Genomic DNA, 115,343 nt, shown 5'->3' on the forward strand with positions numbered 1-115,343 from the left:
AAGCCGTACACGTTTTCAACAACCTGAGCATTACCAATGAAGTTACTCACGCGTTTTTCGAAGTAACCGATTGAAACGTAACTGGTATCGGCAAAATAGTACTCTAATGAAATATCAACATTATCAGACTCCTGAGGAACTAAGCTTGGGTTACCCGAGCTCGCAGTCGCTGTTGGTGTGCCAGCTGTTAATGCTGGTCCGCTCGGTGCACCGACGCTTGAAGCCGCACTTAAATTATTATAAGACGCTCGTGATATCGTTTTACTGTAAGACACCCTTGCGATCAAATCGTCGATAATTTCAATATCGAAATCAATTGAAGGCAGCATGTGATCATAATCAGCGCCAAGTGCGAAGTCTTGAGTGTCGCTTCCAAAGCGTACATTGAAGTCGTTGTTTCCTTCCCAAGCTATCCCACTTGGTAACGAAACATTGGCAATTGAAGTAACGTCAGTTGATTCATAGCGTAAGCCAGCAAGTATGTTCCAAGGCATTTCGCCAAGTTCACCTTCCAACTCAGCTTCTACGTACATCGCGGTAATATCTTCTTTAATCGTTCGGTTTGTAGCAAATGGGTTATCTGCCTCAAATGCAAAGCCATAGGCTTGCGCTGCAAACTCACCAATATCGCGAGCGCTTGCAGTAATGCCTTGGTTAAATACGCCATTGGTATTGTAATCACTAAATTGACTAGTGAAATCAATAGGGCTTAGGAAATCGGCTGGCAACTCCCCTGGGTTTTCTACGCCCCAATTCCCCATTGTTCTGCGAGTGAGCGATTGCAGAGATGTACTCTCCATTGCGCGAGACTCAATACCAAAGTTTATCGCACCATTATCGAGTTGATAGCTGCCATCAACGCGAAACTGATCAATCGTTGTTTCTTGCTGATTAAAATTCATGTCGAGAATGGAGGTACCAATATCACCTGCATCAAGCGAGCCGTTAGGTGATAGATTGCCTCTTGCACTATCGTTAAAGTCGACCATCATGATTGGGAAATCGCCACGGAAGTCAACTCCCTGAGCCTGAACAACATTAGCACCTAGACCAGCATTAACCCAAGTGCCGTATGGCGCATCAGGGCGGCCTTCTGCAGTAGAATGATGGAAATCAAAAACAAGTTGAAAATCATCGTTTACTTGGTACTCAAGATTCAAGCCTAGTGACTTGTTTTCATTTATTTGATTCAGCTCTTGAACTGCTAGTCCCAAATCACGAGGTAATAGATCGCGACGCTCTTGCCTGATGAGAACCGGCGCTGCTACATTTGGATTATCGTCAAAGGTAAGCTCTGCAAAGTAGCGGTCGTCCATCCAAATCGATTGCTCTGCGCGTGCCTCGAAAAGGTCTTGGCGAGAGTAGGTGTAATCCAGAGTCGCCTTTAGGTCATCGTTTGGCGAATATTGAATTGCTAACTGGGCATTGGTTCTCGTTCTTTCACGATCTGATTGTGCATAACGAAGATCAGAGGGTATTGCAAACAGCTGCCCCAATGCTGGCGCATTATTGACCACTACCGCAGGGCCTGAAGCAGGGTTAGCAACAACATCTGGAGACTGCGGAATAACGCCTTCATATGGGTTTACACGCCATTGATTCACGAAAGCCCGTGTTGCTCCGCTATCGCGCTTCTGGATACTAGCACTTAGATTAATGCCGAACACGCGGTCTTCATCCAAGTAATTAATAAAACCTGACACTTCTGGCGTAACATCACTGCCAACACGGTTAGTCGTATCGGAAAGTGCTTTGCCCCCAATTGACCCTGTAATACCAGACTCACTAGCATCCATCGGTCGTGATGTACGAATATTAATTGTTGCCCCTATACCACCGGTAGCAACTCGCGCTTTACCCGTTTTATATACTTCTACAGCTCGCACTGCTTCCGATGCTATGTCAGAAAAATCGAAGGCTCGTGAGTTTGGTGTTCCACCACCAGCAGGTAGTGAAGCCGCAGGCATCGTTCTACCATTTAAGGTAACCATGTTGAAATCGGGCCCTAAACCACGCACAGTGACCTTACTTCCTTCGCCATTAACACGGTCGATAGAAACACCGGTGATACGTTGTAATGATTCTGCTAGGTTAGTATCTGGAAACTTACCGATATCTTCGGCGGAAATAGCATCAACAACCCCTTTAGCCTCACGTTTGATCCCCATTGATTCTTGAACACTGGCTCTGATCCCTTTTACCTCTATCACTTCGACAAGTTGATCAGCAGATGCGTTGTTCGGCTCTTGTGCAATAGCACCGCCAGCGAAACTCAGGGCGCCCATGGCGAGCGACAAGCTAGTGGCCAGTTTGGTTTTTCTAAATCTATAAGGTGTTTTGTTCATAGTATTTCCCGCTCCACTCTAGTGGAATCCTTTTAGGTAATTATTATATCCGTTTCAAAAATATCGCTTTGTTAGCATCTAATCGGATTACAAACAGAAGCCACTATTGAAACAAAATGTAAGCGCTTTCATATTGAGATAAAAAAAAGCAAAATCTCTAAAGTGCTAATACAAATTAATTGATTCGTTAATCAAGGTCAATAAAATTTAACAATTCATTTACGAAATATTACATTTAGTGATCTTTTTTTGAAAAGCACTTTCAAATTGTACGATTTTCGAGCGAAAACGGAAATATGTATGATAAATATGAATTTATTGAAGGAAGTCTGAGGAAATTTTAAACAAAATAAGCCGTTCTTATATGCAGGTATTATTTTTATGCTATTCAAATACACTTTACTTACCTATATTTGTTATACTTTTGTATAAAAACATAAGCACCTAAACATAGCTGATGATAGTTAGTGGTGATTAGTGGTCAAGGACTAAAAGACAAATGCTGCATTCGCTAAACAAAGCGCTGAAACGATATTTGAGTATTGGTACTAACAGGCGATTCGATCGCACTACCAATCAACAGTTGTTCGTATCGAACCTTTTTTCTTTTTTAGGCTACATAGTCACCCTCATTTTGGCCGTCAGCTCGTATGTTCGAGAAGACTTCGTTCTCGCTATTGTTCTGGTTATAGCTAGCTTCGTATTCTTATTTTGCCATCACATACATCGCTTTGCGATGTTTGGCGACACAATAAAAATTTCAACTCGCATCGTGTTTGTGGCTGTTACCTCTTTATTAATATATCTTGTGTACTACGGAGGTAATGCTAACACGGGTCCGCTATGGATCTATATTTTACCACCGATAGCATTTTTCTTTAGTGGCTTAAAAAAAGGGCTTATAACACTAGGGATATTTGTAGTTATACTCTCACTGATGTTCTTTTATCCAGACAACGCATTGCTGAGCACCAGCTATTCACTCGAGTTTAAAACTCGCATCTTTTATAGTTTTCTAACCGTTGCATTTTTATTTGGCTTTTATGAGTACGCGCGGCAGCAGTCTTTTGAGGACATACGTAAGCTGAGTGAAAAATTCGAAAAGCAAGCGATGCACGACCCACTTACCGGTTTATCAAATCGCCGCGGTATGCGACACTTTTTAGAGCATGAGTATAACCGCTCGAGGCGAGCAAACACGCCACTTTCCTTACTACTTGTAGATATCGATAAGTTTAAAAAAATTAATGATGAGTATCTGCATGATGGTGGCGATCACGTTCTTGAGGAGCTCGCAAAATTATTTATTGAGACGATTAGGAGCCAAGACAAAGTTGCTCGTTGGGGCGGAGAGGAATTCCTTTTTCTGTTGCCCGATACTAGTGCTAACGATGCCTACGTTTTAGCTGAAAAACTCAGGGAAGCTGTGATGAATTACGATATTAAATTTGCGGGAAAGAAAATCTCGGTGACTATCTCCACAGGGCTCAACGAAATAGAGCCAGGGGTAAATATTGATCAAGCAATTAACTCAGCTGACCATCACTTGTATGAAGCAAAAAGCAAAGGCCGCAATCAAACACAACCTTGTATCAATAGCTCAGAAAAACCTTGAGCCATTTGTAGGAAGTTCACTCTAGCTATTCAGCATACTTAAAAAGTCTTGAAAGCTCATTGGTCGACCAAATAAGTAGCCTTGATATTCTGTGCAACCTAACTCCAATAAGGTTGCGCGCTCATCTTTCGTTTCAACACCTTCAGCTATCACTTCCATGTGCAAATTCTGTGACATATTGATAATGGTATCGACTAGCTTTCTATTTACTCCATTTTTGTGCAAATTACTCACAAAGCTTCGGTCTATTTTCAGTTTATCGATCGGTAAATTAGCAATATAAGCCAACGAAGAATAGCCTGTACCAAAATCATCAATAGCAATACTAAAACCTTTACTCTGCAAGCCTAGCATTGTTTTTACGGCTGTATCCTGATGGTCTATTAATAGGCTTTCAGTAATCTCCAACTGAATATTCTTAGCATTTAGTTTTCTGTTGGCAACTTCATTGACGAAGAATGTAAGCATAGTTGGGTTTCTAAATTGCCTACTACTTACATTGATGGCGAGCTTAAATTCATCACAAATCACGGTATGTCGTTGTATCTCAGCTAAATATTCAAGCGACTTAGTGAATACCCAATTGCCGAGTAAATAGATAAAGCCAGTTTCCTCAGCGACAGGAATGAATTCGACAGGCGATATTATGCCTAGCACTTTGCTATTCCAACGCAACAGAACTTCTGCACCTATCACGCAATTTTCATCATTCACTTGAGGTTGAAAAACTAAATGAAATTCGTTGTTCTCAAGCCCTTTCACCAGTTCTTTGCGCAATGTGTTTTTGCGCTCCCCAGCTAAATGCATATCCGCGTCGTAGAACTCGAAACCGCCCTTACCTTTGTCTTTGGCAACATACATTGCCATGTCAGCTTGGCGAAAGGCTTCGGTATACTCAAAAGTATCACCTTTCATTAAGGTCAAACCAATGCTGGCACCGATATTGATAACGTTGTCTTCAAAAAAGAAGTTTTCTGAGAGTGTTTGGATTACTTTTTTCGCAAGTTTGCTCATGCTATGTTTGTACTGAGCTTCATTTTCAAGAGGAACGAAAATACTGAACTCGTCTCCCCCTAAACGACATATTTTGCATTCGCTGTTTTGCACAATGCTCTGGATCCTTTTAGCGACCTCTTGAAGTAAAATATCGCCAACTAAATGTCCAAGTGAATCATTCACAGTTTTAAAGTAATCAAGATCAATAAATAAAAGCCCCGCGAAGTGGCCTGTAAAAGTGTCGATAGTCTGCTGTAGGCTGCGCCGATTAGCTAAGCCGGTTAAGGGATCAAGTAAGGCTTGTTTCTCAATTTGGTGTCGGTATTCAACTTCAGAGCTTATATCTTCATAAGTACCAACAAGACCAATTGCATCACCTTCATCATTTATTATGGGTACCTTATTGGTACGCAACCATCTGTTTGGCGCGTTAGCAATACTTTGCGACTCTTCAATGCCTAACTTGGCTTGTTTAGAAGACATTACCTCAAAGTCATCTCGGCGAAATGCCTTCGTCTCTTCACTATCGAAGGTAAAATCATAATCTGACTTACCCATTAGGTCTTCGACTCGACTCAGATTCAAGTCCTTGAGAAAGGTCTTATTGCCGCCTAAAAAACGAGAATGCGTATCTTTCCAGAATACACGCATAGGAATGTTATCAAGTACGATTCTCAATAACTCTTCGGCATCAATATTATTTGTTTGTTTTTTTTCGCTAATAAATCACCCCAACACAACCGGTGGGCTTTGCAAGTGCGTAAGTTATAGCATAATGTGTGAAACTTTATGAACAGTAAAGTAGATTTAAGTATACAAAAGAAAATAAAGTAGCGTAGTTTACGAAATATTATAATTATTTAAGTGAAATCTATAAGGAAGGGACGCCATGAGCACTAACACCACGCTTGAAAACCAACAGCTATCAAAAGTATTTATTAGTCTTATAGCACTGGTTCAAGGTTTATTACTTGCTCTTCTTTATCATCGTCTTGAAGTTGAGTTGTGGCCCTTCGGTCACTTCAGTTTCATCCATGCTTTCGCGACCATCTTGTTGTTCACTCCTACTCTATTTTTATTGGTGTCCACTCGCCAAAATTGGAAGAAAGCGCTGCTTGTAACACTCCCCTACTGCTTACTACTTGCAACCATTGCCGCCTACGTTGGTAGCCTTATTATTTACCATTACTCAGATCAACTTACCTTCGTTTTCACGCTCTGTGCACTGATATCCACTTTCAAAGTGACGCTATACACGGTGAACTATGCCAACGGCACGCCTTTTTCTTATGCATCTTTGTTTCATCTGTCGTTTCGTTACTTCATTTTAGCCACAGCTACAGTGCTCTTTAGCGCTATCTTATTCACTATATTGTTCTTAGGCGCAGAGCTCTTTGAAGTACTGGGTATCTCGATTTTCAGTGAGTTACTAGCAGACAAATGGGTATGGGTCCCAACCTTGACATTGTCGGTTGCGCTAGCCATTAATGTCTTTCGAAGTATATTGCATACCGTCGACGTCTCGGCATCAATCGTACAAACGCTGTTTAAATTTTTATTGCCATTTTTAGTGATAATCTCTCTTGGCTTTGCAGCAACATTACCATTCACCGGCTTACAGAAGCTTTGGGATACAGGCAGCGGAACCAGCCTAGTACTGTGGTTACAAGCCCTTACCCTATTCTTTGTCAATGCGGTATATCACGAGGGCAATCTTCATCGCCCTTACAAAGCACTGATGCATCGGCTCATTATGCTTGGTTTGGTATTGTTACCAATTTATAGCATCATCGGCGCTTATGGTCTGTGGTTAAGAATCGATCAGTATGGCTTAACAGTATCAAGAGCATGGGCCACAGTAGTATGTGCACTCTTAGCATGCTTCGCTTTTGGCTACTTGCTAGGCATCATTCGTTTGGGTGAACGTTGGCAGGCTGCCCAAAGTAAAATAAATGTGGGAATGGGCATTGTGGTAGCAGTGGGACTTTTGCTGATCAACACCCCATTTATCAACTTTTATAGTTTATCGGCATCGAGCCAATTGGCTCGACTGGATGATGGTAAAGTGAGTCTCGAAGAATTCGACTTTGATTACTTTGTTTACTCCCTTCATGCACCAGGCAAAGAAGCCCTTGATGCATTGAAAGCCGACATTGCCGAGAGCAACCCTGATATAGTCGCTCTTATCGACAAGAAATACAGTAATCGAACACGCTATAGCGGCGGTAGCGAACTCGACGACTTACAAGTAGAAACCATTGTTAGCTTCTTTCCTGAAAAGAGCAGTATTTCGTCGGAGTTTATGGACTATCTTCAAGCTAGCAACATACTCAACGACAGTTACCCTTCATCTATTGTTAGCTTACATATCATTGCGATTGATATGGATGAGGATGGTAGTGATGAATATCTGGTCGTTCATGCTTATAACTGGGGCGAAAGCGCAGCCTTATATAGTAGAATGGCCGATGACAACGATGCTGAAAAAAAGCAAGATGAGGCAAGTAAAGAACAAGCCTCAGAGAATCTTTGGCAACGGCATTATGTGAATGTGAGTAGTGATTCACGCAACGCTGAGCTCAGCATAATTTTGAATAGTGAAAAAATCACGCTTGAAGAACGCAAATGGAAAAAAGCCCGCATCGGGCCTTTTGAGTTCATCGTGCAAGACTAATTTTCAATCAGGCTATCGCGAAAGCTGATACGCACAGATTGTGACTGCGCTGGCCAAATTAAGTGAATCGATAGCGCCAGAGCCGCCAATAGTAAAAGCTTCCGCATGCATAGACTGTAAAGCATCTGTTGGCACGCCTCTCGCTTCATTACCAAACAAATAACATTGATGCTCAGCGAAGCTGTCACTTTCAACAGACTTCCCTTGCATATCGAGGTAGGCAAAACTGGCGTAACGCTCAGCCAGTGCACTTAAGCTAAGTTCTGTTTCAACTTGTAGATGAAAGGTAGCTCCCATTGCCGAACGCACCACTTTAGGGTTAAACGGGTCGACACTGTTAGGACTCAGCAACAAGGTAAAGCGACCGAACCAAGCTAGACTTCTTAATATGGTGCCAAGATTCCCTGGGTCTTGTACCTCATAAAGATAGATCGCTTTAGTCAACGCTGACTTGGTAGACTTTGTTGCTTCAGCCACTGCCTTATGTAGGGAAAAAGGAACGCAGGCAACCATCCCCTGAGGTGTTTTAGTATCGCTCAATTGTGCGATCTTTTTGTCATTCAACACCACTGTTTGAAATGAGTGGTTAAAGCCTTGCGCCCAAGCCTCACGTTCTTCACTCACATAAAGCGTAATATTGATGTTCAGCTTTGGGTGTGCATTCTGCACTGCTTTATGCAATTCCAGCACGAGGTGCTCGCCCTCTACTAAATAATGCTCAAACTCGTTGCGGTATTTCTTTTGATGTAGCTTTTTAACATCATCAAACTTCATTCAGGTTCCTATGCCATCAACTCGCTTTTTTAGCGGCTATGTTGTGTATGCGTGTGTGTGAGAATTGCGATTCGGTTTGCAAATTAGGCCTGCAAGCTTACAATATGTGCCGTTTTAGCGCTACCAACAAGCAGACAAATTACATGGCCAAGGCAAAAAGCAATAAGAAATGGATGGAAGAACACGTAAACGACATTTACGTAAAAAAGGCCCAAGTAGACGGCTATCGTTCGCGTGCAAGCTATAAACTTATTGAAATAAATGAAAAAGATAAGCTATTTGGTCACGGTAGTGTTGTTATGGACTTAGGATCGGCTCCTGGCGGTTGGTCGCAAATTGTTGCGCCAATAGTAGGCGACTCAGGGCGTGTTATCGCTTCTGATATTTTGCCCATGGACGGCATTCCTGGTGTAAGTTTCATACAAGGTGATTTCACCGACGAAAAAGTATATGAGCAAATTGTCGCGAAACTTGGCGACGATCTTGTTGATGCAGTTATTTCTGATATGGCACCAAATATGAGCGGTGTAGCCACTACCGATCAATATGCATCGATGTATTTGGTAGAGTTAGCACTGGACATGGCAAGAAATGTGTTAAAACCAAACGGCAGTTTTTGCGCAAAGGTTTTCCAAGGAGTTGGCTACGATGCTTATGTCAAAGACCTGCGCACTTCCTTTTCAAAGGTGATTGTGAGAAAACCTGCGGCCTCTAGGCCACGCTCACGCGAAGTTTATTTGGTAGCCAAGGGTTTTAAAGCGTAAACATCTCTTTAAAACCCTCAGGCGAACAGCTCTTTGTTAGCTGCTATTGCTTCTTAGGCGCGGGGCGAGGATCAAAGTCAGAGTTCGCCATGTAAGCGGTGATTACCGCCCATACCGTTTGATTCTGACGAATATCATCTAGGTCAATTTTATCAAGCGTGTCGTTTGGGGTGTGATGGTAGTCGAAATAGTAGGTACCATCTTGCTTTAAAGCGATCACTGGCACGCCGTAGTTTGGCAACATCGACACATCTGGGCCACCGTTAGTCGTATTATTTCCCAGCTCCACTCCCATGCTAGCAAGCATGGCGTAAAGATCCTTAGGGTTATTCCTAACAGCTTCATCGAAGCGAGTGTCTAGCTGATAGATTTTACCGGCCCCAAAGTCTGACTCGGCAGCAAAAATGATATTCTGTAAGTCGTCACGGTTGCTGCGTACATATTGATAAGCACCAACTAAGCCAATTTCTTCAGCCGCATATAGAACCACGCGAATTGTGCGTTTTGGCTGCCCTATTGTGTCTTTTATGATCTTTGCCGCCGCACTAACAATACCCACGCCAGCACCATCATCTAGCGCACCGGTTCCTTCATCCCATGAATCAAGATGGGCTGAAATAAGCACAACTTCCTCAGGTTTTTCAGAACCCGTGAATTCACCAATCACGTTGTAAGATGTTTGCCAACCTGCATCTTTCGCTTGCATATTAATACTCAAAACCACATCTTCATCACTTGAAAACATCGCCTCTAAGTTGTCAGCATCAGCAGTAGAAATTGCCCCTGCAGGTATCTTCTCAACACCTTCTTCATAACGCATCACACCTGTGTGTGCAAAACGAGAGTTATCGGTTCCTACAGAGCGAATTATCACAGCTTTAGCGCCTAACTTAGCCGCTTCTACTGCACCTCGAACTCGATTAGGTACCACCTTACCGTAGAAACGCCCTGCTCGGTCACGCTCCATTCGAGTATTCAAAAATACAATATTGCCTTCAACAGAGGCCTTTGATGCTTGTGTTAAACTGTCGAGAGAATCAAACATCACCACTTTTTCTTCTAAGCCCTCTTCTGGCGTTGCGACTGAACCCCCCAATGCCGTAATAACTAAAGCTTGAGGAAATGGTGCACTAACTCGTGCGTCGGCAAAACCACGTTCCCAATTACGCACTCTTACAGGCTGTTTGTATACCTTATCAAAGCCCAGTTCGTTAAACTTTTCTTCCGCCCAAGCAACTGCACGTTTATCGCCTTGGGAGCCAGGAATTCTTGGCCCGACTTCAACGGTTAATGATTTAACGATTTCGTATGCAAGATCACTCTGCTCACTCGCTTCTTTTGTCTTCAAAGCATGTGCTAAAGCAGGGCTTGCATTTTGTATTTCCGCGCTAGTGGTTTTTGCATTATTTGGCGCAGGTAAGTGACTACATGCGCCAAGGCTTAGGGCAAGGCTTGAGGCAATTAGTAATTGGGTAAATGTTTGTCGCATTTAATAATTTCCGTATTTGTGTGTGTTCACATGCAAAATAGCAGAGTTGTCACAATTGTCTAGCCTTGTGTTCAAGCGTCAACAAAGCCTGTACGATAGTCGAATATAAAAATAGATTATTTGAGCTTAACGAATAGTCCCTTATAGTTAGGACATAAATAGTACTCAGCCCGCAAGCTTAGCTCTCATCCATCACACAAAAGGCGAAATATGTTTTCAATTCATGTTGAACGAACCATTAACAAACCGATAGAAGAGGTATTTGCCGTGCTCAGTGACCACGCAAACTACGCACAATTTAAAGGTGTCGATGCATCAAAGCTGCTTATTGAAGGCTCAGAGCATAAAAATGGCTTAGGCGCAGTGCGCGAAATTATTGCTAGCGGCGCAAATCTGCATGAAGAAATTGTCGCTTTTGAACCGCCATTCAAACTAGGCTACAAAATCATTAAGTCGAGCCCTTTGCCCTACGACCATTTTCTTGGTGAAGTCACCCTCGAGGAAAGAGATGGGCAAACCCATGTGATTTGGCGATCCCAGGGCCGCATTACAACGCCATTATTGGGGCGTTTTTACTTCGATAAACAAATTCAAAAAGGGGGAGCTCGAGCCTTCGGCAGTATATTAAAATTCATTGCTAATATGCCCAGCTAGCCCGACATTCCATGAGCAAATCTGACGGCAATAATTCATCACCTGTAAGCACTAGTTTTGAATATAACGACTATCTGTTAACGGCTATCGCTAAACTCAAAGATAGACCTGTTTGCAACACTTCGAGTGCAGATGTGCAGGCACTCATGCAGTTGACAGTCGATAACTTGCCTGAAGAAGGCTTAGGAGAAGAACAAAGCCTTGAACTGCTAGCGCCCCTAGTGTTGGGGCAAGCTGCTTATTTAGATGAGTCTTGTGCACTTGCGCACATGGACCCACCAACCCCATGGATAACTTGGGTAACTCAAGCTTGGAATGCGCGCCTTAATCAGAACCTGCTACATCCAGCTACTTCACCTTTTGCGAAGGAGGCTGAGAAATATGTAGTTGACTGGCTATCCCCCTTCTTTGGTATGGACGGTGGACACATGTGCAGCGGTTCAACAGTTGCAAACTTAAGCGCACTTTGGGCAGCAAGAAACTTGAAAGGCGTATCAAGCGTGATTGCATCAAACGCTGCGCATATCAGTATTAAGAAAGCTGCCAATATTCTAGGCTTAGATTTTATAGCACTAGCATGCAACGAAAAAGGTGAAGTGGATTTAGCGCATTTGCCCCATGCAGATATATTAGCTAAATCCTGCCTTGTTTTAACTGCTGGAACTACCTCCGCGGGTGCGATCGATCCATTACCCAACAACAAGGTCGATGCACACAACACGCTATTTGACAGCATAAAATGGTTACACGTTGATGCGGCTTGGGCTGGTCCTTTGCTATTAAGTAAAAAATATAAGCATTTACTAAGTGGAATTGAACACGCAGACTCTGTCGCTGTTTCAGCCCACAAATGGCTATATCAACCCAAGGATTCCGCACTGATTTTCTTTAAAGACACGGCCAGCGCAAACCCAGCAATTAGCGAAGGTTCAAGCTATTTAAGCACGCCGAACGTAGGGGTTCAGGGTTCACGATCTGCCGCCGCGGTTTCGCTATTAGCAACTCTGCTAGCATGGGGTCAGAAAGGCTTGAGTACTCATATTGAATCCAATATGAACATGGCAGAGCATTTAGCAAACTACATAAAAAATCACAGCCCAATTACATGCAGCACTGGCGATGAAGTGAGTTTTGAATTATTTACCCAACCAGTGAGCGCTGTAAGCTTATTTCGTCCTACCAAAACAAATATGACCTCGACTGAGCAAAATCAACTTTGCAAGCGCTTCGTGTCGTCACTGCCCAGCGGCGTCTTCTCGACCTGCGAACTTAATGAACAGATTTGGGTGCGCAGCGTTGCAGCAAACCCTAAAGCGAAGGTTAACAAGATTATCGCGTTGTTGGATGAAACACTGCAAAAACTCTAAGATGCGCTAGCACAGCGAAGGCAAAGCTTGGCCTCCGGAGCAGTCAAAGCGGCGTGTAATAATTACCAGCTTGACGTAAGCACCACATTGAAGAGAAGTAGCCAATTTGATATGGCGCGTGTTTTACGAGGCAAGTCAACCTAAGGTTTGTTTGCAAATTAAGTTCTATATCACATAGCATTTTGGTCTAACCTCAGCATTTAAATATTGGCTTACAAGTGATTAAACTATGAGCAATGCAAGATAACTAATAAGGAACAAGTATGAAACCAGAAACGATTGCACTGCACGCTGGCTACAAAAGCGACCCAACAACGAAGGCTGCAACAACGCCAATTTATCAAACTACCTCATTTACTTTCGACGATACTCAGCACGGTGCAGATCTATTCAACTTGGCTGTTCCTGGGAACATCTATAGTCGCATCATGAATCCAACTAACGCGGTTCTCGAGCAACGAGTTGCTGAGCTTGAAGGTGGCATTGGAGCGCTTTCGGTAGGTTCTGGCATGGCTGCTATTCGTTATGCTATTGAGGCCATTGCAGATGTAGGCTCTAATATTGTTAGTTCGAGCCAATTGTATGGTGGTACTTACAATTTGTTTGCGCATACTTTTCCGCGTCAAGGCATAGAGACTCGTTTTGCCAAGGGTGACGATTTTGACGCTATTGCCGCACTTATTGATGAAAATACCAAAGCGCTTTATTGTGAGTCTATTGGTAACCCCGCGGGTAATGTGGTCGATATTCAGCGTTGGGCAGAAATTGCTCATGCGGCTGGTGTACCTCTTATTGTTGATAATACGGTTGCCACTCCTGTGCTGTGTCGTGTGTTTGATTTTGGTGCCGACATTGTTATTCACTCTCTCACTAAATATATCGGCGGGCATGGCACTACCATAGGCGGTATCATCGTCGACTCTGGTAAATTTGATTGGGCTGCAAATGCTGAGCGCTTCCCGATGATGACGACACCCGACCCTTCCTACCATGGCGTTGTCTATACTGAAGCATTAGGGGAAGCCGCTTACATCGGACGGTGCCGAGTAGTTCCTCTTCGCAATACTGGCGCTGCCTTAGCGCCGAACAGTGCATTTCAAATTATGCAGGGCTTAGAGACGCTTTCATTACGCATGGAGCGTCACTGTGAGAACGCAGAAAAAGTAGCGAAGTACCTACTCAATAGCGACGCGGTAAGTTGGGTAAATTACGCAGCTCTACCGTCGAGCGAATATTATGAAACCTGCCAACGCATATGCGGTGGTAAGGCTGCGGGCATTATCAGCTTTGGCATTAAAGGCGGGATTGAGGCGGGTTCTAAATTCATCGATGCACTGCAATTGATATTGCGTTTGGTGAATATTGGCGATGCTAAATCATTGGCCTGCCACCCAGCGAGCACCACACATAGACAACTCAATCCTGAAGAATTAGCTGCAGTGGGTGTATCAGAAGAAATGGTGAGAATATCGGTCGGTATAGAACATATTGATGACATCATCGCAGATATTGAACAAGCCTTGGCGGCAAGTCAGGCCTAATTATACGTCATCGCGCAAGCCATAAAAAAGGCACACTTCCATTTCATGAAGTGAGCCTTTTTTGTATGTTAATAGTGACTCGCTAAGGACACATCACTTATTGACCTCAAGATGACGCTTAAAGAACTCAACTAACATAGACTGTCTATGGATTAGCGTGTTCTTCCCTGCTCTTATACCGTGAGCACGATTCGGGTAAGCCATAAACTCAAACGGTTTATTGTGTTTTACTAATTCATTGATCAAACGCTCGGAGCCTTGGTAGTGTACGTTGTCATCACCGGTGCCATGAATAAGCAATAATTTACCCACGAAACCCTCAACAAAATTGACCGATGAGGTATTGAAATAGCTTTCAGGATCGGTATTTGGGTTGCCTGAATAACGTTCTTGATAGATGGTGTCGTACAACGCAATGTCGGGAACAGGTGCAATAGCCACGCCTGCGTGAAATTTGTCGCCATGCTTAAATAGCATGTTTAAGGTAGAGCTTCCGCCACCAGAGTGACCGTAAACGCCAATACGCGCTGTATCAATAAAAGCATAACGTGAGGCAAGCTCGTCAAGCGCATCAGCTTGATCTTGCACTGTTATACCACCAATCTTCTTATAAATTGACTTCCGCCAGTCGCGCCCTTTTGGAGAGCGAGTACCCCGGTTATCGACCGAAACCACAATAAAACCCTCTTGCACTAGCAAGGACCTTAGCAGGAAGCCTGCGCCGCCATAAGAATCTTGCACAGTAGAGCCTGCTGGCTCTCCGTATACATAAAAAATAGTCGGGTACTTTTTGTTTTTATCCAGATTTTTGGGCGTCATAATATAAGCATCTAGCACCGTGCCGTCTTGAGCGCTCACCTGAACAAACTCATGGTTTGGCAAATTGGCATTGCTTAACTTCTCTTTCAATTCAAGGTTTTCGGTAAGAACCTTGATGGTGCTGTGATCAGCCACATTGATTGTGCGTGACGTCGTTGGCGTCGTGAAATCGCTATGTGAATGCATGGCGTTTGAGGTATCTTTCGACATGGTGTAGCGGTTGTTGCCATCAAACTCACGCGGAGTCACCCTTTCAGGTTTGCTACTGCCATCCAAAGATGCTCTGTAAAGATAGCGTTGACCTTGGTTCTCGGGAGAGGCCATAAAGTAAACGACATTTTTGTCTTCATTAAATGCGAGGGTGGAAATCACATCAAAATCGCCAGGTGTAAGATCAATCTCCGTTTTTCCATCTTTTGACACACGATAAAGGTGGCGCCAGCCGTCTTTTTCACTATGCCAAAGGAAGTCGTTCCCGCCATTAATAAACTCTGCTTCGTAATACCAGCCAATAAAAGCCTCATCACCGTCTGTATATACTTGCTCGAACTCATTTTTTTCGAGGTTAAACAGCCATAAACGATTAAGTTGTTGCGGACGATTCACGTCTTGTACAAGCAACTCGTTTCCGTTTGCCCAATTGATACGTGGAATATAGCGGTCACGGTTGTCGCCCTCAAGCGCTAGCCATTGCGTATTTTGATTATCCAGATGCACCACACCTACTCTCACAGCGGAGTTCATTTCGCCCGCTTTTGGGTAAGGAAATTTGGTTAAGGTAGGATACAAAGAGTCGGTATTGTTAATCATGATGAAATCTTTCACACCCGAAGTGTCTAGCTGCCAATAGCCTATTTTTTGACTGTCGGGTGACCATCGAAACCCATCGCGGATCGCAAGTTCTTCTTCATATACCCAATCAAAATTACCATTGATGATAATGTCGTTACCGTCTTTAGTAAGGGCTATCACATTTTTGCTCAAGCCAGCTTTTTGTTGCGAAGTGGCTTCATTAATATTCTGGTAGTAAATGTTGTTGCGAAATACATAGGCAACTTTGCTCGAATCTGGTGAGAACTTAGCGAACATCAGCCTAGCTTCGTCAGCTTGATCCTCTGCATCGTCATTCGCTGCTTTTGCCGCCCATGCCTCTAAAACTGACTCTGGGCCAAGCTGTCGTAAACTCTTATCTTCAAGATTTAACAGAAAATAATCACCACGACTGCGCGAGCGCCACACCTTTCGAGAATTTGTATAAATCAATGCCCACTTGCCGTCGTTTGACCAAATGTAGTCGTCGATAGCGATCGGTGCGCTGTTTCCTTCGGGAATAAGCTCTTCAAAAGTGACTAAGACCTTTCTGCCAGTACCGTCAACCTTGTAAAAAACAATATCATTGCCTTCAATGCTACCCTCGTTGGCGTCTTCGTGTACCGACTGCCCTGCAGCTCCATCACCGCTTGCGCCTTCAGGTGTTGATGTTCGAGGCTCAAGTATGGTGTAGCCACTACCGTCATCAAGCCATCGAAAATAAGGGCTTCTCTCACTTTTGAAGTAGTTATTTTGATAGATATTTTCCATGCTAAGCGTCGTGTCTGACACCTCTGTAGCATTGCTATTTTTCTTACCTTGTGCAGTATTGCTGTAGTTAGTTGAACTACAACCCTGCACACCTAACATAACAAGCAACGCTAACGCTGCGCCAAATGACTTTCTGATTTGCATTGAGTTTTCCCTGTCGTTGACAGTCGAGACTATGTTCAACTGCTAATTATTCTATTTTTATCAATGTTGGGAGTTGAGAAACGCTTTAATCTTGCTAATACTCAGCTTACAAGCTTGTATGAATTAGCCAGAGCATAAAGGTAACAAATGCATGATTAAGTTGCTAGCAAGTGTGAGCAATGCAAGCTAATATTCGCCACCTTTATTTTACGCCAAACAAAACTATTTTTGTGTGGATGAGTAAACAATATCTAAATCGTAAAAAGTTAAAAGACAAATAAGGACTACAATGGCAGCCATTGGCATTGATTACGGCACTTCTAACTCTGAAGTTGTGTTCTTCGACGGTAGCAAACACCAATACATAAAGCTTGACCCAACGCTGGATGAGTCAAACAAAATACGTTCATCTGTTTTCATCTATTACAAAGATGAACTGCCCACCCCACCGGCGAGTGTGATTGAAGCTAAAGTAAAACAAATTCAACGGGCAATCAGCGATCAAATAGATAAAGCAAAACAGCAGTATTATGAAGCACAAGACCCACGCGAACAGCAAGTCTTTAGCGATAAAATAAGTGACCTTCGTTCTGAATTTCACAATAAACCAGCGCTACAAAGGCGAGCGATACAACTCTTGCTTAAACATATGAAGGTGGATGATTTAACGCTGCTTCAATTAGTAGAAAGTGGTGAGTTTGCTTTTGGTGAAGAAGGTTTTCGGCGTTATTTAAAGACACCGGAGAAAGGCCGCCTTATATACTCACCCAAAAACTTCTTGGGCGCCAATCTAGTAGCCGGACAAAAGCAAGCTTTTGTCGGCATGATTGCCAAACAGTTAGCTTTTTTTAAACAAAGCGCTGAAAGCCAGATGAACACCAAGGTTAGCACTGCGGTGATTGGCCGCCCGGTTCGATTTCATGGCACGCGAGGCGAAGATGGTAACTCCCAAGCTATCGACATTATGCGTGAAGCTGCGATAAAAGCTGGTTTTGAGAAGATTGACTTCTTAGAAGAGCCTATCGCCGCGGCATACAAAATCGAACGTAAACTCAATAAAGAAACACGTGTGTTGGTTGTTGATATAGGGGGTGGCACGACCGATATTTGTTGCATCAAGTTGTCTCCAGAAAAGCTCAGTAATTTGCAGCGTCAGCAAGATGTACTCTCTGTTACTGGGGCGCGATTAGGTGGCATGGAATGCGACAAAAATCTTATCATTAAGGCGATTGCACCTAGTATGGGAGCTGGACTTAAAATGCAAAGTGGATTGCCCGTGCCACCAACCTACTTTACCGACATGTGCGCCGTAGACGACATTCCAAAGCTAAGTCGCTTCTTCTCAGACGATTATGGATTGGATATTGCGCAAACGATGTCGATCGTAAAAGATAAGGAGCCTCTTAGTCGCCTGCTTACGGTGCAGGAAGAAAAACTATCTGCACGCTTGGTAAACTCATCTCGTTTGGCGAAAGAAATGTTGTCATCGAAAACAGAAATCACCTTACCTTTGGGCTATATCGAACCAGACTACAAGGTTACCATTTCTATTAGTGAGCTAGAGCGTTCAATGAAACCTTGGATGGACCGAGTTAAACGCTTAGTAGCTGAGTGTTTAGAAAACAGTGCGGAGCCACCAGAAATGCTATTCATTACCGGTGGCATGAGTTTATCGCCTATTGTTAAGAAGCAACTTAAAGACCTAATGCTGCCAGATTTGCCCTTAATTGAGGGCGATGCCTTCAACTCTGTTTGCGAAGGCTTAGCAATTCAAGCGAGCAAGCTCTAATATCATTATGAAAGAATAAATGCCTATTGCCTGTCTATTGAGTCAAGTTAATACTTTCAATAACGGGCAAGCTATATTTATGCGACTGATTAAAACACTAACACTGGTATTCGCCTTAATTTCTTGTGCGCTGCATGCACAAGAAAGCAAAGAAAGCACTGCACCAAAAATCGAGCACCCCGACGCCCCGCAATGGACCTTGTCTACCCAAGATGGCAAGCAGATAAGCTTTAGTGATTATGCGGGTAAGCCAGTAATAATTACCTTTTGGGGTACATGGTGCCCGTACTGCAAAAAACTACATCCAGGCTTGGAAAAAGTCCGTGCGAAATACGAGGAACAAGGCTTAGTTGTTTTAGGCATTAGCGTTAATGAACAAGATGGTGCAAAGCCGCAAGACTTTCTGACCAAGAATGGCATTCACTTTCTCACTTTAGTAGAAGGTGACGATATTGCAGAAGATGCATTTCAGGTATTTGGCACTCCCACTACCCTGTTTATTTCTCCGCAGGGTAAAATATTGGGGCGCACAATGGAATCCAATCCAGAAGATCCTCGTTTCGATAAAATCGCTGCTTATTTAGTGGGTTTGCAGGATTAATACCTTATCAAAAACACAAACTAGCCAAAGCTAGCACATGCAAGGTCAGATTCGAATAAAGCAGCGCTTACTTATTATCGTAGGCCTCTACTACCTGCTCACAGAAAGCCTTGCCTGCACTGGATAAAAAGTAGTGCTCGTTGGCGCTTTCAAAGGCGAAGCCCCTATTTACCAAGTAATCAACGGCTTTTTGCCAATTTGCGAAACGTAAAGCTCTGCAGATTGCCTTGTATTCATCATTACTTGCTATTTCAGCAATGTCTTTTGCGCCAAAGCCCAAGCTGTGATTGCCAAGATTATCAATACTCCTGCCCGACATTTCAAAATGACGCGCTAGCACCATCAATATGGATTGTGTTTTCAGTGCATGTTCATCTGCTTCATCCACGTCCGAGTCGGTAGTGCTATTGATGTAAAAGAACTCACCACGAACATTATGCTCAAGCTGTTTACCAATCAAGCTATACAACAGTGTGAATTCATTAAGATAGCGAAACAAATAAGTGTAGTCTTTGTCATCTTTCAAGCTCGCCGACATTTTGTCATAGCGTTGTTTTGATATGATTCGACCTTGTGTGAAACGCTGGTAAATACGCGTAGATATTTGACGATTTAAGCTAGAAAAGTCACTTAAGCTTGCTTCAACGTGACTCACCGACCTTGCTTCTTGCAAACTGCTATTTGAAGAATCACTCGCGCTAGCCTCACGCTTAGCATCAGTTACACTTTTATCATCGTTGTTCATTCTTCTACTCCATTTAGCGTCAGCTTGCTACATCGGATCTTCCGGTAACGATATCGTTGTTGTTCAAATTCGGCTTCCGCAAAATAATTGGTGGTGATCAAGCTAAAATCATTGCTACCTAAGCTCGATTTTTTCGACATGGCATTCACTGCTGATATCAAATCGTAGAGGTGATATTCAGGGAACTCTGTTTTAAGCCTATCGTGCAACATGGCGCCAAGGTCTGTTGTCTCGCGCAAGCTCACCTTTTCCAATACTTTTTGTAAGGCATAAAAACGTAGTAGCCGCTGCTCGGCTTCGTCGCTAGCGCTGGCATGTGAAAACACCTTACTCAAGTCACCAAGATTCAAGGCATCTTTTGTTCTGGCCTCAAGTTCATTAAACATATTTCGGAAATAGGCTGGCGAATTATTGAAAGCATAACCAATAGGACGTTGAAAAGCTTTAATGTTGGCTGAAAACTCAGGCAGTACAATCGCGCTGTCTGCCAAAAGTTTCTTATTTAAATTGGCGCTTTGCGTATTCTTGAGCTCTGGTAGAATTTTTGACTGGTAAAAATACTCAATGGCGTTGAAACGCTTAATGCTATCTCGTTGCTTATGGATAAAGCGGTTAACCGCATTCGCCGTTGATTCTATGGGTTGATAGAAGTTAAGAAAACTCAATGCATAGGCCTGACAGCTGTTGGCCAGCTTTTCTTGCTGATGGCTTTGCAAGCGCATGCTGATCTTCGTTAGGATAGTGTGTAAACCATCTAGTTCTGCGTAGGTGCTATCCGGATTTAAGAAAGCGAGTACCGGCAGAATATGGCGCTCATACAGCTTCACGATTTGATCTAGCCAAGACTGTTTAGCATTTACGTAATCTTCTGAGCTAAGCGATGATTTGACGCTTTGTGATGTGAGCTTTTCCAGCTCTTTTCCCATCGATTGCATCTTCACTACATTTTGACGCATGTCGCTTAACAAACGCCCGATATGCATAAACAAATTGTCGACAAACTCAGTAAAGTCGTCATCGTCGTCAATAAAAGATAAAGCCCCTGACGACAGACTCTCAAAAGCCTGATTCAAAAAAGTAAGATGGGTTTTGAGCTGAACATCGGTTAACTTTTTGTACAGTGAAACGTCGCACAAACGCACCACATCTAACACCGATGATTGAAAGTACAGGCGATGCTCACCTTGGCTTGCGTCTATATCCATCACGATGTGAGCTTGCGCTAGATTGCGTGTTGAGTAAGCAATATTAACCCGCTTTCGCACATCAGGTTTGAGAAGCTCAGTGTAGGCGCGTAAACGCTGAAATATGGTTTGTTCGCTGATGTAATTGACGGCGTTTTTATCCATCTCTTTGATACAATCCGACAGTACCGTGCGATGTTCAAGAATAACGCTCAGTGTTTCTAAGGTGCCCAGTTGCTTTTGTTCAGTTTGCTGCTCAGCGCGCATTTTATAAAAGCTCCGACTGCTCAGCTAGCTCAATGGTGCTAAAGCTTTCTGCACCATTCCAATACACTCTATTGCGTTCAGGGTGGTAAGGCAATGCCGTTGTAAGAGCATCCATAACATGCCTACGCCCTATCTTTGCTTGCAATTCAGGGCTTGTTGAATGCGTGCCTGCGGCCATCAGTTTAAAGCCTGCTTTAGCTAGGTCATTAAGCCACCAATCAAACTGCCCTATATCAATATTTGCGATTTCATCGTGTACGATCGGTAAAGAGGTTTCACACTCATGGGCCATAAGCCGTTTTAGCAACAACTGCACAAGCTTGATCTTAATCAGTGCATTGGTTGAATTACTTTGCTTTTTGTCTTCCTTGCCGCTTTTGTTGCGCAGTTGAACCCGCGGTTCGAAGGACTCAATAACGCGATCCATTGTTAAGGTGAAGCTATCATCTTTATTGAAGAACTTTTCAGCAAAAGCCACTAAACGCTGATAAAAATCCTCAGACTGCATTTGGTCGCTATATAAATTGGTTTCAGCAAATTCATTCACTAGCGACGTAAACTGTTTGTTGATCCCAACTTCAAACTCAACCGACTCGACATTGTTAATGGTGATGCCCTCGAAAGCATGATTAATTTCTTTTTCAAAAGCTTTAATCAAACGGTAGTTTTGCACAATAATTTCTTTCTTCGTGCCAATGGTTTGATTGTGCTCTTCAATTTGTCTACCGAGCAATGAGCGCTGAGTATCAAGGTTGCCGTACACTTCTGAAATATCGTCGATGCAGGCTGTTATTTCTTGCCAAAAAGGGGCATCGCCCTTCACGCCGTGTTTGTCCTCAACAACTTGTTCTTCAATAAAGCTTCGGAGTTGCGTTAGCAAACTGTATTGAAGGCGTTCAAGATTCGTTGCACTGCTTTCAAACAAGGCGAGAGAGTCGCCATTAATGTAGCCGGTGAAGGTGTCCTCGGGTACAAGTGCCAACCACTTGTGGTGACGAGTAGCAAAAGCCTCTACTTGCTTAAGCAGTGCTGAATGTTCTTCAATATTCTGCCGGCATTGATGATAAGCGGCCTTTGCTTTTTCGCGAACAAGGCCAGCATTCTCTTGCTTTTTACTAGTGGCTTCAATCAAGTGCTGCAAGGATTCAATGGCAAGCGCAGAATCTTCAAGCTCTACAGCGAGATCTTGTAAGCGGCGCTTGGCATAATCATAGTTTTTGAGCGCATTGAGGTCTTTCTCATTTACGTTAATACGCTTTTTCAGTTCGCCCAATGAATGTGACTGTTGTAATTGATGCTCGCCATTTCCTGATATTTGTTTCTTTTGCTTGTCGCCGCTCTCTATTTCTTGCTCGACTTTTGCAAGTTGCAGGCTCAAGTTAGGCTCACGAAAAGCGATGTAGGCCAGTTGAGTATCAAAAAAACTGAAGTGTGCGGCATTGTTTTCAAATAGAGAATAAAAGCGTTTAAACGACTGTATTTCAGAGTCGCTCAACTCACGCCCCACATTTGCAGAGGGTAAGGCTGTATTAATGCTGTAGAGCCAATCAACCTGCTCTTTAGGTAATTGTTCATGCAGGCTATATTCAGACTTTTCAATCGCAAAGCGCAGCTTCTCTCGCTGTTGGCAAAGTTCTTGTTGCTTGATCTCAATCTCAGCTATAACTTCATCACGCTTAACTCTTCCTTCAACAACGTCCACGATACGTTGCGCTTCGATAAGATCCTCATTTAGTGCTTCAACAATAAACTCAATATCTTGGCCCGGAAACTCCTTTCGAACACTCTCAACTGTGTTTACTATTGCCTGATGGCTCTTCGCTTCTTTCTCTTTTGTTTTATGAAGGCCTTTTTCAACACCTAATTTGGTAGTTAGTTCGCGCAGTTCTGCAGATGCTTTCTTAGCGGCTAAGTCAGCTACTTCGTTTTTATCTGACAACTCATTCAACTCAGCTTGCAGCTTTTGTTTACCATCCTTCAGCCAAGACAGACCGGGCTTAACATCCCCTAACATGCCAAGGTAAGTTACAAAAGTATCGCGGTCTTTAAGTACTTTGTGATAAAGCGTCTCTTGGTTGATAATCTTATTGAGCTGAGCTTCTTGCAACTTCAAGCTCTCGTGTTGTTGTTTAAACTGTGAAACATCAAAACCTAATTGGTCTTGACTGCTTTTCTTATTGCTTTCAATGATATTGGCAATAGCGTCAGTAAACGGCTTTTTATTCTTACCCGATGCAACAAATAAAAGCTTGATCAGCGCTCGTAAGGAATTCACGCTTTGCGTGCTACGCTCTTTTAATGGGAACAATGTGTATCGGCTTGATTGCAACTCACTTTCATACAGAATAGTTGCCGTTTTGCTTGTCTCTTTTGAAAGCACACAAGTGCTATCATGCTTTTGAATAAAGTCGTACAAACCCTGCTTTGAGAGCTTATCAACGCGTTCGCCTATTCCATCAGGATCATCTCCTAGCTGCCAAAATAAATGCTGGAATTGTGCAAAGGGCAACTGCGTAAACAAGCGTTCGATTCTAAGCCTACCAGATTGCGACGCAGAAATAATTTGGCAACAATGCGGGCCGTCGAAAACACGCTTCTCGTATTCGAGGATCAAGAAAGAATACTTACTGGGAAAGTAGTGATTAAAGGTCTCTTCAGAATGATAAAACTCGCCATGGCTATCTGAGAAGCCGAAGTTTTTTGCTTGTTTTGCCATACTGCATTCTGGCAGAAAAAACAGGCGTATTGCGTTAATTAAACTCGACTTACCAACATTTCCCTCGGCAACAAGCATGCTGTGGGCGTCAACATCTAATTCTGCATAAGCAAATTCACTTGAATCTACGGCGATGATCCGTTTAACGCCGATAAAAAGATTGCTCATGTATTCTCCTTGAAAGTTTGGCCCGTATTATGACGGCTTAAGGCCATCAAGCAAAGCCTCTTGTTCCATGAAAGCGCGGGCTTTACGCATTGTGTCTAATAATTCACCCTGCTCCAGCGCCTCACATAAACTCACCGCTGCTAGCAAAGATGAGGTGGATTTCGGCTCAAAAGTGAATAAATGGCGTTTTTCAGAAAGTAAGGTCGGTGACACATAATAAGTTCGCGCATAATCTTTGGTGATAAGATCTTTGGCTATTTTCAGACCTTCATAGTCGTAATCAAACAAACAGAAAAGCTCATCGTAGCGAGATAGAAATGGCGCAAAGCTTGGATTCAAAATCCTTTTCCCACCGGCAAAGTAAATATCACATTCGCGGATGGGTAGCGTAAAGTGCTGGACCAACTCAGACCAGCGGAAAAAACAATCTTGGTTTTCTATTAGTATGGCTGAACTCGCTGGTGTAAATAGTGGTTTTTGAGGTACTCCTGCAACACTCGCTACGTTCAACAGTGCTCTCTCATATGGCGGATGAGCGATACCGGTTGGCGTTTTATTGTTTTTTATCGTTAATTCGAATTCGGACGTCACGGGATAACAAAGCATATATGCAGAATTACATGCAACGTCGTGGCTCGACATATTTTCGCGTCTCGCTGCCTCTGATCGAATATCAGTAGGCATCGCATCATTTCTCAGTTTTGCAAAACGTGCATAGTCAATTATCTCGACAGCATGGCGACCTTGACTTATCTGCGCACTAACTTTGAAGATATCACTCCAGGCATGATCCTTAGGTAAAAATTTGATTAACCGATCGAAATTTACCTCGCCTTTTTGTTCTACCGACAGCAATAACTTGTAAAGTGACAAGAAGTCTCCTGTTACTTTCCTCGCAAGGAAATATATTAACCTACTGAGTTAACTTATTATTTTAGTTCAATTGGCACTAAAATGACTCGGCAGTTGCCAGCTCTCGTAAAGTCCCTACTCGGCTTCTACCATCTGAGAAATAGGTTTGTGCATCTGCATTCTTGCGGATAAGCCTAGCGTTTTGAAGATAGCTAATACGGTCTAGCCCTTCATCACTGCTTGATTGCCATAAGCGCCACGTTTCCGAAATATACGAATTACAAGTACTTTGGCTGCTGTTTGCAGCTAAGTCACATTGACGCTCTACTAGCTTTATTTGATTACCGTTAACGCTGTAGCTCCATGTAACACTTCCAAATTCGTCACCTAACCACTCACCTTCATCAACAACACCGTTAGCATTTCTGTCGAGCCAAGTAGCACTCACCGCGGTTCCGTCGCTGTTAAACTGAAAGACCTTAGTTGTAAGCACAAAACTGCCTTGTACAGCAAAGACTTCTGCGGCGTAAAAGCCACGTAAGCTTGCATCAATGCTTTCACTGTCCTTTCTAATCGCGATACCACTGTTTGCAGATGGCAAGATGTTGTCTAAATATACCGGCGTATTTTGCCCGTCATTGCTACTGCCATCCCTGATGACGGTGCGAGTGAAGCCTTCATAAGTGATGCCAAGTGCTAGGCTATTGGTAGTATCGTGAAACCCTAAACTAAATGGACCGTGCAGAGCATCTATACTGAGTAAATCAGCATCCTGAACACTCGCTGTATTGTCGCTAAAACTCAGTTCTTCGGCATTATCAGTAAATAAGCCAGGCTCACTGAGTGTATAACCCGCGTCATCAATTGTTAGTATCGCGAGCTCAGTCGCTGCTCTACCCTCAGTAAATTGACCGTCGCCACTCGGATCGATGTTACCTGCATTAATCACCGGGTTAGCATCAATGTCGAAATAGGTAATTAGGTATTCGCCTCGTGGAATATTGGCTGAGCGCGTAAATGACAACGGGGTTTTCTTTATATACACATCGCTGTTAGTAACGTTTGAGCTTTTACGACTCAACGTTACTCTGGTGTAATCAACAAAAGCCGAAGCGCTAAACAAATCGATGGTGTATACCAAATCATTGGCAAAGGCATTTTCGACGTACTCTCCGGTAGCTGGACTATAAGTGCTTAAGGTATCGAAGATGATATCGTCATCCTGTGTGAACCATGACCCTGAATAAGAAATTTCAGCGAAAGTAATCACGCCAGTATTGTCGCTTTCGAGTCTGAGTTTACCCAAACCAGATAATCCATCCAAAGCGATAAAGAAATGATCCCCATACAGTCTAGCTTCAGTAATCTGGCTCTGCGATAAATCTGCAAGTAACGCTGTGCGAGCAGCGTTAAAGGAATCATCCAGTATGCTTCGCGCCTGTTCGTTGAAGTCACTTCTACTTGCTGAGCTTACCAGAACATCATATAGAGTAGCGTTATCTGCAATAGTAAAATCGACACTATTATTGAAATAGCGCTGTACGCCCGTGGCTAAATTAATAGCGTCATTTATATTGAGATTAGAGCGTGCTGCACGAATTTCAGCAAATGATGGCGAGAAGTTATCACCTAACGTGAGTGCTGTTTCGGCAACACTGAAGGCATTTACCTCATAGTTAATCACTTCGAACGCCACTGCATTTAAGTTATCGACGATTTCATCGTTGGTGCCAACAAAACTTAATAATTGCGCTTCACTCGACGCATCTTCTTTTACCGCAAACAGCACAGCAGTGTTAGCAGGTAAAGCCCGTAAGTCTGCCTCGAAGGTAAAAATACCGTCTGTCTCCGAACTTGCTGTGAATTCATTACCATTAGCCAACATAACGATAGTAGCTTGGTCTAAAAAGCTAGATTGAAGGCCTGAATTGTAGGAGGCCGATATAACGGTTGCTTGCAACAAGTTGTTGATCGTCACCACAACCTGATTACTCAGGACGGAGCCGTTTTGCAGGCTTGTGCGCAGCGTGAAGCTTAAGCTTGTATCTTCGTCAACCAGAGGCGCTGTAAAACTAAGTGTTTTGTTTGAAATGGCAAAGCTCACACTGGGGCCCGAATCTTGAGCCCAAGAAAAACTGGTTACTTCGGCTTCATTCGTCACGGTTGGCGTAACATTAACAACTGTGCCTTCATCAAAACTGGCGGCATTTAGCGTAACTCTTACTACTGGGCTACTTTCATCGTCGTCGCCATCTGAACCTCCGCCGCAAGCAATAAGAATAAAGGACAAAAAAACAGTGAAGAATGAGAGCTTAATAGTTTTCATAGCATGGCCACATTTTGAAGGCAATAAAACACTAGTATATGTTGCTACTTGTAATAAATAAATGCCGTTGTAGTGAGAATGACAGTTAGGTCTTGAATTCTTAAGATCGATAAAACTTGGTATATCATTTATCTAAGCAAAGCCGATAGTATTTTTCACAGCATGGCTTTAAGGTCGTAAAGTGAGTATGGGTGCATAAAAAAGCACTATCGCTTTGGGATAAAAAAACGGGCCAAACATTAATATGCTTTGGCCCGTTTTGCGTTCTTTGTTTGCTCTGCAATATCAACAAAACCGCAAAGTGAAGCACCCTGCGGCTTGTAAATAAGCTATTACCAAATACGTACTCTATCTTCAGGAGCTAAGTACAGAGCATCACCTGGTTTGACGTCAAAGGCTTCATACCATGCATCATGGTTTCTTGGTGCTAGCGCTCTGAATCGACCAGGCGCATGTGTTCCACCGCGTAAACGGTTGAGCAAAGCTTCTTCGGTAAATTTCACTCGCCACACTTGAGCCCATGCCATAAAGAAGCGCTGGTCGCCGGTTGTGCCGTCAATGATTGGGGCTTCTTTACCGTTCAAGCTGAGTTTATAAGCGTGATAAGCCATTGCTAAACCACCTACGTCACCGATGTTCTCACCCAAACTGTTAGCACCGTTTACAAATTGACCTTCTAGGGCTTCATACTTGTTATATTGGTCTATTAGCTTTTGAGTTTTAGCTTCAAAGGCAGCACGGTCTTCGTCAGTCCACCAATTGCGTTGCACACCCATTGCATCTGATTTAGAGCCTTGGTCATCAAAGCCATGGCCAATTTCATGACCAATAACCGCACCAATACCACCATAGTTTACCGCAGCGTCGGCATTCGGATCGAAGAACGGAGCTTGTAAAATAGCGGCTGGGAACACAATTTCGTTAAACGAAGGATTGTAGTAAGCATTAACGCGTTGCGGGGTCATGAACCACTCATCACGATCAGTGGTTTCAAACTCTTGCTCAACACTCTTCGCTTGGAAGAACTTCCGCATTGCTTGTACGTTACCAAGTAAGTCGTCAGAGCTCATTTCTAAGCCTTCAAACGACAACCACTCATCTGGGTAGCCTACTTTAGGATTGAAGGTACTGAGTTTTTCTTTGGCATTTTTCTTAGTTTCTTCGCCCATCCAATCAAGGTCGCTTATGCGCTCATCCAGAGCAGTTCGCAAGTTAGCAACCAACTCATTCATTTGCTCTTTTGAACTTTCAGGGAAATGACGCTCGACGTATACTTTGCCAATAGCGAAGCCTAAAGAGCTTGTTCCAGCCATTGAGTTTACGGCGCGCTTCCAACGAGGACGAGGCTCCTGCTGGCCGTTTAACTTCTTACCGTAAAAATCGAAGTTGGCGTTGTAAATCTCTTCAGATAGCAAACCAGAGTTGCTAGAAATCAAGTGATACTTCAAATACAGCTTCCACGTATCTAAAGGAATGCTGTTAATGAGCTGAATCGCTTTCTTAAGTGGTTCAGGCTGGGAAATGTTTAGGTCGTTTACTTTGTAACCCGACGATTTGAAGTATGCATCCCAATCAAAACCATCATATTCACTATTAAGCGCTGAACGTTCGATTTGATTTAGGGTTAAATCACGATTACGACGCTTTTCGCGAGGCCACTGAAGTTCAGCAATTTGAGTTTCAAGCGCAATGATTAACTTTGCCGCAACTTCAGGTTGCTCAATATCAGCGAAACCAAGCATGGTGGCAATGTTCTTCTCATATTCAGCAAGAATATTTTTAAACTGCTCGTTATCTTCTAAGTAATAGGCTCTATCTGGTAAGCCCAAACCGCCGACGCCTACCGACATTTGGTATGCATTGGGATCTAAACGGTTAATGCTAAGGCCAGCGCCAATAGGAGAATTAGTATTCATTAGCCAAGTACTTCCGAATACGTTTGCTAATTCAGTCGTATTTGAAATGGCAGATATTTGATCAAGCATCGGCTTAAGCGGAGATATACCTTTTGTATTAAGTGCCTCAACGTCCATATAAGAGTTGTAATAGGCAGAAATAAGTTGCTCTTCAAACGACAAGTCTGTTTTAGCTGATACGTCTTCGATAATTGCTTTTACGCGGTCTTCACTGCGCTCTGCCAATACTGCAAAAGCGCCATAGCTAGTTTTGTCAGCTGGCATAACATAGTTGTCGTACCATGTTCCGTTGGTATACATGAAGAAGTCGTCACCCGGCTTCACGTTGAGGTTTCGAGCGCTCATGTCGATACCAAAATCGCCTAGTTCTGGCTTGGCGGCTTCAACCGCAGCGGGTGCTTCTACTGCTACTTTACTTTCTTCTGGTGCTTGACTGCATGCGCTTAGAGTAAATACCCCAGCGACGGCCAAGGCAATAAGTGACTTCTTCATAGTATTCCTTTATGTCGTGTGTTGTTTATTTTTATATTTATAAGTCGTGATAATAGCGGGTGTTATATGCTCGCAACTCCACCACCATATCGCCCTAGTGTAGAGAGATGGCGCTATGCGTCAAGAGTATGACAAACCTTGTAACATTTAAGTTGCTGCGTTCATCTATCAGAAGGGAAGGTATCATTTGTGCGCCATACCACGGCGCGCCAAACTAGTGCAAGGCTAGCGATTGATGTCGTCCCTTTTATCAATAGGTTCGTGTTCGATGATTACGCCGTCTTGTTGATTTTCACTGCGATTAATGTTGCCACCTTTCTTTGAAAAGAAACGCATGAAAAACACGTAAACAATTCCCAAGCCAAGCAGCACTAAGAAAACCATAAATAGGCTAACCATAAGATAAAGTGCCACAGCAACAGCGATGATGGTGATGGCAATACGAAATATTTTGTTCATTTATAACCCATTCAATGGAGGCTTTTATTAACTGGGCGATATAACTTCGTCACCGCTTGTCAATAATAGCGTATTACAAACAAGAGATGGTTACAAAATTTGCTTTTTCAAGTAGATGTTAAAAATATCGCACTACTGACAAGTCACCAAATGAGGTAGATACGTGTCGCCCTTTTTGTTTCCAGCCTCGCAAAAGCACAAGCAATTTTTTATCTTGTGATGTGTATGATATTCCAGCACCAAAAGCGCTCGCTTTTTCATCTCCTGATTGCTTTAGCTGTTCCGACACCTGTTTATTATTAATATACCCGCGACCAATTTTATACTCTGCAAACATATTGATGTTGTTGGGTAAATTAAGCGACAAAAACGGCCCTACATCTACATTTACCGACCTTGACCTGAGCTTTGTTGTAGTTTCAATGTCAGAGTCTAGAAAATCAGGCGTAAACACAATTGAGTCGGGGTTTTCAAGTTTCAAGCTCTTTAGCGACCAGCCTGCCACCACGCCTATCGACCAATCAAACTGACTGCTTAATAGAGGTTGATTCAAGAAGAAATGCTCAAACACCGATTCTTTATCATGAAAAGTGTATAGATTATGCAAGCCAAACAACTCAATTTTCGTTGATTTGGTATTTTTAAAAACGGAGTCTGCTAGACCTTCACCACTGCTCAGGTTTCGAACATTGGTATGTAGATTTTCCAAACTCTGAATATTCAAAGTGATCTTTGAGTGTTGCCACTTACGGTATGAAAATAAGAAATTTTGTGTTTTGGTTTCAACATCATCGGCGAATACATCTGACGCATATCCAATTTCAATGCCGTTAACATCGAGAAAAAAGCCAAGTCGCTCGTTATTTAGAGGGCGAATATTAAAGGCTGACTTTATGTTCGACTCGTCGCCTAGTGCACTGTTGTGAATAAGCACATGGCTAGTAGAAGGTTTAGACAAGGTTACTCTTAGCGATTTAATATCTAGGTCGATAGCAACACACTGAAATGAGAGTAACAAGGCAGCAAGAACGATAATTTTACGCAACATAAGTAATACCGAAGGTAGCAATAGATATACTGTTAACTCTAGCCTAAAAGATAGGCGACAAAGTTCACGTTTTTCACACGATTGCTCGGTAATTGTGATGTTGTTGTGATGAAAATATAAGCGCTTGGGCTTTAATATAATGAACAAACCCAAGTAGTTAGCTTTACTCAGTCATTATGAACTATCGACACTCAAACACCTGTATGTGACGCTCTGAAACACTATCAAGTTATTACTGGCGATGCAGCCTCTATTGCACTTATTGCATGGTCTGCGGCTATTTCCGAGTCAGTTATAATTTCTAGGCGAGATTCAAAAGCCTCATCATACTCAGTAATGTCGATTTCTTGCATTTGACCGTTCAAAGAGAAAATCCCTTTTTCTGTGATTAAAATACCCTTGATACGAATTAGATTTAAGGTTTTTATTATTCCGAGCATCTCTGAGAAATCAAACCAATGTTCTGCCGGCCAGATCCAACCACAGGAATAAAATCCATCACCGTTATTCTGCGCTTTAGTTTTCTTTTCAGGTTGCTGTTGGGTGTCTGAAGTCTTGTTTTCTGCCTGCTTATCTCTCGATCTATTTGGCATGATTTTCGGGGCATTGCTATGCACCTTTGCAACTTTATGACTCTCAACCGCGATCATCTTCAAGATAATGGGGTTCATCTCAGCTTTTATGGTCTTAACTAAAGGAATCGAACTTGCTGTGACTTCTTCAAGATAAGAATGTAATTGAGTGAACTCGTCATTGGAGTACAGTTCTGTTTTGCTAGCTACGATCATGTCGGCAATTTCAACTTGATCGCGAAATGTCTTATGAGCTCTCCATTTAGGCTTAGCGATATTACGAGCATCAATAAGGCAGAAACTTGTATCTAGTTTAATAACATCTTTGTAATACTCGCTACCAAGCACGGCAAGCAATTCTTTTGGATGACCTAAACCCGTAGGCTCAATCAAAAGCCTATGCGGTTTTGCTTGAGCAAGTAATTGATTCAGGGCAATTTGCATCGGCAACCCTGATGCACAACACATGCAACCGCCAGGCACCTCTCGCATGAATATCTTTACAGTGGCATCGCTCGCAGCGCTGTGATTCGAGAAGCTACTGTTAAGCAGCGCTGCGTCAATACCTATCTCTCCGAATTCATTGACCAAAACCGCCCACCTCTCATCCTCAGGTTTTGCAGACAATAGTTGCTTGATGAGCGTTGTTTTTCCTGCTCCTAGCGATCCCGTTATGATATTGGTTGGGACTGCTTTTAAAATTTGCATACATTTCCTATGAATCTCTTGAATCACTTAAAGGGTCAGTAACAGCCAGTTCCTTAGGCAACAGAGCGCTCAGAAGCGCTTCAAGAGCCTTTAACAGCCAAGCTTACAGTCGGTGATTACGAATTAGACGATATTCTCACTTGGTTTCTCAACAATTGTTGTATCAAGTACTTTCTAATTTTCATGCTATGTTATATTGTATCAAAATAGCAAGTGTGTTTTTCGAAACATTCACAAGCGAACAATACGAATAGACCTGACACACGACCATGATGAAGGCTCAATACAAAAGGAGAAACATGTGAATAAACTCATTAATACTAGCGACAAGGTTGCCATTCTCTTGTCATTTTTGTGCCTAATGCATTGTATTGCGCTACCACTAATCTTAGTTGTATTGCCTACTATTTCTGTGTTGTTGGTACTCAGCGACGAACAGGTGCATTTGTGGCTAGTCTTTACCGTAATTCCAATAAGTATATTTGCGATAGCTTTGGGCTATAAACGACATAAGCGCCTAATGGTCTTTGTTTCTGGTGCCCTTGGTTTGGTATTGCTGGTTGCGGCTGCAACCTTCGCGCATGATGTATTGGGAGAAGCTGGTGAAGTGGCTTTGACAGTCTTAGGGTCGATATTATTGGCGTATAGCCATTTCAGTAATTATAAGTTACGGAAGCCCTCCCCCGTTGCGATTCAGAACAGTTGTGAGAGCGGTATTGGGGCTTAACTATTGCCTTCATAATGATAGTCACCTAATAGATATTATTCTAATATTGCCATGAGAGTTAAAGCACAGAGCAAGTGCTTCATTCAGTCAGAAACGATATATCAACGTGGTACTTTTTCGGGTTACCTTTCTCTATGAGCACGGTAAGGTACCTTTTATCTACTTGCTCACTTACCTGCCCTGCTAGTTGTTGATTTAGCTGAAAACTTGGATCAAACCAAATGTTGTCACTCTTGAAAGTGTGCAAATGGGATGTTGATGGGTCGGTCCACTTAGCGAAGATGTTGTAAGGACTTTGGCCGTTCACCTCAAATGATGAATTTAAGCGTACGCTTTCGAATGTAGCTTCTATAGGAATACCGTGCTCTTGAAGGTATTTAATTTTATTGCCCTTCAGTAGACCAAAAGCGATCATCGAAAAGCCAAATAGGAAAAAACCCGCGCCAATCAGCCCTAGAATCGCTTCAGGGCCCCACAATGAGAAAAAGCCATTAATTCGTGCATCGTTTGGGGCATTTTTGGCAAACAACACTTCCACTTTTTCGCCAGGCATGTATGCCGGCGGATACCTGTAACTGTTTGATTTGAAGACAATTGAGCGGCCATTTGGCGTTTCAAACTCAACAACAGGCGCAAAGGTATTTGAGTCATTTGAGGTGGAGCGGATCAATTCTATTACGGTGCCTTCGCTAGTTACCGCTGTTTCCAAAAAACGTAAGGTGTTTTGATAAATTAAAAAAGCACCAAACAGTAAAGCTATTCCAATTAACAAGAGAGCATACTTGGTGATGATGAATTTTTTCATGATGATATTGTCCTTAATAACAATGATGATGAAGTCTAGGTAGATTAACCAATACTATCAGCTTACTTACCAATCACCATCTCTTTAAAACCACATACTCTTGATTAATTTCTTGAGCCTTACTTTCCAAGTAAAGTCCCCAAGTTTTTCGTCTAATGGCGCTCCTTTTGTTAACCTTAGCTGACTATAGTTTTTAATCGGTGCATTCGGCGCTTCAGCGTCACCATAATAATATGTATCTATTCTTCCTTTTCCATCACCCAAATAAGACATAGTGATAGTGTGAGGCTCGTCCTTATGGCTTTTTTTACTAGAAATTTTCATCTGATATCCGCCTCAGTTTGTAGTAGACAGTGAAGCCCCAATAACTCCTGTGATGCTCAGAGCAGTCTTGACGAATTAAATTCACCGTCAACTTGCCCCAGCTTTATCTAGCAATTATACATTTCCCTAATTTAAAAGCTTCGAATTATTAATGGGTCGTCTTGCCCTCGCACAAAAACGTTTATTTTTCCGCATTGTGCAAAATGGTTTCCTGTCGAGTATGGTGCGTCTGATTGTTGAATGTCAGGTTCCCAACCATCTCCGTTAGAAACATAGGATTTGAGCTCAAACCAACCGTCAACTGCTGCACTACAATCCATATTCACATCTAGCATCCAATAATGAGATCCATAGGTATTCAAAGGCGTGTAACCGAACCCGTCAATATCTACGCTGCGTTGCTGTCCCCAACCGAGAGGCCAATAATCGGTAGTCCAGTCTAACGGAGTCCCATTTGCTTGAGAGCTCTGGCCTTGTTGAGGACCATACCAATCAAGATAAGTGTCGTTGTATTTCCATGTGCTTGTTGTTGGATTGAGCAGGTTGTTGTGCTGAATAGGCATAGCACACTCAACATTCTCATTTGAACAGGAGCGCCCTAATATGGAGTTAGCATAGGCATGATCAATACCGCCGCGTACAAATAAATCTTGACCATCAACTGTCTCGCCATAAATAAAAATAACAGTACGCTGCCAACTTGATTGCTGAGATTCTATGCCAACAGCACGCCAAGCATTTGTTATCGAATTGCCTGCTGTTTCACTGATATTGAATGCACTTATGATAGTCGCGTTTGCGAAATCCTCTACACTGACACTACCTGATATATTCTCGAAAGCATTATAAAGAATATTAACAGGTAAATCTGTTCCAAGACCCTCTACGTGGTAAGCGAAACCCTTGGCATTGATACCGCTCCCTCCAATAGCACTCAAATAATACCATTTCCCCAGTACCCCACCTCGATTGTAGCTACCAGAGTGACTATACCAGTCACTGCTTAGATAAGTATCTACCTTTGGATTGGATAAGCTTCGTAAGCTAGCGTCACCAGAGAAATAAATCTCATCTGCAAATTCGAAAGTTGCTGTTGTCGGTTTCGCATAATGGCGTACCGCAATACCAATGACGTCGGGAAACCCTTCTGCAAGAAAACTAGGTACAGAAGTGATGTGTGCATTTGCTAAAAGACTGTCTAACATCGAGTGAGCAATTTCATGTGCTACTAAGTCTACTGACACCCATGGCAATTGATTGGAGTCGGTTGATCGATCCGAAAACGAGTAAATGCCATTCTGATATTCCCATGAGCCCAACCTGTAGGAATGTGCATTTGCGGTGACGGCTCCGCCCATTCCGTCGTAACTGTTTACACCTAACACGTCACTAAAATAGTTAAGCGTTTTTTCAGTGGCCCAATGCACATCTAGGGCAGCCGTTGGAAAAAGTGATGAGGAGCTATTATCAATAATCTCATCCCAATAATTGTCATTGTTTCCATCAAAGATTTCGACTCCATTAGCGTAATGCCCGTAGGCAAATGCTCCGCCAGATCGAGTTTCAAACTCGACGCCACCAGCCGTAACACCGTGCAGTTTATAACGCGTGATACCATTAATAGTCACTGATTGAGTTTGAATGGTTTGTGTGCCGCTGAGCAGCGTTTCCGCGTAAGCGGTGTCAGCTAAAGCAGAGGACACTGGCGTCAAAATAATGATTGGTAGAGAAAGACACGTTAAATACGAGATTAAGTTCATGAGTTTTCTTAATGATTTTCTGGTGTATAGGCTAAGTACCTGTGATATCAAAATTAAAGCACGCCTATATGGCATATTCCATTAAGAAAGCTAAGAATAGGTATGCATAAGCTTGAGGAGTTAATGTAGGGTTATCAAGGGGTTAACACAGAGTAAAACGCTTGTTTCAAACTGTTAAATTCACAAAACTTCTAGCTGTAGCGGCGCAGTAAACTTGTTTGATTTGTGTTCATCAATGACTGATATTGCATGCTCATTCACATTCTGAGTTTATGAGAGGGTTACGTCTTAATGATGGCTTGTTGTAAGCTTGTTGTGGTTTGTAGTGGCAAAATTCGTATTTCGGCATATTCATATACGCCGAAGCCCGCGGCTCTTATGACTAGAACAGCGGGCTTCGATATTATCTGGCGGAGAGAGAGGGATTCGAACCCTCGTTAGGTTTAACCCTAAACACACTTTCCAGGCGTGCGCCTTCAGCCACTCAGCCACCTCTCCTAAACTGTGTTTGCTAATTATGAATTAGCAAATGCGGCGCGTATAGTAGGGAAAACCACCGCGCCTTTCAAGCATTGATTTTCTTTTACGCGCTAATTGTTTACGCATTACCCTTTAATTGCATGTTTAATTCAGCGGCAAAACCTAGCATGCGATCAAGTGGTAGCAGTGCGCGTTGGCGTAAATCCTCATCTACAAAGATTTCACGGCCATCGTGGTCGAGCAAGGCATCGCGCATCGCTTCGAGGCCGTTCATTGCCATCCACGGGCAATGTGCGCAACTTCTGCAGGTAGCGCCATTGCCAGCTGTTGGTGCTTCAATAAATTCCTTATTTGGGGCTAATTGCTGCATTTTGTAAAAAATGCCTTTGTCGGTAGCTACTATGAATTTGTTGTTAGGAAGCTCTGTAGCAGCTTTAATAAGTTGTGAAGTAGAACCTACTGCGTCAGCCATTTCAACCACACTAGCGGGCGATTCTGGGTGCACAAGCACGGCTGCGTCTGGGTGAAGGTGCTTTGCATCTTCTAATGCTTTGGCACTGAACTCATCATGCACTATACATTCACCATCCCACATTAGCATTTCAGCGCCTGTTTCTTTTTGAATATAGGCGCCGAGATGGCGATCCGGGCCCCAAATTATCTTTTTACCTTGGCTATCGAGGTGCTCAACGATTTCAAGCGCAATGCTAGAGGTAACCACCCAATCAGCTCTGGCTTTTACGGCAGCAGAGGTATTAGCATACACAACTACAGTATGGTCAGGGTGAGCATCACAGAAGGCAGAAAATTGTTCTACTGGGCAACCTAAATCTAAAGAGCAAGTTGCTTCTAATGTCGGCATTATTACCGTTTTTTCAGGGCTAAGAATTTTGGCAGTCTCGCCCATGAACTTAACACCAGCGACCAACAGTGTTTTTTGTTCTGCATCGCGGCCAAAACGGGCCATTTCTAACGAATCAGAAATGCAACCACCCGTTTCTTCAGCTAATGCTTGGATGACCGGGTCGGTGTAATAATGTGCAACCAGCACAGCATTCTTTTGTTGCAGCAAGGTGCGAATTTCCGCTTTTAGTTGCTGCGCGTAGTCTGAGCTAATAGGAATTGGCTTTGCCGGAAATGGATACGAAATGCGTTCTGCTTTTACCGCGTTAGTCATAAGTCTGTGTGTAGTGTGTAAAGATGTCTAACTAGTATAACCCAGAGCAACAAAAAGTTCATAGTTGTGGGCAGTAAAGATTTGAAGTGGTGGGTCGTGCTGGATTCGAACCAGCGACCAATTGATTAAAAGTCAACTGCTCTACCAGCTGAGCTAACGACCCACTTTCAAAAGGATAGTTGATGTAGATAATTGGTGGGTCGTGCTGGATTCGAACCAGCGACCAATTGATTAAAAGTCAACTGCTCTACCAGCTGAGCTAACGACCCAATTGCATCTGTTGTGTTGCGTATCTACCTCAACGGCGGCATATAATACTCAAATCGAAACGCTGTGCAACCTTTATATGCGTTTTATTTCATTTTCTTGTCAATATGAGTGTAAAGTGAACAAAAAGCTCGTAATTCGAAAATTACAAGCTCTTTAATTGCTCAGTTGCAAGTCGACTTGGCGCAGAATCAGGGTATTCAGAAATAACCTGTTCAAACAAAGTTCTTGCTTCAGATAGACTATTCTCGGCCTTCGCGACCATTCCTAGCTTCAATATTGCATCAGCACGTTTAGGTGAGTTTGCAAATTTATTCACTACCGCAGAAAACTGCTCGCGTGCTTCAGACCAATTTTGTTGATTAAACAATAATTGCCCTAACCAGTAGTGCGCGTTATCGGTATATGATGAGTTCGGGTAGCTGGCCAGAAAGCGTTGAAATGCCGGAACCGCTGCATCGTAATCGCGCTCTTTTAGGATCAAATTCACCGCCGACTGATAAGCTTGCTCTTCAGACTGCCCTATCGACGTGTTTGTTTGCGATGCCGAGCCACTTGATTGGGTGTTTACACCAGCAGCAACACCAGAGTTACCGACGGGTTGCGCATCGATATTGGCAAAGCGTTTATCAAGCTCCAGATATAAGTCTCTCTGGCGCTGAAGAATTTGCTCGAGTTGGTGATTATGCAACTCAATTGAACCACGTAATTCATCCACCTCAGACTGCAAAGTATCAAGTTGCTGCTGAACTCGCTGCTGCGCTTCAACACGGCTCTTATCTTTACGCTCAAGGATCATCAAACGCGTTTCTACGTCTGTTGGATTTGCGATAGTCACAGGCCTTGTTGCTTGCGCTATGCTCGGCGTTGTTGTTCTTGTCTCTGTCGTTTCTTCTGGGTCGTTTAGATCGACAACAGGCGCTTGAGCAAAAGCCCAAGCGCCTGTGAAACTAATGAGACCAACTGTAATAATTGGCTTTATCATAAGTGCTTATTGATATACCAATACGCCACGACGGTTTTGAGCGAATGCATACTCAGAAGCGCCTTGAACTGCTGGCTTTTCTTCACCGTAAGATACAACAGAGATTTGTGAAGAACTTACACCTGCATTAAGAAGGTAAGTTTCAACAGATTTAGCTCTGCGCTCGCCTAGTGCAATGTTGTACTCAGGCGTACCACGATTATCACAGTGACCTTCGATAACGATTGTTTGCTCTGGGTTTTTCACTAGGAAAGCAGCGTGTGTATCTAGTACAGCGTTAAAATCAGATTTAACAGAAGAACGATCAAAATCGAAATACACAACGTTAGTGCTTTCTAACTTCTGTTTTTCTGCTTCCATCATGTCTTTTGCACGCTGAAGCTCAGCGGCAGCAGCCATTTCAACACGCTTCGCTTCTGCTTCAGCAGCGGCACGTGCATCTGCAGCTTGCTGCTCAGCAATAGCTGCTTGACGATTTGCTTCAGCATCTAGTTCTTCTTGCGTAGGGCCAGATTTACATGCCGCTAATGTTACTAGTGGTAGTACTACCATAAGCGTTTTAAGTGTGTTTTTGTTCAACATACTAGTTCCTTATTATATTTTATAAAATTCAATTTATAGTAAAAACGGCGACCAACTAGGAGATTTAACTTCCCCATCAGCCACTGGCTCTTTAAACGAAAAGCGGCCATCGAGTGAAACCCACGACAAAGCAGGTACTCCATTCTCTAGCGCGCTGTATATTATCATACTTCCATTCGGAGAAATACTGGGCGACTCGTCTAGATAGGTACTCGTCAACACCAACATATCACCGTTGCTTAAATCTTGTTTCGCTATATGGTAATTCCCACGTGTTCGATTAACGATCACTAATTGTGAATTATCCGGTGTTACCGCAGCGCCCAAATTCATCTCGCCTTCAAAGGTTAACCTATTTTTGCGCTTACTTGCTAAATTTACTCGATAAATTTGCGGTTTACCACCCCGTTCAGAAGTAAATATTAAGCTTTTTCCATCGGGCGTCCAAGAAGGCTCGGTATCAATCGCTCGATTTCGAGTAATTCTAGTGAGCTTGCGCGTTTGTAATTCCATTACGTAGATTTCAGGGTTTCCGTCCTTAGACAGCACCATAGCAAGCTTCTTGCCATCTGGTGAAAAACTCGGTGCTCCATTTATGCCAGGGAAGTCTGTAAGCCTTGTACGGCTTGTAGTGTAAATATCTTGAAGATATATTTGTGGGCGCTTATTTTCAAAACTCACATAGGCAATTTTGTTGCCATCTGGCGACCATGTTGGCGACATAAGTGGCTCTGGAGAGCTTAATAAGGTAGTTGGATTCTCGTTATCGTAGTCGGCAATCACTAATCTAAAGGGCTTGGGGTTAGTGTTGCGATCCATTACCTTGATATATGCAATGCGTGTTAAAAATGCGCCACGTTCACCAGTGAGCTTTTCGTATACGATATCAGAAATGATGTGCGCATATTGCCTGAAGTCTTGGCTTTGAATCGTTTTACTGCGCTTTTCAATAATGTGATCTTTAGTCATAACCAAGCGTCCGTCGACCAAGGTTTTTGACTGCCCACCGGTAGACTGCGCGCGCAATACATCAACGAGTTCAAATGTTACCGAAAATTGGTCAATACCTGTTGCTTGAATACTGCCCACAACAACCATGTCGACGCCTTTATCCGCCCATGCCTGATAGTTAATTTCGGCATCGGTAGTTGGAAACTGCGGCATATTTGAAAGCTTCACGGGGTTAAACTTCCCACTACGCTGCAAATCCGACGCGACTACCTCGGTGAGATTTTCTGGCAGGGTCACTGTGCCGCTGTATTTAAAAGGCACAATTCCGATAGGGCGAGCTGAGTCGACTCCACCAGTAATAATGATTTCGTTAGTTGCTGCCCTTACTTGCATCGCCGCAAACACGAAGGCTAATGCAAGCACTGCCTTGCTGGCTACTTTATAGAATTTACCTGCGCGTACCGTCATTTAGTTATCCCACCTCAATGTGCTGTTTCTTATTTGTTTATTTATGTCTGGGTCTTCTGGCATTGGCAATGTTCGTGCTCTCAGTGCAGCGCTTCTCAATGCCAAACACAAGGCTTCATCACCATCGACTCTAAATGCATCCAGTACTAAACCATTAGCCGCTATTTTCAGTTGCAATCGACATGACCGGCCCTTTAAATTGCCCGTTTCAATTAGATTCTGTTCAATTCTGGCGCGTATTTTACTGTTTGCGATTTGCATGCCAGAAAGAATTTCACGTTGTCTGCGTTCATTTCTTTCAGCCTGCTCTGCCGCCATTTGCTGCTGCATCATTTTTTCGCGAGCTTCCTGCTCTTTTTTCAATTTGGCCTGAAGCGCTTTTTCGGCTTCGTCTTGTTTGGCTTGCTCTGCCGCTTGTTTTGCCTTCTCTTGAAGCTCTCGCTCTTTTCGTGCTGCATCTTCTTTTCGTTTTTTGTCTTCAGCGGCTTTTCTGCGCTTGGCTTTTTCAGCCTCTTCTTTTCGTTGTTGTTCTTTACGCGCCTGCTCACGCTTTCTTGCCGCTTCAGCTTCCTGTTTTCGTTTTGCTGCTGCCTCAGCTTGCTGTTTTTCGCGCTTATTTTGTTCTAGTACATTGCTGTCAATAAACCTAGCTTCAATAATAACTGGTGCTTGGGTATCTCGCTTACCAGTAGCTAAATCAACGGGCTTAGCAGCGAATTCAAAGCTGACCAAAAGCGAAGCAACAAGTGCCAAATGCGCGCCACCTGAAATCAGAAATGACTTCTGTTTCAGGCTAAGGGGCGATTTTTGTTGATTGCTTTGCCCTGGGTTATTACGGGTGTTCGCGCTAGGCTTCATTTGGATCTGTCATCAACCCTACCGACGGCGCGCCAGCGCGCTGCAAAATCACCATCAGCTCAACCACTTTCTCATAGGGCACTTTGCCATCCCCATTTACCACCACTGGTATCGTGGGGCTTTGTGCTAGCTTCGCTTGCACCAGACCAACCACATCGGTCTCACTCAATATGGTACTGGGCTCATCGCCAACATTTAAAAAGTACTGACCCGCTGCATCGATTGACACGATCAACATATCGTCTTCATCAGTTTCTATGGTTTTAGCGTTTGCCTTGGGCAGGTCGACTTTAACGCCTTGGGTAATCAACGGTGCGGTCGCCATGAATATCACCAAAAGCACTAGCATGACGTCGATGTATGGCACCACATTGATTTCTGAGACAGGCTTTCTGCGTTTTCTAATAAACATCGTTTATTGACCCGACGAAGCCATATTTTGACGATTCAAAATAGCCGAAAACTCTTCCATAAAATTACCATAAGCGTTTTCAAGTTTTTCAACTCGGTTACTGAAACGGTTGTATGCGACTACGGCTGGGATAGCTGCGAATAAACCAATTGCCGTCGCTATGAGAGCTTCAGCAATACCCGGGGCAACCATCGCTAATGTAGCTTGCTTCACTTGGCCTAATGCAATGAAGGAATTCATAATTCCCCACACTGTGCCTAATAAACCAACATAAGGAGATATAGAGCCCACAGTAGCAAGAAAAGGTAAGCGAGCTTCTAGTTCGTCAACTTCTCTCGACATGGAAACGCGCATAGAGCGGTAAGTACCATCCATAATTGCTTCACTAACGGCACCAGAGGTTTTTCGCAAGCGCACGTACTCTTTAAAGCCCGTGCAGAATATTAACGATAAGCCAGTAAGTTGTGATCGTGCCGACATTTCTTGATAGAGCTTGTTCAGATCAGCACCAGACCAAAATTTATCTTCGAAGTGTTTCACTTCATTTACCGCGGCTTTTAATACTGAATTTCTTTGAAAGATAAATGCCCACGACACAACCGATACGGTAAGCAGTAAAAGCATGATAAACTGAACAACAATACTTGCTTCAAGGAACAAGTGTAAAATAGACATTTCAGATGGCACGTTTAATTTCCCTTAATATGAAATCAGGAATAGCGATGGGTTTCATTTTCTGTAAATCAACACATGCTACTCTAATTTCAGCACTAACAAGCAACTCGGCTTGGTCGCTTTTATTATCATTATTTTGTTTTGTATCGTTATTGCGCAACGCTGGATCTGTTTCTCGGTAAACATGTTGAGAAAACAGCAAACTTGCTTTGCGCAATTCTACTACCTGACAGCTAATACTCAACATATCATTAAATATTGCTGCTTTTGCATTCTTCATTGCGAGGTCTTTGACGACAAAACCCACAGATTGTTCCAATAAACTTTGCTGTTCTATGCCTAAATTTCGCAACCACTCCGTGCGACATCTCTCCATGAACTTCAAATAATTTGTATGATACACAATCCCACCGGCATCTGTATCTTCATAATAGACTCGGATCGGCATAGAAAATTCAATTGTATTCAACAAAAAACTCCTTTTTCACCTTTAGTTTTTGTAGGGTAAAAACCTTGGGGAAATATCACCTAATAATATCGCTGTCGTTTGTTGACTCACCTCAAATAGGCAAGCAGTACGCAAAATAACAATCACTGAAAAACACAAATCATTTTAAGATTAGTTTTTCTAATCCTTATTTGAAAAAATTCTAGTTTGATATCTGATCGGATCTGTCTAAAATGCACGCCATCAAACAGTCGCAACCAGTTAGTTGTAGTTTTGATTTATGTTCCCAAATAACGGTTTTCCTTCCGTTTTACTTGTTGTTTGCCCGCACACTGTGCGGGCTTTTTTTTATCTATTATTTATAAAGGTCGTTACCATTAATCGCTATTTGGCAGTGTTAAACCAAAGTGTAAGTAGGCGTGCTGGGTAGCAATACGTCCACGCGGCGTTCTTTGCAAAAAACCCTGCTGAATTAAATAGGGTTCAATAACGTCTTCAATGGTTTCTTTTTCCTCTCCAATCGCGGCGGCAATATTATCTAAGCCTACCGGACCACCCATAAATTTTTCTATAATCGCAAGCAGTAGTTTGCGATCCATAAAATCAAAACCTTGCTTATCAACATCCAACATATTCAATGCCGCACCGGCAACGTCAGAATTAATATTACCGTCGGCTTTGATTTCAGCATAATCACGTACTCTGCGAAGTAAACGGTTGGCAATCCGAGGCGTGCCTCGACTGCGTTTCGCCACCTCGAAGGCCCCTTCTTTTTCCATATTCAAATTAAGGTAAGACGCACTGCGCTGAATGATATCGGTAAGGTCGGTCACATTGTAGAACTCTAATCGTTGAACAATACCGAAACGATCGCGCAAGGGTGATGTGAGTGAGCCTGCACGCGTTGTTGCGCCAATGAGTGTAAACGGAGGAAGGTCGAGTTTAATGCTTCGTGCTGCAGGGCCCTCACCTATCATTATATCCAGCTGGTAATCTTCCATTGCTGGGTAAAGCACCTCTTCAACAACTGGACTTAAGCGATGGATTTCATCAATGAATAAAACATCATTTTCTTCGAGGTTGGTGAGTAGAGCTGCTAGGTCTCCGGCTTTTTCAAGAACAGGCCCCGAGGTGGTTTTGATATTCACCCCCATTTCATTCGCTACGATATTTGCCAGCGTTGTTTTACCCAAACCAGGTGGGCCAAAAATCAACAAGTGATCAAGCGCATCTTCTCTTTTACGTGCCGCTTCAATGAATATTTCCATCTGCTCACACACATGGTCTTGCCCGGTGTAATCACTGAGCATTTTAGGCCGTATTGCGCGGTCAATAACTTCGTCTTCTCGGTCTGCACCGGCTTGAACCAAACGGTCAGCTTCAATCATAGTTTTTCTCTCTTAGACCATCGACTTCAATGACTCACGAATAACTTGTTCGCTTGTCATATCTTCTTTATACACTTGCTTTATGACTTTTTCAGCCTGCGCTGGCTTGTAACCTAACGCGAGTAATGCACTAAGCGCCTCGTCTTTGGCATGTGCAGCACCATGAAGTAAGGGCTTTTTAATGTCTACCATAGTTGGTGCAGCGCCAGCATCAAAATTGGCGTCAGCTTTCGACAGCTTCTCAAGTTTGTCTTTTAATTCAACCACCAAGCGCTCAGCCGTTTTTTTACCCACACCAGGCAGTTTTACTAAATTAGTGATGTCTTCATTTAGCACGCAATGCACGAAGTCTTGCGCCGACATGCCCGACAATATTGTACAAGCCAATTTAGGGCCAACACCATTGGCTTTTATCAACTCTCGAAACAAGGCCCTTTCGGATGTATCTGAAAAACCAAATAAGAGTTGCGCATCTTCTCTTACAACAAAATGCGTGTAAATAATAGCTTCATCACCAACGTTGGGAAGTTGATAGAAACTCGTCATCGGAAGTTGAATTTCGTAACCTACACCGTTTACATCAACCAATACTTCTGGGGGGATTTTGGCAATAAGCGTACCGCGAATTCTTCCTATCATGACTTATCCTTGTAGTGAATTTGTTATTTTCGTAAGCGACCGCGAACTGTTTTAGACGCCCTGCCCGACATCTTTATAAGACTCTGGCGAGTGTGTATGTGACACAAAGCAACTGCAAGTGCGTCGGCTGCATCAGCCTGTGGTGTTGCGCTGAGCTTCAACAGGTTCATGACCATATGCTGCACCTGCGCTTTATCGGCACCACCGGTTCCCACTACCGATTGTTTAATCTGTCGTGCAGAATATTCGGCCACTGGCAAATCATAATTCGTCGCTGCAACAATCGCAGCACCGCGAGCTTGGCCAAGCTTTAAGGCAGAATCCGGATTCTTCGCCATAAACACCTGCTCAATTGCAAACTCACTTGGTGAAAACTGCTGGATGATTTCACTTACACTATCAAAAATGCGCTTCAAGCGAATTGATAATTCGTCGTGCGCAACTCTAATGCAACCGCTGCCAAGGTATTCAGGTTTTGCACCAACAATTTTAATGACACCGTAACCGGTTATTCGCGAGCCTGGATCAATGCCGAGTATGATTGACATTAAGACTCCGGCACAAAATCGAGAATAGCATCGCGATTGGTTTTCGACCACACACGGGCCATAGCTTCAGCTTTGCTAACCCAAGCATAAGCCGTATGTTCACTTAAGACGATATCAATGTGACTAGGCACTTGTATGCTAAATACATATTCGTTATTAAATTCAGTGCCCTTGGGATAACGATACAACCACGAAGAACGAATACGGTATTGATTTACCCTTCTACAATCTACAATAGGATGAGTTGACTTAGGTAAAGCAATGCCTGTTTCCTCAGACAACTCTCGGTAAGCGGCATGAATGGGGCTTTCACCCTCTTCAATCGTACCTGTCACTGATTGCCAAAAGTCTGCGTCGTCATCGCGCTGCATGATCAGTACTTGCTGGTCATCATTTCGAATAACCACAAGTACCGATTCAGGACGCTTTAACGGCGTGTCGGGGCTCATTTTTTATGTATTACCTTGCACTTGCCCATCGTCACTTTTCGCTTCTTCAATGACGGTTTTAATCGACAATTCTTTTAACTGTTCTGGATTCGCAAATCCTGGAGCATCGGTTAATGGACACGCTGCAGTGGTTGTTTTTGGGAAGGCCATAACGTCGCGAATCGACTCCGCTCCAGTCATCAGCATTACCATTCTATCAAGACCAAAAGCTAAACCAGCATGAGGAGGTGTTCCATAGCGCAGAGCTTCTAGTAAGAAACCGAATTTCTCGTTAGCTTCTTGGTCGCTGATGCCTAACAACTCAAATACTGCTGCTTGCATGTCCATGTTGTGAATACGAACCGAACCGCCACCTAATTCAACACCATTTAGCACCATATCGTAAGCGTTTGATAAAGCCGCTGCCGGATTTGCTTTCAATGCCTCAATGCTACTATCGCGAGGAGCAGTGAAGGGATGATGAAGGGCATATAAATTGCCGTCAACTTCTTCAAACATAGGGAAATCGACTACCCATAAAGGTTTCCATTCGCCTTCTAGTAAGTTGAAATCTTCACCTAGTTTCAAGCGCAACGCACCCATAGCATCGGTCACAATTGGGGCACTGTCGGCACCAAACAACAAAATATCACCTGTTTGTGCACCGGTTTTTTCAAGCAAAGCGCTGATAGCTTCTTGGTTGAAAAACTTCAAGATAGGCGCCTGCAAACCATCAAGGCCAGCGCTCAAATCATTTACTTTTATCCAAGCCAAGCCTTTAGCACCGTATATGCCTACAAACTTCCCATACTCATCAATTTGCTTGCGTGACAACGATGCACCGCCAGGCACTCGAATTGCGGCCACTCTACCTTTGTCGTCGTTAGCTGGGCCACTGAACACCTTTAAATCAATGTTTTTTACTATGTCGTCAACATCTACTAATTCCAGAGGATTACGCAAATCAGGTTTATCACTACCGAAGCGTCGCATCGCTTCTGCATAGCTCATCGTGGGGAAATCACCCAACTCAACATTTAGCAACTGCGAAAATAATGAGCGGATCATGTTTTCGGTAATGTCCATTACGCCCTGAGCGTCGAGGAAGGTTGTTTCGATATCTATTTGAGTAAATTCAGGTTGACGATCAGCACGTAGGTCTTCGTCACGGAAGCACTTGACGATTTGATAGTATTTATCCATGCCCGACATCATCAACAATTGTTTAAACAACTGAGGCGACTGTGGTAGCGCAAAGAACTGACCTTTGTGAGTGCGGCTTGGCACCAAATAATCTCGCGCACCTTCAGGCGTAGCCTTTGTTAAAATTGGCGTTTCGATATCAAGGAAGTCTGCATCCTCTAGAAAACGGCGAACCGCTGCTGTCACCTTAGAACGAAAAACCAAACGTTCCGTCATCATTGGGCGGCGCAAATCTAAATAACGATATTTTAAGCGCTGCTCTTCAGAATTTTCTTGATTCCAATCAAGCGGTAGTGCGGGTGCACTATTGAAGATTGATAGAGACTTACCAAGCACTTCAATTTCACCGGTTTTCATATCAGCATTAACCTGAGATTCCGGACGCAAGCGAACCAACCCCGTAATCTCGACGCAAAACTCTGCTCGCAAGCTTGAAGCTAAAGCGAAAGTATCTGCCGTATCTGGGTCGATGACCACCTGAACGATACCCTCACGATCACGAAGGTCGATAAAGATAACACCGCCTAAATCGCGTCTCTTATTAACCCAGCCATATAAGGTAACTTCTTTTGTAGCGTAGCTTGCATCAATGTTTCCACAGTAGTCTGTGCGCATAAAAACTTCCCAGTAAAACTTATTTTGTGTATCTGCTGATACGATGTTAATGAGCCTCTACCTTCACACGCTTTGATTTGTAAAACAGCGCTGATAAACAATTTATCGAAGGGAGCTTGAAAGCGAGAATTATAAACTAAAGCGTGAGGATACTAAACGATTGAATCACAAATAAGTGGGGCTTTTCGTCGACTATACTGAATTTAAAATAAACTTAAGAAACTTTGCACAAAAGCGCGGCCGTATTGCTCTTTCAAGCCTTCTCTTTTTCAAAAAAAGAATGATAATTTGTGGGCGTATTAGCAAGTTGGCTCAAGGGCAATGGTTTTTCATAATAAAAGCCCTGAAATTGATTACATTCATTTAGGGTTAGATAGTCTTGTTGAAATTGATTCTCAACACCTTCTGCGCATACTCCGAGCTTGAGGCGCTTTGCCAAATCAATAATGCTCTGTGTAACAAGGCGACTGCGTGTTGAAGAGTCGAGTTCTTTAATAAATTCCCGATCAATCTTCAAGGTATCAACGCTTATCTGTGTTAAATAACTGAGCGAAGAATAACCCGTTCCAAAGTCATCCAGCGCAATTAAACAGCCGAGTTGATGCACTTTATTGAAAAACTGATTACTCACCTTAAAGCTTTCAAGAAAAGCCGACTCGGTAACTTCCAATTCAATATTTTTTGGGTTTACTGCGTATTTTTTGAGTGTTTCTACTAAGTATGAATAAAGGTTTTTATCGTGAAGGTCGTGCGCCGAAAGATTAATAGATACTCGAATATCATCAGATTTTAACCTGCGTATCTCTCCCAGTTCACTGCACACTTGGTTTAACATCCACGCAGTGATCGCGCGTACTTTGCCGCTTTGTTCAGCAATTGGAATAAATTCAGCAGGAGAAACTTGGCCCAAATGCGCATTTTCCCAACGTATTAATGCCTCATATCCGACAATATTGCCCCTTATGTCGACTCTGGGCTGGTAGCACACCTTGAATTCATTATTCTCAAGGCCAAAAATGATACTATTGGCAATCTCCAGCCTTCGTTTATTTCCCTCATTCATATCGTTAGTGAACATGGTGTATGTGCCACGTCCTTCTGCTTTTGAGCGATACATCGCTATATCAGCATTACCTACCAACTGTGATAAATCAAAATCAACGTCAGTTGCCATTGCAACACCAATACTGATGCTCATTTGCAGTTCAATATCATCCAGCTTTATTGGCAAAGCCATAGCGCTAAGTAAGCGTTCAGCCAACTGCGAAGGATTAGCGCTACTATCATCACGAGCAGGTACTATCAAAAATTCATCTCCACCAAGGCGAGCAAACAAATCACCTTCGCGCAGCACTTCTTTGATACGCTCCGCAACGGCAACTAGCAAACTATCCCCCATCTCATGTCCGAGTGAATCATTCACATTTTTGAAACCGTCCAAGTCAAAAAACAAGAGCGCCAAATCTTGATTAGCACGTTTTGCTCTGGACAATTCAAGTCGCAAATTGTCCAATACAAATTGTCGGTTCGGTAGACCCGTAAGAGAATCGAAATTGGCTAATTTCGACATCATCTTTTGTTGCTCGATAAGCTGGTCGGTAGTGACTTGGTTTTTATCGAGCTCTTCACTGATGGTGTCCATCATTGCGTTGATGTTTTTTTTCAGAGTGATGATCTCGGCAGTACCTGTTGGCGCAGTGCGCAGGCTGTAATTATTTTCCTCTCGTACTCGTTTGGTAAAGCTTGTGAGTTGTACGACTGGCAAAGTAATGCGATTTATTAGCCAAATAGTAATAAACAGCGATAACAACATAACCGATAACACCAACGGGGCAAGCTTTGCGAGCAATTCTTCACGCGTTTGCAATAGTTGTCGATTAATATCACTTACCACGGTAAGTATCGCCATGCTTCCATCTGCAAGCTCTACCTTAGTAATGCTCACCAATTCATTATGTGTTTCAAATACGCCTAGGTTGGGGTTAGCAGCGAGTTCTTGCAGGGTTTGTTCTGCCATTTCGATATCAGCCACAGGAAATTGACTTCGGTAAGCGGCTAGTAATGGCAGCGATGAGAGCTTTTTAGCATTTTGACTGTCGGCATAGAGTTTCGCTATTACGACGTTTGGATACAACTCAAAATACGATAAAACGTCGTTGAGTTGCTCAGCATTCACTTCTACTTTATTTAAGGTTTTAGCAATACTGCGGGTAACCCCTAACGCGCCGTTTTTTGCGTTGGTGGTAAAGCTGTCTTCGCTTTCACTTAAGGCTACCGCTAAAACAGATAAGGAAGAGACACAAACAACGAACACCACAATAGCAATCAAAGAAGACTGAATACTTTTAAACAAAGCTTACCTCCCTTTTGCATTTGATGCGATGAATTAACTTAGCGTTATATCAACATGGAATATAGGCTACTTCATAAGGTTATTATGCTTCCAGCACTATGGTCGAATTTTGACCACAACGCAAGGCTAGAGTTCATGCTGGGAAGCATATTACGTGCTCTACTTCTAAGTGAATGCCAAACGACTCTCCTATTGCATGATCATGATGGCTTGGCGCCAAGCAAAGTAGCAACTCATCTGAATTTGCCAACTGCAAACGATATAAAATATGTGAGCCGCGAAAAGAGCGACCTACTACGTCTGCTTTGAGAACACTCTCGTCTTGATGCCTCAGATCGTCTGGGCGCACCAGCAGCTTCGCTTCGGCACCTTCAGAGAAAGGCGCTTGAGTGCTTCCCTGCTCGAATACAAAGTCACCTAATTTAGTGCTAATGAGCCATTTAGTGTTTGCTGCCAAGTCATCATCCACAATACCTTTGTTGTTATACTTGTGAACTGTTCCCTTAATAAAGGTGCCCTCACCAATGAAGTTTGCGACAAACTCGGTGGCCGGTTGGTGATATAACTGGTATGCACTTCCCCATTGTTGACAACGTTGATCGTGCAATACACCAATTTTGTCGGCCATCGCAAATGCTTCGCTTTGATCGTGAGTAATTAGTAAGGCAGTGATGTTTTGCTGTTTGAGCAGGGCTCTTATTTCTTGTGACAAGCGTTCTCGCAGTTCAGGATCTAAACTTGAAAAGGGTTCGTCTAGTAATAGTAGTTTCGGTTTTGGTGCAAGCGCTCGTGCTATCGCAACACGTTGTTGCTGACCACCAGAAAGTTCGTGCGGGTATTTATTCTCATATCCCTTAAGACCCACCAAAGAAATCGCCTCGTTTGCTAACGACAAAGCCGTTTCTTTATTCTCCTTTGCTAATCCGTAAGCCACATTTTTAAATACACTCAAGTGCGGGAACAACGCGAAGTCTTGAAAAATGACACCCACTTTACGCTGCGACACGGGCACATTTTTAATCACATCGCTAACTATTTCTTGAGCAATGCTAATACTGCCGGAATCGATATTCTTAAAGCCTGCAATCGCACGTAAGAGCGATGTTTTGCCACAACCAGAGGGGCCCAACACACAGCCAATCTCACCCTGCGCAAGACGCAAAGATACCTTATCAAGTACTTGGGTATTGTTATAGCTGAGCTGTAATTGTTGTACGTCAAGCATGGCTTTTCTCTATTTTGTTTAGCGTAGCGGTGAGTAAAATAACGGGAAGAATACCAACAAGCACAATCGTGATCGACGGCAGTGCAGCCTCAATCAAACGCTCGTCGGAAGCAAGTTCAAAGGCTTTAACAGCCAAGGTGTTAAAATTAAATGGGCGCAGAACCAAAGTAGCAGGAAGCTCCTTTAAAATATCAACGAACACAAGTAAACAAGCACTCAATAGACTTGCAGACAGTAGCGGTAAATGCACCCGTGTTAGTGTTTGTAATTTGCTATCACCCAATGCCCGAGAGGCCTCGTCCATGCTTGGTTTAATGCGCTGAATACCGGCCTCAGTATTGTGCAAGGCAACACTCATAAAACGCACAATATAAGCAAAAATCAGAGCAGCGATAGTGCCGGAAAGAACCAAACCGGGTTGAAAACCAAAAAACGTGGAAGTAAAGAGATTCAACTTGATATCTAGCCAACCCAATGGCACTAAAACACCGATAGCGATAACAGTACCTGGCATGGCATAGCCCAGCGATACAAACTGCACTACAAAGCGATTTGCTTTTGTAGGCTGTAAACGCTTCGCATAAGAAAACAATAGGGCGAGCAGAACAATGAGCACCGTGCCAATCAGGGCAACCGTGGCAGAATTAAACGCATTGCTCGCATAATCACTAAAACTACTCGCGTCAGAAAATGACCAAGCCCAAATGCCGAGTTGAGTGAAGGGAATAACAAAACCAAAAATGAGCGGCAAAGAACAAAGTAATAATACCAATATTCCTTTGGGCATAGACAAGGATTTGGCCATACTGCCTTGGCCTTGTCTTGATGAATAGCTTTGGGCGCTTTTCCTGCTGCTCTTTTCGAGTATGAGCAAAACAAAAACAAATAAGCACAACAAGCCCGACAATTGTGAGGCGGCGTTAATGTCGCCCATGCCAAACCATGTTCGGTAAATGCCTGTCGTGAAGGTGCTAACTCCGAAGTACTCAACCGTACCAAAATCCGCAAGGGCTTCCATCATGGCCAAAGCTGCCCCAGTTAATATGGCGGGACGTGCAAGCGGAAGTGATACCTTTATGAAATGTTCAAAAGCGCTTATACCCGCGAGTTCACTTACCTCTTTAAATTTTTGTGACTGCTCACTGAATGCTGTTCTGGCAAGAATATAGACATAGGGGTAAAGTACCAGCGACATCATAACAATAGCGCCACCGAGACTTCTGACTTCTGGAAAATAATATTGTTGGCCACTGAGTTCAAAACTCTCTCTTATATAGCTTTGTAGTGGCCCTGCAAAATCGAGTAAACCAGTATAGGTGTACGCGATAATGTAGGCAGGCATTGCAAGAGGAAGGAGTATTAGAGCTTGCAATACTTTTTTGCCAGCAAAATCATAATGCACTACGCAATAGGCTAGGTAGGTGCCCAGCAAGGTGGCGCCTAAACCAACGCCCAGCGCCAACACAAGTGAATTAATGATATAAGCACTCAACACTGTCGACGCTAAGTGCATCCAAACTTCTGTATCAACAGATAAAAAACTAAAGCACAACACAAAGATTGGCAAGCCTATGATAAGACCTGCCAATAGCGTGAATAGCGAAAAACCTTTGTTTTCTGCCCTCAGTACACTCAAACCTCTAACGCCAACCTGCACTGTCCATCAACATAAGCGCTTTGGCATTATTTTCACCGACTGTACTCAATGATACTTCCTGTGCTTTGAATTCGCCCATGTTTTTCAGCGTATCGCTCCAAGCGATACCCTTCTTAATGGGATATTCGTGATTGGTTTCTGCATACCAGGCTTGAGCTTCATCACTTAACATAAAGCGAATGAGCTGCTTTGCTTGGTCGATATTTTTTGCATATTTCGCTACGCCAACGCCAGAGATGTTAACGTGCGCACCTTGGGTATCTTGGTCAGGCCAAAACACAGCTACCTGTTGCGCTGTTTTACGTGTTGCATCATCGTCTGAGTTCAACATGCCAGCAAGGTAATAGGTGTTAGCAATAGCGATATCACACTCCCCTGCCACAACAGCTTTGATTTGATCGCGATCGCCACCTTTCGGACTGCGTGCAAAATTTGCTACCAGCCCTTTTGCCCACTCGAGCGTTTCTTTACTGCCCTGAAGTTCCATCATCGCGGCAAGCATAGACTGATTATAAATATTACTTGAAGAACGGATGCAAATACGCCCCTTCCACTGCGCGTCGGTCAGTGCAGCCATCGTTGATAGGCTCTCAGGTTTCACCCTGTCTTTTGAATACATAATTGGACGAGCACGCAAGGTTAAAGCAGTCCAATGTGCATCTTCATCACGTAGGTATTCGGGCACGGTACTGTTAATCAAATCGTCGTTATTCGCTTGAGTAACACCAAGTTTTTTTGCACGCACTAAGCGACCTACATCTGTGGTCACAATTACGTCTGCTGGGCTAAATTGCCCCTCAGACTTCATTCTTGATATTAATGCGTCGGCTTTACCTGTAATCAAGTTAACCTTAATACCGGTTTGCTCGGAAAAGTCATCGAGTATTGGTTTGATTAAGGCCTCTTTGCGGGCGGAATAGACGTTTACTTCTGCCGCTAAGCTCTGTGCGCTGAAAAGCGATAATACTGCGATGGCCACATAAGATCTTATTGACCCCACGCGTTTTGTTTTAAGCATAAATGTACCACTCCTGATGCTGAGGTGCGCGCAAACAAAAGCGTCGCGACCTCATTCTTTATTGTTAATAAAAACCTATCTCCAATTGTAATTGATAATTGTTCTCAATTGCAATCATTGTCTCAGTTTACCGATGCTAAGTGTGAAAGGATGTGTAAACCTGCAAAATTAGTAAAGATATTCGCCTTAGGATATACTCAAATCATTAAAAACTAGACTATATTGACATTTTTTTTCAAATGAATGATTCAAAATTAGTTTATTCGACCGATACAGGTAGGATAAAAGAACAAAAAAGTACTCAAGGACCTATCTCGAAAGGCGATGGCATCATTCGTATTCGAAAAGAAACTAAAGGCCGTAAAGGCAAAGGCATGAGTATTATCGACGGTTTGGCCATGAACGATGCTGAACTCAAGGCGCTATGCACTCAGCTAAAGAAACAATGTGGATGTGGCGGTTCGGTAAAAGATGGAAAAATTGAGATTCAAGGCGACGTTAGAGACAAACTGAAGCAACTATTAGAGGCTAAAGGAATGCAAGTAAAATTAGCAGGCGGCTAGGTAAATTAACCTAAAGCGAGATCAATTAGTAATGCACACAATTTCAATATCCGATTTACACATTATTTTGGTAGAGCCTTCAGACACGCAAAGTAAAATCATTAAAACATTGCTGTTAAGAGAGGATGTGCAAGCAGTTGATGTGGTTAAAACGGTTAGTGATGCAAAAGCAGCTATTCAAACTCATGGTGCAGATATTGTAGTAAGTACCATGTATTTGTCAGATGGAAGTGGTCTCGACATCCTAAAGTTCATCAAACAGAACGATACAACCGCTTCCATCCCCTTCATGCTAGTGAGTAGCGAAAACAGTATGTCGAAGCTCGACGAATTCAAACAGGCTGGTGTTGCCGCAATTCTTCCTAAACCCTTCGAGCCCATCCATTTGTCACGAGGCTTAAACGCGAGTTTACAATTGATTAATACCGATGAACTCAGCCTCAGTCATTTTGATGTTCAAGATGTAAGAGTATTAGTCGTAGACGACTCAAGACTGGCTAGAAATCATATTCGCCGAGTACTCGAAGGTATGGGCTTAAATAAATTGCAAGAGGCTGAAAATGGTGCTCATGCGCTAACCTTATTGAAAGATCACGAATTCGATTTGGTTGTAACCGACTACAACATGCCCGAAATGGATGGTCGAGAACTCTCTGAGTTTATTCGATTTAACCCAGCAACAACCCATATTCCAATCATTATGGTTACCTCAGAATCTGCCGACAGTGCGCATATGGCAAACATTCAACAAACAGGGGTAAATGCGCTTTGCGACAAACCTTTCGAATCCGACGAAGTAAAAGCGATGTTAGTGCGCCTGTTAGATTCCTAGGCAAAAAACTAGGAAATTAGGATAAATTTTAAAAAACAGTGCTATTTTGAGGGAATTTATTGCTTAAAACGTTGACACTGCCCCCTCTCTTACATACATTTCACTAAGCGCTTTTTTGCGCGTATTCCTCAAGTACCAAATAGCTTTCGTGAGTAAACACAGATTAACATTTGGCTAGATTCGTTTTCTCAAAGGAGCTGTAGTGCCGAAACAAGAATTAGAAGAAATCCGAGTAAAAATTACCGATTTAGACTCCCAATTACTCACCTTGTTAGCAGAGCGTCAAGCACTGACTAACCAAGTCGCCGAAACAAAAATTAAAAACCACATTCCGGTAAGAGACCAGACCAGAGAAGAGCAGCTGTTGGTGCGCCTTATAAAGAAAGGCCAAGAAGTCGGTCTCGATCCTCATTACGTTACGCAACTCTTTCATGTGATTATAGAAGACTCGGTACTTAATCAACAAGCCATGCTCGCGCGTTGGGCTAATCCCTCAAGTGAGAAGCCCCTCAATCGAGTCGCCTTTTTGGGCGATAAGGGCTCCTATAGCTATTTAGCAACACAGAAATACTTTTCTCGACGAGCTGGCGAACTGTTAGAGATAGGCTGCCAAAGCTTTTCGGAAATTATTGGGAAGGTTGAATCTGGTGAAGCTGACTATGCCGTTTTGCCTATTGAAAATACTTCTTCTGGCAGTATTAATGAGGTCTACGACCAATTACAACATACTCGGCTAAGTATTGTTGGCGAGCTTACACACCCAATTAAACACGCCATGCTGGTTGCTACCGATACCGACCTGAGTAAAATTAAAACGCTCTATGCCCACCCACAAGTGTTTGCTCAGTGCAGTCACTTTTTAGCAGAGCTAGGCAATGTAGAGGTGAAACCCTGCGACAGCACTTCGGCTGCGATGATGAAAGTGAATGAACTTAACTCAAGCAGCGTGGCTGCTATTGGCAGTGAAGCTGGCGGAGCTTTATATGGCCTGAAAGCAATCAAGTCGAATTTGGCTAATCAAAAAGAAAATCACAGTCGCTTTATTGTCGTCGCTAGCGACTCAGTTAAAGTGCCGTTGCAAGTGCCTGCGAAAACAACCTTGATCATGTCGACCGTTCAGAAACCAGGAGCCTTAGTTGAAGCGCTGATTGTGCTGAAAGAGAACCAAATAAATATGAGCAAGCTGGAATCGAGACCAATTACTGGGAACCCTTGGGAAGAAATGTTTTACCTAGACGTAGAGGGCAATATCGAAGATGGTCCTATGCAAAAAGCAATGGAAAAACTACGTGGAATGACACGCTATTTTAAAGTACTTGGTTGTTACCCTGTTGAAGAAGTCAGTCCAACCAAAGTTGCCGCCGTTAACGCCCTTATGGAGTAGGTTAACGACGAGCTGGCTTTACTTGTACGACACAAACTAGAGTTTAAAACGGCTCACCATCGTATTAGCTTTATCGGCTATTTTTGCTAGCTCCTCTGCAGCAGCACTGCTTTGGCTTGCGCCATTTTGTATGTCATGAGCCATTTCACTTATTTCATTTATGCTCTTGCTTACTAAGTTCGATGCGGCGGTCTGCTCTTCCGTCGCACTTGCTACAATCTCAGCGAGTTTCTGGAATTCCTCTAATGCACTTGCAAGCTCAGTGAGCGCGCCAGTAACGGTATCAACTAAATCAATTCCCTTATCGGCAGCACTTACCGCGACACTCATAGATTGCACACTTTGATCTGATGAGGTCGTCATTTTGTCCACTATTTTTGAAATCGACTCGGTGCTTTGTTGTGAGCGGGTAGCCAAAGTTCGCACTTCATCGGCGACCACGGAAAAGCCTCGTCCTGCTTCTCCGGCGCGCGCGGCCTCGATCGCCGCATTAAGTGCTAACAAATTGGTTTGGTCAGCAAGACTAGTAATCACTTCAAGAAAGGTCGTCACTTCCATGACTTCAGCTTTGAGTGATGTTATTACCCCACTCGACTCGTTTATTAAAGACACCAGATGGCGAATGTTTTGAGCTGCAATGTCGGTTTTGCCTAAGTTATTTCTTAGGCCTTCTTTCGCATGCTCGCTTTGTTCGCGATTTACTACAACCGTTTGCGCAATTTCTGCTATCGACGCAGACAGTTCTTCAACAGCCGAAGCAACAGAATGTGTTCGGTCTCGTTGTTCTTCTGTGATTTTTTGGCCTTCGCTAGTCGTTGCTGACAATTGTTCTGCGGCAGAAGACAACGCAACGCTATCTTCCCGTACGCTGCAAATAATCCCGTGTACCTGTTCAATAAACACATTGAAAGCCATCAGTAAATCATCTATTTCAGTAATACCGCACTTCTTCAACCTGATGGTTAAATCGCCATCACCTGAGGTTAGATCTTCACACATCCGACCCACATCATCTAATGGCCGCGTCGTTTTCTGAGTGAGTATATAAGCCGCGACTGATGAAATAACAATCACAATGAGCAAGACAACCACAACTGCTGTAAATAAGTTATTTCTTATCGTGGTTGCGGGTGCTAATGCCTCTGCAACATCAATTTCAGCCATCAGTGCAATCGTTTCATCGCCAAAATTCAAGGGCACATAGGCGGAGAACACTTCTACATCGCGATAGTCTACAATTTTGTTAAAACCTTGATTTCCAGCTAGCGCTGCTTTAGATGATATAGTATTAACGCTTTGATTACCCACCGAGGTTGCGCTGCGCTTTATAGCGGCGGCTTCATTCGGCGAGTTGCTAGCAATAATATCCAAATAAGCTTTTTCATCCTCAATAAAGAAGCGACTTTCCGTGAGTAATACACCATCACTATTCGATAAATAGGTTTCACCACTTAAACCATAACCTTGTTGTACCCACTGGCGATCTCGCGTGAGTACATTGTTGATACGATCGAGTGGAATTTGAAAAATCAGTACACCGATTACCTGCCCTTTACGAAAAATAGGGGACGACAAAAAACCTGCGTATGCATCATAGGAAGGTAAATAAGAAGATATGCTCGAATGGAATACTTCACCTGGCTTTTTGGCCATTGCCGCTTTGTTAAAAGCCTCCGCGATTCCGCTTTGTGAATACGGGCCATTTTGCAGGTTCGTAGCAAAATCTAGTTCTTTAAAAACGCTGTAAACTACATTACCCGATGTATCAACGATAAAAATATCATAATAACCATATTCTTCCAAAAAGCGCTTGATATCTGGGTGATTATTTTGATGAATCTCGGCATATTTTGAGGTATTGGCGAGACGGATAAGACGATCCTTTTGACCAATATTGAAACTTGAGCCCGCGATAAAATCATACTGAAGGCGTTTAGACGTGTCAGATAGAATATTGACCAGTGATAAAGGCTTAGCCAGTGCTTCGCCGTTGCGTTCTTCGTACAGCTGAGCAAAATCATTTTCGTAATATGACTGAAGTGCTCTCTCTTCAGCACTGCTAAGAGCCGCACGCTGATTAGAGTAGCTCAAAAATGCGTTGATAAACTCAGCGCTTGCCTCGATGATTGGGCTTTCTTGTGATTTTATTCTCACCTGTGATTCAAGTGTGCTGAAGTACGTAGTAACGGCTTGCTTGGTATTCACCGCCTGCGATACTAACTTTTCTTTGGCTGCTATCGTCAGCGCCTCGTTCGATACGCTTGAACTAACACTTATAGCGGCGATAGACAGCACGAGTAGAGAGCCAATCACTAGGCTTAAAATAGTGAGCAGAAACCGTAATTTTAACGACATAGCACATCCAACTAATTATCAGCAAATATCTAGCGCACCCAATAAAGGTGGTGAGCCTACGATGTTTTCCGTAACAATTGGCTATCATCAGCCGAGAGCAATAAGTGCTTGCTGTCCATTAAACATTGCTTGGCATAATCGCCAAACCAACGCTTGGTGTCTTCGAATTGATTGATAAAAGCCTGTTTATCATTGAGTTCGACGAGGGTTAGCGCTTCGCCAAATCGTTGATGAAAGCGTTTTAATAATTCCAAACCTTCTTTTTTATTAAATATGATATCGGCATATAAAACAGGCTCTTGAGCAAAAAGTCGACCTACCATGGCCAACTCAAGGCGATAGATAGGAGAACTAAACATGAGTAAAGATTGTAGACTAGGATCTTCTTCTTTCAAATGCTGTCCATAAACAAAGGTAGAGAAGTGACGCATTACTTGAATAAAGGCCATAGCACTATCGTGCTCATTACTTGTTGACTCATGTAATACTGCACCCCAAACTCGCATTTGCTCAAGCAGCCAGTCGTAAGCAGGCTGATGGCGACCATGACACACCACAACAACTTGCTTGATCATGCCAGGCACGTCGGGACCAAACATAGGGTGCAAACCCACGACCGGGCCTTTATGGGCTTTCATCATAGCTTGCAGCGGCTCATCTTTAACACTAGTAATATCAGCAAGGATACAGTGTTCCGGTAAGCTAGTGAGTTTTGCGATTACTGCCGTGGTTAGCTTTATCGGCACAGCAACAATCACTAGGCTAGCTTGTGCAAAAATGTCATCGGCACTTGCCCAATCATCTTTTTCAATGATTTCGACAGCATAATCGCTTTGCGTGAAAAGCTTTACGAATACTTTACCCAGCGCACCTGCACCGCCAATAATAACGACTTTATTGACAGCGGGGTTAACACACAAGTAATTGGCATGTTGGGTTTTGTAGGATTCTCGGATGATACGTCGTAAAACGTCTTCAACTAAATCAGGAGATAAGCCCAAGCCTTCGGCTTTTGCGCGCCGAGCTTTGATCATCTCCGCTTCGCGGCTTGGCACATAGATAGGCATGCCCGTGGTAGATTTAACCTCACCTACTTTGCTGGTTAATGCATTGCGTTTTTTGAGAAGCTCGATTAACTCTTCGTCGAGCTTGTCAATATTAGTGCGCAATTCGCCAAGTATGTTATCGGGATCTGACATGCCTTCTTCTTTTATAGTGTCTGAGTAATGTTGCCTTACACAGATTGTCGTTTTGTTAAACGCATTGGTAATACTGTGATAAGTCTATCACGAGTTTGCAAAATGAGATCATGAGTTTGTTGCCAGTCTATGCATCCGTCGGTGATCGACACACCATACTCTAAATCAGCAAGGGTTTTACCCGTAGAACTCTGATTACCCGCATTTAAGTGGCTCTCAAGCATAACACCAATAATAGATTGGTTACCTTCAAGTATCTGATTCACCACATTTTGCGCAACTAAGGGTTGGCGACGGTAGTCTTTAGCACTATTAGCATGGCTACAATCAACCACTAGGCTGCTGTTAATACCCGCATTATTGAGCTCTGCCTCGCAATCAGCAACACATACTGAGTCATAATTTGGTTGCTTGCCACCGCGCAAAATAATATGACCATCGGGGTTACCTTGGGTTTTGATGATGCTCACTTGACCATCCTTATTAATCCCCATAAAACGATGACCCGACGCAGCTGATTGGAGTGCATTGATGGCGATTCCCAATGAACCGTCTGTACCGTTTTTAAAGCCAACAGGCATCGACAAACCACTTGCCATTTCACGGTGTGTTTGTGATTCAGAAGTACGCGCACCAATAGCCGCCCAACTGAATAATTCAGCTAAATATTGCGGACTGATGGGGTCCAATGCTTCCGTCGCGACAGGCAAACCTAAATCAGCAAGCCATATCAGCAATTCGCGTGCTTTTCTTAGGCCGTTTTCAATATCAAAGGTGTCGTTCAGATGCGGGTCGTTGATCAGGCCTTTCCAACCCGTGGTTGTTCTTGGCTTCTCAAAATACACTCGCATTACTATATATAAAGTATCTTTGGTCGACTCATGCAACTCTTTCAGTTTCAGCGCATACTCTTTTGCAGCCTCAATGTCGTGTATTGAACAAGGCCCACAAACCACAAGCAGACGATGGTCTTTACCATGAATAATTTCAGAAATAACTTTACGCGACTCAATCACACCCTCGAGTGCCTTATCACTTACAGGTAGCTCCTGTGATAATTCACTTGGCGTTACCATCACTTCTTCAGAACTGATATGAATATTATTAACTGTATCTTTTTGCATTTTTTGCACTCTATTGACTTGTAATGCCTTATATAAAAGTAACGAACAGGCATGAAAATGAAATTTTGCGGTGAGACGATAACAACGTGAGAAGGCGAGAAATGAACAAAGCAATCAAAACGTAAATTTATGTTTACACTAACAAATATCTATAAATAACAACTGATTGACTTTTTAACAAACTAACAACTTCGAATCAAGGAAAACATACTAAAACACTCATAAAAAACGGTTGCAACCTTGGAATCGCTGCAACCGTCTAATTTACTGATTAAATACTAAGCGTTAGCCTGCCGGATAAACGTAACTCGCTTGTATACCTAGTGGAATGCCAATCGCCCAATAAATAAGGAGAAATATTGTCCAAGCAACCAAAATCGTAATACTGAATGGCAGCATTAGCGATAGCAAAGTACCAATACCGGTAGACTTAACATAGCGTTGACAGTAAACCACCACAAGTGGGAAGTATGGCATTAATGGCGTAATAATATTTGACGATGAATCACCCAAGCGATAAGCGGCCTGCGTTAAATCTGGTGAGATTCCTAGTTGCATTAACATCGGCACGAAAATAGGTCCAAGCAAGGCCCACTTGGCAGATGAAGAGCCTACAAATAGGTTCACAAACGCAGTGAGAAGAATAATACCAACTATCGTTACCATGGCAGGCAATGACAAGGCTTTTAGAAACTCAGCCCCATTTATGGCCATGAGTGCGCCTAAATTAGACTTACCAAAAGCGTCGATGAACAAAGCGCAGAAGAAAGCCATTACTATGTAGTAACTCATACCTTGCATCGCCTTTGTCATGCTATCAATCATATCTTTAGTGCTGCTGTAAGTGCCCGACATATAGCCATAAACAACACCAGGTAGAAGGAAAAGCAAAAAGATTAAAGGCACAATAGATTGCATCACTGGCGCCTGAAATGTGGTTAGAGCTCCGTCGGCGTCACGCATTGGCGATGAATCAGGAATGAGCACCGCCACTAGCACGCCTATGCCGACTAACATTGTCAATCCAGCAACTCTCAATGCTTTTGTTTGCTTAAGCGTCAACTCTTCAAACTTAGGGATGTCATTCGGATCGCCATCTACTTCGACATCCTTCAGGCGCGGTTCGATGACTTTATCGGTTAAGTACCAAGCTATAGCAACGATTAGTAGCGTGGATGCAGAATTAAAGAACCAGTTATTCAGAGGATTAACTTGAATATCGGGATCAATAATTTGCGCAGCACTTTGCGTAAAAGACTGAAGAAGAGGGTCAATTGCAGACGGAATAAAGTTAGCACAGAAGCCACCACTTACGCCTGCAAACGCCGCAGCAATACCAGCGAGGGGATGTCTTCCCATTGCATAAAATATAACGCCAGCAAGCGGTATCACTAAAACATAACCAGCATCTGTAGCTGTATGGCTGACTATTGCGACAAGTACAACCATAGGAGTAAGCAGTGTTTTTGGCGTGCGATCAAGCATTCTTTTCAATCCGGCACTGATAAAACCAGAATGTTCTGCCACGCCCACACCCAGCATAGCAACCAAGACAACACCAAGGGGCGCGAAGCCAGTGAAGATGCCAACCATACGACTCAAGAAGTCGGCCATCGCAGCACCAGTGAGTAGATTTTTAACTTCTATTGCATTGCCAGTTCTAGGGTCGATGGCATCAAAGCTCATTTGAGAAAATATGGCTGAACATACCCAAATGATGACTAAACAGATAAAAAATATAATGGCGGGATCGGGTAATTTGTTTCCCACTCGCTCTACTTTATCGAGCGAACGAGTTACCCAGGTCGATTGGGCCTGTTGCATAGGTGTCTCCGTTTTTATTATTCTAATTTTTTGTGTGATGTAAGCTGTCGTATAATTGCAAGGCTAAGACCTTGTAATTAATCAATGTTTGAGTGTAGATGGCTTTGGCGTAAAAAACCATAAGTAAACACCGAAATCGTGGTCACAATAAGTCATATAATGCAAAAGTATATGAACACTTTAAATCCGATGTATAAGTAGCTAAGAATAAAAGCGGTTTTACGCAGATTCTTAATCATCGCCTATAAACGGAGAAGAATTCAAAGACGACTAAAAGGTATGAAAAACTAGTTACTTTGTTGCAGTACTGTGTTTGCCGGCAAAGAAGACGACACGACTACCGAGGCACCAACAACACTGTTGGCGCCAATAGTCACACCAGGAAGTACCGTTACATTCGCCCCCAACCAGACTGCGTCACCGATATGAATAGCTTTCGACCTACATAAACCCCTCTGGCGGTCAACAGCATCCATGTGATGCGAGGTAGCAGCAATAACCGTATTGGGCCCTACTAGCACATTCTTGCCAAAAGTAACCTGAGCGCCATCAAGAATGATGACGTTGTGATTTAAAAATAAGCCATGCTCAGCATGAATGTGCACACCGTAATCACATTGAAAGCCATGTTCAATCCAAGCAGACTTTACGTTTGGCAGTAAAGTAGCAAGCAGTGATTTTTTCTGTTTAATTTTAGAAGGGCACAGTTGATTAAACTCAAAGCAGCGTTGTTTAGCTTGCATACGCATCTGACTCAATTGTTTGTCGGTAGCGAAGTAATATTGCTCGCTGAGCATTTTTTCTAGTTCAGTCATTTTTACTGCGTATAGATTGTTTTTACATAGTTTACCTGTACTTAAGGACTAATTCTGCTTGTTCGAAAAAAAATATTTGACTATTTATCATCCAGCAATATACTGTACACATAAACATGAGTAATCATATTGAGGTGATTAAAATGAATGCATCTACTTTTTTTGCGATACACAGAGACCTAAACACAAATGCTCAGAGCTTTAAAAGTCACAGTGAGCAAGATGGCAGGCAAGTAGAAGCGGAAAATACCAACAAGCGCAAAATAGCAAAACTCAAAACAGTCGCTAATCAAAAGGTGGGCAACTTCGAAAGTGCAAAGTCTGCTGGTATTGCAAGCTCTACTGGTATTAAAGGCATCGACCTGTTGGTAGCAAAACATAGCATTGTGCTTAGTGACGACAAAACTAAGTTAAGTGATAACGCATTTCAAAAGTCGCTAGTGCTTTACGGTCAGGATCAACGCCTTGATTTTATGAATCTGCCACCCTGTATGTTTTTAGTTTTATCTGCTGCTGATCACAATGACCGTTTTACGCTGCATCGTTTCTATTTACCCTATAAAAATGGGGTTAGATTTGCTACTTACCTATTGAATGAAAGCGGGGACGTAATAGAAAGTGTATGTTACCAGCGCGGAGCGAAGTATTTAAAAGCCTTCAAGGTCATTGGTTCCAAAATTGCGTATAAAAAGGAAGAACAAGCCACTTTTGCGGCCTAAAGCACTTATTCTCATGTCTATGCTAGCAATAACGTTTAAAATTGCATATATGTTGTTGCTCATTTATTCTTATGGCAATAAACACATCATATGACGAGAAAGAAGTACTTGTATGAAACACATTCGTCGTCAGGGTTTTACACTTGTAGAGCTGATCATTGTTATTGTTATTCTGGGCATTTTGGCAATTAGCGCCCTACCCCGATTTATTGACCTAAGAGGTGATGCTAATCGCAGTACGATGGAAGGCGTTGTTGGTGCTATAAATAGTGCCGCAGATCTCGTACATTCAAAATGCATAGTCACTGAGCTTTGCGACCTAAGTGCAGGGCCAGCAACAGGCAATGGTTTGGGCAATAGTATCCTAATTCAGGGTGAGGCAATCATCTTAGCATTTGGTTATCCTCGGCACACCAATGCAGGCATAGCTCGCATGATAAATATTACAGACACCACCAATGGCGGTGATTTTGAAATAACAAGTTTTAGCATCGCGGGCCGCAGTGGGCTCAGGATAAGACCCGACGACGACTACGAAGCTAACGAATGTGAAGTGAGATACTCTCAAGCCATCGCTGTAGGCGAGCAACCTCTCATAGAAATTGAGCTTGATGACTGTTAACAAGCAAGTTCACTAACGCTACTTTCATTAAGCATGCTTGTTCTTGCTAGAGGAACTGACTAAGTTGTTGAGAAAACGCAGTCTCCAGTCCATATAATTATGTTGCTACAGATACAAAAAGCCCGCATAGATGCGGGCTTTTGAATGTTAACGATAACACAAATTAAAATTAGTTAAGTTTTTCTTTAATACGTGCAGATTTACCTGAACGCTCACGCAAGTAGTACAACTTAGCACGACGAACAGCACCGCGACGTTTCACTTCAATAGAAGAGATTGCTGGGCTGTGAGTTTGGAACACACGCTCTACGCCTTCACCACTAGAAATCTTACGTACAGTGAAAGCAGAGTGTAGACCACGGTTACGCTTAGCGATTACTACGCCTTCGTATGCCTGAAGACGCTCTTTCTCGCCTTCTTTTACTCTTACTTTAACAACTACAGTGTCACCCGGACCAAATTCCGGAACATCAGTTTTGAGCTGTGCTTGCTCAATTTTCTTGATGATATCTTGACTTACTTTACTCATCAGATCCTCTCATGCTAGATAACTGTCATAATGCCGCAACTACTGTCCAGATTTAATCTTTGCCAGTATTTTGTGTTGCTCCTCAGTCAGAGCTAGCTCATTTAATAAATCAGGGCGACGGTCTAAAGTTCTTTTTAATGACTCAGCCATTCGCCACTGCCTAATTTTTTCATGGTTGCCACTTAACAACACACTCGGTACAGCCTCACCATTTAATACTTCAGGCCTGGTGTAATGAGGACATTCTAGCAATCCATTAGTGAAAGAATCTTCCACTGCGGATTGTGTATGCCCCAATACATCCGGCAACAATCTCGATACTGAATCCATTAACACCATTGCTGGCAGCTCTCCGCCACTTAAGACGTAATCGCCAATAGACCATTCCTGATCGACAAGTGAATTAATAACACGCTCATCAATGCCTTCGTATCGCCCAGCAACCAAAATTAAGTTTGGTATTTGGGTTAAAGATTGAACCTCAGTTTGGTTCAAGGTTTTACCTTGCGGTGATAAATAAACTACCACGCTATTGTCGCCCAATGCTTTTTTAGCATCGGCTATTGCGTCTGTTAATGGCTGAACCATCATCAGCATTCCAGGGCCACCGCCATAAGGGCGGTCGTCAACAGTTCGGTGTTTGTCGGTGGTGTAATCGCGGGGATTAAACATACTCACCTGTAATATGCCTTTTTTTACTGCTCTGCCAAACACACCTTGATTCAAGAAGGGTTCGAACATTTCAGGAAATAAAGTTATTACTCCGAAACGTTGGGTAGGTTGCATTAAAAACCTGGGTCCCAGTCGACTGTAATCGTCTTTGCCTGTTTATCAACACTCAACACAACTTGGTCGTGTAAAAATGGTAACAAACGTTCTTTTTGACCAAATGCATCGTTGTTCTTTGCTTTTACAAGCATCACATCGTTGGCACCTGTTTCGAACATATCCTTAACCACACCTAAGTTGTAACCTTTGTCGGTAACCACTTCCATGCCAATTAAGTCTTTCCAGTAAAAATCGTCGTCTAACTCAGGAAGAACTGACGTTGGAACAGATATCTCAGCATTTTTAATTAGCTCAGCATCGTCTCGACTCTCAACTCCTACCAACTTAGCAACGAGGTTTTTACCTTGCTGTCGCCACTGGTCAATTTTTATCTCTTGGTTATCACAACCATTGCCATTTAACTGCCAAGGGGTGTAACCGAATATATCTGTCGTAACCTGGGTAAAACTGTTTATCTTGACCCAACCTTTAACTCCATAAGGAGCACCGATTTTGCCAATAATAATAGTGTCAGACGCTGAACTCATTTTTACCTCAAATCACTGATACAAAAGCGCTACTAAGCAGCAACTTTTGCATCTTTTACCAAGCGTGATACACGGTCAGAAACACTTGCACCTACGCTAACCCAATACTCAACACGCTCTAGGTCTAAACGTAAACGTTCAGCTTGACCTTGTGCAGTTGGATTGAAGAAACCCAAGTTTTCAATGAACTTACCGTTGCGTGCACGACGACTGTCTGCAACAACTACTTGATAAAATGGACGCTTTTTGGCGCCACCACGCTGTAAACGAATAGTAACCATATATGCCTCAAACTCGTTGTAGCGTTACCGTTAACATACCTAGATTCCCGCTACGCTGGAAAAAAGGTGCGCGAATTATACGCTGAGTAGCTTAATTTGCAAGGGCTTTGTGGCTTAAAAGCTGCTAAAAAGAAGCTAAAAAGGGGCTTGCGTCGCATTTGCAGCTTAAAACTCATTCAAGCTTCTTTGTTTGCGCTCGTTCCTAGATCAAAATTCAATAAAAATAATAATAACAATACAAAATCTATCAATGACGACGAAGTTAATTACAGCTAGTATCAGTTACTTAATGTTAATTAACTGTTAAAGGTAAGCCATGCAGCCTTATTTCCTTCCAAAGGCAAGTGCAGCACTATTGATACTTATTTGTACTTTGTCGTTTAGTTCTCAGTCCCAAGAGAGGGCGTACATGGACCCAAATTTACCCCTCAGTGAACGTGTTGAAGACTTATTGCAGCGCATGACGCTAGAAGAAAAAGTAGCCCAGCTGGAAACTATATGGCAAGAAGGTAAACAGCTCAAAAACGAGGATAAGGAGTTCCTTCCCGAGAAAGCAAAAGAGATAATGCCTTTGGGTATTGGTCACTTTGCTAGGCCAAGTGAAGGCATGTCGCCAATTGAAACGCTTCGTTATGCTAATGCTATTCAGAAGTGGTTAATAAATGAAACACGATTAGGTATCCCCGCAATCTTTCATGAAGAGGCTCTTCACGGCCATGCGGCTACCGAATCGACTAGCTTTCCCCAAGCTATAGCGCTCGCCAGTATGTGGGACGCAGATTTAGTATACGAGATGTACAAAGCCTCCGCACGAGAAGTGCGAGCACGTGGCGGTAATCAAGCTCTAACACCGATTCTCGATATTGCGCGAGATCCCCGTTGGGGCCGTATCGAAGAAACAATGGGAGAAGACCCCTACCTTGTTACTGAATTAGGTGTGGCTGCTATTCGAGGTTTCCAAGGTGAGCCATCAGGGCCATACCAGCGTTTGGCGGAAGACCGAGTTTTAGCAACCTTAAAACACCTCACTGGTCACGGCCAGCCCAACAGCGGCATTAACATAGCACCGGCTCCAATGGGCGAAAGAGCCTTACGCGAGATTTTTCTTCCCCCCTTCGAGGCTGCGATAAAAGTTGCGAATGCCAGAAGTGTGATGGCCTCGTATAATGAAATAGATGGCGTGCCAAGCCATGCAAACAAACTTCTCTTAACCGATATATTGAGAGATGAATGGGGTTTTACTGGCACTTTAGTCAGTGATTACGACGCAATACGCGACCTTAAAACAAGACACTCAGTGGTTGAAGATATGCAGGAGGCAGCGATTGTTTCGCTTAATGCGGGTGTAGATATTGAAATGCCAGATCGCATAGCCTTTCCTTTACTAGTCGACCTGGTGAAAGCTGGCCGTGTGGAAGAATCGAAAATCGATGAGTCGGTTCGCCGGGTCTTACAGCACAAGTTTGCGCTAGGGCTGTTTGAAAGGCCCTTCACCGACGAAGCTGGCATAGCCATTATCAATAGTAGTGAACATCAAGCGTTGGCATTAAAGACCGCTGAGAAAGCGATCGTGTTGATGAAAAACGACGGCATATTACCGCTTGACATTAATGGCTATAACAAAGTTGCTGTTATTGGACCTCATGCAGACGAAACACTACTAGGGGGCTACAGTGGAGTACCCAAACGAACCGTGCCTATCTTGGATGGCATTCGCGCTAAATTAGAAGGTAAAGCTCAAGTTAAATTTTCTCGGGGAGCGCTCATAACACAGGACGTTAATGAGCCTTCTGATGCTTCAATAGCGGCTAAAACCTTATCACAACAACGCTGGAATCAAGACCAAATGGCTTTAGCAACACCAGAGAGTTATGCCGGCCTAAAAGAAGAAGCTGTTGCACTGGCGAAAGAAAGCGATATATCAATTCTTGTGCTTGGTTCTAATGAGGGATCGTCGCGTGAGGCTTGGTCTGATAAGCACCTTGGCGATCGTTCATCTCTGAACTTGCTTGGCGAGCAGCAAGCTCTAGCAGAGGAAATTATTGCCTTAGGCAAACCGACTGTCATCATTCTATATAATGGTCGGCCACTAACCCTTGGCGACAAGATTAATAATGATGCGCCGGCCATTCTTGAGGCATGGTATCTTGGTCAAGAAACAGGAACGGCTATTGCCAATGTACTCTTTGGTGACGTTAACCCAGGCGGAAAGTTACCATTAACCTTTCCAAGGAATGTTGGGCAAGTACCCTATTATTATAATCATAAGCCCTCAGCTAAACGCGGATATGCTTTTTCCGAAGTGAGCCCACAATACGCTTTCGGACATGGTTTAAGTTATACAACTTTCGATTACAATGACCTGAAAATTGACGCTTCAAAAGCAGAAGCAAATGGCAAAGCAGTAATATCAATGAAGCTCACTAACACGGGCAAACATGCAGGGGATGAAGTCGTACAACTTTATATCAGAGACACAAATGCCTCCACTACCCGCCCAGTGAAAGAACTCAAGGGCTTCAAACGTGTAAGCTTAGAAGCTGGAGAAAGTAAAAGAGTCATCTTCGAGTTACCCATAAACTTACTCGCTTATTACGATATGAATATGAACTATGTTGTTGATGCTGGTGAGATTCAGTTGATGCTAGGCAGTTCGTCTAGCGACATTCGCTTAAGTGATAGCTTTCAGGTGAAAGGGGCTACCAAAGTGATCAAGCCGGAAGATAAAGCATTCTTGAGCAAGGTAATTGTTGAACAATAAAACACAGCAAAAAAAGCTGAGTTACCTTACTACAAGATAACTCAGCCCGATTAATTTCTTTCTACACTATTTACGTGGGCCGAAACCTCCACCCATACCACCCATTCCACCGGGAGGCATCATCCCGCCCATACCGCGCATCATTTTCTTCATGCCGCCACCCGACATCTTCTTCATCATTTTTTGCATTTGGGTGAACTGTTTAAGCAGTTTGTTGACATCTTGAATTTGAGTACCGGAACCTGCTGCAATTCGACGCTTACGTGAACCTTTGATCACGTCGGGTCGCTCACGCTCACCTGGTGTCATAGAATTGATGATAGCTTCCATTTGAGTAAACTGTTTGTCATTAGCCTGATCTTTAATCTTGGCCGTCATATTACCCATGCCCGGCATTTTATCCATAAGAGACATCATGCCACCCATGTTGCGCATTTGCTCAAGTTGCTCCTTGAAATCCTGAAGATCAAAGCCCTTCCCTTTCTTCACTTTTTGGGCCAGCTTCTGCGCTTTGTCCTTATCAACTTTGCGCTCTACTTCTTCAATTAAGCTAAGCACATCGCCCATACCCAAAATACGACTAGCAATTCGCTCGGGATGGAAAGGCTCTAAAGCGTCGAGCTTTTCACCCATGCCCATAAACTTGATTGGCTTACCAGTGATATGCTTGACCGATAGCGCAGCACCACCTCTCGCATCACCGTCGGCTTTGGTAAGAATTACCCCTGTAAGTGGCAGAGCTTCGTTGAAAGCTTTAGCAGTATTCGCGGCATCCTGACCGGTCATCGCATCAACAACGAATAAAGTTTCTACTGGCGTTACCGCTGCATGCAGTTGCTTGATTTCATTCATCATTTCAGTATCAACCGCCAAACGACCTGCGGTGTCAACAATAAGGACATCAATAAATTGTAGTTTTGCCTGAGCAATCGCGCCTTCAACAATATCGATCGGCTTCTGTAAGCTAGATGACGGGAAAAATTCCACATCAACTTCTTCGGCAAGGGTTTGCAGTTGTTTTATTGCTGCCGGACGATAAACGTCGGCACTCACAACCATCACTTTTTTCTTGTCGCGTTCTTTTAGATATTTAGAGAGCTTACCAACACTGGTGGTTTTACCTGCACCCTGCAAACCAGCCATCATAACAACGGCAGGCGGTGTGGCGGCCAAATTCAAACCTTCATTGGCAGAGCCCATGACCGCTTCTAGTTCGCTTTGTACGATTTTGATAAGCATCTGGCCAGGATTAAGGCTTTTTGATACTTCGATTCCTACAGCACGCTCTTTTACTTTAGCGACAAAGTCTTTTACTACTGGTAAGGCAACATCAGCCTCAAGCAAGGCCATGCGTACTTCACGCAAAGTTTCCTTAACGTTGTCTTCGGTAATACGCCCTTTGCCACTGATATTTTTAAGGGTTTGGCCTAATCTGTCTGATAAATTCTGAAACATAGTAATAATTTGATTTCGCTATAATTGGTCGAGAGTATACAATACTTATGTTGCGTATATCGACTCTGATTTGTTATAAACTGATTTCATCTTTTATTAAGGTAAATTAATGGACTTGTCCTTAGCATTATATCTACCCACTCTTTGCCTATATATATGGGCTGGGATAGGTTTATCAAAGGCTTTTTTCTCACACAAAGAGAACACGTCGAAATTGCCGATCCTGCTTCTGGTTGCGGCAAGCATTGGCCACCTAGCATTAATTGTTAATTCAAACACTACTAACAGTGCCGAACACCTTAGTATCACTCAGGTTGCAGCTCTTCTAGCTTGGCTAGTCACTGTCACCATGTTAATAACCAATACTTACATTAAAAATTTAGTGTTTTTGCCGGTGGTGAGTTTGTTTTCGGCGCTATTTATCAGTTTACAAGAATTCGTACCTCAGGCATCAACTATTAGTATCAACATGAGCGCAGGTATGATCAGCCACATCGTGCTAAGTCTGTTTGCATTTGGGGTGTTAAGCATCAGCTTTTTATATGCCTTGCAACTCGCCTATATAAACTATCAGTTGAAGCACAAACAAATATCCTTGATGAATTCAGCCTTACCGCCCCTAATGTCGGTTGAGCACATCTTAATTAAGCTTATGATTTTCGGCACTATTTTATTAGCCATCGCCCTTTTTTCAGGCTTTGTTTTCATCCCAAATATGTTCGCCGATGGTTATGCACACAAAACCATACTCTCCAGCACGGCATTTTTGCTGTATATTGTGGCACTAGCTTTGCAACATGTCGCTGGGCTCAAAGCTCGCACATTAGTTACATTTAATTTGTTTGGTGTTGCTTTATTAACACTGGCTTACTTTGGTAGTCGTTTTGTGAAAGAAATACTGCTGTAAACTAACTATTTAAAAATAGAATACAAAATAAGGTCACTTAGTTGGACGTAATTTCTACCGGTCATCTCTTTATAGCTCTCGCTGTACTCATTCTCTTATCTGCCTACTTTTCAAGTTCCGAAACAGGCATGATGACTATTAATCGTTATAAGCTGAAACATTTGGCAAACGAAGGGGATAGCAGAGCGCTTCGAGTTCAACAATTGCTAAGTCGCCCCGACCGATTGATTGGCCTAATACTGATTGGTAACAATTTAGTCAACATTGCAGCCGCGTTAGTCGCGGGGGAAATAGCCTCTCGTTACTTCGGTGAGTTTGGCGCATTCATAGCGACCTCCTTAGGTCTCACTTTTATTATGTTAGTGTTTGCCGAAGTCACACCAAAAACGCTAGCTGCCCTTTATCCTGAAAAAATTGCCTTCCCTAGTTCAATCATTTTACTACCACTGCTGGTGCTGCTCACACCATTCGTCATGCTAGTTAATGGTTTTACTAACGGCTTTTTAGCAGTATTGCGTATCAATCCGGCGGGCGCTGATGGCGACTCGCTCAGCTCTGAAGAATTGAGAACAGTCGTGTACGAGGCTGGCACAATGATCCCGAAAAAGCACCAAGATATGCTAGTGAGTATTCTCGATCTTGAGAAGGTTACCGCCGAAGACATTATGGTGCCGCGAAGTGATATTTATGCCATTGATATAAATGATGATTGGAAGCTCATACAAAAACAACTTACCCACTCGCAACACACCAGAGTGCTGCTTTATCGTGATAGTATCGACGACGCTGTTGGCTTTGTGCATGTGCGAGATGCTTTGCGACTTTTGTCTAAAGACCAATTTACCAAAGCTACAATGCTGCGTGCGGTAAAAGAAATTTATTACACGCCCGACTCAACCCCGCTGCATACCCTTATGTATAAGTTCCAAGCAGAGCGCGAGCGAATTGGGCTCGTGGTAGATGAATACGGCGATATTCAAGGTTTGGTCACACTAGAAGATATTTTAGAAGAGATCATAGGTGACTTCACCACCTCAATGCTTCCCGATTACAGTAAAGAAGCGATAGAGCAACAGGATGGTAGCTATCTGGTGGATGGCAGTGCAAACGTTCGCGAATTGAACAAAGAAATGGATTGGAGCTTTCCTACCGAAGGTCCGAAAACAATGAATGGCCTCATAATAGAGTACCTAGAGGATATACCTGAAAATAATATAAGCTTGCGCCTTGCTGGCTACCCTCTCGAAATTGTGGAAATTAGTGGTAATATGATAAAAACCATTCGAATTATTCCCCATTACTACAAGAGTATTGAAACAGACGACAGCACTAGCTAGGCCGCGGTAACTAGTTACGCGCTTGTCTTGTGCTATGAAAATGTGCATACATCAGGCTATTTGCTATTTGCGTGTTTAATCGAAACAACATTATTTGCTTTTCCAATACGCTTTTGTCTCGCTTTTTCTTTGAAAGCTTCTACTTTGCGATTCAAGTCGTCAAGCTTTTGCATGATGTCCTGAAGCTCATCATCGTCCTCAATATCAGAATCCCGAGCATGGTTCTCGAGTGTCTTATAGAGAGTGAAAGGAAGAGACTTCTTGCTCATTTTCTGCGTTGTGCCCATTGTTTTGCATTAATACCTATTATGGTATCGGACACTGCGGGCTTTCCTGAATAATATTTACGTTAAACTTTGATAGAAAGAGAGCTGTCTGCCGCTATGTTTGGCTTTGTCGTAGTCGATCATCAATACGTCTGCTGTATCAAAAATGCGTGCATTAAAGCCATGACACAAGGAATCGGATAACAAACTTACCAGTGGCATGTGACTTATGATGAGTAATGATGAGATATTGTCCTGCTCAATTAAATGACCATCAATCCAATCATGTGTAGAGCCGGCCTCTTGATTTGGCGTAAGCATTGGAGAAGATACACTACTAGTAATCTCAAGAAATTTTGACACGCTAGCTGCCGTTTCCTGTGTTCGCACATAGGGGCTTATGAGGGCCAAATCAACGCCCGACAAAGTCGTGTTTTTCAGAATACCGTTTTGCATCCACTTTGCCGCATGTTCGGCCTGGGTTCGGCCAAAACTGGTGAGATGACGTGACATATCATCCTGCTTATATGGCTCAGCTTCTCCGTGGCGCATCACGAATATGATCATTTATTTCTTCTTTTGTGGTGAAGTTTTTCCGCAAAGTGACGCTAACGCTTATATGGCGAATAAACAAGTATTGTTTCTAATATTTTTAACGACCTATGTTGAAAAACCTTTACAACTATACAATTTAAAGGTTTTATTAGTTTTATACTCTGAAAGGAACGATATTGCTACAAACTCGACAAGCTAACAGAGACTACCTGAAACATATTTTGGACAATAGTCTTGAGTTAGTTGTTATTACATGCCCTGACGCACAAAAATCAGCTATTTCTGTCTCAATTGGAGTGGGACACTTTTGTGATCCTGATGATTGTCCAGGCTTGTCCCACCTGCTCGAACACATGCTTTTCACTGGTAGTGAAAACTATCCAGACGGGAATCATTTACACGATTTCCTACACAAAGACGGTGGTTTTTTGAATGCATGGACCTCTGCCCAAAACTGTAACTTTCATTTTGACTCTGCGCACGAGCTTCTTCTCAATGGCTGTGACGTATTATTTGACATGCTTCTGCACCCACTTTTTACTGAAGACGGTATCGCACAGGAAATTGCAGCTATAGAGGCAGAGTTTAGTCTTCGTCGACATGATGATGTTAGACGTTTGTACGATGTTCACAAAAAAACGGCTAACCCCAAACATCCATTTACAAAATTCAGTGTGGGTAATAGAAGTATATTTGAGCGTTTCTCGTTAAGTGAACTTAAAAGCAAGTTAGTTGAACATCACGCAAAGTACTTCTCAGCGCATAACATGAAAATTTGTGCATTCACGGCAAGTACGCAAATAGCGACTGGAGTGCAACAAAAAGTTAAAGACCATTTTTCTGGCTTAGCAAACACTGCGCCTCGCGTCGAAAAGCAGAAGTTACCTGCGCTATACACTCACCAACAAAAAGCCTGTGTGATCAATGTAAAGCCTTACAAATCGACGCAAACACTGATGCTCACTTATTGCCTCGACAATGTGACTGAGCACTATCGCTCAAAACCTATTTTGCTGCTAACTCATTTGCTAGAAGACTCCAACAAAGATGGACTTCAATGGTATTTGAAAAATGAAGCCTACATCGTTGACCTCAGTGCCAGCGGTGGTATTGAAGATGAGCGCAACCAAGATATCAATATCAACTTGAGACTAACTGAAAAAGGACTCGATAACATTGCAGTAATTATTCAAGTCGTAAATCAATGGTTCGATTTCTTGCGTAGTGTTGGTATAGAGAAATGGCGATTTGAAGAAAAAGCACAGCAGCTTCAACTTCAAGTAACACATTCAAATGCTTCATCAGCCATCGACGAATGTACCTTATTATCAACCCGCCTTCATAAACATAAGCTAGATGAGGCGCTCAATATCGACAGTTGCATGGATACTTATGATGCCGACTTTTTCAGCTATTTTTTAAGCGCTTTCAAGCTTCAAAACCTTCGTGTATTTTGCATTCATAACGACGCAGTCACAGATCAAGTTACCGAGCAGTACTCCGCACCGTTCAGCGTGAAAAGACTGCAAGACCTGATGCCTGTGGAAAATCCAAACATTGCAAAAATCGCATTTAAATTACCTGCTCGAAATCACTACATGAGTGATAACTTCAGCCTAGTCAAGCCCGACTTGGCTCCGGGAGTAACTCACGAATTCAAAACTGGTAATATACGAGTGAGATTTGCTCAAAACCTACAATTTGAAACCCCTAGAGGCGATTGTTATTTCTCAATTGAAAGCCCCTATATGGTGGGTTCAGCGAGAAACATGGCAATAAAGCGCTTGTGGATTGAATGCATCAGCGAGCAACTTTCTGAAGATTACAGCGGCGCAGAGATGGCCGGTATCAACTTTAGGGTTTACGCGCATCAAGGCGGCTTAAGTATCCATACTAGCGGCTTTTCACACACGCAATTGCTGTTATGTGAAGAGATAGTCACCGGCTTGAAAAAGCTAAAAATAAAGCCTGCGGTGTTTTTGAGCATGAAAGAAAAGCTTAGCACGACACTTAAGAATAACCTGCTAAACAAACCCATCAACCAATTATTTAGTGAACTCAATATTCTATTCCAAGAAAATGCCTTCTCGAATGAGTCCATACTCAACGAACTCAAGATGGTTTACCTACCTGAGCTACAATCACACATGGACAGCTCGTTTAACGCTTTGCATATTGAGGGTTTGATCGTAGGAAATTGGACACTGAACGATGCAAAACAGTGCGTAAATAACATTGAGCAAAAGCTCAGCAATTGCAGTGCTCAATTCAAAACCCAAAGACGCATTGCTGACATAAAAGGCCAGCAAATATCGCTAGTGGTAAACTCAGAAAATACTACGACAAGAGGCAAACAAAACGAGCGAGAACACGCAATCGTTTGCTATTTTCAAGCAGCCGAAAACACAATAAAACAACGCTGCATTTTTATCGCTTTCGAAAAGCTATTGTCACCCTTTATCTTTGACGAGCTGAGGAATAAACGTAACTTGGGCTACTTAGTTGGCTGCGGCTACATGCCCATGAATAAGCGCCCTGGTATTGCGATATACGTGCAGTCTCCTAACGTCAAATGTGACCATTTGAATCAAGCAATACAAGATGCATTGATCACTTTCAAACATGACCTTGAGGAACTCGCGCTGATTTTTGACAACTTCAAAAACTCCCTAGCAAAACAGTTTACAAGTGACGATGCCAATACCTCTCAATACGCACAGCGATTATGGGTAGAATTTGATAAGCCAATTCAAGAGCAAGAAGAGCTCGAAACGGCTACTTCTCTTGCTATCGAAGCACTTTCTTTCGAGGAGTTTAATGATGAGTTCGAAAAACTCTTTATTAAACAACAAAATGGTTCTGTTACGCTCAGTACAGAAGCGATTAATATAATTCAAACTGATAAATCTAACGCTATTCAATTAAGCTCTACGCATGATATCAAACCTGATTTACATTTCGTTTCCACCCCTTAAGACGCAACAACTGTATTTCTGAAAACCGCCCTTTGATCACTTTTTAGTCACATTATCTTTTTATAGTTTACAATTTAGGCAAACAAGCGTGTAAGGCTAATAATCACTTGAGATACAAGATCTAAAAAGGCATCCTCCAAGCCTATATAACAATAATAAAAATAAATGTAGGTGGTTTACTAGTGATGCATGCCTTTTTCAAGACATGGCTTATCTTAGCGGTGCTTTTCGGCACACAAATTTTGTTTCCTGTGGATGCACGAACATCAACTAATCTCAGCTTCGAACATCTATCCAACGAAGACGGTTTTTCACAAAGTAGCGTTCGCCAGAGCCTTGAAGATAAATACGGTTTTATATGGATTGTATCGAACAACGGGCTAAGCAAATATGATGGCTACCACAACACCAGATATATTTTCGACGCCTCCAAGCCTCGCTCTATTCCAAGCAATAATATAACTAGCATATTAGTTGACGCCCAAGGCAGGCTCTGGGTGGCTTCCGACCGAGGTTTAGCGCTCTACAACTATGCTACGAACAATTTCAAGATCATTGATAGCAATAATAGCAACTTAAAACACAGTAAAATCGATACCCTCTCTAGCGCTTTTGGCGAAGAAATATATGTAACGGCGAAGGATGCACTATATCGAATTAATGCGAAAAGTCAGAAAGTGACTTTAGTTATTACTAATACTCCTCTTCCGACAAATATTGACTACATAAAAGATGAGAAGTCTCGCGTTTGGATAAGCTCTCGCTATGATGGTAGCTTCATGTTCGACAAAGAAACTGGCCAATTGCATGACCTTTCAAAGCCAAACCCTTGGCATTTTACGCTTCCCAAAATCGCAATAAACAAAATTGAAGTTATTGGCGAAAAGTATTGGATCGCTACCGCGAATGGGCTGATAACACTAGATGAAAGCACTGAGCAACAGCAGACAATAACAAAGTCAAACACGCCTTACCTGCCCTCCAATACGATAAACGATATTCGTTTTGACGGTGAAAACTTGTGGGTTGCAACCAATCGAGGCTTGGTAATTACTCGAGATGATCTGAGCATCCACACACTTGTCAATCAAGACAATGCCTTGTCCAATGGTTTGCAAGATAGCAATGTCACCAGTATATTTTTATCAGAAAATTCTACAGCTTGGATTGGAACGGCTACCGCTGGTTTGCATAAATTTCATCCAGCACTACACCCAGTGAAATTATTCCAAGCCACAGCTGACAACAACAACAGCTTGTCGGGACGTGAGGTTGTCGCTTTTGCCAGCTCTGCTAATGGCGATATTTGGGCAGCGACAAAACTAAATGGTCTTAACCGATTTAATCAAGAGTTTAATTATTTTACCCAACATGCGGTAAATACCGACGCCTTCATTAACGATATTGAAATTGACTCGTTCGACAAAATCTGGATGGCGACGAGCGAGGGCTTACAGATCTATCAAATTAGCGACTCAACACTTGTTTTTGATAATCAAATTCACGCAAACGATATCTTTAATAAGACCAGTATTTTTAAGGGTAAAGTATGGGCGTGGCATAGCGGAAAAGGCCTATTGCATATCGACCCTGAAAGCTATGAGGAAACACTGTTAGCTTTACCAAGTGAGGTAACTAAAGCAACAGCGATATTTTCTGATGAACGCGATAGATTATGGCTGCAAACTAACCTAGGTATACTCATTAGCGATTTAACAAGCAATCAGTATTTTCGTCCTTCAGGCTTGACTGACTATGGGCGAGTCGATGTTGTGACGGTATATGAGCATCAAGATGCATACTGGCTTGTGAGTCGTAACCAAGGAATATTCGCACTCAACAAAGCCACTCTTGGTCTACAGGCTAAGATCGAAAGTTTAGATGATAACGCAACGAAGGGCATAAGAGCTGCCGTTGGTATCGAGAACAAAATCTGGTACGGGAGCCGAAAAGGCGTATTCAGTATCGACCTTGCCACAGCGAGTGTTGTAAAACAGCGTTCGAAAGCCGCAATAAATTTTAGTGAACTACATCGAAGCGCGATGATAGCCACCAGTGAGCAAAACCTACTTGTTGGTGGGTCAGTTGGTGTGCACTATATTGAAACCAACAAACAATTTGAAGTATTTGATAGCCCCAAAGTACCACAGCTTCTTAGCGTTTCAGTACCTGAGCTCGGCTCACAAAATGACTCAACAAGGTCAGCCTTCATGCTCGATAGATTTGAAATGCCACATTCTCAGAGTAGGATCAATATCGAGTTCGGCGTCGTAAACAGCATAAATTCGAGTGCTACAGAGTATCGCTATATCCTTGACGGACTTGACGATGACTGGACATATAACGCTCACGCACGACTCGCTTCCTATAGCTATTTGACCTTCGGTAACTACAACTTCAAAGTACAGGCGCGCACCAATGGTGGTGAATGGTCGCAATCAAGAGAACTGGCAATAACAGTAGAGAAGCCTTTCTGGTTACATAACCGAGCACTGATATTTTATATGCTCTTAATTGTGTGTTTAGCTACTTATCAAATTTATAAGAGGGTGCATCGCAATAAACGTCACCAAACGCTCAGTGATGACGTAGAAAGGCTCACACTGAGCCTTTCATCAAGCGGCGACGAACTGTGGGATTGGGATATTGCGAGTGGCAAAATCTACCGCCAAAACATCTGGAAAACCATCGACTTCCCAAAAGATAGCTTGCGCGGTCAAACCGATAATCAAAACAACATACACGAAAACGATGCAGAGCGCGTCACCATTGAACTGCAAAAGCATATTGAAGGAAAGACCGAATTCTTTGAACTTGCCTATCGAGTCAAAACCTTTAATGGCGACTGGGTATGGGTGTTAGATCGTGGCAAAGTGGTAGAGCACGACGCACAACAAAACGCAATTCGTATGATGGGTACGCTGCAAAACATTAGTCATTTAAAGCGAGCCGAAGAACAACTGCTAAAATTAGCTAACTCCGACCAACTTACAAACTTACCTAATCGCTCATTTTTCCAAGCAAATCATGAAAATTTAGTGCGTAAGGAAGTGTCGCATGCTTTGATTTGTCTCGATATGGACAATTTTAAGCGCATCAACGATTCATTAGGACATCAAACTGGTGACCTCTTGATTAAGCAGATTGCGAGGCGGCTTGAGAAAATCACTACCTCAAGCTCAACCACCTATCGCTTAGGTGGAGACGCATTTAGTATGTTGTTGGAAGAAACAACAAGTGTGCATCGTATCTCGCACATTGCACAAGATATACTAACTATTCTCTCGTGCCCCTTCTATCTAAATAAACAAGAGTTTGTGCTGGGTGTCAGTATCGGTATTGCGACTTATCCTGAAGACGGGACATCACATCAAGAGTTACTAAAAAACGCCGACACCGCGATGTACTTTGCTAAAAATAGTGGTGGTAGCAACTACCAATTCTTCAGTGGTGAAATGAATCAAAATGCGGTGCGCCAGCTTCAAATAGAAAATCTCATCCGCTTTGGTCTTAAAGAAGATCTTTTCAGCGTTTATTATCAACCCAAAATAGACATTAGTTCTGGTCGTTTAGTAAGCATGGAAGCGCTCGTTCGCTTTGAGCATCCTCAAAAAGGCATCGTAAGCCCTGGTCAGTTCATTCCACTCGCTGAGCAAACCGGGCAAATATTAGAAATCGGTGAGCGGGTACTCAGAAGAGCATGCATTGACACCAAACGCTGGGTAGATGCTGGTTTGTTCACAGGCAGAGTGGCAGTTAATATTTCAGCCAAACAATTTGAGCTACCTGACCTTGACGAGCGCATTCAGCAAATACTCAAGCAAGTAGGTTTGTCGCCACTTCACCTAGAGTGTGAAATCACCGAAGGCACGCTTATGGAAAACCCTGAGCAAGCACTTAACATGATGCAGCGCTTGCGCGAACGTGGAATTCACCTAGCTTTGGATGATTTTGGTACGGGTTACTCCTCTCTTGCCTACTTGAAGAAATTCCCAATTCATACCTTGAAAATAGATAAAGCTTTTATCGACGATATCACTAGCAGCTCGGTAGATAAGCACTTAACCGAATCGATTATTAACATCGCTCATAACCTCGGTTTAAAGGTGGTTGCTGAAGGTGTTGAGCACGAGCAGCAATTGGATATACTCAAGCAATATGAATGCGAAATGCTACAAGGCTATTTGTTTAGTAAACCAATTAATGCGAGCAAGTTCGGCCAAATGTTGAGTGTTGGTAAAGACATGTTTGACATTTTAGGCGTTAAATCAGATGCGAAAGACCCAGTCCTTTAAAGACTGGGTTGATAAGCGAAAATAGCAAAAATGTCTTAGTGCTTTCTGAAGAGGGAAGTGCTTAAGACTGAAGATAACAAGAGTTAAAACCAACTGTCTTGCGATGATGTACTTTCTTCGAAATAGAAAACATCGGAATTAACATTGGCCCCATGAGCATGCCACCCACTAACCACCTTTTTTTGCCCATTGCATTTTTAACCGCTTCAACGTAGAAATAGAGACTACTAACAAGGAAGCTGATCATTACCAAAACTGTGACTAACATGATGTTTGCTCCCCTAATTATTGATTCTTAAAATGCCAAACTCGGCTGATTTTGCCTTCCTAATAGTAGGCACAAATACTTGCAACTAACAGTCGAGAACTCATACCAGAGTATATCAAGCATGAGCATTCATTAGCTGAATGTCGGCTATGTCGGTATATTAAGACCAAAAACTGACGATAAAAAACCGAGCTTTTGCTCGGTTTTTATCTAAGACTAAGGCATGATTGCGAAATTCACCGCTTATGCACTTAGTGCTCAACTAAGAATAAAAGGTTTTTCCCTCATCACGCATGCTAAGCAAAATTTTTGCTGGCGTGTATTTTTCCGAGTACGTGCTAGCGTAATGCTCTAGGCGCGATACCACATGATTGATGCCCAATGTATCCATGTAATTAAATGGACCGCCCAGGAAAGGTGGGAAGCCAATACCGAATATAGCACCTATGTCGCCATCTCTTGCATTCCTGATAACACCCTCTTCCAAACACATTGCGGCTTCGTTTAACATCAACAATAAGCAACGTTCAACCACGATATCATCCGACAACTTCTTCTCTGGCGTAACCCCAAGTAAGTTATAAACGGATTCATCAATATCTTTACCTGGCTTTTTACCCTTATAGTCATAGAAACCGGACTTGTTCTTTTTGCCTTTGCGGTCGTTTTCCAGAAGTTTGTCAAAAGCTTCAGGTGCTGTAAAACGTTCACCAAACTGGCCTTTAAGGATAGGAATAATTTTTGTACCAACGTCAATTCCTACTTCATCCAGCAGTTTAAAGGCACCAACTGGGAAGCCGAACTTGGTAAGAGCCTTATCTATATCAGATAAAGGTTGGCCTTCTAGGGCAACAAAACCAGCTTCGCTCATATATGGCGCGAGAATACGGTTCACATAAAAACCAGCACCATCTTTCACTACAATTGGGGTTTTACCTTGGCGCTTGGCAAATTCAACCGTAGTAGAAATGGTTTGTTCAGACGTAGCTTCGTGCGGAATGACCTCTGCCAAAGGCATTTTGTCCACCGGCGAGAAATAGTGTAAACCGACCACGTTCTCTGGGCGAGTTGCCTTCGCTGCAATATCTGCAATGGGAATTGAAGACGTGTTTGAAGCAAAGATAGTTGCCTCATTACAGTGCTCTTCAATGTCTGCGACCATTTTTTGCTTAAGCCCTAAGTCTTCAAATACGGCCTCTATCACCATATCGTTAGCTTTGTAGCCGCTATAGTCTAAACAACCACTAAGGCGAGACATTTCATTCTGCATTTCGGTTTTGCGAATGAACTTCTTTTTCACTTTCTTGTTTAAGATATCGTAGGTGTAACGCAAGGCGCCTGCAATACCGTCTGGGTTGATATCTTTAATGCGCGCTGGCACCTTAGCTTTTGTGGCAGTCACAAAGGCGATACCGCCCCCCATTAAGCCACCGCCTAACACGCCTACTTTTTTCACTTTAGTCGGCGCTACGCCTTCAACACCTGATTCTTTTTTCATATCAGTGGTTGCAAAGAAAATACCCCGAAGTTGCTTTGATTCAGGAGTCATTACTAGCTGTCCAAACAAACGAGCTTCAGTAGCATAGCCTTTACGAGAATCTTGTAGACCCGTCTCGATACAGTCGATGATATACATCGGTGCGGGATAATTGCCTAAGGTTTTACTAAGGGTTTGTTCACGCGCTTTTTTAAATAAAAAGTTTCTACCGAACGAGGTATCTTCTAATACTTTGTTGCTTAGTGCTTTTTTATTGGTACGCTTTTTAATTTTCTTAGTCGCAAATTCAGCAGCAACATCAAGCAGCACTGATTCAGGTACCATGTCGTCAACTATGCCATATTTCTTAGCTTGTTTAGCTCTCACTGGCGCGCCAGTCAACATCATTTTCATTGCTTGTTGAACGCCAACAAGCGCTGGTAGACGTTGCGTACCGCCACTTCCTGGAAGTAAACCCAGTTGTACTTCAGGTAAACCTACTTGTGTTTTAGGGCTATCGGAACAAACGCGATAATGACAGGCTAATGCTAGCTCAAGGCCGCCACCCAATGCAGGGCCATGAATTGCAGCCACAAAGGTCTTTTTCATGTTTTCGATACGATCAAACAATTTCTGACCAGCTATTGATAGCTCTTCTGCCTCATCGGCTGAGTTACAAGCAGCCAACATACTCACATCGGCTCCGGCAACAAAAGAATCTTTTTTACCACTGGCGACAACAACACCGTTAATATCGCTGTCGCTTTCAATCTGGTCCAGTATGCTTGTTATTTCATCACCAAAATCAGCTTTTAGTGTATTCATGCTATCGCCAGGAACATCCATTGTTAAGATAGCAATGCCGTCGTCACGTTTTGTTAAAGTAAATGCACTCATTATTCTGTCTCCACTATCATCGCAGCGCCTAAACCACCTGCGGCACAAGCAGTTAGCAAGCCTGTACCTCCTCCACGACGATTTAATTCATTCAACATTTGCGTAATCATTCGTGTGCCTGTTGCAGCGAAAGGATGGCCATAAGCCAATGAGCTACCCATCACATTAAACTTATCCATATCAATTTCGCCAATTGCTTTATCTCTACCCAGCTTTTCTTGGGCAAATTTGTCGCTGTTGAACATTTTAACATTCGACAAGGTCTGTGCTGCGAAAGCTTCGTGCATTTCAATCAAGGTTAAGTCATTTAAGGTCATGCCTGCGCGATCAAGGGCTATCGGAGTTGCGTAAGACGGACCCATCAGCATATCTTCCCACACGTCTATTGCCGCAAAAGAATAGCTTTTTAGATAGCCAATAGGTTGATAACCTAATGCTTTGGCCTTGCTTTCGGTCATCATCACCACTGCCGACGCACCGTCGGTGAGAGGCGTTGCATTGGCAGCAGTTACTGAGCCATGCTTTTTATCGAATACCGGGCGAAGTTTTGCATAGCCCTCGAGTGAAGAATTAAATCGCACATTATTGTCTTTCGAAAAAGCAGCTTTAAATGGTTCTGGATATGCCGTCATCACTTCGTCATCAAGATTGCCAGCTTCCCAGTTTTGCGCTGCTAAAGTATGCGAGCGGTGTGCTAATTCGTCTTGAGCGGCACGGCTTATGCTATGAGTCTTGGCCATCTGTTCAGCTGTTTGGCCCATACTTAAGCCTGTGGAGTATTCGGCCACTGCCGGAGGCACTGGCAATAAATCCTTCATGCCAAGCTTTCTTAATACAGATAGTTTTTGTCCAACGGTCTTCGTCTTTTGTAAATCAACCAAGGCGCGTGCGAGCTTCTTTGATACTCCGATGGGTGACACTGAAGTTGAATCCGCTCCGCCTGCAATTCCCACATCGATATTACCAACTAGCATTGATTCGGCAATATTCACTGTAGACTGAAAGCTTGTTGCACAAGCGCGAGATACTGAGTAAGCGTCTGTTTGTACACCCATTCCGGTGCCTAAGACAACTTCACGGGCAATATTTGGCGCTTCTGGCATCTGCACGACTTGCCCGTATACAACCTGATCGATAATTGAAGGGTCAATGTCATTTTTCAACATCAGTTCGTTAACGACCATTTTCGCGAGGTCAACAGCTGGCACGCCGTGAAAGTTTGTTGCCATTTTTGCAAACGGAGTTCTAAGCCCCGCTACTATTGCAATACGATCACCCTTTTGGGTTTTCAAAACTTGTTTGTTTGACATATTTTATCCTGTAGCCACTGATGGAAATACATTTATACAATCGCGATCCTCATCGCACATTTGCTGATGAAGGCGATCTGGTCTGACCTCAAACCAGTAGTTTGCCAAAAAATCACCGAAGTTTCAAACTTTGAAGGTCATTTTTGGGCATACTCTTGATTTTATTGAATATCGAACAGTCAAATAGACAAGTAAGAAGCAGAACCAATTCGCTTTTTTCCTGTCGTAAGTTGAAAATTGAAATACTATCCGCATATAAGACTAGCACAGATTCATAACAACCTATGTTTAAGCAAAATAAATAAGCTTAAATATTTATTAAATACAAGGCTTACTAAAACATGGCAGTAGCAGAGTTTACGCAATTACAAGCGCATTTAAACACCCAAGTTCTTGGCCAGCCCTCGCTCACACTTAGCATTTTAATCGCATTGTTGGCCGACGGCCATTTGCTAGTTGAAGGTCCGCCGGGTCTTGCTAAGACAAGAGCTGTTAACGCTCTTTCTGACGGCATTGACGCCGACTTTCACCGTGTACAATTTACGCCAGATTTATTACCGGCAGATCTGACAGGCACCGACATCTATCGTCCAGAAACCGGCGAGTTTATATTTCAGAAAGGACCTCTGTTTCATAACTTGGTGCTGGCCGACGAAATAAACCGTGCTCCAGCCAAAGTTCAGTCTGCACTTTTAGAGGCAATGGCCGAGCGCCAAATCACAGTAGGAAATACCACCTACCCTCTATCTGAACTCTTTCTTGTGATGGCAACGCAGAACCCGCTGGAACAGGAAGGTACCTACCCTCTGCCAGAAGCACAGCTCGATCGTTTTCTGATGCATGTAGAAATTGATTATCCTGGTGCAGAGACCGAACTTGAGATTCTTCGCTTAACACGAGGAGAAGCGATCAAGGCGGCGCCAGCCATAGTCAACAAACTCAGTCAGCAGGATATCGCAAGTGCTCGTGCAGACATTATGAATATGCACGTGGCCGAAGCACTTGAGCACTACATAGTGCAACTCATTATGGCAACACGACAGCCGGCAAATTACAGCGCAGAGCTTGCTAAATGGATTGATATCGGAGCGAGCCCAAGAGCCACTATCGCCTTGGAGCGCTGCGCCCGAGCACACGCATGGCTAAACGGTCGAAATTTTGTTGGCCCTGATGACGTTCAAGCAGTTGCACACAATGTACTTCGGCACCGCATCATTTTGAGTTACCAAGCTCAAGCAGAGGGCATTAACGCCAATACCGTTCTGGACGACATATTGAAGCTTGTTCCCGTTGGATAATTATAAGCTAAGCAGCCTATGAACACGAACATCCCAACTTGGCTTACAAAGTATCAAACTAATGGTGTCGATTTATCACTGCATGAACTCATGTTTTACCGAGGTCTATCGAGCCTGTTAAACCTGAGCCCAAGCAGAGACATTGCTGGCGCGTTGTCTGGTGGCGAACGTCCTAAAATCAAAGGCCGAGGCATGGAATTTGACGAGGCCCGCCATTATCAACCTGGCGATGATATACGAAGCATAGACTGGCGCGTGACAGCGCGCACGGGTAAAACTCATACCAAGGTATTTCGAGAAGAACGCGAGCGCCCAGTATTCGTGTTCACTGACTTTAGTCAATCCATGTACTTTGGAACGACATTTTTGTGTAAATCCGTTCAAGCGGCACACTTGAGTTCGCTAATCACATGGAATGCAATTCAACGTGGCGACAAAGTTGGCGGTCTCATTTTCAATAATGACAGTGATATGGAGCTTAAACCTAAAGCCCAAATGAAAAGCGCATTGAAGTTTATGCAAGCCTTAGTCGATACGCACTCACCAACTTTTAAAGTCACCCAGGTTGATTCGGAGCGTATTTTCGATAGCGCTATCGCTCGACTCAGACATATCGCCAAACCCGGAGCTTTGGTATATTTGATTAGCGACTTCAATGCCTTGTCACCCAGTGCAATGGCTACTATCGGCCAAATAAATAGGTACTGTGAGGTCAAAGCTATGTTGGTTAATGACCCCATGGAAACGACTTTGCCAGAATCGAATAGCAAACAGAAGCTTAGCATCACCAACGGCATCAAAAGACAGTTGGTAAACTTAGGTGAAACTAAAACGAATATAGATTATGCGAGCAAACAGGCAAAACATTTAGGCGCAATAAAAGATGCCTTTGACAAATACGCTATACCACTTAGAGTCGTGAGCGCAGGAATGCCGCTCGAATTACAATTAACAAACCGTGATATGGGGGAAGCTTTGTAATGCAAGCCGCTCAGAACCCGTTGTCTCAACTTGCAGATATTTCAACTGGTCAAAGCGTATCGTTGTGGCCTCTCGCCTGGGGGTGGTGGTTGCTTATTGCTATTGCCGTTAGTGTTTTCATTATTTCAGCCTGGCAGCTACAACGCTATGTTGCACGTCGACGAGTAAAACGCCTTGCGCTAAAAGCAATTAGCAAATTGGTTCCGGAGATACAGAGCACGGCAAAAGAGTTGCATGGAATATTGCGTTGGGCATGCATTCAGTATTTTCCTGAGCATAATGTTGCTAGCCTGTATGGTGAAAAATGGGCACAATTTTTATCCAGCCAAGTGGCAACTCAAGCTGTGGTATCGGATATTGTCACTTTGGAAAAAGACTTATATCGCACTAGCGGTGATGCCGCTAGTAGGAAAAACATCAAGGCGGTTGAAGCCTGGATAAAAGCAGCCTTACCTCCGAAGGGAGAAAGACATGTTTGAATTTGCTTGGCCTTACTTATTTCTTATTTTGCCACTACCCTTGTTATTTTATTTTTTGCTACCGAGCAAACAGCAAGGTGAATCTGCGGCCTTGCTAGTGCCAAGCTACCTCGACATTGGTGATGCTAGCAGTCAATCGCAGTCCAACGGAAAAACAAAACTATTGGTGGCTAGCTTGATTTGGGCTCTTTTAGTGAGCGCTGCCGCTCGACCGCAATGGCTTGGCGAGCCAGTTTCTATTCCCAGCGAAGGAAGAGACCTTATGATTGCCGTCGACCTATCCGGTTCAATGAAGCTTGACGACATGCAAATAAATGGCAGAGCTGTCGATAGGCTCAGCATGACCAAATATGTGCTGGCAGATTTCATCGAGCGTCGCGTGGGCGACCGCCTAGGTTTAATATTGTTTGCTGACACTGCTTATTTGCAGGCTCCGCTAACGTTCGACCGTGACACCGTGGGGACTTTGCTAAATGAGGCAGTTATCGGCCTAGTCGGCGAAAAAACAGCCATTGGAGATGCTATAGGGTTAGCAGTAAAACGCTTTGACGATAAAGAAACGTCGAATCGGGTACTTATCTTGCTCACCGATGGTCAAAATACCGCGGGCAATCTGCGTCCAGAATTGGCAAAAGAGTTAGCAGTTGATAAAAACGTAACTATTTATACGATTGGTGTGGGCGCCGAAGAGATCGTAATGAACAGCTTATTTGGAAGGCGTACTTACAATCCCTCTCAAGACCTCGACGAAAAGTTGTTAACTGATCTAGCAAAGAGTACCGGAGGCCAGTACTTTCGGGCTCGCGATGCTCAAGAAATGCAAACCATTTATGAAATGCTTGATCAGCTCGAACCGATTCAAGGCGAGGGGCAAACTCTTCGACCTCTCACAGCCTTATTCTATTTACCTTTGATGCTAGCGGTCGCTTTGGTGTTTCTGCACATAGTGATTTATCTATTCAAACAATCACTTGGCTCTTACAGCAGGTCCAAAGCAGCTCAAGAGGAAACACTATCGTGATTGATTGGCAAGCTTTTCACTTCATACGACCCGAGTGGCTATGGTTAATCCCATTTGCCCTGCTTTGCGTGTTAGTGTTGTTAAAAGTAAACGCTAGGCGAAGTGGCTGGCAAAACATTGTATCTAGCCACTTGTATCAACGTTTAGTTATTTCAAACGACAAAAAAGCGAGTACTGCGCCCTTCTACATATTGGCATTCTCTCTCACTGTTGCTGCCCTCGCGTTGGCCGGGCCTACTTGGCAAAAGCTTCCGCAACCTGTCTATCAGGTCGACACGGGGAAAGTCATTGTCTTAGACATGTCCATGTCGATGCGGGCAACTGATTTACAACCCAACCGACTCAGTAGAGCCAAGTTTAAGACTATCGATTTACTGAACAGTATTGAAGATGGAGAGGTAGGACTCGTTGTTTATGCTGGCGACGCGTTTACGGTTAGTCCATTAACCTCTGATGCTAATAATATTACGACCTTGGTTCCTTCATTGAGGCCAGAAATTATGCCACTTCCGGGAAGTGACCCGTATTTTGCTTTCGAAGAAGCAGAGCGTTTGTTGACTGCTGCAGGCTACGCTAAAGGCGAAATTTATTGGATAACAGATGGTATAGAGCCAGAAGATGTAGAAGAATTACGAGATTTTGTAAGTAAATCATCATACCGTTATTCGGTGCTAGGTGTCGGCTCCAAAACAGGCGCACCTATAAAGTTAGAAGACGGTAGTTTTTTAAAGGACACGCAAGGAAACATCGTGTTGCCCTCATTGCGAAGCGACCTTATCGAACAGGTACTGGGCACAACAGTGGGACGCTATACACCGATTCAAAGTGACGATAGTGATATCAAAAACATGATATTCGACCCCTTGTTACTCGACCAGAATCAAGTTAATGACGAAGTATTAGGTCAAGGCGATCAGTGGCAAGATATGGGCATCTATTTGGTGCTATTGCTACTTCCATTTGCAGCCTATGCTTTCCGCCGCGGCGTACTCGTGGTGTTAGTTGCGGCCATATTCATCGTTCCACAAGAACCCGCATACGCAAATAGCGAGCAAACTAGCGAAACAGAAGTGGTGGCGAACGAGAGCGAGAGCGCTTCTTGGTATTCACGTATATTTAAAAATGCCAACCAAAAAGGTTTACAATTTTTTGAGGAGAAAAACTACCGTAAAGCCGCTACTGAGTTTGAAGACCCAATGTGGAAAGGCTCTGCACTTTATAAAAACCAAGACTATGAGGCTGCATTGCAAGAATTTGAAAAGGTGCCTGGCGCAGAGTCTCTTTATAACCAAGGCAATACGCTTGCGCAACTAGGTAAGTTGCAAGAAGCAATCGACAAGTATGATGCCGCGTTAACACTTCATGCCGGACATGCGAACGCAATAAAAAATAAGAAAATAATAGAAGATTTGCTGAAACAACAGCAAGAGCAGGAGAATCAGTCTGATAGTCAAGAACAAGATCAGGGCGATTCAGGTGAGTCTCAAGACTCACAAGACAGCCAGAGCCAAAACGGAGAAAATGGCGAAAAGAGCGAGAACAGCGAGAACAGCGAGAACAGCGAATCATCTGAACAATCTGGAAACAATAATGCCAGCGCTAACGAGCAACAGCCAGAGTCTGAGGGCAGCGAACAAAGCGATAGTCAAAACGCTGAAAACAGCGGGCAACGGGAAGAAGCTGAATCGCAGCAGCAAGAAGTAAGCAAAAACACTGAGGCGGACGAGCAGGATGCGCCGAATCGCAATGACGAACAACAGTCATCGGCTCAAGATCCTCAACAAAGTCCAGATAAGGAGCAAACCGACGAAACTAAGGAGCAATTGTCTGCGGTTCAGAAACTGGCTGAAGAAGACATGACACCAGAACAACGAGAACAAGCTCAACGCATGCAAATGCTGATGAATAAAGTACCAGATGACCCCGCTTTTTTATTAAAACAAAAAATGCTTCTGGAATCACAAAAGCGCCGTCGCGAAAGAATTAGTCGCCCCAACAAGAAGGATTGGTAAAAATGAAATACAACATAAGACTGCTTGGCAGCTTAGTTGCTTTTTTTACGCTTGTTATGTCGCCAAGCATACACGCTCAAGTTACCGACTTACGTGTTTCTGTCGATAAAAACCCCATGCTAATTGATGAAGCAGTGCAATTAATAGTCACTGCTCAAGGTTCGCCATCATCCAATCAGCTTGATTTAAGTATGCTTGAAAAAGACTTTAGATTATCAAGTACCTCGGTGAGTCAGGCTAGTCGCTCAATTAATTTTCAAACCACAAAAACAACAACGTGGGTAACGCAATTATTTCCGAAAACAACAGGCACTTTCACCATACCGTCACTGACCGTAGATGGTAAAACAAGCGATCCTATCAGACTACGTGTGCTACCTGTGAGTGCCGCTCAAGGTGCTGCGCCGCGGGATTTTTTCATTACCGCCGAAGTTGACATGGACGAGGTATATCTACAACAACAAATAAAATATACAGCCAAGCTTTTTATGCGCCAGAACATTCAAAGAGGCAGTATACAGGCACCAGAGTTAGCCGATGCGATCATAAAACAGGTTGGCGAAGACAAAGAGTATGAAGACCTTAAAGATGGCGTAAGATACAGAGTTATTGAGCGCACTTTTGCAATCATCCCACAACAAAGCGGCGCATTTACTATTGATGGCGTTGTTTTCCAAGGCGAAGTAGTAACCGACTCAAGACAGTCCTTTGGTTTTATCAGCAGAACTAAGCCAATAAATCGTATTTCACCTAACATAGCGCTAACGGTGCTGCCTATACCTGAAGATTACCAAGCTCATTGGCTTCCGAGTGAGTTTGTAGAGTTGAGTGAAGAATGGCAAAAACAACCTAGCGAATTTATCGTCGGTCAGCCTATCACCCGCACCATTACCCTCACGGCAGCGGGCTTAGTAGAAGAGCAGCTCCCTGAATTGCAAAGTGTCTATCCGCCCGACTTTAAAACTTACCCAGATCAAGCCAAGACTGTAACAGTAGACAGAAATGGCATGTTATTCGCTCAAAAAGTGCAAAGTGAAGCAATCATCCCAAATAGGCCAGGCACCTTTGTTATTGGCGAAACGAAAGTAGCTTGGTTTAATGTCGTCACCAAACAAACAGAATATGCCGTATTACCTGCTAGAAGTGTTACCGTCAAAGCAGCAGACGGCAACAGCCAAGATAGTACAACAGCCATTTCCGATAGCAATATTAAACCCAGCAGCGTCGACACCATACCCATCAAAAATACAACTTCGCCGACGCAAGTAAAGGGTTTAGACTGGCTACACATCACACTCGCCTTACTTTGGTTAGCGACTGTAGTGGTATTTGCGCTCGTTCTATTTAAGGACAAGTCTGCTAGACCTCAAAAACAAATAAACCCTACCCCTGAAACCAACGAACAGAAACTCTGGTTACAAGTCAGAAAATCCATTTCCTTAGGTAATCATCAGCATACAAACCAACTATTAAAAGAATGGCTAGGCATATTAGGTGGGCACAAAGTTCAATCAATTAATCAAGCCTTGTCTGCAATGAAAGCAGACAAGGCGGCTGCAGCCTTTAATCAATGGGTTAATAGTTTTTATGGTGAAAATGGCCTTGCACATAAAGGTAGTGTGCAACAAGGCGGCGGGCAACAAGACAGTGCACAACAAGTATTGATTAGTGCGCTAGAAGACTATCGCAATCAGGCTCTAGCTTCGCTGCGAGAGAAACAAACTAATATACAGCTTTACCCGAGCAGCTAGTTCGTGCAAAACAATGCAAGGAGCCATACGAACTCAAAAAGTCGGCATGGTAACAAAAAGTATACAAAGTAATTTTATCACTAGTGGACGGGGCGAATAGAATGCTCCTATACTAATGGTCATCAGTAATGGAATAGACGGTGAGTTCACAAAGATGAAACAAAAATCAATAATAACGACAACAGCAAAAGTATTCGCAATTTCTAGCCTTGCGTTCGCGCTAGGTGCTTGTAGCCCTTCAGATGAAGAAAAAGTGACACAGGAAGGTCAATCGCTACAAACCGAGGCAGAACAAAAAGTAGTAGCACCTGCAAACGAGTCAGAGCGCTTAGCGCTGTTTTTTAAACAGAGTTACGAAACAGATCTTGCTCGCTCTCCAATGGCACAAAGCTATCAAGGCATCAAAACCGACTACGACAAATGGGGCGATTTTTCCGAAGCCGCAGCTGATGAAACTCGAGCGTTGATGGAAAAACGTTTAACGGATGCAAACAAGTTTAACACTTCCGAGCTTTCAGAATCTGAAAAATTAAGCCTAGAAATTTATAAGATCGATCTTGAGCGTAAACTCGCGAATGACGAGTTTCGCCACCACACCTACATCATGCATCAATTCAGAGCATGGCACACTACGGTGCCAAGTTTCCTGATAAATATTCACCGCATTTCTGATGTATCTGATGCTGAAGCTTACATCGCTAGGCTTCAAAAAGTGGACGCCCTCTTCGACCAAGTGATTGAACAATTAAAAATCAGACAAGACCTTGGCGTATATCCACCTAAGTGGGCTTATGACCAAATGATACAAGCATCGGCCAACGTCATTAAAGGAAATCCCTTTAATGAGAGCCCTGCTGATTCAACAATACTCAAAGACTTCAAAGAAAAACTCAAAGCAATCGGTTTATCAAATGCAGAACAAGCAGGTTTACTTGCCGAAGCAAATGAAGCATTGCTTACCTCAGTTAAACCAGCTTACGAAAAATTGATGCAAGCACTTAGCACTCAACGTTTACTTACACCTGAAGGCGATGGCGTATGGCGACTACCAAATGGCAGTGAGTGGTATCAAAATCGTTTAAATTGGTTCACCACTACCGAACTCAATGCCGAGGAAGTCCACAAGATTGGCTTAGAAAATGTGGAACGCATACATAATCAAATGCGCGACATTATGAAACAAGTAAATTTCGACGGCACAATGCAAGAGTTTTTCTTATTCATGCGCAACGATGACCGCTTTTATTATGAGAACACCGACGAAGGTCGACAACGTTACATGACCGAGGCAAAAGATTACATTGATGCCATGGAAGCAAAACTCGATGATTATTTTGGTCTCAAACCACAAGCTAGAATGGTTGTGAAACGTGTTGAAGCGTTCAGAGAACAGTCTGCTGGTAAAGCATTCTACCAAAGCCCATCGAAAGATGGTTCTCGCCCTGGCACTTATTATGCGAACTTGTTTGATATGCGTAGCATGCCAACTTATCAGATGGAAGCTCTTGCTTACCATGAAGGTATTCCTGGACACCACATGCAACGTGCGATTGCGCAAGAGCTTGATGGTATTCCAGAATTTCAGAAGTATGTGTCATTCACAGCCTACACTGAAGGTTGGGGGCTTTATACAGAAGAACTAGGTAAAGACATGGGCTTTTACACCGACCCGTACTCTGACTTTGGTCGTCTTGCTATGGAGTTATGGCGCGCATGTCGTTTAGTTGTCGACACTGGCATTCATGAAATGAAATGGAGTCGCGACAAAGCCATTAATTACTTAATTGACAATACACCAAACCCAGAAGCCGATTCGATCAAGGCGATAGAGCGCTATATTGCTATGCCGGGTCAAGCGACTGCCTACATGATTGGTAAATTAAAGATTATGGAGCTACGCGACCTAGCAAAATCAGAAATGGGCGATAAGTTCGATTACCGAGGTTTCCACGACACAATCTTAAAAGATGGGCCCGTGCCACTGACGCTTCTTGAAAAAAATGTGAAAAGCTGGATAGCAGCCAACAAATAAATGCCGCTTACATGCAAGGTCGTGAAATGCTCGCAATTCACGACCTTTTTTTGTGCTTGTTAACCCATCTCAAATGCAATCAACAAATGATATTCGAAGATCACCTGTAAATGTTCTATTCTGTGCCTAAGAAACAAAAAAGAAGAAATTTCATGTTTTCGCGAAATAAAAAAGCAAGCTCATCGGTCTCTACTGACATGATGAAAAAACAAAAACGATATGAAGCTCTTGTGAAGGCACTCCATGCGGATATTTTTCGCTATGCGATGTGGTTGATCAAAGACAAAGCAATTGCCGAAGACGTAGTGCAGGAAACATTTTTGCGCGCTTGGAAATCACTTGATTCACTGAAGGATGAGGCTGCCGCTAAGTCTTGGTTAATCACGATTTTGCGCAGAGAAAATGCGCGGCGCTTCGAACGTAAGCAGTTTGATTTAGTTGACATTGATGATGTTGCCGTACCTGATCCTAAGGATTTTGGTGATGTAACACTGGAGCACCGAGAACTTAGACGAATTATGTCAGGTTTAAGTGAAGAGTACCGAGAACCCCTAATGATGCAGATACTGATGGGCTTTAGCGGCGACGAAATTGCTGAACAACTCAATTTAAACAAAAATACCGTTATGACTCGCCTTTTTAGAGCGCGTAACCAAATTAGAGAAGCCTTAACTGGCGAGCAAACTACAGGAGCACAGGTAAATGGATGAATTAACTTTCCGTCGCACCATTTATGCTGACCCAAACACAACAGATCCTGATGTGGTAAAAGCAGCAAAAGATGATCCTTCGAAACAAGCGTTTTGGGATGATATAAAGGCATTGGATGCTCAAATGATCGCAGCAGCAAGCATACCCGTTCCCGACAACTTCGCTGAGAAGCTGATTTTACGCCAAGGCATGGATGAATTCAGTCAACATCGTAAAAAGCGTCCATGGTATGTCGCCATGGCCGCATCGGTAGCCATGGTAGTAAGCATCGGTTACATGACCTTACTTGCTGGCGATAACGGCTTGGCTAATGATGTGTTTGCGCACGTTAGTCATGAATATGTGAACAAAGAAATAATGATGTCTTCTGGTAATGTGAGCACAGAGAGCATCAACAAGAAGATGGCCACTTTTAATGGTCAACTTAGCGATGAAATAGGCAACATCGTATCGGCAAATTATTGTTACTTGGATAAAATCAAAAGCTTACACATGATCATCAAAGGCGAGAAAGGCTTAATCTCCTTGTTCGTAGTGCCAGATAGTGAAAGCAAAGACTTAAAAGAAGATTTTAGTAATGACGAACTTACTGGTAATTCCTTCCTACTTGAGTCTGCGAAAATCATTGTTGTTGGTGAAAACGCTGCAGAAGTCTCGCAGTTAAGCAAAACCGCGAAAGTAGCTTTTACTTTCTAAGCAATGAAACACCCTTTCCGAACCGCAGCCTCAATGCTGCGGTTTTTTTATGCCTCACTTTGCAAAACTGCCACAAAGTTTAGAATCATCAGTAAATCTGTTATGCTTTTGTTATTAAAATAAAAATAACTGAGGTCTTCATGGAAACTGGCACTCTAATATCACTTAGCATTTACTTTATCGCGATGATAGGAATAGGTGTGTTTGCCTTTCGGAGTAATGAAGAAACATCATCAGGTTACTTACTAGGCGGCCGCAAATTAAGTGCCCCAGTAACAGCGCTTTCTGCTGGCGCCTCGGATATGAGTGGCTGGATGCTTCTAGGCGTGCCAGGTGCAATGTATGTATCGGGAGCGTCGTCACTATGGATCGCGTTTGGCTTGGTCTTGGGTGCTTGGCTTAATTACATTTTTGTTGCACCACGCCTACGCGTATTTACCGAAGTCGCTAGCGATGCTATTACCCTTCCTGACTATTTTGAGAACCGCTTTTTCGATGACACCCGCGCTTTACGAATCATCGCGTCGGTTGTGATAATCATATTTTTCACTTTATACACCAGCTCTGGCATTGCTGCTGGAGGTAAATTGTTTGAATCATCTTTTGGCTTTAATTACGAGGCCGGACTGTATATTACTGCAGGTGTTGTAGTGTGCTACACACTTTTCGGTGGCTTTATGGCGGTGAGTCTGACCGATTTCGTGCAAGGCATCATCATGTTTATCGCACTCATTTTAGTGCCAACAGTGGTTATATTTGAGCTAGGTGGCATTAATAACACTATATCGAGTCTTTCCGAAATTAACCCTAATTTAGTATCACTATTTACCGATGCGGGCACTGGTGCAACAGTAACGCTGATTGGCGTGATCTCATTAATGTCGTGGGGTCTTGGTTACTTTGGGCAACCACATATTATTGTGCGTTTCATGGCAATTTCGAGTATTAAACAAATGCCTGCAGCACGCCGCATTGGCATGTCGTGGATGATAGTTTCTCTATTTGGCGCAGCATCTACAGGCCTTTTCGGCTTGGCTTACATGACCTCTATAGGCCAATCATTGGACGACCCGGAAACGATATTCATCACGCTATCACAAATTTTATTCAATCCTCTGATCGGTGGCTTTTTATTGGCCGCAATTTTAGCGGCGATAATGAGTACGATATCCTCGCAGTTACTGGTAACGTCTAGCTCGCTTACCCGAGATGTTTACGCTGCATTCATAGAGAAAGACTGCAGTGAAAAGAAGCAAGTGGTTATCGGTCGTATATGTGTTGCACTCGTCGCGATGGTCGCAATAGCCCTAGCCTATGATAGAAACAGCAGCATACTCTCGTTAGTCAGTAATGCTTGGGCTGGATTCGGAGCCGCCTTCGGGCCTTTGGTCTTGTTTTCCCTGATGTGGAAAAATATGAGCAGAATCGCTGCTATCGCGGGTATCGTAAGTGGTGCAGTCACTACTTTGGTATGGATTTATGCACCATTAGCTGAAAATGGCGCTTCACTCAACGACAGTTTATATGCAATTATCCCCGGCTTTATTGTATCCAGCTTGTTTATTATCGTGGTGTCTAAGTTAGCTCCTGAGAAAAATGAGAAAGTTATCACGCTTTTCTCCGTCTTTGCCGATAAGTACCAACAAGAAAAAAGTAAAATATAAGTTTTTGAAGGTGTGTTACTGATCTATGGGTTTTTTCGCTGCCAGGCAGCCAATACTTGATAATGAAAAAGCGCTCTATGGCTATGAGCTTCTTTTTCGATTGAGTCTAGAGAATGTATTCCCAGATGTGGATCAAGAAAAAGCCACCTCAAAAATGATTGAAGGTCTGCAGTTTGACCTCGGCCTTGACAAAATCTCCGAGGGTAAACTGGCCTTCATAAATTTCACCGAGCAAAGTCTAATAAGCGGCTACCCCGAATTATTGCCGCATGAGAAGGTCGTGGTTGAAATACTTGAAACCGTGAAACCCACCAACTCGGTGTACGGGGCGCTTAAAAAGCTTCGCCAAAAAGGCTACCTCCTAGCGCTTGATGATTTCGTTCATGATGATGCTTGGAAACCTTTTTATAAATTAATCGACATCGTTAAGATAGACTTCAGAGACATTTCTGAAGAAGATCTTTCAGCAACACTCGAACAGTTTAAAAAATATCCACAGATTAAACTACTTGCAGAAAAAGTAGAAACAAATGAAGAGTTCACGCGTGCGGTCAGACTTGGCTTCGATTATTTCCAAGGTTACTTTTTCAGCCGTCCAGAAGTAATTCGAAGCGTTGCCCTCACACCGGGCCAAACGTCAATTGCAAGCCTACTCAATGAGCTGTCTGCTTCAGAGCCTAACTTTAATAAAATTAGTCAGTTATTTGAGCTCGACGTAACCTTGTCTTTCAAGTTGCTACGCTACACTCAAACTGCCATGTTTAAACGTCAAAATCCAATTAAAACCATTAAGCAGGCAGTGCTGGTGTTGGGTAAGAATGAACTTGAACGTTTTGTAGGTTTGATATTCGCAGCACAGTTTAGCGACACCAAACCGCAAGAGCTTATTCGACTATCCATACAAAGAGCCAAATTCTGTGAATTACTTGCTCCTTACTGCGCGCATAAAAATGACGCCTCGTCGGCATTTTTAATGGGTATGATGTCGTTGATTGATGCTTTGCTAGATGCCGACCTTAAAACCGTCGTCTCGGATCTTCCTCTAAGTAGCGATATAAAGGATGCCTTACTTCAAGACAAAGGCTGGCTTTCACACTGTTTAAAGCTCTGCAAATATTTTGAGGTAGGTGATTGGGAGAAAATGGAAAAGAGTTGTGAGATTCTCAACATTCCCTACCAAGAAATTTTAGACGAGTATGAAAAAGCAGGACAATGGGCTGAAGAAAAAGTCGGCCAACTTATCTGATCTCTCGTGTAATACTCCATTACACTCGTCGTAAATAAAGCAAAAACCTTGCATTTTTCCTATAAGCAATAGACATATAACAAAATTGCAACATACCCAAACTTTTAGTTATCAATTAGCTATTAGAAATAGCTTTTTATCATATTTGTTTAATTAGCAAATATGCTATTGTTCTATGCATATATATTTTTTGCATATTAACTTTAACTTGGAGTCAGTTCGCAATGACCAGCTCAATTCCTTCGATTACTCACTTAAAGCAGTTAGAAGCTGAGAGTATTCACATATTCAGAGAAGTTGCCGCAGAGTTCGATAATCCCGTTATGCTTTACAGTGTAGGCAAAGACTCATCTGTGTTGCTGCATCTCGCCAGAAAGGCTTTTGCGCCCGGAACTATCCCCTTTCCATTGCTTCATGTGGATACCACATGGAAGTTTAAAGAAATGATCCAATTTCGTGATGAGATAGCCAAAAAACACAATTTGAATTTGCTTGTTCATACTAACCAAGAAGGCGTAAAACAGGGTGTAGGTCCTTTCAGTCACGGCAGTGCTAAGCACACCGACATAATGAAAACGGTTGCTTTGAAGCAAGCACTTGACAAGTATAAGTTTGATGCTGCCTTCGGTGGTGCTCGTCGAGATGAAGAGAAGTCACGCGCGAAAGAACGTGTATATTCATTCAGAGATGAAAATCATCGCTGGGATCCCAAAAATCAGCGCCCAGAGCTCTGGAATATCTATAACAGTCAAATCAACAAAGGCGAAAGCATACGTGTATTCCCAATGTCTAACTGGACTGAGCTAGATATTTGGCAGTATATCTACCTTGAAGGTATAGAAATTCCCTCACTTTATCTTGCAAAACCTCGCCCCGTTGTTAAGCGCGACGGCACCTACTTTATGGTTGACGACGATAGAATGCCGCTTGAAGAAGGCGAAACACCAGAAATGCGTTCAGTAAGATTCCGAACACTGGGTTGCTATCCGCTCACTGGCGCGGTTGAGTCAGAAGCCGACACTTTGCCAGAGGTTATTCAAGAAATGCTCCTCACCAAAACATCTGAGCGCCAAGGACGTGTCATTGACCATGATTCCTCTGGCTCAATGGAGAAGAAGAAAATGGAGGGTTATTTCTAATGTCAACCAACATAGTATGGCACGAGCATGCCGTTACCAAGACTTCACGTGCAGCAGCACTTGGTCAGAAACCAGCAGTGATTTGGCTCACAGGTTTGTCTGGTTCTGGCAAATCAACCATTGCAAATTTACTTGAGAAAAAGCTGTTCTCCGAGCAGAAAAAAACCTATTTACTCGATGGTGATAATATTCGACACGGCCTATGTGGCGACCTTGGTTTTGATGATAAAGACCGCGTTGAAAACATTCGACGCATCAGTGAGGTGGCAAAACTTTTCGTCGACTCAGGCACGATAGTGATAACCGCTTTTATTTCACCTTTTAATGCCGACCGTGCATTTTGTCGCTCGTTATTAGGTGAAAATGAATTTGTAGAAGTCTTCGTCGACACTCCCATAGAAGTATGTGAAAAACGTGACCCGAAAGGCCTGTATAAAAAAGCCAGAAGTGGTGACATTAGTAACTTCACTGGAATCGACTCAGCTTACGAAGTACCTCTGTCTCCAGAGATACACCTTGAATATCAAGACGAAAGCGCCGAAGCAACCGCAGAAAGGCTTTTCGATTTGCTTCATGCCAAAGGACTTGTATAGATGACGGCCTTTGAATTCGACGCAGAACTAGCGTCTAGGGTCAAAAGCATTGCTATTGAAGCTGGGGCTAAAATCATGGAGATATACGCAAAAGACTTTGCTATTTATGATAAGTCTGATGCTAGCCCTCTAACTGAAGCTGATCTTGCTGCTCATCATCATATTGTCGATGAACTAACAAAAATATCTGAGTTACCTATTCTTTCTGAAGAATCTGCTGATATAGCTTGGGAAGAACGTAAAAAGTGGTCGAGATATTGGTTGGTCGACCCTCTTGATGGAACTAAAGAGTTCATTAAAAAGAATGGCGAATTTACCGTGAACATCGCCTTAATTGAGTATGGCGAGCCAAGTTTTGGCGTTGTGCATGCCCCCGCAATATCGAAGACCTATGTAGGTCAGGTTGGAATTGGCGCCTATTGCGAAGATCATGGTGTTAGTCGCGACATTAGCGCTAAAAAACATCAAGCGGGTGAAACGTGGAAGGTGGTTGGGAGCCGTTCGCACCAAAGCCCTGAAATCAACAAGATCTTGAATGAATTAGGTGGTGAAAGCGAATTGCTCGCCATGGGAAGCTCTCTAAAGTTGTGCTTAGTGGCCAGCGGAGAAGCCCATTTGTATCCGCGTGTTGGGCCAACCAGCGAATGGGATACTGGCGCTGCTCATGCAGTGGCATTAGCTGCAGGTGCTAAAGTGACCGTATTAGACCCAGAAAACCCCATGGATCCCGATGCCTCGCCGCTTAAATATAATCAAAAAGATTCCGTATTAAACCCATATTTTTTGGTAAGTTTTTAAAATGAATAACGAAAACGAATTATTACAAACCGACATCTTGTCGTATTTAGAACAACATGAGAAAAAAGACCTGCTACGCTTTTTAACCTGTGGCAGTGTTGATGACGGTAAAAGCACACTGATTGGTCGCTTACTTCATGATTCAAAAATGATTTATGAAGACCAACTTGCCGCTATTACCAAAGACAGCAAAAAAGTCGGCACCACCGGCGAAAAGGTCGATTTGGCATTGCTCGTTGACGGCCTTCAATCTGAGCGAGAGCAAGGTATTACCATTGATGTTGCTTATCGTTACTTTAGTACTGAAAAGCGTAAGTTTATTATTGCTGATACACCAGGACACGAGCAATACACCCGTAACATGGTAACCGGTGCATCAACTTGCGACCTAGCCATTATTCTGGTGGATGCGCGCGAAGGTGTGAAAACACAAACTCGCCGACACTCATTTTTAGTATCCCTACTCGGTATAAAACACGTTATCGTTGCTATCAACAAAATGGACTTGATGGACTACAGCCAAGACGTATATGAGCAAATCCAAAAAGACTATATGGAATTTTCCAAGCAATTAACAATCCCTGACATTCGTTTCGTGCCCATATCTGCGCTCGAGGGTGACAATGTCGTCAATCGCTCAGATAAAACGCCTTGGTTTAGTGGTGAATTACTGATGGAATTGCTAGAGAGTATGGAAATTACGCAGCAACAACATGACGATTTTCGCTTTCCTGTGCAATATGTAAATAGGCCAAATCTAAATTTTAGAGGCTTTGCTGGCACTATTGTGTCAGGGTCAATCAAGCCAGGGGATGCTGTAACCGCCTTGCCTTCAGGAAAAACATCAACTATCAAAGCAGTAAACACCTTTGACGGTGACTTGGAAGAAGGTTTTGCGCCCAACGCAGTGACCCTCACGCTCAACGATGAAATAGACATTTCTCGTGGCGACATGATAGTTAAAAGCGACTCCCTGCCTTTGCATAGCAATGCTTACAAAACACACATGGTTTGGATGTCGGAAGATGCGCTCATACCCAACAAACAATATAGCTTCAAATTTGCAACCAAGATGGTACCGGGCAGTGTTGCTAGCATCGACTATCAGATAGATGTGAACTCCCTTGAAAAAACGGATGCTCTGCATTTGAATTTGAATGAAATAGGGGTTGCTAACATCAAACTGACTCAGGATGTTGCCTGTGATCCCTACATCGCTAATCGAAAAACAGGTGCTTTTATTATTATAGACCGCCTTAGCAACAGTACCGTTGGCGCAGGAATGATCATCAAAGAAACTGAGTCCTCTGCCTCTTCGCACGAATATAGTGAGTTTGAACTAGAGTTTAATGCACTGGTTAGAAAGCACTTCCCTCACTGGAATGCTCAAGATATAAGTAAGTAAGATAAGGTTGAGCCGCTTGGTTTAAGTGGCATCAACGCAGGTACTAGCTTGTTTAGTCGTATATTTGCTATCAAATATACAATCAGACTAAACAAGCTTTTTTATTATCTGGGAAAATACGCTATGCTGAAATTCGCGTTGATAAGAACGCACTCAATCTAACATTAGCGGCAGCATTACTGGAAACGAAAGTGATAACGGAATTCATAGCAGCAATCTACATAGCAGTATCCAATGACCTTTGAGCAAATTGCGGTTCTTCTCATTTTTGCCGCTACTATCGTTAGCTTGGCCGCAACCAAAATGCGTCCCTCCAGTGTTTTCTCTGCGTGTATGCTGCTTCTTGTACTAGTACAACAACTTAAGCTCGACGAAATACTAGAAAACCTGACCAATACAGGTCTTGTAACGTTGGTTTTGTTGTTGTTGGTCAGTCACTCTATTGATAAAACGGCCTTTATTAAGCGTTTGGGTCGCGCTATTGTGCGTAAGTCTTTCACTCAAAGTTTTTGGCGGATGTTTGCGATCAGCTTTAGCTCTTCAGCACTTCTCAATAACACCGCAATTGTGGCTAGTCTGATTGGGCCAATTAAGCAAAACCAGTTGCATGCCCCTTCCCGCCTGCTCATTCCACTATCGTATGCAGCAATTTTAGGCGGTACGGTAACTCTTATCGGTACGTCAACAAACTTAATCGTTGATAGTTTCCTGATAGAACACGGGCACCCTGGGTTTGCCTTCTTCGACTTTACCCTCTTCGGCCTAAGTGCGGGTTTTGCCTGTGCATTCTTGTTATTTATGCTAACGCCCTTGTTACCTAATATTGCTAGCAATGAAAATAACTATCAACGCTATTTGTTGGAAGCCGACGTTGAGGCTAATTCTGAACTGATAGGGAAAAGTGTTGAAGATAATCATTTGCGTAACCTACCTGAACTCTTTCTCATAGAAATTGTTCGTAAGAACGTAGTAATGTCTCCGGTCACACCTGATATGGTAATTGAGGAAAACGATAAACTTATTTTTTCTGGTAACGTTCAAAAAATTGATAATATTGGTCATATCAAGGGCCTCACAATGTTTGCAGAAACAGACGGTTTACTGAGTGATAACCTAACCGAGGTGATCGTGTCCAATCGCGCCCCAATTATCAATAAAACACTAAAGGAACTGGGTTTTAGAGCGCTATTTGATTCGGCGGTGGTGGCTATACGTCGCGACGGCGCTCAAATTTCTGGGAAGTTGGGCGAGTTAAAGCTTCAGGCCGGAGACTTCCTGTTACTTGCCACCGGCGCAGACTTTCAACGGCGTGACAATATCACCAAAAATTTCTTTGTGGTGTCTGAACAAAAAATCATGCGCAAATTAAAGCCATGGCAGGAGGCCTTTACTCTTATTGGCTTCCTTATAACGATAGCACTCGCAGCAACATCACTACTTCCCCTAGCCACGGGCCTTGTGTTTTTTGCTGCAAGCCTATCGCTCATTAAAGTGTCGTCGATTAGTGAAATTAAACGTCATCTTCCAGTAAACTTAATACTTGTAATCGTTGGTGCATTAAGTTTAGCGACTGCGCTAGAAAATAGTGGTGTTATTGCCTTAACCACCGAAGCTTTAAAGCCTTTAGTTGATGATATGTCGCCACTATTTGCCCTTGCTTGTGTTTATTTGATGACGCTCTTACTCACAGAGTTTGTAACAAATAATGCTGCCGCGGCCCTTATGTTCCCGTTCGCTTATGGCTTAGTTGTATCTATGAACCTACCGCTCATGCCTTTTGCCTTAGCTGTGGCTTTTGCTGCTAGTGCAAGCTTTATTTCGCCATATGGTTACCAAACTAACCTTCTGGTTTTTTCTGCGACCAATTATCGCTTTAAAGATTTTGTCAAAATTGGAACCCCAATTTCATTGCTATACTCCACCATCGTAATATTAATGCTTCACTGGTTTTACTTTTAGACCTCCAAAAGACCGGCCATTTTCGGGAGCTCTCTGTTCTTTTTCATTCTCATCGAAGGTCATTGCAAAAATGAAAAAGAACTCATCGTTTAATTTGATAAGCCGAAATTAGAGCTAAGAAAAACCTTTTTAGTGTCGATAACGTTAACATTGAACAGGCACCAATTTGTTACTTCTCCCTCATGCTCAGGAAATCATTAAATGCTAATAGATCAAGCTGACAACACTGAGGTTGAAAACTCACTCGACCCACTCACAGGCTTACCGAATAGAAGCTTTGGTTCAAAGCAAGCAAACGTAGTATGTAAAAAAGTGGGAATAGATAATGTAGGAGCGATGATCGTTGAATTAAGTCAATTTGGACAAATCAACGATAGCATGGGCCATCAGTTAGCCGACAAAATACTAAAACTAACCGCTAAACGCTTCAATAAACTTTTCCCTCATGTTCTTTGCTTCTTTCGCTCGCACGGTGACCAATTCTGTTTGCTATTTGAACGCTCAACCGATATCGCATTCGAGCTCGAGCGACTGCTTGATTTTGTGCGCCGGCCTTTCGCAGTGCAAGGGCATGTTGTTATTTTGACCCTTAAAGTGGGTGTAGCAGAAAATTCACCCGATTTTGAAAGTGCTGACGAATTAATATATGCCGCAGAACTAGCCTTGCATAAAAGCAAGCAAAGTTATGATCAAATCACTTATTACCAAGCTTCGATGGTAGGCCAAGCGAGAATAAAACATGAGGTAGGCAACGATCTTAGAGTATCAAGCTTAAATAATTCCAGTGAGCTTTATGCCGGACAGGCCAATAATGAATTTTACCTAGTTTATCAACCAATAGTTTCTTCCGTGAAAAAGAAGCTCGTGGCCTTTGAGGCACTTCTTCGTTGGCAACACCCAGAAAAAGGGTTAATGATGCCTGACATTTTCATCGAGACTGCAGAAGAAATCGGCACAATGCCGTTGCTTGGCAATTGGGTGATCAAGAAAGCATGTCACGATCTTCGCAAAATGATTGATAATAAGATCACCCCTAAGGATATTGGCGTGAGCGTTAACATTAGCTCAAGACAGTTTTTAGATAGTGATGCACTAATCAATACAGTAAAAATAGCGCTTAATGAAAACATGCTTCAAAAAGGACAACTTCGATTAGAAATAAGAGAATCTGCTCAACTTGCGAATGTGATGCCTGCCGTTTTGCATGAACTTAAAGCCTTGGGTTGCAGTATTACGTTGGACGACTTTGGGACAGGCTATTCGTCGATCGCACATCTAACTCACATGCCATTAGATTATGTAAAAATTGATCGTTCTTTCATCAAGCAATTAGATTCGAATAAAAAGAAAACCGCGGCGGTATCAAAACGGATCGCCGCTGCCATATACAGTTTGGCACAAGCACTAAATGTAAGCGTGATCACCGAAGGCGTTGAGACTAGACAACAACTAGACATTGCAAATAAACTTAATGCCGACCTTATACAGGGTTTTTACTATTCAAAACCATTGAAAGAACAGGATGTTGCTCAATTTGTAAAAAACTTTAAAGCTTAGTGAGAAAATAACATGCAAGATATGTATCGTATTACCTATATAAGTAAAAGCGAGGTAGCAGGAGACAAGGAAAGTGTGAAGGCACAGATTGAATCAATACTGTCTTCTGCAACAAAAAACAATCCCGAACTCGGGATCACTGGCGCTCTTCTATATTCTGGTGGTTATTTTTGCCAAGTGATAGAAGGTGAAGAAGACAATATTGAGGAGTTGTACGAAACAATACAAATGGACCCTCGCCATTCTGATGTCACCATCCTAAATTATGAAGCTTGCGAGGGAAGAATATTCACTGAGTGGGCAATGGCTTTTGCTGGTATTCAAGAATCCTTGAAATTTGACTTAGATGGAATAAAAGAAAATCCAAGCGAACTCAAGCTAAAGGAAACTGGTAATTCGATTTTAGATACTCTTGAATCCTTGGTGATAAAGAAACAAAGCTAACTTGTACTAGCTCCAACTCCTGAGCAACTTTTGCATCAACTAATTCTTCTTAGTTGGCTTCTGCTCAATAATCACGTCAGCATAACTACGAAGTTTGTCTTTCTTCCTAATTGCCGCAAAGGGGTCGGACGAGCTTTCGGTAGCTTCCCCTAATTCTTCGTTAGGCAACTTTTGCGCTTTGCGCTCCTCACTGTTTTCGCTTGAGGATAACGATGACTTCCATTGCAGTATTTTCTTCAGAGCAGAGTTGGATTGTTCTGATTCTAGCTCTTTTTGATGCTTTTTATGTTTATTGAAAAAGTGATTCGCCATCAAGAAAACAACGATACTCAAGGCCCAAACAGCCCATTTCACCGCGAAGGATAGCCCGACGTTGCCAGGAGTTTCCTGCCTATCGTTAAAGCGCAAGTAATCAAGGTGAACTTGACCCACCACAAAAATAAAAGCAATGAGTAGAATCAAGCTAAGAATGAAAAACTTATACTTCCTCCACAGCAAGCCTGACAAAATGATATTGATAATCTTATTCATAAATTAACCAAAAATTCCAATACCTAATACGGCAAGCACAGCTAACACGCCTTTCTCTTTTATGGCAGAGTAAATTTTTTGTTCTTCTTCTTGAACAATCACCTCGAGCTGCTCTTCGCTGAAGTCTTCTGGACTCTTTTGCGCCAACACAATTCTTGTATTGGAGCGTTTTATCGCTTTTTCACGTATGGCATCTTTAAACTTTGCATTTACTTTTGAAATTGGATTCACGACTTCCCCTTAACTATTTCATCTATTATACCTGCTTTTACGAGAATATCTGCAAAGCTTAGTTTCGAAATGTGTCACTCGAAACATATTCAATACGAGTCTTCGGTAGCCCTGAATATTTAACAGCTTGATGAACAATGAACTGTCAGAAAAACCATGCTATATTTTGCAATCTCGGTTCATTTTTAGGCGATTCAATGCTTCAAAGTATATTGGTAAATCACAAACTAACACGCTTTCGAGCGGCAATATTTGTTGCTATATGGCTTACACTTATTATCACGTTTGCCTCGCCGGCAAAAGCTGCAGATGGCAATCCTAAGGTTTTAGAGCAATACATTTTTACACCCTCCGATGAGCCATTGGCACAAGCAAAACTGACTCTTCAAAAAGCATCTGCAGAAAACAAATATGCATTGATTGTGCTCGGTGCACAGTGGTGTCACGACAGTCGTGGCTTAGCAGCGAGTTTTTCCGACGCAAAGATGCAGTCGATATTACAAACTCAATACCAAACACAATTTATTGATGTCGGCTTTTTAGAGGACCGTAGAATTATTACTGAATATTTAGGCTACCCCACCTACTTCGCCACGCCAACCGTGTTGATTGTCGACCCGAACACAAAAACCTTAGTAAACATTGATACTTTAAATATTTGGCAAAATGCAGCGAGTGTGGAACTTGATACCTTTTACAGGCAGTTTTCAAAATGGAGCATGAGTTCCGCTACAGCCAACAACCCCAGTTCGACGCCAATGGCACTTAGTAATACTTCTGAGTACGCACAAAGATTAGAGAAAGAGCAAAGCGCCAGACTTCAACAAGGCTATGCAATGCTTGGCCCTCTTTTAGCTGAGAGTACAACTAAAGGCCCAAATGCAAAGGCGAATCAAGAACGTTTCTTCGCCTTATGGGATGAAGTGAAGGCTTTTCGTATGGCATTGCAAAAAGACATTCATTTTCTTCGCAGCGCTGAACATACAAGCTCCTCTTCGCAAAAGGCTGAAGAAAACATTAATGAGATCTATTCAAGACTAAAGCAAAGAAAATCATGGGAAGGATAAGCGTTTTTTAAGGCTATATGCATTTTTGGTATGGCTTAGAAAAACAAAGCGTATGAATCAAATGAATACCAAGCATTTATTGGGCTAGTAGTTGTTGATATTAGCCTCTTTATTGGATACCATTCCACCACTTCGAAAAATTGAATTGAAAATGACTATTACAAATTTCTGCCATCATCATCACGTAAACGCATAACCTTTCAGGTTCGTGCTGGAAGGGTATTGTTTCCTTTCCATGGCAATGAAGAAATTTGAAGCCCTCGGAAGGAAACTTTCGGGGGTTTTTTGTTTGCTTTCAAGCTTGCTTTGGAAATGCAATACAACAAAAAATCGCTGCCTGCCGTATTGATATGGCGTTTGAGCTAAACACCTTAGCGACAAACAAAGGAAGTAGTAAGTAAACATACAAATATTAAGTATTTACGCAAAAAGGATAAGTAATGAGCGATAGCAAAAGACTGAAAATAGCGATACAGAAGAAAGGTCGTTTGAGCGATGAGAGTATTTCTTTGTTAAAGGCAATTGGTATCAAGCTTCAAATAAGAGATCGACTTCTAATTGCTCATTCCACCAATCAACCTATTGATTTGCTGTTAGTTCGTGACGATGATATCCCAGGCCTTGTTATGGATGGCGTTGCCGATATGGGCTTTATAGGCGAAAACGAACTAGAAGAAAAGATGCTAGAGCGACAAGCTTCTGAACGTCCAGCTGAATTTACCACACTTCGTCGTTTGGACTACGGAGGTTGCAGACTTTCCATCGCCATTCCAAATGAAATGAAATACGAAGGTAAGGGATCTCTAAATAATATCAAAGTAGCGACCACCTACCCTTATCTACTTGAGCGTTATTTCAGTGAAAATAACATTAATGCCCAAGCGGTAATGCTAACAGGCTCCGTTGAGGTAGCTCCTCGAGCTGGCGTAGCTGATGCCATTTGCGATTTAGTTTCCACCGGCGCAACACTAGAAGCAAATGGGTTAAAAGAGCAAGAAGTCATTTTTAAATCAAAAGCAGTGCTTATTCAAAAAGCACAGCCATTAAGCGATGAAAAGCAATCATTGGTGAATCGACTATTGCCAAGAATCGATGGTGTAATGCTAGCCAAAGAAAGCAAATACATTATGCTACATGCCCCGAAAGCCTACCTGGAACAAGTAAAAAGTCTGCTTCCAGGGGCAGAAAACCCAACGGTTCTTCCTTTGGCGGGCAACAACGAAACAGTTGCTATTCATGTTGTTAGCACTGAAACCTTGTTCTGGGAAACGATGGAAAAACTGAAAGCTCTAGGATGTAGTTCAATCCTAGTTATGCCAATCGAAAAAATGATGGGGTAGCAAATGTCGTCGCAATCAATTATTGAATGGAACAAGCTAAATTCTGAGCAGAGAGAGGACGCTTTATCTCGACCTGCTATGAAAAATAGCGAACTTTTACGCGACACGGTAACAAAAATACTTAGCCAAGTTCGCGAAAAAAAAGATGCAGCTGTTCTCGATTACACCAGAGAATTTGACGGTGCTTCTCTAACCAGTCTTCGAGCCGATTGCTCACTCATTGATAGCGCGGAAAGTGAAATATCACCAAAGGTGAAAAGCGCTATCGACACCGCCTATCACAATATTAAAACCTTTCACGAAGCGCAACGGCCACAGGACATTCGCATAGAAACAGCGCCTGGTGTTATTTGTGAACAAAAGCATGCGGCCCTTGAAAAGGTAGGCTTATACATTCCAGGCGGAAGTGCACCTTTGCCGTCTACCGTGCTCATGTTAGGGGTGTCTGCTCAAGTAGCCGGTTGTGAACTACCTATACTTTGCACACCTCCATCTCCACAAGGGAAAATCGCTGCCGAAATAAGATATGCCGCCAAATTATGCGGTATTAGGCACATTTATCTTTGTGGTGGTGCTCAAGCTGTCACAGCAATGGCCTTTGGTACTGAAACGATACCTAAGGTTGATAAAATATTTGGCCCCGGCAATAGTTTTGTTACTGAGGCGAAGCAGCAAGTGAGCCAAGCACTTGGTGGTGCCGCCATTGATATGCCTGCCGGGCCGTCCGAGGTGTTGGTTATCGCTGACGCCCAGGCAAACCCAGCATTCGTGGCAGCAGACTTACTTTCGCAAGCCGAACACGGTGCAGACTCGCAAGCGGTATTGGTCTGCAACAGCGAAGCGCTTATCGAAAAAGTACAACAACAAGTGTTACTGCAACTCGCACAACTTTCGCGCCGTGATATTGCTGGGCAAGCAGTTAACCACAGCCGTTACATTTTAACCGACAGTATCGAGCAATCGGTGGAGGTGAGTAACGCCTATGCGCCCGAACACCTTATTGTGCAAACTGAAAATGCGCGAAGCCTCTTAGCAAGTTTGAAACATGCAGGCAGTATTTTTGTAGGTGCCTACTCACCCGAGTCAGCAGGCGATTACGCCAGTGGGACGAATCATGTTTTACCCACTTATGGTTACGCCCGAAATTACTCAAGCTTAGGTTTGTTAGACTTCATGCGCAGATACACGGTGCAGGAACTCAGTAAAGCAGGCTTGGAAAACATCGGCGATGCTATTATGGACTTAGCCGATGCAGAAGGACTGGATGCCCACAGAAACGCAGTAAAAGTGCGACTTTCTGGTCTGAGTACCGACCCACTTCAGGATGATGCGAGCTCAAGTGCTAGCGCTGTCGTCAGTAACGAAATGGAAGCGAAGTCATGAGTAATTGGCTAACTGAACTCACTGTTGATTATGTAAATGAGCTGAAGCCCTATGAATCGGCTAGGCGCTTATTCGCTGGCTCGGGCGCAGATGCTGAACAAGTATGGATGAACGCAAATGAATCACCTTTCGCCGAAGAATACGGCATTGATGCTTCCGTGTTCAACCGCTATCCCGACTGCCAACCCGATACTGTAATCAGCGCTTACTCAAGCTATGCTGGGCTTAACGCTGAGCAAACACTGGTTACTCGCGGGGCCGACGAGGGTATTGAATTAACCATTCGCGCCTTTTGTGAGCCAGGTAAAGACAGCATCTTAATTTGCCCTCCTACCTACGGTATGTATGCTATCAGCGCGCAGACCTTCAATGTGGGAGTGGAGTCGGCAACATTAAATGCCGATTTTAGCCTGAATCTCAGCGATGTCCTTTCGAAGGTTGGTCAAGTTAAAGTGGTATTCATATGTTCACCTAACAACCCCACCGGAACAAGTGTGAAACGAGAAGACATCGTTAACGTGCTAGATGCTTATAAAGGTACTGCAATTGTTGTGGTTGACGAAGCATATATCGAGTTTGATATTAGCAATTCCCAAGCAGACTTACTTGCACAACACAGTAACTTGGTTATTCTTCGCACCTTGTCAAAAGCCTTCGGTTTAGCAGGCTTACGTTGTGGTTTCACCTTAGCATCTGCTGAGATTATCACTACCTTGCTAAAGGTGATTGCGCCCTACCCAATCCCAGCGCCAGTTGCACAAATCGCAAGTGTTGCATTGAGCAATGAAGGCTTGGAAAAAACCAAAGGGCTTGTCGCTCTGCTTAAAAATGAGCTTGATGATCTGAGGGAAGCCTTGAGTCAACTAGGTGATATAGAGTGCATTGGCGATATCAACGCCAACTTTGTACTCTTTCGAAGCCAACAAAAACAAGCTCTGATGGATTATTTGGTTGCGAATAAAGTACTCATTCGCGACCAATCAAAACAAGTGAATTTGCAACACTGCCTGCGTGCTAGTGTCGGTAGCAAAGAACAAAACAAAAAATTGATTGAATTAATAACGGCGTTTTTCGCCCAAGAGGCTAAGTAAGATGAGTCAACAACCTATTCTATTTATCGACCGCGACGGTACTTTGGTAGAAGAGCCTGCGGTAGACAAGCAATTAGATAGCCTTGAAAAGCTAGTCTTCGAGCCTTTAGTGATCCCTGAGCTACTTAAATTACAAAACGCGGGCTTCCGTCTAGTGATGGTATCTAATCAAGACGGTTTAGGAACAGATTCCTTTCCTCGCGCCGATTTCGATGCACCACACAATGCCATGATGGCGGTATTTGAAAGCCAAGGAGTGCATTTTGATGATGTGCTTATTTGTCCTCACTTTGATGCCGACAATTGTAGTTGCCGCAAGCCAAAACTCGGCTTAGTAAAAGACTACTTGCAGCAAGGTAAAATAGACTTTACTCGGTCATTCGTTATTGGTGATCGTGATACCGATGTACAACTTGCCGAAAATATGGGCATTAAAGGCATAAAATATCACCCTGAAAACAATAATTGGCCATCAATCACGCGGCAGTTAACCGTTAATGAGCGCATAGCCGAAGTGGTTCGCACCACCAGCGAAACCGATATAAAAGTGACCGTAAATCTTGACAGCTCACAGAAGCCGGAAATACACACTGGATTAGGCTTTTTTGACCACATGCTCGACCAGATAGCAACCCATGGCGGCTTTTACCTTAAGGTGAGTGTTGATGGTGATTTGCACATCGACGACCACCATAGTGTTGAAGATACCGCTCTTGCTCTAGGGGAGTGCTTGAAGAAAGCCTTAGGCGACAAGCGCGGAATTGCGCGTTTTGGTTTCGCACTACCAATGGATGAATGCAGAGCAGAATGTATTATGGATATTTCAAATCGTCCACATTTGAAGTTTGATGCAGAATTTTCACGCGATGCTGTTGGTGATATGGCGACGGAAATGGTGCCTCACTTTTTCTACTCTATTGCGCAAACAATGGGCTTGAGCTTACACCTGTCAACAACGGAAGGAAACGCTCACCACCAAGTAGAGAGCCTATTTAAAGTGTTTGGTAGAGCGCTGCGACAAGCTATTACAAAGCAAGGCGATGCCCTGCCGAGTACCAAAGGAGCCCTGTAATGGCCAACTCTTTAGTCATCGTGAATACCGGTTGCGCTAACATTTCGTCGGTGAAGTTTGCCTTTGAACGTCTTGGCAGTAGCGTTGAAGTAAGTGACGATGTAACTATTATATCAAAAGCTCAGCGGGTACTCCTTCCAGGGGTAGGCTCTGCGCCAGCCGCAATGAAGAGTATTC

The 115,343-nt window shown here is 43.1% G+C and carries 94 protein-coding genes, 3 tRNA genes and 1 other annotated feature (2 of these 98 cut by a window edge); of the genes, 43 read left to right on the forward strand and 54 right to left on the reverse strand.

Going from position 1 to position 115,343, the window contains the following annotated elements; all coding sequences use genetic code 11:
* Positions 1-2,345: the 5' portion of a TonB-dependent receptor gene (locus ISG33_RS07290; protein ID WP_195732814.1), read on the reverse strand. 685 nt of this gene lie to the left of the window's left edge; 2,345 of the gene's 3,030 nt are visible here — the first part of the coding sequence; it begins with the start codon at positions 2,343-2,345; its stop codon lies beyond the left edge, outside the window.
* 499 nt (positions 2,346-2,844) lie between these two features.
* On the opposite strand from ISG33_RS07290, the gene ISG33_RS07295 reads away from it, so the two are divergent.
* Complete coding sequence (locus tag ISG33_RS07295) at positions 2,845-3,960, forward strand: GGDEF domain-containing protein (RefSeq protein WP_195732815.1); 1,116 nt, start codon at positions 2,845-2,847, stop codon at positions 3,958-3,960.
* A gap of 21 nt (positions 3,961-3,981) precedes the next feature.
* On the opposite strand, the gene ISG33_RS07300 is transcribed toward ISG33_RS07295, so the two are convergent.
* Positions 3,982-5,634 (reverse strand): EAL domain-containing protein, encoded by a 1,653-nt coding sequence (locus ISG33_RS07300; RefSeq protein ID WP_195732816.1) that lies wholly within the window; start codon positions 5,632-5,634, stop codon positions 3,982-3,984.
* A gap of 211 nt (positions 5,635-5,845) precedes the next feature.
* Between ISG33_RS07300 and ISG33_RS07305 the strand changes: the two genes are divergently transcribed.
* Positions 5,846-7,630, forward strand: a complete 1,785-nt coding sequence (locus ISG33_RS07305; protein WP_195732817.1) for a DUF4153 domain-containing protein — start codon at positions 5,846-5,848, stop codon at positions 7,628-7,630.
* A 12-nt stretch (positions 7,631-7,642) separates the two neighbouring features.
* Here ISG33_RS07305 and ISG33_RS07310 read toward each other — a convergent pair whose 3' ends face one another.
* Positions 7,643-8,404 carry a TrmH family RNA methyltransferase gene (locus tag ISG33_RS07310; protein WP_195732818.1) on the reverse strand — a complete coding sequence of 254 codons (762 nt, stop codon included), beginning with the start codon at positions 8,402-8,404 and terminating at the stop codon, positions 7,643-7,645.
* Between the two features lie 143 nt (positions 8,405-8,547).
* Between ISG33_RS07310 and rlmE the strand changes: the two genes are divergently transcribed.
* A complete protein-coding gene (gene rlmE / locus ISG33_RS07315) occupies positions 8,548-9,168 on the forward strand; it encodes a 23S rRNA (uridine(2552)-2'-O)-methyltransferase RlmE (RefSeq protein WP_195732819.1) in 621 nt (206 codons plus the stop codon).
* 43 nt (positions 9,169-9,211) lie between these two features.
* Here rlmE and ISG33_RS07320 read toward each other — a convergent pair whose 3' ends face one another.
* Positions 9,212-10,657 carry a M20/M25/M40 family metallo-hydrolase gene (locus tag ISG33_RS07320; RefSeq protein ID WP_195732820.1) on the reverse strand — a complete coding sequence of 482 codons (1,446 nt, stop codon included), beginning with the start codon at positions 10,655-10,657 and terminating at the stop codon, positions 9,212-9,214.
* A gap of 210 nt (positions 10,658-10,867) precedes the next feature.
* On the opposite strand from ISG33_RS07320, the gene ISG33_RS07325 reads away from it, so the two are divergent.
* The 3 genes from ISG33_RS07325 (at position 10,868) to ISG33_RS07335 (ending at position 14,219) form a co-directional block, all read left to right on the forward strand.
* Positions 10,868-11,311, forward strand: coding sequence for an SRPBCC family protein (locus ISG33_RS07325; protein ID WP_195732821.1), 444 nt, complete (start codon positions 10,868-10,870; stop codon positions 11,309-11,311).
* Between the two features lie 11 nt (positions 11,312-11,322).
* On the forward strand, positions 11,323-12,678 hold the full coding sequence (locus tag ISG33_RS07330; protein ID WP_195732822.1) for a pyridoxal phosphate-dependent decarboxylase family protein: 1,356 nt from the start codon (positions 11,323-11,325) through the stop codon (positions 12,676-12,678).
* A gap of 263 nt (positions 12,679-12,941) precedes the next feature.
* Complete coding sequence (locus ISG33_RS07335; RefSeq protein WP_195732823.1) at positions 12,942-14,219, forward strand: O-acetylhomoserine aminocarboxypropyltransferase/cysteine synthase family protein; 1,278 nt, start codon at positions 12,942-12,944, stop codon at positions 14,217-14,219.
* Positions 14,220-14,312: 93 nt separating this feature from the next.
* Here the strand turns inward: ISG33_RS07335 and ISG33_RS07340 are convergent, their stop codons facing one another.
* Positions 14,313-16,763, reverse strand: coding sequence for a S9 family peptidase (locus tag ISG33_RS07340; RefSeq protein WP_195732824.1), 2,451 nt, complete (start codon positions 16,761-16,763; stop codon positions 14,313-14,315).
* 289 nt (positions 16,764-17,052) lie between these two features.
* Here ISG33_RS07340 and ISG33_RS07345 point away from each other — a divergent pair, with 289 nt between their 5' ends.
* Positions 17,053-18,552 carry an Hsp70 family protein gene (locus ISG33_RS07345; protein ID WP_195732825.1) on the forward strand — a complete coding sequence of 500 codons (1,500 nt, stop codon included), beginning with the start codon at positions 17,053-17,055 and terminating at the stop codon, positions 18,550-18,552.
* A gap of 19 nt (positions 18,553-18,571) precedes the next feature.
* A complete protein-coding gene (locus tag ISG33_RS07350) occupies positions 18,572-19,153 on the forward strand; it encodes a TlpA disulfide reductase family protein (RefSeq protein ID WP_229333482.1) in 582 nt (193 codons plus the stop codon).
* A gap of 67 nt (positions 19,154-19,220) precedes the next feature.
* On the opposite strand, the gene ISG33_RS07355 is transcribed toward ISG33_RS07350, so the two are convergent.
* The 9 genes from ISG33_RS07355 to ISG33_RS07395 all read right to left on the reverse strand — a co-directional run bounded on the left by ISG33_RS07355 (position 19,221) and on the right by ISG33_RS07395 (position 32,606).
* Positions 19,221-19,898 carry a condensin complex protein MksE gene (locus ISG33_RS07355; RefSeq protein WP_195732826.1) on the reverse strand — a complete coding sequence of 226 codons (678 nt, stop codon included), beginning with the start codon at positions 19,896-19,898 and terminating at the stop codon, positions 19,221-19,223.
* On the reverse strand, positions 19,895-21,349 hold the full coding sequence (locus ISG33_RS07360; RefSeq protein ID WP_195732827.1) for a hypothetical protein: 1,455 nt from the start codon (positions 21,347-21,349) through the stop codon (positions 19,895-19,897). Before ISG33_RS07360 ends, ISG33_RS07355 begins: the two co-directional genes overlap by 4 nt.
* Position 21,350: 1 nt before the next feature.
* Positions 21,351-24,233 (reverse strand): coiled-coil domain-containing protein, encoded by a 2,883-nt coding sequence (locus tag ISG33_RS07365; protein ID WP_195732828.1) that lies wholly within the window; start codon positions 24,231-24,233, stop codon positions 21,351-21,353.
* Positions 24,234-24,260: 27 nt separating this feature from the next.
* Complete coding sequence (locus ISG33_RS07370) at positions 24,261-25,106, reverse strand: hypothetical protein (protein WP_195732829.1); 846 nt, start codon at positions 25,104-25,106, stop codon at positions 24,261-24,263.
* 76 nt (positions 25,107-25,182) lie between these two features.
* Positions 25,183-27,411: a hypothetical protein gene (locus ISG33_RS07375; protein WP_195732830.1), complete on the reverse strand. Its 2,229-nt coding sequence runs from the start codon at positions 27,409-27,411 to the stop codon at positions 25,183-25,185.
* Between the two features lie 332 nt (positions 27,412-27,743).
* Positions 27,744-29,819: a M13 family metallopeptidase gene (locus tag ISG33_RS07380; protein ID WP_195732831.1), complete on the reverse strand. Its 2,076-nt coding sequence runs from the start codon at positions 29,817-29,819 to the stop codon at positions 27,744-27,746.
* 225 nt (positions 29,820-30,044) lie between these two features.
* A complete protein-coding gene (locus ISG33_RS07385; RefSeq protein WP_195732832.1) occupies positions 30,045-30,278 on the reverse strand; it encodes a hypothetical protein in 234 nt (77 codons plus the stop codon).
* Between the two features lie 118 nt (positions 30,279-30,396).
* Positions 30,397-31,326, reverse strand: a complete 930-nt coding sequence (locus ISG33_RS07390) for a hypothetical protein (protein WP_195732833.1) — start codon at positions 31,324-31,326, stop codon at positions 30,397-30,399.
* Between the two features lie 224 nt (positions 31,327-31,550).
* Complete coding sequence (locus tag ISG33_RS07395; protein WP_195732834.1) at positions 31,551-32,606, reverse strand: CobW family GTP-binding protein; 1,056 nt, start codon at positions 32,604-32,606, stop codon at positions 31,551-31,553.
* A gap of 301 nt (positions 32,607-32,907) precedes the next feature.
* Here ISG33_RS07395 and ISG33_RS07400 point away from each other — a divergent pair, with 301 nt between their 5' ends.
* Positions 32,908-33,333, forward strand: coding sequence for a MerC domain-containing protein (locus ISG33_RS07400; protein WP_195732835.1), 426 nt, complete (start codon positions 32,908-32,910; stop codon positions 33,331-33,333).
* 79 nt (positions 33,334-33,412) lie between these two features.
* Here ISG33_RS07400 and ISG33_RS07405 read toward each other — a convergent pair whose 3' ends face one another.
* The 23 genes from ISG33_RS07405 to ISG33_RS07515 form a co-directional block, all read right to left on the reverse strand.
* Entirely contained in the window at positions 33,413-34,138 is a 726-nt protein-coding gene (locus tag ISG33_RS07405) for a DUF3592 domain-containing protein (protein WP_229333483.1), read from the reverse strand.
* A gap of 84 nt (positions 34,139-34,222) precedes the next feature.
* The gene (locus ISG33_RS07410; protein ID WP_195732836.1) at positions 34,223-34,462 is read right to left on the reverse strand and encodes a hypothetical protein; all 240 of its coding nucleotides are present in this window, start codon (positions 34,460-34,462) and stop codon (positions 34,223-34,225) included.
* Positions 34,463-34,593: 131 nt separating this feature from the next.
* Positions 34,594-36,222, reverse strand: coding sequence for a M4 family metallopeptidase (locus ISG33_RS07415; RefSeq protein ID WP_195732837.1), 1,629 nt, complete (start codon positions 36,220-36,222; stop codon positions 34,594-34,596).
* Positions 36,223-36,630: 408 nt separating this feature from the next.
* Positions 36,631-36,720, reverse strand: a tRNA-Ser gene (locus tag ISG33_RS07420).
* Between the two features lie 100 nt (positions 36,721-36,820).
* Positions 36,821-37,879 carry a quinolinate synthase NadA gene (gene nadA, locus ISG33_RS07425; RefSeq protein WP_195732838.1) on the reverse strand — a complete coding sequence of 353 codons (1,059 nt, stop codon included), beginning with the start codon at positions 37,877-37,879 and terminating at the stop codon, positions 36,821-36,823.
* 87 nt (positions 37,880-37,966) lie between these two features.
* A tRNA-Lys gene (locus tag ISG33_RS07430) sits at positions 37,967-38,042 on the reverse strand.
* Positions 38,043-38,072: 30 nt separating this feature from the next.
* Positions 38,073-38,148: transfer RNA gene (locus ISG33_RS07435), tRNA-Lys, on the reverse strand.
* 143 nt (positions 38,149-38,291) lie between these two features.
* Positions 38,292-39,131, reverse strand: a complete 840-nt coding sequence (gene ybgF / locus ISG33_RS07440) for a tol-pal system protein YbgF (RefSeq protein WP_195732839.1) — start codon at positions 39,129-39,131, stop codon at positions 38,292-38,294.
* A gap of 6 nt (positions 39,132-39,137) precedes the next feature.
* Complete coding sequence (gene pal / locus ISG33_RS07445; protein ID WP_195732840.1) at positions 39,138-39,713, reverse strand: peptidoglycan-associated lipoprotein Pal; 576 nt, start codon at positions 39,711-39,713, stop codon at positions 39,138-39,140.
* 33 nt (positions 39,714-39,746) lie between these two features.
* Positions 39,747-41,057: a Tol-Pal system beta propeller repeat protein TolB gene (gene tolB, locus ISG33_RS07450; RefSeq protein WP_229333500.1), complete on the reverse strand. Its 1,311-nt coding sequence runs from the start codon at positions 41,055-41,057 to the stop codon at positions 39,747-39,749.
* A gap of 75 nt (positions 41,058-41,132) precedes the next feature.
* Positions 41,133-41,990: a cell envelope integrity protein TolA gene (gene tolA / locus ISG33_RS07455; protein WP_195732842.1), complete on the reverse strand. Its 858-nt coding sequence runs from the start codon at positions 41,988-41,990 to the stop codon at positions 41,133-41,135.
* Positions 41,980-42,402 (reverse strand): protein TolR, encoded by a 423-nt coding sequence (gene tolR / locus ISG33_RS07460; protein ID WP_195732843.1) that lies wholly within the window; start codon positions 42,400-42,402, stop codon positions 41,980-41,982. The genes tolA and tolR overlap by 11 nt, the downstream gene beginning before the upstream one ends.
* A gap of 3 nt (positions 42,403-42,405) precedes the next feature.
* The gene (tolQ, locus tag ISG33_RS07465) at positions 42,406-43,089 is read right to left on the reverse strand and encodes a protein TolQ (RefSeq protein WP_195732844.1); all 684 of its coding nucleotides are present in this window, start codon (positions 43,087-43,089) and stop codon (positions 42,406-42,408) included.
* Positions 43,079-43,525, reverse strand: a complete 447-nt coding sequence (locus ISG33_RS07470; RefSeq protein ID WP_195733085.1) for a tol-pal system-associated acyl-CoA thioesterase — start codon at positions 43,523-43,525, stop codon at positions 43,079-43,081. Before ISG33_RS07470 ends, tolQ begins: the two co-directional genes overlap by 11 nt.
* A gap of 377 nt (positions 43,526-43,902) precedes the next feature.
* Positions 43,903-44,913 carry a Holliday junction branch migration DNA helicase RuvB gene (ruvB, locus tag ISG33_RS07475; protein ID WP_195732845.1) on the reverse strand — a complete coding sequence of 337 codons (1,011 nt, stop codon included), beginning with the start codon at positions 44,911-44,913 and terminating at the stop codon, positions 43,903-43,905.
* 12 nt (positions 44,914-44,925) lie between these two features.
* Positions 44,926-45,552, reverse strand: a complete 627-nt coding sequence (ruvA, locus tag ISG33_RS07480; RefSeq protein ID WP_195732846.1) for a Holliday junction branch migration protein RuvA — start codon at positions 45,550-45,552, stop codon at positions 44,926-44,928.
* A gap of 23 nt (positions 45,553-45,575) precedes the next feature.
* Positions 45,576-46,100, reverse strand: a complete 525-nt coding sequence (gene ruvC / locus ISG33_RS07485) for a crossover junction endodeoxyribonuclease RuvC (protein ID WP_195732847.1) — start codon at positions 46,098-46,100, stop codon at positions 45,576-45,578.
* Entirely contained in the window at positions 46,100-46,549 is a 450-nt protein-coding gene (gene nudB / locus ISG33_RS07490; RefSeq protein ID WP_195732848.1) for a dihydroneopterin triphosphate diphosphatase, read from the reverse strand. Before nudB ends, ruvC begins: the two co-directional genes overlap by 1 nt.
* 3 nt (positions 46,550-46,552) lie before the next feature.
* Entirely contained in the window at positions 46,553-48,346 is a 1,794-nt protein-coding gene (aspS, locus tag ISG33_RS07495) for an aspartate--tRNA ligase (protein ID WP_195732849.1), read from the reverse strand.
* Between the two features lie 253 nt (positions 48,347-48,599).
* A complete protein-coding gene (locus ISG33_RS07500; protein ID WP_195732850.1) occupies positions 48,600-50,699 on the reverse strand; it encodes an EAL domain-containing protein in 2,100 nt (699 codons plus the stop codon).
* A gap of 133 nt (positions 50,700-50,832) precedes the next feature.
* Positions 50,833-51,924 (reverse strand): ABC transporter ATP-binding protein, encoded by a 1,092-nt coding sequence (locus ISG33_RS07505; protein ID WP_195732851.1) that lies wholly within the window; start codon positions 51,922-51,924, stop codon positions 50,833-50,835.
* Positions 51,917-53,437, reverse strand: coding sequence for an ABC transporter permease (locus ISG33_RS07510; protein ID WP_229333501.1), 1,521 nt, complete (start codon positions 53,435-53,437; stop codon positions 51,917-51,919). Before ISG33_RS07510 ends, ISG33_RS07505 begins: the two co-directional genes overlap by 8 nt.
* A 127-nt stretch (positions 53,438-53,564) precedes the next feature.
* Positions 53,565-54,599, reverse strand: coding sequence for a Fe(3+) ABC transporter substrate-binding protein (locus ISG33_RS07515; protein WP_195732853.1), 1,035 nt, complete (start codon positions 54,597-54,599; stop codon positions 53,565-53,567).
* 239 nt (positions 54,600-54,838) lie between these two features.
* Here ISG33_RS07515 and yciH point away from each other — a divergent pair, with 239 nt between their 5' ends.
* The 3 genes from yciH to pheA all read left to right on the forward strand — a co-directional run bounded on the left by yciH (position 54,839) and on the right by pheA (position 57,378).
* A complete protein-coding gene (gene yciH, locus ISG33_RS07520) occupies positions 54,839-55,162 on the forward strand; it encodes a stress response translation initiation inhibitor YciH (protein WP_195732854.1) in 324 nt (107 codons plus the stop codon).
* A 31-nt stretch (positions 55,163-55,193) separates the two neighbouring features.
* Positions 55,194-55,994 (forward strand): response regulator, encoded by an 801-nt coding sequence (locus ISG33_RS07525; protein ID WP_195732855.1) that lies wholly within the window; start codon positions 55,194-55,196, stop codon positions 55,992-55,994.
* Positions 55,995-56,196: 202 nt separating this feature from the next.
* The gene (pheA, locus tag ISG33_RS07530; RefSeq protein ID WP_195732856.1) at positions 56,197-57,378 is read left to right on the forward strand and encodes a prephenate dehydratase; all 1,182 of its coding nucleotides are present in this window, start codon (positions 56,197-56,199) and stop codon (positions 57,376-57,378) included.
* A 36-nt stretch (positions 57,379-57,414) separates the two neighbouring features.
* Here pheA and ISG33_RS07535 read toward each other — a convergent pair whose 3' ends face one another.
* The 5 genes from ISG33_RS07535 to ISG33_RS07555 all read right to left on the reverse strand — a co-directional run bounded on the left by ISG33_RS07535 (position 57,415) and on the right by ISG33_RS07555 (position 64,695).
* Positions 57,415-59,733: a methyl-accepting chemotaxis protein gene (locus ISG33_RS07535; protein ID WP_195732857.1), complete on the reverse strand. Its 2,319-nt coding sequence runs from the start codon at positions 59,731-59,733 to the stop codon at positions 57,415-57,417.
* A gap of 56 nt (positions 59,734-59,789) precedes the next feature.
* On the reverse strand, positions 59,790-60,932 hold the full coding sequence (gene tyrA, locus ISG33_RS07540) for a bifunctional chorismate mutase/prephenate dehydrogenase (protein ID WP_195732858.1): 1,143 nt from the start codon (positions 60,930-60,932) through the stop codon (positions 59,790-59,792).
* A 35-nt stretch (positions 60,933-60,967) separates the two neighbouring features.
* Positions 60,968-62,056: a 3-deoxy-7-phosphoheptulonate synthase gene (locus tag ISG33_RS07545; RefSeq protein ID WP_195732859.1), complete on the reverse strand. Its 1,089-nt coding sequence runs from the start codon at positions 62,054-62,056 to the stop codon at positions 60,968-60,970.
* A gap of 285 nt (positions 62,057-62,341) precedes the next feature.
* Positions 62,342-63,880 (reverse strand): AbgT family transporter, encoded by a 1,539-nt coding sequence (locus ISG33_RS07550; RefSeq protein WP_195732860.1) that lies wholly within the window; start codon positions 63,878-63,880, stop codon positions 62,342-62,344.
* Between the two features lie 287 nt (positions 63,881-64,167).
* A complete protein-coding gene (locus tag ISG33_RS07555) occupies positions 64,168-64,695 on the reverse strand; it encodes a sugar O-acetyltransferase (RefSeq protein ID WP_195732861.1) in 528 nt (175 codons plus the stop codon).
* A gap of 143 nt (positions 64,696-64,838) precedes the next feature.
* Between ISG33_RS07555 and ISG33_RS07560 the strand changes: the two genes are divergently transcribed.
* Together ISG33_RS07560 and ISG33_RS17220 are read left to right on the forward strand one after the other, a co-directional pair.
* The gene (locus tag ISG33_RS07560; RefSeq protein WP_195732862.1) at positions 64,839-65,414 is read left to right on the forward strand and encodes a hypothetical protein; all 576 of its coding nucleotides are present in this window, start codon (positions 64,839-64,841) and stop codon (positions 65,412-65,414) included.
* Positions 65,415-65,526: 112 nt separating this feature from the next.
* Positions 65,527-66,036, forward strand: coding sequence for a prepilin-type N-terminal cleavage/methylation domain-containing protein (locus ISG33_RS17220; RefSeq protein ID WP_195732863.1), 510 nt, complete (start codon positions 65,527-65,529; stop codon positions 66,034-66,036).
* Between the two features lie 169 nt (positions 66,037-66,205).
* On the opposite strand, the gene rplS is transcribed toward ISG33_RS17220, so the two are convergent.
* Genes rplS through rpsP form a run of 4 tightly spaced genes read right to left on the reverse strand, consistent with a single transcriptional unit; the run spans position 66,206 to position 68,162 of the window.
* Positions 66,206-66,565, reverse strand: a complete 360-nt coding sequence (gene rplS, locus ISG33_RS07570; protein WP_195732864.1) for a 50S ribosomal protein L19 — start codon at positions 66,563-66,565, stop codon at positions 66,206-66,208.
* Between the two features lie 39 nt (positions 66,566-66,604).
* On the reverse strand, positions 66,605-67,351 hold the full coding sequence (gene trmD / locus ISG33_RS07575; protein WP_195732865.1) for a tRNA (guanosine(37)-N1)-methyltransferase TrmD: 747 nt from the start codon (positions 67,349-67,351) through the stop codon (positions 66,605-66,607).
* Positions 67,351-67,881 (reverse strand): ribosome maturation factor RimM, encoded by a 531-nt coding sequence (gene rimM, locus ISG33_RS07580; RefSeq protein ID WP_195732866.1) that lies wholly within the window; start codon positions 67,879-67,881, stop codon positions 67,351-67,353. The genes trmD and rimM overlap by 1 nt, the downstream gene beginning before the upstream one ends.
* A 32-nt stretch (positions 67,882-67,913) precedes the next feature.
* Entirely contained in the window at positions 67,914-68,162 is a 249-nt protein-coding gene (gene rpsP / locus ISG33_RS07585) for a 30S ribosomal protein S16 (RefSeq protein ID WP_195732867.1), read from the reverse strand.
* Between the two features lie 316 nt (positions 68,163-68,478).
* On the opposite strand from rpsP, the gene ISG33_RS07590 reads away from it, so the two are divergent.
* On the forward strand, positions 68,479-70,923 hold the full coding sequence (locus tag ISG33_RS07590; protein ID WP_195732868.1) for a glycoside hydrolase family 3 N-terminal domain-containing protein: 2,445 nt from the start codon (positions 68,479-68,481) through the stop codon (positions 70,921-70,923).
* Between the two features lie 66 nt (positions 70,924-70,989).
* Here ISG33_RS07590 and ffh read toward each other — a convergent pair whose 3' ends face one another.
* On the reverse strand, positions 70,990-72,378 hold the full coding sequence (gene ffh, locus ISG33_RS07595; RefSeq protein WP_195732869.1) for a signal recognition particle protein: 1,389 nt from the start codon (positions 72,376-72,378) through the stop codon (positions 70,990-70,992).
* 109 nt (positions 72,379-72,487) lie between these two features.
* Here ffh and ISG33_RS07600 point away from each other — a divergent pair, with 109 nt between their 5' ends.
* Together ISG33_RS07600 and ISG33_RS07605 are read left to right on the forward strand one after the other, a co-directional pair.
* Positions 72,488-73,285: a cytochrome C assembly family protein gene (locus ISG33_RS07600; protein ID WP_195732870.1), complete on the forward strand. Its 798-nt coding sequence runs from the start codon at positions 72,488-72,490 to the stop codon at positions 73,283-73,285.
* A gap of 41 nt (positions 73,286-73,326) precedes the next feature.
* Positions 73,327-74,622, forward strand: coding sequence for an HlyC/CorC family transporter (locus tag ISG33_RS07605; RefSeq protein WP_195732871.1), 1,296 nt, complete (start codon positions 73,327-73,329; stop codon positions 74,620-74,622).
* Positions 74,623-74,678: 56 nt separating this feature from the next.
* Here ISG33_RS07605 and ISG33_RS07610 read toward each other — a convergent pair whose 3' ends face one another.
* A complete protein-coding gene (locus ISG33_RS07610) occupies positions 74,679-74,891 on the reverse strand; it encodes a hypothetical protein (RefSeq protein ID WP_195732872.1) in 213 nt (70 codons plus the stop codon).
* Between the two features lie 75 nt (positions 74,892-74,966).
* Complete coding sequence (gene sixA, locus ISG33_RS07615) at positions 74,967-75,455, reverse strand: phosphohistidine phosphatase SixA (protein ID WP_195732873.1); 489 nt, start codon at positions 75,453-75,455, stop codon at positions 74,967-74,969.
* 164 nt (positions 75,456-75,619) lie between these two features.
* Between sixA and ISG33_RS07620 the strand changes: the two genes are divergently transcribed.
* Both ISG33_RS07620 and ISG33_RS07625 read left to right on the forward strand, forming a co-directional pair.
* A complete protein-coding gene (locus tag ISG33_RS07620) occupies positions 75,620-78,418 on the forward strand; it encodes an insulinase family protein (RefSeq protein WP_195732874.1) in 2,799 nt (932 codons plus the stop codon).
* A gap of 185 nt (positions 78,419-78,603) precedes the next feature.
* Complete coding sequence (locus tag ISG33_RS07625) at positions 78,604-82,713, forward strand: EAL domain-containing protein (RefSeq protein ID WP_195733086.1); 4,110 nt, start codon at positions 78,604-78,606, stop codon at positions 82,711-82,713.
* A 61-nt stretch (positions 82,714-82,774) separates the two neighbouring features.
* Here the strand turns inward: ISG33_RS07625 and ISG33_RS07630 are convergent, their stop codons facing one another.
* The 3 genes from ISG33_RS07630 to fadI form a co-directional block, all read right to left on the reverse strand.
* Positions 82,775-82,981, reverse strand: coding sequence for a hypothetical protein (locus ISG33_RS07630; protein WP_195732875.1), 207 nt, complete (start codon positions 82,979-82,981; stop codon positions 82,775-82,777).
* Positions 82,982-83,243: 262 nt separating this feature from the next.
* Entirely contained in the window at positions 83,244-85,355 is a 2,112-nt protein-coding gene (gene fadJ / locus ISG33_RS07635) for a fatty acid oxidation complex subunit alpha FadJ (protein ID WP_195732876.1), read from the reverse strand.
* The gene (gene fadI / locus ISG33_RS07640; RefSeq protein WP_195732877.1) at positions 85,355-86,665 is read right to left on the reverse strand and encodes an acetyl-CoA C-acyltransferase FadI; all 1,311 of its coding nucleotides are present in this window, start codon (positions 86,663-86,665) and stop codon (positions 85,355-85,357) included. The genes fadJ and fadI overlap by 1 nt, the downstream gene beginning before the upstream one ends.
* Before the next feature lie 341 nt (positions 86,666-87,006).
* Between fadI and ISG33_RS07645 the strand changes: the two genes are divergently transcribed.
* The 18 genes from ISG33_RS07645 (at position 87,007) to ISG33_RS07730 (ending at position 108,451) form a co-directional block, all read left to right on the forward strand.
* Entirely contained in the window at positions 87,007-87,963 is a 957-nt protein-coding gene (locus tag ISG33_RS07645; RefSeq protein WP_195732878.1) for an AAA family ATPase, read from the forward strand.
* Between the two features lie 18 nt (positions 87,964-87,981).
* Positions 87,982-88,944 carry a DUF58 domain-containing protein gene (locus ISG33_RS07650; protein ID WP_195732879.1) on the forward strand — a complete coding sequence of 321 codons (963 nt, stop codon included), beginning with the start codon at positions 87,982-87,984 and terminating at the stop codon, positions 88,942-88,944.
* Positions 88,944-89,423 (forward strand): DUF4381 domain-containing protein, encoded by a 480-nt coding sequence (locus tag ISG33_RS07655; protein ID WP_195732880.1) that lies wholly within the window; start codon positions 88,944-88,946, stop codon positions 89,421-89,423. The genes ISG33_RS07650 and ISG33_RS07655 overlap by 1 nt, the downstream gene beginning before the upstream one ends.
* On the forward strand, positions 89,416-90,444 hold the full coding sequence (locus ISG33_RS07660; RefSeq protein ID WP_195732881.1) for a vWA domain-containing protein: 1,029 nt from the start codon (positions 89,416-89,418) through the stop codon (positions 90,442-90,444). The genes ISG33_RS07655 and ISG33_RS07660 overlap by 8 nt, the downstream gene beginning before the upstream one ends.
* Entirely contained in the window at positions 90,441-92,456 is a 2,016-nt protein-coding gene (locus tag ISG33_RS07665; protein WP_195732882.1) for a vWA domain-containing protein, read from the forward strand. Before ISG33_RS07660 ends, ISG33_RS07665 begins: the two co-directional genes overlap by 4 nt.
* A gap of 2 nt (positions 92,457-92,458) precedes the next feature.
* Entirely contained in the window at positions 92,459-94,207 is a 1,749-nt protein-coding gene (locus ISG33_RS07670) for a BatD family protein (RefSeq protein ID WP_195732883.1), read from the forward strand.
* A gap of 154 nt (positions 94,208-94,361) precedes the next feature.
* The gene (locus tag ISG33_RS07675) at positions 94,362-96,239 is read left to right on the forward strand and encodes a DUF885 domain-containing protein (protein ID WP_195732884.1); all 1,878 of its coding nucleotides are present in this window, start codon (positions 94,362-94,364) and stop codon (positions 96,237-96,239) included.
* Between the two features lie 152 nt (positions 96,240-96,391).
* Positions 96,392-96,949 carry a sigma-70 family RNA polymerase sigma factor gene (locus ISG33_RS07680; protein WP_195732885.1) on the forward strand — a complete coding sequence of 186 codons (558 nt, stop codon included), beginning with the start codon at positions 96,392-96,394 and terminating at the stop codon, positions 96,947-96,949.
* Positions 96,942-97,646 (forward strand): DUF3379 family protein, encoded by a 705-nt coding sequence (locus tag ISG33_RS07685; RefSeq protein WP_195732886.1) that lies wholly within the window; start codon positions 96,942-96,944, stop codon positions 97,644-97,646. The genes ISG33_RS07680 and ISG33_RS07685 overlap by 8 nt, the downstream gene beginning before the upstream one ends.
* 140 nt (positions 97,647-97,786) lie before the next feature.
* Complete coding sequence (gene putP, locus ISG33_RS07690; RefSeq protein WP_195732887.1) at positions 97,787-99,310, forward strand: sodium/proline symporter PutP; 1,524 nt, start codon at positions 97,787-97,789, stop codon at positions 99,308-99,310.
* Between the two features lie 25 nt (positions 99,311-99,335).
* Positions 99,336-100,556 carry an EAL and HDOD domain-containing protein gene (locus tag ISG33_RS07695; protein ID WP_195732888.1) on the forward strand — a complete coding sequence of 407 codons (1,221 nt, stop codon included), beginning with the start codon at positions 99,336-99,338 and terminating at the stop codon, positions 100,554-100,556.
* A 224-nt stretch (positions 100,557-100,780) separates the two neighbouring features.
* On the forward strand, positions 100,781-101,695 hold the full coding sequence (gene cysD, locus ISG33_RS07700) for a sulfate adenylyltransferase subunit CysD (protein WP_195732889.1): 915 nt from the start codon (positions 100,781-100,783) through the stop codon (positions 101,693-101,695).
* Positions 101,695-102,288, forward strand: coding sequence for an adenylyl-sulfate kinase (gene cysC / locus ISG33_RS07705; RefSeq protein ID WP_195732890.1), 594 nt, complete (start codon positions 101,695-101,697; stop codon positions 102,286-102,288). Before cysD ends, cysC begins: the two co-directional genes overlap by 1 nt.
* Positions 102,289-103,086: a 3'(2'),5'-bisphosphate nucleotidase CysQ gene (gene cysQ, locus ISG33_RS07710; RefSeq protein WP_195732891.1), complete on the forward strand. Its 798-nt coding sequence runs from the start codon at positions 102,289-102,291 to the stop codon at positions 103,084-103,086.
* A gap of 1 nt (position 103,087) precedes the next feature.
* The gene (gene cysN, locus ISG33_RS07715) at positions 103,088-104,491 is read left to right on the forward strand and encodes a sulfate adenylyltransferase subunit CysN (RefSeq protein WP_195732892.1); all 1,404 of its coding nucleotides are present in this window, start codon (positions 103,088-103,090) and stop codon (positions 104,489-104,491) included.
* Positions 104,492-104,725: 234 nt separating this feature from the next.
* Complete coding sequence (locus ISG33_RS07720; RefSeq protein WP_195732893.1) at positions 104,726-106,450, forward strand: SLC13 family permease; 1,725 nt, start codon at positions 104,726-104,728, stop codon at positions 106,448-106,450.
* 201 nt (positions 106,451-106,651) lie between these two features.
* Positions 106,652-108,007: a putative bifunctional diguanylate cyclase/phosphodiesterase gene (locus tag ISG33_RS07725; protein ID WP_195732894.1), complete on the forward strand. Its 1,356-nt coding sequence runs from the start codon at positions 106,652-106,654 to the stop codon at positions 108,005-108,007.
* A 12-nt stretch (positions 108,008-108,019) separates the two neighbouring features.
* Positions 108,020-108,451: a BLUF domain-containing protein gene (locus ISG33_RS07730; protein ID WP_195732895.1), complete on the forward strand. Its 432-nt coding sequence runs from the start codon at positions 108,020-108,022 to the stop codon at positions 108,449-108,451.
* A 39-nt stretch (positions 108,452-108,490) separates the two neighbouring features.
* Here ISG33_RS07730 and ISG33_RS07735 read toward each other — a convergent pair whose 3' ends face one another.
* Both ISG33_RS07735 and ISG33_RS07740 read right to left on the reverse strand, forming a co-directional pair.
* Positions 108,491-108,982: a hypothetical protein gene (locus ISG33_RS07735; protein ID WP_195732896.1), complete on the reverse strand. Its 492-nt coding sequence runs from the start codon at positions 108,980-108,982 to the stop codon at positions 108,491-108,493.
* Positions 108,983-108,985: 3 nt separating this feature from the next.
* Positions 108,986-109,213, reverse strand: a complete 228-nt coding sequence (locus tag ISG33_RS07740; RefSeq protein WP_195732897.1) for a hypothetical protein — start codon at positions 109,211-109,213, stop codon at positions 108,986-108,988.
* Between the two features lie 197 nt (positions 109,214-109,410).
* On the opposite strand from ISG33_RS07740, the gene ISG33_RS07745 reads away from it, so the two are divergent.
* From ISG33_RS07745 to hisH, 6 genes are all read left to right on the forward strand, one after another.
* A complete protein-coding gene (locus tag ISG33_RS07745) occupies positions 109,411-110,280 on the forward strand; it encodes a thioredoxin domain-containing protein (RefSeq protein ID WP_195732898.1) in 870 nt (289 codons plus the stop codon).
* A gap of 171 nt (positions 110,281-110,451) precedes the next feature.
* Positions 110,452-110,570 (forward strand) — a sequence feature (His leader region).
* Between the two features lie 150 nt (positions 110,571-110,720).
* A complete protein-coding gene (gene hisG, locus ISG33_RS07750; RefSeq protein ID WP_195732899.1) occupies positions 110,721-111,620 on the forward strand; it encodes an ATP phosphoribosyltransferase in 900 nt (299 codons plus the stop codon).
* A gap of 3 nt (positions 111,621-111,623) precedes the next feature.
* Positions 111,624-113,003, forward strand: coding sequence for a histidinol dehydrogenase (hisD, locus tag ISG33_RS07755; protein WP_229333484.1), 1,380 nt, complete (start codon positions 111,624-111,626; stop codon positions 113,001-113,003).
* The gene (gene hisC, locus ISG33_RS07760) at positions 113,000-114,094 is read left to right on the forward strand and encodes a histidinol-phosphate transaminase (protein ID WP_195732900.1); all 1,095 of its coding nucleotides are present in this window, start codon (positions 113,000-113,002) and stop codon (positions 114,092-114,094) included. The genes hisD and hisC overlap by 4 nt, the downstream gene beginning before the upstream one ends.
* 1 nt (position 114,095) lies before the next feature.
* Positions 114,096-115,166, forward strand: coding sequence for a bifunctional histidinol-phosphatase/imidazoleglycerol-phosphate dehydratase HisB (hisB, locus tag ISG33_RS07765; protein WP_195732901.1), 1,071 nt, complete (start codon positions 114,096-114,098; stop codon positions 115,164-115,166).
* Positions 115,166-115,343 carry the 5' end (the start) of an imidazole glycerol phosphate synthase subunit HisH gene (gene hisH / locus ISG33_RS07770; protein ID WP_195732902.1) on the forward strand. 455 nt of this gene lie beyond the right edge of the window, so the window shows 178 of its 633 coding nt (coding positions 1-178); the start codon lies at positions 115,166-115,168; its stop codon lies off the right edge, out of view. Before hisB ends, hisH begins: the two co-directional genes overlap by 1 nt.

The organism is Marinibium conchae (assembly GCF_015595035.1).
Taxonomy (GTDB): domain Bacteria; phylum Pseudomonadota; class Gammaproteobacteria; order Enterobacterales; family Alteromonadaceae; genus Glaciecola.

What these genes read in the sequence shown, in the direction of transcription:
- cysN (WP_195732892.1), top strand. Translation starts at nt 103,088, where the DNA reads ATGAATAACGAAAACGAATTATTACAAACCGACATCTTGTCGTATTTA.
- yciH (WP_195732854.1), top strand. Translation starts at nt 54,839, where the DNA reads ATGAATGATTCAAAATTAGTTTATTCGACCGATACAGGTAGGATAAAA.
- ISG33_RS07610 (WP_195732872.1), bottom strand. Translation starts at nt 74,891, where the DNA reads ATGAGCAAGAAGTCTCTTCCTTTCACTCTCTATAAGACACTCGAGAAC.
- ISG33_RS07305 (WP_195732817.1), top strand. Translation starts at nt 5,846, where the DNA reads ATGAGCACTAACACCACGCTTGAAAACCAACAGCTATCAAAAGTATTT.
- ISG33_RS07330 (WP_195732822.1), top strand. Translation starts at nt 11,323, where the DNA reads ATGAGCAAATCTGACGGCAATAATTCATCACCTGTAAGCACTAGTTTT.
- ISG33_RS07405 (WP_229333483.1), bottom strand. Translation starts at nt 34,138, where the DNA reads ATGAAAAAATTCATCATCACCAAGTATGCTCTCTTGTTAATTGGAATA.
- ISG33_RS07510 (WP_229333501.1), bottom strand. Translation starts at nt 53,437, where the DNA reads ATGCACTTAGCGTCGACAGTGTTGAGTGCTTATATCATTAATTCACTT.
- ISG33_RS07535 (WP_195732857.1), bottom strand. Translation starts at nt 59,733, where the DNA reads ATGTCGTTAAAATTACGGTTTCTGCTCACTATTTTAAGCCTAGTGATT.
- ISG33_RS07695 (WP_195732888.1), top strand. Translation starts at nt 99,336, where the DNA reads ATGGGTTTTTTCGCTGCCAGGCAGCCAATACTTGATAATGAAAAAGCG.
- ISG33_RS07320 (WP_195732820.1), bottom strand. Translation starts at nt 10,657, where the DNA reads ATGCGACAAACATTTACCCAATTACTAATTGCCTCAAGCCTTGCCCTA.
- ISG33_RS07360 (WP_195732827.1), bottom strand. Translation starts at nt 21,349, where the DNA reads ATGCGCGCTGAGCAGCAAACTGAACAAAAGCAACTGGGCACCTTAGAA.
- ISG33_RS07325 (WP_195732821.1), top strand. Translation starts at nt 10,868, where the DNA reads ATGTTTTCAATTCATGTTGAACGAACCATTAACAAACCGATAGAAGAG.
- rimM (WP_195732866.1), bottom strand. Translation starts at nt 67,881, where the DNA reads ATGAGTTCAGCGTCTGACACTATTATTATTGGCAAAATCGGTGCTCCT.
- trmD (WP_195732865.1), bottom strand. Translation starts at nt 67,351, where the DNA reads ATGCAACCTACCCAACGTTTCGGAGTAATAACTTTATTTCCTGAAATG.
- ISG33_RS07655 (WP_195732880.1), top strand. Translation starts at nt 88,944, where the DNA reads ATGCAAGCCGCTCAGAACCCGTTGTCTCAACTTGCAGATATTTCAACT.
- ISG33_RS07730 (WP_195732895.1), top strand. Translation starts at nt 108,020, where the DNA reads ATGCAAGATATGTATCGTATTACCTATATAAGTAAAAGCGAGGTAGCA.
- ISG33_RS07340 (WP_195732824.1), bottom strand. Translation starts at nt 16,763, where the DNA reads ATGCAAATCAGAAAGTCATTTGGCGCAGCGTTAGCGTTGCTTGTTATG.
- ISG33_RS07600 (WP_195732870.1), top strand. Translation starts at nt 72,488, where the DNA reads ATGGACTTGTCCTTAGCATTATATCTACCCACTCTTTGCCTATATATA.
- hisG (WP_195732899.1), top strand. Translation starts at nt 110,721, where the DNA reads ATGAGCGATAGCAAAAGACTGAAAATAGCGATACAGAAGAAAGGTCGT.
- rpsP (WP_195732867.1), bottom strand. Translation starts at nt 68,162, where the DNA reads ATGGTTACTATTCGTTTACAGCGTGGTGGCGCCAAAAAGCGTCCATTT.
- pal (WP_195732840.1), bottom strand. Translation starts at nt 39,713, where the DNA reads ATGTTGAACAAAAACACACTTAAAACGCTTATGGTAGTACTACCACTA.
- ISG33_RS07545 (WP_195732859.1), bottom strand. Translation starts at nt 62,056, where the DNA reads ATGCAAAAAGATACAGTTAATAATATTCATATCAGTTCTGAAGAAGTG.
- ISG33_RS07515 (WP_195732853.1), bottom strand. Translation starts at nt 54,599, where the DNA reads ATGCTTAAAACAAAACGCGTGGGGTCAATAAGATCTTATGTGGCCATC.
- ISG33_RS07395 (WP_195732834.1), bottom strand. Translation starts at nt 32,606, where the DNA reads ATGCAAATTTTAAAAGCAGTCCCAACCAATATCATAACGGGATCGCTA.
- ISG33_RS17220 (WP_195732863.1), top strand. Translation starts at nt 65,527, where the DNA reads ATGAAACACATTCGTCGTCAGGGTTTTACACTTGTAGAGCTGATCATT.
- cysC (WP_195732890.1), top strand. Translation starts at nt 101,695, where the DNA reads ATGTCAACCAACATAGTATGGCACGAGCATGCCGTTACCAAGACTTCA.
- ISG33_RS07670 (WP_195732883.1), top strand. Translation starts at nt 92,459, where the DNA reads ATGAAATACAACATAAGACTGCTTGGCAGCTTAGTTGCTTTTTTTACG.
- ISG33_RS07555 (WP_195732861.1), bottom strand. Translation starts at nt 64,695, where the DNA reads ATGACTGAACTAGAAAAAATGCTCAGCGAGCAATATTACTTCGCTACC.
- ISG33_RS07390 (WP_195732833.1), bottom strand. Translation starts at nt 31,326, where the DNA reads ATGTTGCGTAAAATTATCGTTCTTGCTGCCTTGTTACTCTCATTTCAG.
- ISG33_RS07735 (WP_195732896.1), bottom strand. Translation starts at nt 108,982, where the DNA reads ATGAATAAGATTATCAATATCATTTTGTCAGGCTTGCTGTGGAGGAAG.
- ybgF (WP_195732839.1), bottom strand. Translation starts at nt 39,131, where the DNA reads ATGATAAAGCCAATTATTACAGTTGGTCTCATTAGTTTCACAGGCGCT.
- ISG33_RS07350 (WP_229333482.1), top strand. Translation starts at nt 18,572, where the DNA reads ATGCCTATTGCCTGTCTATTGAGTCAAGTTAATACTTTCAATAACGGG.
- ISG33_RS07385 (WP_195732832.1), bottom strand. Translation starts at nt 30,278, where the DNA reads ATGAACAAAATATTTCGTATTGCCATCACCATCATCGCTGTTGCTGTG.
- ISG33_RS07645 (WP_195732878.1), top strand. Translation starts at nt 87,007, where the DNA reads ATGGCAGTAGCAGAGTTTACGCAATTACAAGCGCATTTAAACACCCAA.
- cysD (WP_195732889.1), top strand. Translation starts at nt 100,781, where the DNA reads ATGACCAGCTCAATTCCTTCGATTACTCACTTAAAGCAGTTAGAAGCT.
- ISG33_RS07630 (WP_195732875.1), bottom strand. Translation starts at nt 82,981, where the DNA reads ATGTTAGTCACAGTTTTGGTAATGATCAGCTTCCTTGTTAGTAGTCTC.
- ruvC (WP_195732847.1), bottom strand. Translation starts at nt 46,100, where the DNA reads ATGTCAATCATACTCGGCATTGATCCAGGCTCGCGAATAACCGGTTAC.
- tyrA (WP_195732858.1), bottom strand. Translation starts at nt 60,932, where the DNA reads ATGTCAGATCCCGATAACATACTTGGCGAATTGCGCACTAATATTGAC.
- ISG33_RS07720 (WP_195732893.1), top strand. Translation starts at nt 104,726, where the DNA reads ATGACCTTTGAGCAAATTGCGGTTCTTCTCATTTTTGCCGCTACTATC.
- ISG33_RS07680 (WP_195732885.1), top strand. Translation starts at nt 96,392, where the DNA reads ATGTTTTCGCGAAATAAAAAAGCAAGCTCATCGGTCTCTACTGACATG.
- fadI (WP_195732877.1), bottom strand. Translation starts at nt 86,665, where the DNA reads ATGTCAAACAAACAAGTTTTGAAAACCCAAAAGGGTGATCGTATTGCA.
- ISG33_RS07310 (WP_195732818.1), bottom strand. Translation starts at nt 8,404, where the DNA reads ATGAAGTTTGATGATGTTAAAAAGCTACATCAAAAGAAATACCGCAAC.
- ISG33_RS07415 (WP_195732837.1), bottom strand. Translation starts at nt 36,222, where the DNA reads ATGAACTTAATCTCGTATTTAACGTGTCTTTCTCTACCAATCATTATT.
- putP (WP_195732887.1), top strand. Translation starts at nt 97,787, where the DNA reads ATGGAAACTGGCACTCTAATATCACTTAGCATTTACTTTATCGCGATG.
- hisC (WP_195732900.1), top strand. Translation starts at nt 113,000, where the DNA reads ATGAGTAATTGGCTAACTGAACTCACTGTTGATTATGTAAATGAGCTG.
- cysQ (WP_195732891.1), top strand. Translation starts at nt 102,289, where the DNA reads ATGACGGCCTTTGAATTCGACGCAGAACTAGCGTCTAGGGTCAAAAGC.
- ruvA (WP_195732846.1), bottom strand. Translation starts at nt 45,552, where the DNA reads ATGATAGGAAGAATTCGCGGTACGCTTATTGCCAAAATCCCCCCAGAA.
- ISG33_RS07345 (WP_195732825.1), top strand. Translation starts at nt 17,053, where the DNA reads ATGGCAGCCATTGGCATTGATTACGGCACTTCTAACTCTGAAGTTGTG.
- ISG33_RS07525 (WP_195732855.1), top strand. Translation starts at nt 55,194, where the DNA reads ATGCACACAATTTCAATATCCGATTTACACATTATTTTGGTAGAGCCT.
- nadA (WP_195732838.1), bottom strand. Translation starts at nt 37,879, where the DNA reads ATGACTAACGCGGTAAAAGCAGAACGCATTTCGTATCCATTTCCGGCA.
- ISG33_RS07725 (WP_195732894.1), top strand. Translation starts at nt 106,652, where the DNA reads ATGCTAATAGATCAAGCTGACAACACTGAGGTTGAAAACTCACTCGAC.
- rlmE (WP_195732819.1), top strand. Translation starts at nt 8,548, where the DNA reads ATGGCCAAGGCAAAAAGCAATAAGAAATGGATGGAAGAACACGTAAAC.
- sixA (WP_195732873.1), bottom strand. Translation starts at nt 75,455, where the DNA reads ATGATCATATTCGTGATGCGCCACGGAGAAGCTGAGCCATATAAGCAG.
- ISG33_RS07505 (WP_195732851.1), bottom strand. Translation starts at nt 51,924, where the DNA reads ATGCTTGACGTACAACAATTACAGCTCAGCTATAACAATACCCAAGTA.
- tolB (WP_229333500.1), bottom strand. Translation starts at nt 41,057, where the DNA reads ATGCAAGTAAGGGCAGCAACTAACGAAATCATTATTACTGGTGGAGTC.
- ISG33_RS07625 (WP_195733086.1), top strand. Translation starts at nt 78,604, where the DNA reads ATGCATGCCTTTTTCAAGACATGGCTTATCTTAGCGGTGCTTTTCGGC.
- tolR (WP_195732843.1), bottom strand. Translation starts at nt 42,402, where the DNA reads ATGTTTATTAGAAAACGCAGAAAGCCTGTCTCAGAAATCAATGTGGTG.
- tolA (WP_195732842.1), bottom strand. Translation starts at nt 41,990, where the DNA reads ATGAAGCCTAGCGCGAACACCCGTAATAACCCAGGGCAAAGCAATCAA.
- aspS (WP_195732849.1), bottom strand. Translation starts at nt 48,346, where the DNA reads ATGCGCACAGACTACTGTGGAAACATTGATGCAAGCTACGCTACAAAA.
- hisB (WP_195732901.1), top strand. Translation starts at nt 114,096, where the DNA reads ATGAGTCAACAACCTATTCTATTTATCGACCGCGACGGTACTTTGGTA.
- ISG33_RS07470 (WP_195733085.1), bottom strand. Translation starts at nt 43,525, where the DNA reads ATGCCGATCCGAGTCTATTATGAAGATACAGATGCCGGTGGGATTGTG.
- ISG33_RS07590 (WP_195732868.1), top strand. Translation starts at nt 68,479, where the DNA reads ATGCAGCCTTATTTCCTTCCAAAGGCAAGTGCAGCACTATTGATACTT.
- ISG33_RS07745 (WP_195732898.1), top strand. Translation starts at nt 109,411, where the DNA reads ATGCTTCAAAGTATATTGGTAAATCACAAACTAACACGCTTTCGAGCG.
- ISG33_RS07550 (WP_195732860.1), bottom strand. Translation starts at nt 63,880, where the DNA reads ATGCAACAGGCCCAATCGACCTGGGTAACTCGTTCGCTCGATAAAGTA.
- ISG33_RS07685 (WP_195732886.1), top strand. Translation starts at nt 96,942, where the DNA reads ATGGATGAATTAACTTTCCGTCGCACCATTTATGCTGACCCAAACACA.
- ISG33_RS07295 (WP_195732815.1), top strand. Translation starts at nt 2,845, where the DNA reads ATGCTGCATTCGCTAAACAAAGCGCTGAAACGATATTTGAGTATTGGT.
- ISG33_RS07380 (WP_195732831.1), bottom strand. Translation starts at nt 29,819, where the DNA reads ATGAAGAAGTCACTTATTGCCTTGGCCGTCGCTGGGGTATTTACTCTA.
- ISG33_RS07335 (WP_195732823.1), top strand. Translation starts at nt 12,942, where the DNA reads ATGAAACCAGAAACGATTGCACTGCACGCTGGCTACAAAAGCGACCCA.
- fadJ (WP_195732876.1), bottom strand. Translation starts at nt 85,355, where the DNA reads ATGAGTGCATTTACTTTAACAAAACGTGACGACGGCATTGCTATCTTA.
- ISG33_RS07365 (WP_195732828.1), bottom strand. Translation starts at nt 24,233, where the DNA reads ATGAGCAATCTTTTTATCGGCGTTAAACGGATCATCGCCGTAGATTCA.
- ffh (WP_195732869.1), bottom strand. Translation starts at nt 72,378, where the DNA reads ATGTTTCAGAATTTATCAGACAGATTAGGCCAAACCCTTAAAAATATC.
- rplS (WP_195732864.1), bottom strand. Translation starts at nt 66,565, where the DNA reads ATGAGTAAAGTAAGTCAAGATATCATCAAGAAAATTGAGCAAGCACAG.
- ISG33_RS07650 (WP_195732879.1), top strand. Translation starts at nt 87,982, where the DNA reads ATGAACACGAACATCCCAACTTGGCTTACAAAGTATCAAACTAATGGT.
- ISG33_RS07355 (WP_195732826.1), bottom strand. Translation starts at nt 19,898, where the DNA reads ATGAACAACGATGATAAAAGTGTAACTGATGCTAAGCGTGAGGCTAGC.
- ruvB (WP_195732845.1), bottom strand. Translation starts at nt 44,913, where the DNA reads ATGATTGAAGCTGACCGTTTGGTTCAAGCCGGTGCAGACCGAGAAGAC.
- ISG33_RS07675 (WP_195732884.1), top strand. Translation starts at nt 94,362, where the DNA reads ATGAAACAAAAATCAATAATAACGACAACAGCAAAAGTATTCGCAATT.
- ISG33_RS07375 (WP_195732830.1), bottom strand. Translation starts at nt 27,411, where the DNA reads ATGAAAACTATTAAGCTCTCATTCTTCACTGTTTTTTTGTCCTTTATT.
- nudB (WP_195732848.1), bottom strand. Translation starts at nt 46,549, where the DNA reads ATGAGCCCCGACACGCCGTTAAAGCGTCCTGAATCGGTACTTGTGGTT.
- ISG33_RS07410 (WP_195732836.1), bottom strand. Translation starts at nt 34,462, where the DNA reads ATGAAAATTTCTAGTAAAAAAAGCCATAAGGACGAGCCTCACACTATC.
- ISG33_RS07560 (WP_195732862.1), top strand. Translation starts at nt 64,839, where the DNA reads ATGAATGCATCTACTTTTTTTGCGATACACAGAGACCTAAACACAAAT.
- hisD (WP_229333484.1), top strand. Translation starts at nt 111,624, where the DNA reads ATGTCGTCGCAATCAATTATTGAATGGAACAAGCTAAATTCTGAGCAG.
- ISG33_RS07660 (WP_195732881.1), top strand. Translation starts at nt 89,416, where the DNA reads ATGTTTGAATTTGCTTGGCCTTACTTATTTCTTATTTTGCCACTACCC.